Origin of the sequence: Salipiger mangrovisoli, assembly GCF_015223355.1 — a bacterium.
Lineage (GTDB): Bacteria > Pseudomonadota > Alphaproteobacteria > Rhodobacterales > Rhodobacteraceae > Salipiger > Salipiger mangrovisoli.
The window spans coordinates 112,162-203,296 of the sequence record NZ_JADFFK010000012.1; the positions used below are offsets into that span (position 1 = coordinate 112,162).

At 67.2% G+C, this 91,135-nt stretch carries 72 protein-coding genes and 1 tRNA gene (1 of these 73 cut by a window edge); 38 read left to right on the forward strand and 35 right to left on the reverse strand.

What is annotated here, in order from left to right; all coding sequences use genetic code 11:
* Positions 1 to 11,730 carry the 5' portion of a carbohydrate-binding protein gene (locus tag IQ782_RS16530; protein ID WP_194135764.1) on the reverse strand. Its footprint begins 384 nt before the window's first position, so only the first 11,730 of its 12,114 coding nucleotides appear in the window; it begins with the start codon at positions 11,728 to 11,730; its stop codon lies beyond the left edge, outside the window.
* A 204-nt stretch (positions 11,731 to 11,934) separates the two neighbouring features.
* Between IQ782_RS16530 and IQ782_RS16535 the strand changes: the two genes are divergently transcribed.
* Complete coding sequence (locus IQ782_RS16535; protein ID WP_194135765.1) at positions 11,935 to 12,264, forward strand: hypothetical protein; 330 nt, start codon at positions 11,935 to 11,937, stop codon at positions 12,262 to 12,264.
* Between the two features lie 565 nt (positions 12,265 to 12,829).
* Here the strand turns inward: IQ782_RS16535 and IQ782_RS16540 are convergent.
* Positions 12,830 to 12,905: transfer RNA gene (locus IQ782_RS16540), tRNA-Thr, on the reverse strand.
* Positions 12,906 to 12,954: 49 nt separating this feature from the next.
* Complete coding sequence (locus tag IQ782_RS16545) at positions 12,955 to 14,622, reverse strand: ABC transporter permease (RefSeq protein WP_194135766.1); 1,668 nt, start codon at positions 14,620 to 14,622, stop codon at positions 12,955 to 12,957.
* A 95-nt stretch (positions 14,623 to 14,717) separates the two neighbouring features.
* On the opposite strand from IQ782_RS16545, the gene IQ782_RS16550 reads away from it, so the two are divergent.
* A complete protein-coding gene (locus IQ782_RS16550) occupies positions 14,718 to 15,599 on the forward strand; it encodes a hypothetical protein (RefSeq protein ID WP_194135767.1) in 882 nt (293 codons plus the stop codon).
* Positions 15,600 to 15,775: 176 nt separating this feature from the next.
* Here IQ782_RS16550 and IQ782_RS16555 read toward each other — a convergent pair whose 3' ends face one another.
* A complete protein-coding gene (locus IQ782_RS16555) occupies positions 15,776 to 16,033 on the reverse strand; it encodes a DUF2312 domain-containing protein (protein WP_194135768.1) in 258 nt (85 codons plus the stop codon).
* 180 nt (positions 16,034 to 16,213) lie between these two features.
* Between IQ782_RS16555 and IQ782_RS16560 the strand changes: the two genes are divergently transcribed.
* Positions 16,214 to 16,429, forward strand: a complete 216-nt coding sequence (locus IQ782_RS16560) for a hypothetical protein (RefSeq protein ID WP_194135769.1) — start codon at positions 16,214 to 16,216, stop codon at positions 16,427 to 16,429.
* A 22-nt stretch (positions 16,430 to 16,451) separates the two neighbouring features.
* On the opposite strand, the gene IQ782_RS16565 is transcribed toward IQ782_RS16560, so the two are convergent.
* Together IQ782_RS16565 and IQ782_RS16570 are read right to left on the reverse strand one after the other, a co-directional pair.
* Entirely contained in the window at positions 16,452 to 18,446 is a 1,995-nt protein-coding gene (locus tag IQ782_RS16565) for an enoyl-CoA hydratase-related protein (protein ID WP_194135770.1), read from the reverse strand.
* A 189-nt stretch (positions 18,447 to 18,635) separates the two neighbouring features.
* Positions 18,636 to 18,848 (reverse strand): hypothetical protein, encoded by a 213-nt coding sequence (locus tag IQ782_RS16570; RefSeq protein ID WP_194135771.1) that lies wholly within the window; start codon positions 18,846 to 18,848, stop codon positions 18,636 to 18,638.
* A gap of 429 nt (positions 18,849 to 19,277) precedes the next feature.
* Between IQ782_RS16570 and IQ782_RS16575 the strand changes: the two genes are divergently transcribed.
* The 6 genes from IQ782_RS16575 to IQ782_RS16600 all read left to right on the forward strand — a co-directional run bounded on the left by IQ782_RS16575 (position 19,278) and on the right by IQ782_RS16600 (position 23,369).
* Positions 19,278 to 20,141, forward strand: coding sequence for an MBL fold metallo-hydrolase (locus IQ782_RS16575; protein WP_338092602.1), 864 nt, complete (start codon positions 19,278 to 19,280; stop codon positions 20,139 to 20,141).
* A 119-nt stretch (positions 20,142 to 20,260) separates the two neighbouring features.
* Positions 20,261 to 20,689, forward strand: coding sequence for a YeeE/YedE family protein (locus tag IQ782_RS16580; RefSeq protein WP_194135773.1), 429 nt, complete (start codon positions 20,261 to 20,263; stop codon positions 20,687 to 20,689).
* A 1-nt stretch (position 20,690) separates the two neighbouring features.
* Entirely contained in the window at positions 20,691 to 21,143 is a 453-nt protein-coding gene (locus tag IQ782_RS16585; RefSeq protein WP_194135774.1) for a DUF6691 family protein, read from the forward strand.
* A gap of 9 nt (positions 21,144 to 21,152) precedes the next feature.
* Complete coding sequence (locus tag IQ782_RS16590; protein WP_194135775.1) at positions 21,153 to 21,581, forward strand: protein tyrosine phosphatase family protein; 429 nt, start codon at positions 21,153 to 21,155, stop codon at positions 21,579 to 21,581.
* A 126-nt stretch (positions 21,582 to 21,707) separates the two neighbouring features.
* Complete coding sequence (locus IQ782_RS16595; protein WP_194135776.1) at positions 21,708 to 22,046, forward strand: YciI family protein; 339 nt, start codon at positions 21,708 to 21,710, stop codon at positions 22,044 to 22,046.
* A 141-nt stretch (positions 22,047 to 22,187) separates the two neighbouring features.
* Complete coding sequence (locus tag IQ782_RS16600; protein ID WP_194135777.1) at positions 22,188 to 23,369, forward strand: GAK system CofD-like protein; 1,182 nt, start codon at positions 22,188 to 22,190, stop codon at positions 23,367 to 23,369.
* Between the two features lie 7 nt (positions 23,370 to 23,376).
* Here IQ782_RS16600 and IQ782_RS16605 read toward each other — a convergent pair whose 3' ends face one another.
* Complete coding sequence (locus IQ782_RS16605) at positions 23,377 to 24,843, reverse strand: DUF2252 domain-containing protein (RefSeq protein WP_240989344.1); 1,467 nt, start codon at positions 24,841 to 24,843, stop codon at positions 23,377 to 23,379.
* A gap of 509 nt (positions 24,844 to 25,352) precedes the next feature.
* On the opposite strand from IQ782_RS16605, the gene IQ782_RS16610 reads away from it, so the two are divergent.
* From IQ782_RS16610 to IQ782_RS16635, 6 genes are all read left to right on the forward strand, one after another.
* Positions 25,353 to 25,706: a GlsB/YeaQ/YmgE family stress response membrane protein gene (locus tag IQ782_RS16610; protein ID WP_194135778.1), complete on the forward strand. Its 354-nt coding sequence runs from the start codon at positions 25,353 to 25,355 to the stop codon at positions 25,704 to 25,706.
* Between the two features lie 127 nt (positions 25,707 to 25,833).
* Complete coding sequence (locus IQ782_RS16615) at positions 25,834 to 26,130, forward strand: hypothetical protein (protein WP_194135779.1); 297 nt, start codon at positions 25,834 to 25,836, stop codon at positions 26,128 to 26,130.
* A 34-nt stretch (positions 26,131 to 26,164) separates the two neighbouring features.
* Complete coding sequence (locus tag IQ782_RS16620; protein ID WP_338092599.1) at positions 26,165 to 26,452, forward strand: hypothetical protein; 288 nt, start codon at positions 26,165 to 26,167, stop codon at positions 26,450 to 26,452.
* A gap of 34 nt (positions 26,453 to 26,486) precedes the next feature.
* On the forward strand, positions 26,487 to 27,512 hold the full coding sequence (locus IQ782_RS16625) for a L,D-transpeptidase (RefSeq protein ID WP_194135780.1): 1,026 nt from the start codon (positions 26,487 to 26,489) through the stop codon (positions 27,510 to 27,512).
* Positions 27,509 to 28,147, forward strand: a complete 639-nt coding sequence (locus tag IQ782_RS16630) for an SH3 domain-containing protein (RefSeq protein ID WP_194135781.1) — start codon at positions 27,509 to 27,511, stop codon at positions 28,145 to 28,147. Before IQ782_RS16625 ends, IQ782_RS16630 begins: the two co-directional genes overlap by 4 nt.
* A gap of 117 nt (positions 28,148 to 28,264) precedes the next feature.
* Positions 28,265 to 30,247, forward strand: a complete 1,983-nt coding sequence (locus IQ782_RS16635; protein ID WP_194135782.1) for a multiheme c-type cytochrome — start codon at positions 28,265 to 28,267, stop codon at positions 30,245 to 30,247.
* A gap of 183 nt (positions 30,248 to 30,430) precedes the next feature.
* Here IQ782_RS16635 and kduD read toward each other — a convergent pair whose 3' ends face one another.
* Positions 30,431 to 31,174: a 2-dehydro-3-deoxy-D-gluconate 5-dehydrogenase KduD gene (gene kduD / locus IQ782_RS16640; protein WP_194135783.1), complete on the reverse strand. Its 744-nt coding sequence runs from the start codon at positions 31,172 to 31,174 to the stop codon at positions 30,431 to 30,433.
* A complete protein-coding gene (kduI, locus tag IQ782_RS16645) occupies positions 31,174 to 31,998 on the reverse strand; it encodes a 5-dehydro-4-deoxy-D-glucuronate isomerase (protein WP_194135784.1) in 825 nt (274 codons plus the stop codon). Before kduI ends, kduD begins: the two co-directional genes overlap by 1 nt.
* A gap of 328 nt (positions 31,999 to 32,326) precedes the next feature.
* Here kduI and IQ782_RS30325 point away from each other — a divergent pair, with 328 nt between their 5' ends.
* Entirely contained in the window at positions 32,327 to 33,067 is a 741-nt protein-coding gene (locus tag IQ782_RS30325) for an FCD domain-containing protein (RefSeq protein ID WP_194135785.1), read from the forward strand.
* An 18-nt stretch (positions 33,068 to 33,085) separates the two neighbouring features.
* Entirely contained in the window at positions 33,086 to 33,394 is a 309-nt protein-coding gene (locus tag IQ782_RS16655) for a cupin domain-containing protein (protein ID WP_194135786.1), read from the forward strand.
* Between the two features lie 42 nt (positions 33,395 to 33,436).
* On the opposite strand, the gene IQ782_RS16660 is transcribed toward IQ782_RS16655, so the two are convergent.
* Positions 33,437 to 34,345: a helix-turn-helix transcriptional regulator gene (locus IQ782_RS16660; RefSeq protein WP_194135787.1), complete on the reverse strand. Its 909-nt coding sequence runs from the start codon at positions 34,343 to 34,345 to the stop codon at positions 33,437 to 33,439.
* A gap of 212 nt (positions 34,346 to 34,557) precedes the next feature.
* Here IQ782_RS16660 and IQ782_RS16665 point away from each other — a divergent pair, with 212 nt between their 5' ends.
* The 6 genes from IQ782_RS16665 to IQ782_RS16690 all read left to right on the forward strand — a co-directional run bounded on the left by IQ782_RS16665 (position 34,558) and on the right by IQ782_RS16690 (position 41,478).
* The gene (locus IQ782_RS16665) at positions 34,558 to 35,439 is read left to right on the forward strand and encodes a carbohydrate ABC transporter permease (RefSeq protein WP_194135788.1); all 882 of its coding nucleotides are present in this window, start codon (positions 34,558 to 34,560) and stop codon (positions 35,437 to 35,439) included.
* A 2-nt stretch (positions 35,440 to 35,441) separates the two neighbouring features.
* Positions 35,442 to 36,365 (forward strand): carbohydrate ABC transporter permease, encoded by a 924-nt coding sequence (locus IQ782_RS16670; RefSeq protein ID WP_194135789.1) that lies wholly within the window; start codon positions 35,442 to 35,444, stop codon positions 36,363 to 36,365.
* Positions 36,366 to 36,369: 4 nt separating this feature from the next.
* Entirely contained in the window at positions 36,370 to 37,476 is a 1,107-nt protein-coding gene (locus IQ782_RS16675) for an ABC transporter ATP-binding protein (RefSeq protein WP_194135790.1), read from the forward strand.
* Between the two features lie 27 nt (positions 37,477 to 37,503).
* The gene (locus IQ782_RS16680; protein WP_194135791.1) at positions 37,504 to 38,769 is read left to right on the forward strand and encodes an ABC transporter substrate-binding protein; all 1,266 of its coding nucleotides are present in this window, start codon (positions 37,504 to 37,506) and stop codon (positions 38,767 to 38,769) included.
* Between the two features lie 70 nt (positions 38,770 to 38,839).
* Entirely contained in the window at positions 38,840 to 40,396 is a 1,557-nt protein-coding gene (gene pglA / locus IQ782_RS16685) for a polygalacturonase PglA (RefSeq protein ID WP_194135792.1), read from the forward strand.
* Positions 40,393 to 41,478, forward strand: a complete 1,086-nt coding sequence (locus tag IQ782_RS16690; RefSeq protein ID WP_194135793.1) for a glycoside hydrolase family 88/105 protein — start codon at positions 40,393 to 40,395, stop codon at positions 41,476 to 41,478. The genes pglA and IQ782_RS16690 overlap by 4 nt, the downstream gene beginning before the upstream one ends.
* A gap of 3 nt (positions 41,479 to 41,481) precedes the next feature.
* On the opposite strand, the gene IQ782_RS16695 is transcribed toward IQ782_RS16690, so the two are convergent.
* The 8 genes from IQ782_RS16695 to IQ782_RS16730 all read right to left on the reverse strand — a co-directional run bounded on the left by IQ782_RS16695 (position 41,482) and on the right by IQ782_RS16730 (position 48,783).
* Positions 41,482 to 42,114 (reverse strand): SGNH/GDSL hydrolase family protein, encoded by a 633-nt coding sequence (locus IQ782_RS16695; protein WP_194135794.1) that lies wholly within the window; start codon positions 42,112 to 42,114, stop codon positions 41,482 to 41,484.
* 9 nt (positions 42,115 to 42,123) lie between these two features.
* Positions 42,124 to 42,987 (reverse strand): amidohydrolase family protein, encoded by an 864-nt coding sequence (locus IQ782_RS16700; RefSeq protein ID WP_194135795.1) that lies wholly within the window; start codon positions 42,985 to 42,987, stop codon positions 42,124 to 42,126.
* A 42-nt stretch (positions 42,988 to 43,029) separates the two neighbouring features.
* Complete coding sequence (locus IQ782_RS16705; protein WP_194135796.1) at positions 43,030 to 44,163, reverse strand: mandelate racemase/muconate lactonizing enzyme family protein; 1,134 nt, start codon at positions 44,161 to 44,163, stop codon at positions 43,030 to 43,032.
* Between the two features lie 16 nt (positions 44,164 to 44,179).
* Positions 44,180 to 45,082 carry a 5-dehydro-4-deoxyglucarate dehydratase gene (kdgD, locus tag IQ782_RS16710; protein ID WP_194135797.1) on the reverse strand — a complete coding sequence of 301 codons (903 nt, stop codon included), beginning with the start codon at positions 45,080 to 45,082 and terminating at the stop codon, positions 44,180 to 44,182.
* Positions 45,083 to 45,148: 66 nt separating this feature from the next.
* Positions 45,149 to 45,946, reverse strand: coding sequence for an NAD-dependent epimerase/dehydratase family protein (locus tag IQ782_RS16715; RefSeq protein ID WP_194135798.1), 798 nt, complete (start codon positions 45,944 to 45,946; stop codon positions 45,149 to 45,151).
* A gap of 5 nt (positions 45,947 to 45,951) precedes the next feature.
* Positions 45,952 to 47,229, reverse strand: coding sequence for a TRAP transporter large permease (locus IQ782_RS16720; RefSeq protein ID WP_194135799.1), 1,278 nt, complete (start codon positions 47,227 to 47,229; stop codon positions 45,952 to 45,954).
* A gap of 1 nt (position 47,230) precedes the next feature.
* A complete protein-coding gene (locus tag IQ782_RS16725; protein WP_194135800.1) occupies positions 47,231 to 47,734 on the reverse strand; it encodes a TRAP transporter small permease in 504 nt (167 codons plus the stop codon).
* A gap of 62 nt (positions 47,735 to 47,796) precedes the next feature.
* On the reverse strand, positions 47,797 to 48,783 hold the full coding sequence (locus IQ782_RS16730; protein WP_194135801.1) for a TRAP transporter substrate-binding protein: 987 nt from the start codon (positions 48,781 to 48,783) through the stop codon (positions 47,797 to 47,799).
* 277 nt (positions 48,784 to 49,060) lie between these two features.
* Between IQ782_RS16730 and IQ782_RS16735 the strand changes: the two genes are divergently transcribed.
* Both IQ782_RS16735 and IQ782_RS16740 read left to right on the forward strand, forming a co-directional pair.
* A complete protein-coding gene (locus IQ782_RS16735; RefSeq protein WP_194135802.1) occupies positions 49,061 to 50,212 on the forward strand; it encodes an efflux RND transporter periplasmic adaptor subunit in 1,152 nt (383 codons plus the stop codon).
* 21 nt (positions 50,213 to 50,233) lie between these two features.
* Positions 50,234 to 53,368 (forward strand): efflux RND transporter permease subunit, encoded by a 3,135-nt coding sequence (locus IQ782_RS16740; protein WP_194135803.1) that lies wholly within the window; start codon positions 50,234 to 50,236, stop codon positions 53,366 to 53,368.
* Between the two features lie 111 nt (positions 53,369 to 53,479).
* Here IQ782_RS16740 and arsJ read toward each other — a convergent pair whose 3' ends face one another.
* Genes arsJ through IQ782_RS16755 form a run of 3 tightly spaced genes read right to left on the reverse strand, consistent with a single transcriptional unit; the run spans position 53,480 to position 56,609 of the window.
* Positions 53,480 to 54,757 (reverse strand): organoarsenical effux MFS transporter ArsJ, encoded by a 1,278-nt coding sequence (gene arsJ, locus IQ782_RS16745; RefSeq protein WP_194135804.1) that lies wholly within the window; start codon positions 54,755 to 54,757, stop codon positions 53,480 to 53,482.
* On the reverse strand, positions 54,754 to 55,752 hold the full coding sequence (locus IQ782_RS16750; RefSeq protein ID WP_194135805.1) for an ArsJ-associated glyceraldehyde-3-phosphate dehydrogenase: 999 nt from the start codon (positions 55,750 to 55,752) through the stop codon (positions 54,754 to 54,756). The genes arsJ and IQ782_RS16750 overlap by 4 nt, the downstream gene beginning before the upstream one ends.
* Positions 55,749 to 56,609 (reverse strand): arsenate reductase/protein-tyrosine-phosphatase family protein, encoded by an 861-nt coding sequence (locus tag IQ782_RS16755; protein ID WP_194135806.1) that lies wholly within the window; start codon positions 56,607 to 56,609, stop codon positions 55,749 to 55,751. Before IQ782_RS16755 ends, IQ782_RS16750 begins: the two co-directional genes overlap by 4 nt.
* A 173-nt stretch (positions 56,610 to 56,782) precedes the next feature.
* On the opposite strand from IQ782_RS16755, the gene IQ782_RS16760 reads away from it, so the two are divergent.
* The gene (locus IQ782_RS16760) at positions 56,783 to 57,334 is read left to right on the forward strand and encodes a PadR family transcriptional regulator (protein WP_194135807.1); all 552 of its coding nucleotides are present in this window, start codon (positions 56,783 to 56,785) and stop codon (positions 57,332 to 57,334) included.
* Positions 57,335 to 57,349: 15 nt separating this feature from the next.
* On the forward strand, positions 57,350 to 58,096 hold the full coding sequence (locus tag IQ782_RS16765) for a siderophore-interacting protein (RefSeq protein WP_194135808.1): 747 nt from the start codon (positions 57,350 to 57,352) through the stop codon (positions 58,094 to 58,096).
* A 91-nt stretch (positions 58,097 to 58,187) separates the two neighbouring features.
* On the opposite strand, the gene IQ782_RS16770 is transcribed toward IQ782_RS16765, so the two are convergent.
* From IQ782_RS16770 to IQ782_RS16785, 4 genes are all read right to left on the reverse strand, one after another.
* Positions 58,188 to 58,364, reverse strand: a complete 177-nt coding sequence (locus IQ782_RS16770) for a hypothetical protein (RefSeq protein ID WP_194135809.1) — start codon at positions 58,362 to 58,364, stop codon at positions 58,188 to 58,190.
* A gap of 195 nt (positions 58,365 to 58,559) precedes the next feature.
* On the reverse strand, positions 58,560 to 60,098 hold the full coding sequence (locus tag IQ782_RS16775; protein WP_194135810.1) for a tripartite tricarboxylate transporter permease: 1,539 nt from the start codon (positions 60,096 to 60,098) through the stop codon (positions 58,560 to 58,562).
* A 10-nt stretch (positions 60,099 to 60,108) separates the two neighbouring features.
* Positions 60,109 to 60,540, reverse strand: coding sequence for a tripartite tricarboxylate transporter TctB family protein (locus tag IQ782_RS16780; RefSeq protein ID WP_194135811.1), 432 nt, complete (start codon positions 60,538 to 60,540; stop codon positions 60,109 to 60,111).
* 90 nt (positions 60,541 to 60,630) lie between these two features.
* Positions 60,631 to 61,620: a Bug family tripartite tricarboxylate transporter substrate binding protein gene (locus IQ782_RS16785; protein WP_194135812.1), complete on the reverse strand. Its 990-nt coding sequence runs from the start codon at positions 61,618 to 61,620 to the stop codon at positions 60,631 to 60,633.
* Between the two features lie 206 nt (positions 61,621 to 61,826).
* Here IQ782_RS16785 and IQ782_RS16790 point away from each other — a divergent pair, with 206 nt between their 5' ends.
* The 4 genes from IQ782_RS16790 (at position 61,827) to IQ782_RS16805 (ending at position 65,175) form a co-directional block, all read left to right on the forward strand.
* Positions 61,827 to 62,498, forward strand: coding sequence for a response regulator transcription factor (locus IQ782_RS16790; protein ID WP_194135813.1), 672 nt, complete (start codon positions 61,827 to 61,829; stop codon positions 62,496 to 62,498).
* Positions 62,491 to 63,900, forward strand: a complete 1,410-nt coding sequence (locus tag IQ782_RS16795; protein ID WP_194135814.1) for a sensor histidine kinase — start codon at positions 62,491 to 62,493, stop codon at positions 63,898 to 63,900. Before IQ782_RS16790 ends, IQ782_RS16795 begins: the two co-directional genes overlap by 8 nt.
* On the forward strand, positions 63,897 to 64,946 hold the full coding sequence (locus tag IQ782_RS16800; RefSeq protein ID WP_338092600.1) for an ABC transporter substrate-binding protein: 1,050 nt from the start codon (positions 63,897 to 63,899) through the stop codon (positions 64,944 to 64,946). Before IQ782_RS16795 ends, IQ782_RS16800 begins: the two co-directional genes overlap by 4 nt.
* Positions 64,947 to 65,010: 64 nt before the next feature.
* The gene (locus IQ782_RS16805; RefSeq protein ID WP_194135815.1) at positions 65,011 to 65,175 is read left to right on the forward strand and encodes a hypothetical protein; all 165 of its coding nucleotides are present in this window, start codon (positions 65,011 to 65,013) and stop codon (positions 65,173 to 65,175) included.
* 222 nt (positions 65,176 to 65,397) lie between these two features.
* Here the strand turns inward: IQ782_RS16805 and IQ782_RS16810 are convergent, their stop codons facing one another.
* The 8 genes from IQ782_RS16810 to IQ782_RS16845 form a co-directional block, all read right to left on the reverse strand.
* Positions 65,398 to 66,561 carry a M20 aminoacylase family protein gene (locus IQ782_RS16810; RefSeq protein WP_194135817.1) on the reverse strand — a complete coding sequence of 388 codons (1,164 nt, stop codon included), beginning with the start codon at positions 66,559 to 66,561 and terminating at the stop codon, positions 65,398 to 65,400.
* A gap of 118 nt (positions 66,562 to 66,679) precedes the next feature.
* The gene (locus IQ782_RS16815; RefSeq protein WP_194135819.1) at positions 66,680 to 68,029 is read right to left on the reverse strand and encodes an NAD(P)/FAD-dependent oxidoreductase; all 1,350 of its coding nucleotides are present in this window, start codon (positions 68,027 to 68,029) and stop codon (positions 66,680 to 66,682) included.
* Entirely contained in the window at positions 68,026 to 69,192 is a 1,167-nt protein-coding gene (argE, locus tag IQ782_RS16820) for an acetylornithine deacetylase (protein ID WP_194135820.1), read from the reverse strand. The genes IQ782_RS16815 and argE overlap by 4 nt, the downstream gene beginning before the upstream one ends.
* A gap of 117 nt (positions 69,193 to 69,309) precedes the next feature.
* A complete protein-coding gene (locus IQ782_RS16825) occupies positions 69,310 to 70,593 on the reverse strand; it encodes an Hsp70 family protein (RefSeq protein WP_194135821.1) in 1,284 nt (427 codons plus the stop codon).
* Positions 70,594 to 70,816: 223 nt separating this feature from the next.
* A complete protein-coding gene (gene minE / locus IQ782_RS16830) occupies positions 70,817 to 71,131 on the reverse strand; it encodes a cell division topological specificity factor MinE (protein ID WP_194135822.1) in 315 nt (104 codons plus the stop codon).
* Positions 71,128 to 71,946 carry a septum site-determining protein MinD gene (gene minD / locus IQ782_RS16835; protein ID WP_092429866.1) on the reverse strand — a complete coding sequence of 273 codons (819 nt, stop codon included), beginning with the start codon at positions 71,944 to 71,946 and terminating at the stop codon, positions 71,128 to 71,130. The genes minE and minD overlap by 4 nt, the downstream gene beginning before the upstream one ends.
* A gap of 25 nt (positions 71,947 to 71,971) precedes the next feature.
* Complete coding sequence (gene minC / locus IQ782_RS16840) at positions 71,972 to 72,799, reverse strand: septum site-determining protein MinC (RefSeq protein ID WP_194135823.1); 828 nt, start codon at positions 72,797 to 72,799, stop codon at positions 71,972 to 71,974.
* Between the two features lie 151 nt (positions 72,800 to 72,950).
* Positions 72,951 to 74,771 (reverse strand): ABC transporter ATP-binding protein, encoded by a 1,821-nt coding sequence (locus IQ782_RS16845; protein WP_194135824.1) that lies wholly within the window; start codon positions 74,769 to 74,771, stop codon positions 72,951 to 72,953.
* A 238-nt stretch (positions 74,772 to 75,009) separates the two neighbouring features.
* Between IQ782_RS16845 and IQ782_RS16850 the strand changes: the two genes are divergently transcribed.
* From IQ782_RS16850 to IQ782_RS16860, 3 genes are all read left to right on the forward strand, one after another.
* Positions 75,010 to 76,722, forward strand: a complete 1,713-nt coding sequence (locus IQ782_RS16850) for a peptide ABC transporter substrate-binding protein (protein ID WP_194135825.1) — start codon at positions 75,010 to 75,012, stop codon at positions 76,720 to 76,722.
* Between the two features lie 279 nt (positions 76,723 to 77,001).
* Entirely contained in the window at positions 77,002 to 78,039 is a 1,038-nt protein-coding gene (locus tag IQ782_RS16855; RefSeq protein ID WP_194135826.1) for an ABC transporter permease, read from the forward strand.
* On the forward strand, positions 78,032 to 79,012 hold the full coding sequence (locus IQ782_RS16860; RefSeq protein ID WP_194135827.1) for an ABC transporter permease: 981 nt from the start codon (positions 78,032 to 78,034) through the stop codon (positions 79,010 to 79,012). The genes IQ782_RS16855 and IQ782_RS16860 overlap by 8 nt, the downstream gene beginning before the upstream one ends.
* A 311-nt stretch (positions 79,013 to 79,323) precedes the next feature.
* Here IQ782_RS16860 and IQ782_RS16865 read toward each other — a convergent pair whose 3' ends face one another.
* The gene (locus IQ782_RS16865) at positions 79,324 to 81,861 is read right to left on the reverse strand and encodes a PBP1A family penicillin-binding protein (RefSeq protein WP_194135828.1); all 2,538 of its coding nucleotides are present in this window, start codon (positions 81,859 to 81,861) and stop codon (positions 79,324 to 79,326) included.
* 289 nt (positions 81,862 to 82,150) lie between these two features.
* On the opposite strand from IQ782_RS16865, the gene IQ782_RS16870 reads away from it, so the two are divergent.
* From IQ782_RS16870 to IQ782_RS16885, 4 genes are all read left to right on the forward strand, one after another.
* Complete coding sequence (locus IQ782_RS16870) at positions 82,151 to 83,881, forward strand: thiamine pyrophosphate-binding protein (protein WP_194135829.1); 1,731 nt, start codon at positions 82,151 to 82,153, stop codon at positions 83,879 to 83,881.
* Positions 83,874 to 86,702, forward strand: coding sequence for a peroxidase family protein (locus IQ782_RS16875; RefSeq protein ID WP_338092601.1), 2,829 nt, complete (start codon positions 83,874 to 83,876; stop codon positions 86,700 to 86,702). The genes IQ782_RS16870 and IQ782_RS16875 overlap by 8 nt, the downstream gene beginning before the upstream one ends.
* Positions 86,703 to 86,727: 25 nt before the next feature.
* Positions 86,728 to 88,107 (forward strand): hypothetical protein, encoded by a 1,380-nt coding sequence (locus IQ782_RS16880; protein ID WP_194135830.1) that lies wholly within the window; start codon positions 86,728 to 86,730, stop codon positions 88,105 to 88,107.
* Between the two features lie 614 nt (positions 88,108 to 88,721).
* The gene (locus IQ782_RS16885; protein WP_194135831.1) at positions 88,722 to 89,471 is read left to right on the forward strand and encodes a sulfotransferase family protein; all 750 of its coding nucleotides are present in this window, start codon (positions 88,722 to 88,724) and stop codon (positions 89,469 to 89,471) included.
* 243 nt (positions 89,472 to 89,714) lie between these two features.
* Here IQ782_RS16885 and IQ782_RS16890 read toward each other — a convergent pair whose 3' ends face one another.
* Positions 89,715 to 90,782, reverse strand: a complete 1,068-nt coding sequence (locus IQ782_RS16890; protein WP_194135832.1) for a hypothetical protein — start codon at positions 90,780 to 90,782, stop codon at positions 89,715 to 89,717.
* Between the last annotated feature and the right edge of the window lie 353 nt (positions 90,783 to 91,135).

Consider the following 91,135-nt stretch of genomic DNA (forward strand, 5'->3'; position numbering starts at 1 on the left):
CAGGGCACCGCCCGGACCGCTGACCGTGATGTCGCCCACGTCGATGCTCGAGACATCCACCGCCACGTTGTCGGTGAAGGTCACCGTCACCGTGGTGCTGGCCCCGCCGCCCGCGGTGATGCCCGTGGCGCTGGCCGAGGCCACCGTGGGCGCCTGCTCGTCGCTGGGCGGCGAGATCGGCACGGCGACGTCGAAGCTGGTGAGCGCCGCATCCGCGGCCACCGCGTTGCCGCTGGTGTCGAGGACCTCGCTGCCCGCCAGCGACACCGTGTAGGTGCCGTTGTCCGCCACGTCCCAGCTGCCGCCCGGTGCCGCCACCGTGTAGGTGGCGCTGCGCGGCGTGCCGTCGCTGGCGAGGTTCAGGCTCACCCCGGTCACCGCCAGGGCACCGCCCGGACCGCTGACCGTGATGTCGCCCACGTCGATGCTCGAGACATCCAGCGCCACGTCATCGCTGAAGGTCACGGTGATCGAGGCGGTTGCGGCACCGGCGACGGTGATGTCGGCCGCGTCCACCGCATCGACCACGGGGGCGACAAGGTCCTCGGGATCGACGCTGACCTGCTCCAGCGTGAAGGAGCGGAAGTCGAGGATGTAGCCGTTCGATGCCTGCGCCCCGTCGAAGGTGAAGCGCAGCGTCTGCAGGCCGGCGCCGAGCGTGACCGTCGTGGCCGCGGTCTCGGCGAAGACCGTACCGCTGAACGAGGTCGACGTCCCGTTGCTGTCGGGCAGCGCGAAGACCGCGAGCGGCGTGCCGTCGTCGAGCGTCGCGGTGACGGTATTGCCGCCGATCGGCGTCTTGGCGTTCACGCTCAGCGCGTAGCTGCCGGCCTGGGCCACATCGATGGTGTATTCGACCCATTCACCGGATTGGATGTAGCCGATGTCATTGGTCGAGCCGACAAGCTCCACGTCGGTATCGGCGCGCAGCGGGTGCGAGCCATCGCGTCCGGGATCGTCGTTCCACGAGACCCCCTGCCCGCCGCTGTCGAAATTGGCCGCGGCCACGGTGAGGCTGTCGTCCAGCACCGGGGTCGGGCCGGGATAGGCCTGTTGCAGCGGGGCCGGCGTGCTGTCGGGATCGAAGAAGTCCGGCGTGCCGTCGAGATCGCTGTCGATCACCAGCGCATCGTTCACCCCGTCGCCGTTCGCGTCCTCCTCGGCAGAGAGCTCGTAGCCCTGCACGTTGGTCACGATGAACATGTGGTCGTTGTAGTCGAAGTTCGACCCGCCCGGATAATCCTGGATGCCGATGTAGGTGCCTTCGATGACATTGCCCGCCGCATCCTTGGCCTGGAAGAAGCGGATGTAGTGACCTTCGTTCGGCGGCGAGATGTTGTAGGTGTCATCCGCCACGTTGGCATCGGGATCGCTCCAGGCCGAGAAGGTCGGCTGGCCGTCCACCGTCACCCGCAGGCCGAAGGGATCGTCGCGGTCGATGCTCGCCCGCGCCACCCCCGGCTGCGCGCCCGGACCGGAAATCAGCCCGTCCGGAAGCAGGGTCTGGTACTGGTTGTCATCCTGCGCATAGAGCTCGGTCAGCGCGCCGTTCGACACGTCGTGCAGGCTGAGCCGGCTGATCCCCGCGCTGAGATAGGCCGCGATCTGGATCACCTCGACCGGCTTGCTGTCGTCGAGCCGCTGCAGGTAGGGCAGCAGCACCTCGTCGCCCACCGTCTCGACCACACCGCCGTTGGACAGCAGACCCTGCGCCACGTCGGTCGAGTAGCCGAAGGCCTGCACGATCTGCGCCACGGAAGGCTCCTCGCCGCCCTCGGACTGGATCTGCGCCAGACCTGCAAGCGCGATCTCGCGAACCCCGGCGCTGCTGCCGATGGTCAGCAGACCGTCGTAGGACGTCGCCTGGTTGTCGTCATTGGGATCGATCCCGATGAAGGTGACGGTCAGTTGCACCGAGGCACCGGGGGCAATGACCTGTCCCTCGGCGAGGCCGCTGAGGGTGAAGGCCCCGGTCACCTCCAGATCGTCGATGGTCAGATCGCTGATGCCATCGTTTGTGATGGTGAGCACCGCGCTGTCGCGGAACGCCTGATTGCCGTTCGCCGGATTGTCGATCCGCGAGAACACCAGCCGGTCGTCGGCGGCGGCATCGTCCAGCCCCGCGATGGTGGCCACCGCGCCGTAGTAGACCGGCGCGACCCCCTCGATGATGAACATGTTGTCGTTGTAGTCGTAGTTGATGCCCGTGTAGTCCATCACCCCGAGGAAGACATTCTCGATGGCGATGCCATCCTCGTCCACCGCCTGGAAGACGCGCACGGTGTAGCCGTCCGAAACCTCGTTGCCCTCGGCGTCGAAGACCTGCCCGCCGCTGACGGTGTAGCCCCCTCCGGGGTAGCGCGCGTCAAGTTCTTCCTGCGTGGGCGAGCCCGACCCGGTCGGGTTCAGGCGCGGGTCGGTGGACAGGCTGGCGACCTCGATGCCGAAGAGATCGTTGCCGGCCCAGCCGTCGGGAATATCCGCCGCGCTGAACACCCGCGTCGCGAAGGACGTGCTGTTCGACTTGGGCAGCAGCGTCTGGTTGTTGCTGCTGAGGTGGCTGAGAAGGCCGACGTCGGCCCCTTTGTCGCCCGGCGCGTGGATCCCCATGCTGGCCCCCGAGGGGCTGTGGAAGGCGGCAATCTGGGTGATCCGCGCCTGCGTCACGCCATCGGCGAGCCGCCAGTAGGGCGAGAGGATCTCGGTCTCGTCCACCGGCAGGTAGATGTCGTAGAAATCCAGCTCGTCGCTTTCGCCGCCGCCGACGTAGGTCAGCCCCTCGATCTCGTTGCCGAAGCCGAAGACATCCCAGACCTCGTTGATGTTCGGCTCCTGGCCGCCTTCGTCGCGCGCCTGCCAGAAGCCCGCGAGGTCGACCCTTGCCACCGGGGTGTCGGCATCATTGGTGCGGATGTCGAGCGCGCCCTTGAAGACGCCGCTGACGTTGCCGCTGCCGGCGGTATAGGCGTCGCGGTCGAACAACACCTGGACATTGATCGACTGCCCCGCAGCCAGCGTCAGCCCCTCGAAGATGTCGGGGTCGGCCAGCTCGAACGGGCCGGTGATCGTCGCCTCGAGGACCTCCAGCGTCTCGCTGCCGGAGTTCGAGATGGTGACCGTCGCGCTTTCCTTGTAGGCGCGCGGCGAGTCGGGCTCCACAGCGGTCGGGTTGTCGATCCAGGAGAAGTGCAGCCGGTTGTCGAAATAGGCCGGGTCGTTGCTCTGGATCTCGATGTCGGCATTGTCGTTGCCCGGTGCCGGGCGCACGTCGAGATAGTCGAGCGCATTGGCCCCCGACTGGTCCGAGATCACCGTCAGCTTGTATTGCACCCCGGCGACAAGCTCGACGTAGGCAGAGGTCTCGCCCGCGTCGCCCTCACCCGGGAAGCCGATGTCGCCGATCTCGACCGGCTGCGCCCCGTTGGCGCTGAGATAGACGGTCAGCCCCTGGCCGTTCGGGGCCCCGGCATTGGCAGCGAGGTCGAGCGCATAGGTGTCATCCGCCGAGACGGTGAAGTAGAACTCGACCTGCGACGCCCCGACCGTGCGGGTGGTGTCATCGGTGGCCTCGAGCTCGATCCTGCCCTCGCCGTCGATCGCCGCGTAGGACGGCACGAAGGTGTCCACCGGCTCTTGCGAGACACGCAGATAGTCGATGTTCGCACCATTGGCATCGGGCACGCTGATCGAGATGGTGTTGAGCCCCACGTTCAGCGAGATCTGTGCGCTCTGCGGCCCCCAGACATTCTCTGCCGCGGTGCTGTTGGGCTCGAAGGCCAGGATGCCCTGATCGACGCCATTGACGAAGAGCGAGGCCGGACGCGCCGCCTTGGTGGTGGCAAGCGCATAGAGGATATCCATGCCGTAGATGCCCGCCTCGGTGACCGAGACAGTCCAGGTGATGCTCTGCGTGCCGGTGCCGTCGAAATCGACGAACTCGCCGCCGCTCTGGTTGCGCTCGTCATTGGTGTCCGAGATGATCACCGCACCATCCAGCACGGCATGTTCGGCCTCGTACTTGACGTAGGTGACGCCGCCGACCGACTCGCTGCCGTCATTCGGCGCGGTCGGCACGTTGGGCACCACGGCCACGCTGTCGACGTTCGGCCCGCCGTTGCTGGCCAGTTGCTCGATGATGACCGTGTTCGGCCCCTCGACCAGATCGAGCGTGACCTCGAAGTCCTGCCAGGTGGCGAAACTGCCGGTGTCCGTGGTCGCGATCTGCACCGACTGGATGCCGGCGTGGATGGCCACGGGCCGCGGCGTGCCGGAGCCATTCGCCATGCGGAAGGTCAGCGTGTAGGAGCCGGCGCTCGGCGCGTCGTAGATGAACGAGGCCTTGTCCTCGGCGCCGCCGTTCATGTCGAGATAGCCGGCCCCGTCGTAGCCGTCGTTCATCCCGTCGCCGTTGGTGTCGTATTGCCCCCCGCTTTCATGGGTGGCGGGATCGCTGAGCAGGCGGATCAGCGTGCCGCCATCCGTGTCGAGCACGGTGAAGGCGCTGGCGTCGATGAAGTTGCCGCTGGCGCTGTCGCCGGGGGTGAAGGTGGTGCTGGCCGAGGCGGTGTTGCCGTCATCGTCGAAGACCTGCAACGAGGCCGCGACCTGCCCGGCCTCGCTGCCGAAGTCGATGCTGAAGCGGTTCTGCGCATCGAGCGTGATCACCTGCGCCGGCTCGCCGTTGAAGCTGATGGTCAGGCTCTGGATGTCGGGATCGAGCCCGATCACCTGGAACAGCACATTGGCCGGATCGGCGGCGCTGACCACCAGCAGCGCGAGGTTGCCGCCCTCGTCGGCGGTGGTGTCGTCGATCTCGCCGCCCGGAGCCGCCTCGAGGCGGATGATCTGGCTGACGCCGTTGGCCCGGTTGAGCGTGAGCATGTAGAGCCGCCCGTCGGCGCCCTCGATCACATCGAGCGGATCGACGTAGTTGATCTCGTTGCCGTCGACGTCGGTGAGGATGAAGTCCTGGGCAATGGTGCCGTCCTCGTTGAGCAGCACGGCCCGCAGGTTGTCGCCCGACGAGTACTGGGTGAAGATCACCGCGTGCTGGAGCGAGCTGCCGAAGACCGCGCTCATGTACTCGATGGCGCCGTTGGGCGAGCGGTTGTTGCCGAGGTTGTAGGCCCCCTCCAGATCGTACTCGGGATCGGGATCTGTGCCGACCGGGTAGTTGCCCACTTGGTTCGGATCAGAGCCGCTGGTCGGATTGGCGCCGTTCAGGATGTACTTGTCGCGCAGCGGGTTGGGGTGACCGTAGTAGCCGCCCTCGACCATCCGGAACAGGTAGTCCGCCTGAAGTCCGACGTTGTTGATGCCCTCGTCCTCGGGGGTCGAGGGATCGTCGGGCACATTGCCACCCGCCGCAGAGCCGTTGGTCGGCACGTAGAGATAGCCATTGGTGTGCCAAACCAGGTCATAGGCATTGCGGTTGCCCTCGGCGAAGATGCTCAGCACCGCATCCTCGGCGAAGGGATCGTAGAAGCGCTCGACAAGCGTCGAGGAGGCATCCTCGCCGGTGCGCACTTCCGCCACGCCGTTCGCGTCGAAATGCAGGTAGTTGCCCGAGAACTCGCCGCTGGTGATCGCGATGCCGCCGTTCTTGAGGTCGTTGTCGGTATCGGCGAAACGCCGGTTCAGGCCGTCGTCGGGCAGCGGCTCCGTCGAGACGTCGAAGCCGCCCTCGGGGGCCTCGCGCGAGCGATCGATCTCGAGGATCGCGGCGTTGAGCAGCCGCTCGGGGCGGTTGCCCCAGGCGCTGTCGGGTTCACCCATCGCCGAGTTCGAGCCCTGCGTCAGGTACAGCAGGTATTGCGGCGCGTCGCCGCCGGGAACGTAATCGGGGTTCTCGCGGAACTCGAGGCTGTTGGTCACGTGGTCGCCGTTGGAGCGCGGCAGGCCGGTGATATAGGTCTCGATGGTGGCATCCTGCAGCGAGCCACCCTCGCCGAGCGTGATCTTGGAGACCCGCCCCGAAAAGTCGGGCACCGAGTTCGAGCGGCCGCTCAGCGGGATCGGGTAGTTGTCGGTGACCCAGATGGTGTTCTCGTCCTCGGGATCGAAGGCAAAGCCGATGATCCCGCGGGTTCCCACGCCGGGCACGTCGAAGTCGCCGCCCGGGAACCAGCTTTCCTTGCTGGCGTTGTCGAGCGAGCCGTCGGCGTTCACCGCCCAGCGGGTGATCACCCCGTAGAGCGACGTCACGTAGAGGAACTGCTTGTCCGGCGACATCTCGATGGTCGTGTAGCTCTCGCCCACGTTCGGGTTCGAATTGACCAGGACCGTGTCTTCGAAGGCCACTTCGCGCGCCTCGACCAGCGGCGCGGCGCCGGTGGTGAAGGTGGTGGTGAACTTCTGGAACTCGCGGGTAAGCGCGGCGCTGTCGTCGTTGTCGCCGCGATCGCGGAAGCCGTCGATCACGACGGTGTAGCTGGTGTAGGGCTTGAGATCGGCCACCGGCGCGATGGTCACCGAGTCGAAGCCGCCGGTGGTGTTGGCATTATAGGCCACCTCCTGCCCGGTCAGCGTCTCGTAGATGCGGATCGAGCCGTCCTCGAGGCTTTCCAGCAGCACGCCGCCGCGGCCGTCCACCACGCTCACGCCGAGCACGATGTCCGATGTGGGATCGATGTCGGTGGGCAGCTCGCCGCTCTGGATGCCAAGATCGACCTCGCCGCCGGTCGAAACTGCGCGCGGGTTGATGAAGAAGGCGTAGTCGTCCGGGGCCTCGTTGCCGTCACCCGGCGTGAGGTCGGGCAGCGCGCGGATCTCGAGATATTGCATCTCGGTGATCGAACCACCCTGCGCGGAAAGCGTCAGGTGGCCGTCCTGCACATGTGCCAGCGTGGTCACCAGTTCGGTCTTGAACGCCGAGGTGCTGGTCCATTCGGTCACCAGGTTGCCCTCGACGAAGAGCCGGTTCGAGCTGTCGTTCGCCCCACCGGTGTCCCCGACCGAGACCGTCACCTCGTACCAGCCGTCCTCCAGCTCGATCTCCCAGGCGGTGCGCTCGGGGAACGAGCCGAGGTCGAAGTGCGCATAGCCGGTCAGCCGCGGGTCCATCGCGTCGAAATTGACGCTCAGTTTCTCGGTCGGCAGCGTGCCGTCATCGGGCAGAACGCCGGTGCCCGTGCGCTCGTTGACCGCGATCGCCGGGAAGGCGGACCCGATGGGCGTATTGCTGGTGCCATCGGAGTCGAGCGCAGAGGTCTCGGTGATGAAGCCGTAGGTGAGACCGTTCGACTGAGCCCCGTAGTCGCTGAAGTTGCCGACGAGATAGTCCGGATCCACCGGGGTGGTGCCATCCTGGAAGTTGATGCGGATGGTCTCGCGCTCACCGGGCTCCGAGGGGGTTGGCGGCGGGGTCACGTCGTTGAAGATCGTCACGCTGTCGATGTTCGGGCCGTTCGCCACAAGGTTCGCCAGCGTCACGGTATTGGCCCCGGCCTCCAGCGTGACCTCGACTTCGATGTCTTGCCAGACGTCCCAGTCGGGGGTCATGCCGAAGGGCACGGTCACGGTCTGGCTGTTGACCGACAGCTCCATCGGGCGGTCGGGCATGGTGGGCGAGCCGTTGGCGTAGCGGAAGCTCATCGTGTAGGTGCCCGCCTCGGGCACGGTCACGTCGAACTGCACCGCGTCGCCGATGTTGCCGCCCATGTCGAGGTAGCCGGTCCCGGTGTAGCCCGTCCAAAGCCCGTCTGGCCGATCGGCGGTCTGGCCTTCGGTGTTCGAGGCGTCGCGGAACTGGGTCGAGAGCGGGTCGCCCTCGCCGGTGCCGGTGGTGTCGAGAATGGTGATCGAGCCGTCGCGGTTCTCGAGCTGAAGCGTGGTCGAGAATGCCTCTGGCGCGTCGCCGATGGCGATCGATGCCGAGGCCTGCGCCGTGTTCCCTGCGCCGTCGGTCACCCGGAGGATCAGGTTCACCGAGGTTTCGGCCGCGAAGGCCGAGAGGTCGATCGTGACGATATCTCCGGACGGCACGACCGTCGTGAAGCTGCCGCCCCCGTCGGTGGAGACCTCGAAGAGCGTGATATCGGCGTCAACGCCTGCCAACGAGAAATCGACCGAGCCGAGCGCCGCGGGATCGATGGTTGCCGCCTCGGGCGACGCGGCCAGATCACCGCCTTCGTCGGCGGTGGTGTCGGGCTCGGGGATCGGGCCGGTGCCCGCCTCGGTGATCTCGATCCGGTCGATGTTCGGGCCGGAGTTCGCCCCGGCCGGGATTGCCAGCGAGATGGCATTCTCCCCGGCGGCCAGCGTCACCGTGACGGTCTCGAAGAGCCAGTGGTCGAAGCCCTCCTCGGGGCCGGTGCCATCGGGGTCGGTGGTCCCGAAGGGCAGCGAGACCACATCGCCGCTGTTGACCGAAAGATCCAGCGGGCGCGCGCCGTTCGAGGCGTAGCGCACGTTGAGATCGTAGTCGCCGGCGGAGGCAACATTGACGGTGAAGGTGATCGTGTCACCGGGCGTGTCGCCGAAATCGAGATAGCCGTCGCCGCTGAAGCCGGGCCGCAGCCCGTTGGGCAGGTTCTGGTTCGACTCCGGGTTTTCGGGGTCGCGGATCTGCGTGTAATTGGCGTTGCCGTCCACATCGACGACGGTGAGCGCGGCCTGCGTCTCGTCCTCGGCCTCGATGACGATCGGCTCGAAGACCGCGCCGGGATCGTTCACCGTGATGATGAAGGTCTGGTTGCTTTGCTGCCCGGACTCATCCGCGGCGGTGACCACGACGGTAACGGTGGGATCGGTGGCGAAGTCGAGGCTCTGGCCCGGCAGCAGCGTGAGCTGGTCGTCCCCGTCGATCTGGAAGCGCGCGTCATCGACGGTGAAGGACACCGCCGCGCCCTCGGGATCAACCGCGGACACGGTGCCGATGATTGCCCCCGCCGCGCCGGAGTCGACGCTCTGGCTGGTGATCTGCGGCACCGAGGGGGCCTCGTTCACGTCCGCCACGGTGATCGTGAGCGTCGTGGTCGTGGTTTCGTTTGCCGCGTCGGTGGCGGTCACCTCCACATTCACGGTCGGCGTGGTTTCGAAGTCCAGCGACACGCCGTCCTTCAACTTCAGCGCACCTGCCACGACCTCGAAATCCGAGGACGGATCGACGCTGAAGGTGATCGCGCCGCTGTCGCCGTCGGGATCGACCGCGGAAAGCGTGCCGACCACCGCACCCGCCGCATTCTCGGCGACCGTGCTGGCGCTGAGGGCGACGGAATTGGGTTGCGTTGCCTCGACCACGTCGGTGACGGTGACGGAAATCTGCTGCGAGGAGGTCAGCACCCCGTCGCTGGTGGTCAGCGTCACGTCGTAGGTGTTGTCGCCATCGGTGTCGCCCGGCGTCTCGAAATCGGGAGCCGAGACGAAGCTGAGCGTGCCCGTGGAGTCGTCGAAGGTGAAGGCCGCGGCATCGTCGCCGGTCAGCTCGTAGCTCAGCGCATCCCCTTCCCCGTCGGTGGCGAGAAGCCCCACCGCCACCTCGGTGCTGTTCTCGGCGACCGAAACCTCGCCCGCCGTCGCATCGAATACCGGCGCGCTGTTGACCGGCGGGAATGTCGGGGTTTCGCCGACGCTGGTGATCGCGATGGCATCGATGTTGGGCCCGTTGCTGTAGCCCACGGGGATCGCGAGGGTCAGGCTGTTCTCGCCCGCCGCCAGCGCGATCTGGACCGGCGCACGCACCACCCAGGTGTCGAAGCCGTCGCGCTCGGGGAAGCCGATCGGGTCGCCGACGGCGTCGGTGCCATTGACCAGCACCAGCAGCGGCCGGTCGGTCTGCGCCGCCTCCACCGAGGCATAGCGGATGTGCAGCTCGTAGAGCCCGGCCTCGGCCACGGTCACGGTCCAGGTGATGCTCTCGTCGCCGCCCGCGCCGTCGCCTCCGAAATCGGTGTAGCCAAAGCCGCTGTAGCCCACCCGCAGCGCGTATTGGTCCTGCGGCTGATTGCCCGAGGTTTCCCCGGTCGATGGGTCGTTCTGCACGCGGTGGAACGTGTCGGCGCCTTCGGGGATCGTGCCGGTTTCGGATTGCAGCACGATCGGCGCGATGGTCGGCGAGGGAAGCTCGGGCTCGACGTCGGTGACGGCGATCGACAGTTCCTGCGTGACGCTGCGCACGCCGTCCGAGACCTCGACAGTGACCTCGAAGATGCCGTCGAGGTCGGCATCGCTCGCCGCCTCGAAATCGGCCGGATCGTTCAACGTCAGCACCCCGGAGGCGCTGATCGAGACCTTGTCGGCATCCGGTCCGCTCAGCGAATAGGACAGCACGTCGGGATCGAGATCGCCGAGTTCCTGGTCATCGACAACCACCTGGCCGATCTCGGTGCTGTTCTCGGCAACCTCGAATTGCGCGGCGCTGAGGATCTCGGGCGCGGCGTAGCTGACGGCACGCCCCGGAAGGCCGATCGCAACCGCGTCGATATTGGGAGCTCCCGTGCCGGTCTGCGCGATGATCACGGTATGCGCACCCTCGCCTACGGTCACGGTGAAGGTCGCGGTGGCCCAGGTGCTCCAGCCGCCGGTCTGGGTGTTGCTCAGGGTCTCGACAACCACACCGTCGACATTCAGCGCGATCGGCCGCGCATTGGTCGCACCATTGGCGTAGCGCAGGGTGATATCATAGCTACCCGCGGGCGCCTCGAAGGTGAAAGAGACCTTGTCGCCGGGATTGCCATTGATATCGACGTAGCCGCTACCGCTGTAGTTGTGACGCAGGCCGAAGTCGTCGAAGTCATTGCCTTCGGACTCGGGGCCGGTGTTGTCACCCGACCCACCTTCGACGGCATCGTTTTCCGGGTTCGCGGATGTGGTGCGCGCCACAGATGTGCCGCCCGCATCGATGATTGCCAGGTCCTCGACCCCCAGGTAGAGCGTCTCGAACCCCTCGATGACGGTGACTGTAACCGCCTGCTGGGTGGTCCCGGCCTCGGCGTCAGTGGCTGCGACCACCAGGTCATAGCTCGCCTGGACGGCGATGTCCGCGGTGGCCTTCAAGCTCAGGGCGCCGCTCGCCGGATCGATGTCGAAGGCGTTCTGATCCGCGCCGCCGACGATCGCGTAGGTCATGCCTTGGCGGACCGGCGCATCGGTCGAGGTGTCATTGGCGATATCCGTGGCCAGCACCGAACCGGCCGCCGTATCGCCCTCGGTCACCACGAGGCTGGTCTCGCCCACGAAGGTCGGCAGCGAGAAATTCGGCGTCGCGCCGACGTCGTGGATGGCGATCGCGTCAATATTGGGGGCACCGCCGGTGTCGTCCTGGTTGACCACCAGAGAGTGCGTGCCGCCGGTCAGCAGCGACACGGCGATCGTGCGGGTCTCCCAATAGTAGAACTGGCCGGTATTGGTGTTGGCGATCGTGTAGGTGACCCCGTCCACCGTCAGGGAAATCGGCCGAGCGCCGGTGCCGTTCGCCACCCGCAGGGTGATCTCGTAATTGCCTGCGTCGGCGTCGAAGGTGGTCGCGGCCTGTGCCCCGGTGTCCTGGCCGTTGATATCCAGATAGCCCCAGCCGTCGGGGTCGCCGGAGCCGGTATAGTCGGGACGCAGCCCGTAGATGTCGTGCTGGGGGAGGCCCAGGTTGGCGCCGGTCACGGGATCATCGGGATTGTTCACCCCGTCGGCTTCCTGGTTCTGCGTGCGCGTGCGGATCACATTCGCCGGGGCGAGTTCATCCACTGTATCCAGAACGAGGTCTTCACCTTGGATATAAATCGTTTCGATCGGCATGATCACTCCCCCGACACAATGCGTGGGCCGCCCCAGGCGGCCCTGAAAATGAAATTGCGCCAAGGCGCAGAAATGAAGCCGCCCGACCGCTGTTGTGCAAAGCGGGCGCGTGGATCGGTCAGCCGAAGCAGCCGCCAGAAAGATTGATACGTTTCGCCCCAAGGGAAAACGGCGGGCAAAACGAAGACGCGACCGGAAAACGGGATGCGCCAGATTTTTCAGGATGATTCAGGATGCGGCAGGGCAATCCAGGGGCCGCTTTACTGGTCCAAAATAATCCGAATGAAAGAAAACAAAGAAAATCGTACAAAACTGGACGCAGAGAGAGAGAACATCCTCGCTGCTCAAAATATGAGCCTCATGCGTACTAAATTGTTAACACGGTCTCAGCATCTGGCAACATTTTTTTCGCAGGCCTCGGACAAGGCCAAAACAGCAACAAGAAGCGCGGTATCTGACCACCCTTTCCCTTCTGCGTTACTATCCGGCCGCTTGCTGAAGATACCGCCTGTTTTCAGTGGGATAAAACCATAATTTCCACACGGTGACCGCCCTGGAAAGCGCTTCTGTACCGTTCTCGGAACAGCGCCAACCTGCAATATGCGCTTTCGCAGCATTCTATTTTGCACGCGCAGAAAGAACCTAGGAATCGTCGCAAAGTCCACATGAACCAGAACCCCCTTGGGGAGAGTTACAGAGACCTATACAATTTAACCGAGCATTAATCAGGCAGCAATTGCGAGACGCAGGCACCCTGCATCCCGCCCGCCCCTCCGCGCCTCAGAGGTTGATTTCCCGCATTGCCGTCGGACATCTGCCGTCGTCCCGGTATTTCCCGTCAGGTCCTCCCCGAGGCGAATACAGGGGCGGGGCGTCTAATCCGGATGGGCAGGCGAATTTGTCATAACAGCTACGTCGCATCTACCCAGGCGATGGGCTGGCTCGCAAAGTTGGCGACGTCGAAACCTCACCGGAGCGCGACCGCGGCTATGCGACCGGAGACCCGACTCCCTCGAAGGCGTCGGCCACGGACTCCCACGGCGACACCGCGTGCAGAGATCATGCCGTGAGGATTGCGCGTCTGAATGCTGGATCGAACTGGTGCCCCCACACGGACTCGAACCGCGGACCTACTGATTACAAATCAGTTGCTCTACCAGCTGAGCTATAGGGGCACCTTGAGCAGAGGGATATGCCAGCTTCCCCCCCGAGCGCAAGACCGATTCAGCGATTTGCCCGCGCCAAAAGCGCCACCGCCAGAAGCCCCACCCCGATCACCAGAACCGCCGCCGGGGCGGCGCCTCCGAGGTTCTCCAGTGAGGCCTGATCGTGGACCCGCGTCGCCAGCGTCTCGTAGTTGAACGGCCGCAGCAGCAAGGTCGCTGGAAGCTCCTTCACGCAGTCCACGAAGACCAGCAGCAATGCCGAGGCGACCGAGCCGCGCATCAGCGGGTAGTAGATCTCGCGCAAGGTCTGCCCCTGCGTTCTGCCAAGCGAGCGCGCGGCGCGCGCCAGGTTGGGCGAGATCCGCCCCATCGCCGCATCCGCCGCACCCTGCGCGATGGCGAAGAAGCGTACGAAATAGGACAGCACCAACGCAAAGGACGAGCCGGTGAGCACCAGTCCGATGTCGATACCGGAGGCGGCCTCGATCGCGTCCGCCAGCATATGGTCCACCGCAGCCAAAGGAATCAGGATGCCCACCCCGAGCACCGCGCCGGGTGCGGCGTAGCCGATGGTCGAGACCGGCAGCAGCAGCCGTGGCAGCTGCCGCCCCGAGAGGCGCACGCCATAGACGAGGAAGATGCCGCCCAGCACCGTCAGCACCGCCGCGATTCCGCCGACGGTCAGCGTGTGCACGCCCGCGCGCCAGAGCCGGGGGTCGGCCCAGGCCCCCGCGTTGTCGATCGCATGGCCGAGGATCACCCAGGCAGGCAGCAGGAAGCCCATGCCGAAAGGGAGGGCGCAGGCCAGCGCCGCGCCCCAACCGGCGGCGCCGCCAAGAGGGGTCCGTGGCACCGGCCGGTGCCGCGAGGAGAGGTTGAAAAAGCGCATCCTGCGGCGCGAGCCCTTCTCGAGCAACACCAGGACGATGACCAGCGCCAGCACCGTGCCGGCGATCTGCGCCGCGCCGCCGGCGTTGTTGCTCTGCAGCCAGACGCTGAAGATGCCGGTGGTCAGCGTCTGCACCGAGAAATAATCCACCGTGCCGAAATCGTTCACCGCCTCCATCATCGCGATGGCCATGCCCGCGGCAATCGCGGGCCGCGCCAGCGGCAGGCCGACGCGCCAGAACCGGGCCAGCGCACCCTGCCCCAGCGAGCGCGCCACCTCGTCGGCGCTGCCCGGCTGCTCGCGGAAAGCGTTGCGCGCCAGCAGGTAGACGTAAGGATAAAGCGCGGCCGAGAGCACGATGATCGCGGCACCCATGGAGCGGATCTCGGGGAACCAGTAGTCGCGCGAGGTCTGCCAGCCGAAGAGCTCGCGCAGCCCGGTCTGCACCGGCCCGGCGTATTCGAGGAAATCGACCAGTGCATAGGCCCCGACATAGGCCGGGATCGCTAGCGGCAGCAGCAGCAGCCACTCCAGCCAGCGCCGCCCGGGAAATTCGTAGCGCGCCACCAGCCAGGCCGCCCCCGAGCCCGCCGCGCCCGCCAGCAGCCCGACCCCCGCCATCAGCTTGATCGTGTTCCCGAAATACCGCGGCAGCGTGGTCGACAGCAGATGCGGCCAGATGTTCTCGGAGGGAAACAGCGCGATCCAGAGGACGGCGAGAATGGGGGCGATCACCACCGCGGCGATCACCACCGCCCCCAGCGACCAGGGATTCGGCAGCAGTCGCGCCAGGCGCAGATAGGCGCGATGCGGGGCGCTGTTGTCGGCAAGGCTCATGACGGCTCCTTCGTGTCCCCGGCTGCGCTGCGCGCGGTTTTCCTCGGCTGCGATCCGCTTATAGTGCCTGCCGTTGGTAATCGAAAGTGCAGGTCATGCAGGTCATTCTCCACATCGGCGCGCAGTGCACGGACGAGGACCGCCTGCTCAAGGGACTGCTGCGCAACGCCGGCGAGTTCCTCCAGGAGGGGATCGCCGTTCCCGGCCCGTCGCGCTACCGGATGCTTCTGTCGGAAGCGATCAGCTCGCTCGGCGCGGCAGTTCCCGCGCCCGAGGCGCGCGAGGTCCTGCTGGATGCGATCCTCAGCGAAGACCCGGACAAGGTGGAGCGGCTGGTCCTCAGCCACGAGGGGCTGTTCTCGGTCCCGAAGCTGGCCCTGGATGGCGGCATGCTCTACCGCAGGGCCGAGCGCCGACTGCAGGCGCTGGCGCGGCTGTTCGAGGGCGACGAGCTGCAGATTTTCATCGGCCTGCGCGATTTTGCCACCTGGCTGCCGGCGATGTTGCGCGCCACCCCACATCAGGATCTGCACAGCTTCCTCTGCGGCGCCGACCCGATGCGGCTGCGCTGGTCCGACCTCGTGCTGCGCCTGCGCTCTGCGCTGCCCGGCGTGCCGATCACCCTGTGGTGCAACGAGGACACGCCGCTGCTCTGGGGCCAGATCCTGCGCGAGGCCGCGGGGATCGATCCGGAACGCAAGATCACCGGCAGCTTCGACATCTTCTCCGAGATCGTCAGCCCCGAGGCGATGCAGCGCTTCCGGGGCTTCCTGCGCGAGAACCCCACCGTGAGCGAGGCGCAGAAGCGCCGCGTGATGGTCGCCTTCATGGAGAAATACGCGCTGCCCGGTGCAATGGAGGAAGAGCTCGACATGCCGGGCTGGGACGCGGCCTACGTCGATATGCTGACCGGGCTCTACGACGAGGATGTCTGGCAGATGGCGCAGCTTGACGGCGTGCGCGTACTCGCTCCCTGAGCGAGCAGGAGGCAGTCGGAGCTCCGCCCCCGCCGCGCGTCGCGCGGCTCCCCCGGGATAGTTTTGCCTAGAAGAAAGGGCGCATCCGCGCCCTCTGCCCCCGCGTCCGCACATCTGCGGCGGCGCAAACCGGGGCCGTGGCCCCGGTCCGTCGGCCCTGCGCCTGCGCGCGGGGCTCACTCCATGCCGAGCGCGGCCTTGTACATCTCGAGCACCGCCTCTTCCTCGGCGATGTCATCCTTGTCGCGCTTGCGCAGGGCGATGACCTTGCGCATCACCTTGGTGTCGTAGCCGCGGCCTTTTGCCTCGGCCATGACTTCCTTCTGCTGGTCGGCGATCTCTTTCTTCTCGATCTCGAGCCGTTCGAACCGCTCGATGAACTGTTTCAGCTCGCCCGCCGCGACGCCATAGGCGCCGGAATCATTGTCCTGCATCTCGTCATCTCCTGCCAGATTTTCTGCCGGTATCGCCGGTTTGACTACCCCTCGGCGGCGCGCCCATCAAGGGCCGATCCGGTGCCGGAGACGGTTGCCGCCGAGGGTTGCAGGGCGGCGGGCGATGCAGTACCCGCCCCGAGAGCGCCGACGGGCGGCGCGCAGAGAGGATAATGCGGCATGGAATGGCTGATCTGGCTGGGCGCGGCGGTTTCGCTCGCGGGGCTTCTGGGGCTTTTCGGATGCATCATCAAGGTCTGGAGCGCCAAGCGCGCCGGGCTCGACGATGCCGGGCTGCGCGAGGTGATGCGCAAGATCGTGCCGCTGAACATGGCGACGCTGCTGCTGTCGGTCTTCGGGCTGGCCATGGTGCTGGTCGGCATCCTGCTCGGCTGAGCGCCGCAGTTCAGCTCTCTGGTCAGATCTCGGGCCAGAGGTCGGGCCAGCGGTCGGCACGGCGCGTGACCAGATCGTCCCAGAGCGGGTGCGGTGTCCAGAAGGCGCGGTCGGGATGTGCGACCCGCGCGAGCGCCCCGCGCAAATCCCGCGCGCCCATTTGCAGCGCGACATGCATCGGCCCGCCGCGCCAGCGCGGCAGCTCCAGAACTTGCAGCGCCACAAGATCGAGGTCGGAGGCGCGGCGCAGCATGCCCGCGCCAAGCATCCGCGCGCCTTCGTTTGCCATGGCGCCGATCAGCAGGCGGCGCAGCTCGGCAGCGGGCAGCGGCGGCGCCGCCTCGCGGCGGGCGGCGAGCAGCGCGCCAACCTCGTCGGAGGGCTGCGGGGCCCCGTCCTCGGGCCAATCGTAGAAACCGCCTCCGGCCCCGCGGCCCTTGCGCCCGAGACGCGCCAGCTCGCTTGCCCAGTTCACCGCGCCCTCGGCGCGGATTTGCGCGTCGAGACGTGTTAGGCCCATCTGGTCTCGGCGCAGGAAGGGTCCGCGCCGCCAGCCCCAGTCGTGGCAGGCCGCGTCGATGTCATAGGGGGTCTGACCCAGATCGACGAGCGCATCGGCAGCACGGCAGCAGGCGTCGAAGAGACGTCCTCCGAGGCTCTCGCCGCCCGAGCGCACGCGCACCGCGAGGCAGCCCATCCGCAGCGCCAGCGCCTCTGCCTCGGCCAGCTGCTCGGCGCGCGCTTCGGGGCCGGCGATCACTTCGACCAGCTTCGCGGCAGCCGGAGCCGGGGCAAAGCGCAGGCCCACTTCCTCGACACGGCCCGGATAGGCCACGAGGCGGCTGACCCCGGCGGGGGCAGCAACGTCACGCTGTCCGGGACCCGCAAGCAGGATCAGCTCTGCGCGGCCGGCCATCTCGGAGGGGCTCCCGACGCGCAGGCGCGACAGGCGCTGCTCGGCCTCTTCCTCGCTCAGCGTGCCGCGGCTCTGCGCCTCCTCGAGCCGGTCGCGCAGGGCAATCACCCCGGCGTGAAGTGCCTCGGTTGACTCGCAGCCCCAGGCCACGCCGGACGCGACCGGCAGCAGCGCCAGCAGCAGCGGCACCGCGAGCGGCCCCTCGCCCAGCACGGCGATGCGGCGCGGGCCGGGCCGCGCAGGCGCCATCGCGGCAGCGGCGGCGCGTTCTGCCGCGGCCATCGCGCGCAGCGCCTTCCCTGCCTCGGACTCGCGACAGGTCTCGTAGGCATCCCCCTCGAACTCGAGTCCCCCGGCGAAGGGCAGCAGCTGCGCCGCCTCGACCGCGGCGACAATCTCGCGCAGGGCGGGATTGGGGGTGGCCGCGACCGCGGCGCGGCGCGTTGCAACCGCCTGCTGGTAGCCGATCGGATCGGCGAAGCCGTCGCGGCGCTGCGCGGCCGGGCGCGGCCCGAGCGCCTCGGCACGCAATTCAGCACAGAAGGCGCGTGCCTCCTCTTCCAGCGGCCCGGTGGCAAGGTGGTCGATCAGCCCCGCCGGGGCGGCTTCGAGCGGGATTGCCCGGCCCGACAGCATCAACTCGAGCGCGGGCGCGGCGCCAATCAGACGCGGCAGGCGCTGCGTCCCGCCGGCGGCAGGGGTCAGGCCGAGGATCACGTTGGGCAGGCCAAAGCGCGTGCCCGGCGCGGCCAGCCGATAATGCGCCGCCAGCGCCAGCTCGGCACCGGTGCCCAGCGCGCGGCCCTGCAGCGCGGCGATCACCGGCTTGGCGCAGTTCTCGACCCGGCGGCAGAGCGTTGCGGGATCCGGCGCGGCATGGGGCGCCTCGAGTTCGGCGGGGTCATCGCCCTCGGAAAAGCAGGCACCTGCCCCCATCAGCACGATGCAGGCGACCGAGGCATCGGCCTCGGCGCGGCCCAGCGCGGACAGGAGCTCGCGGCGCAAGGATGCGGTCAGCCGGTTCGCGGCATCGCCGGCCATGACCAGCCAAGCGATCCCCTCACCCATGCGCACCTCAACCGCGCCCGCCGTCTGCGCCATCTGCCTGCCCTTCCCTTCGCCCGCGGGCGCAAGCCTGTGCCGCGCGGCCCGTCATGATTTCCATGCCTCATCGGCATCCGCGCGAGCTAGAGCGTTCCGAAAGGCACGGCAAGACGAGATTTCGCCGCGCCGCCCCAGCGGACCGCGCGGCGGTCAGGTGTACAGGTCCTGCAGGCAGCGCGCTGCCTCTCAGATCGGCATATTGTCGAAACGGGCTTCGAGCTCGGCATCGACCTCGCAGCGCAGGCGATCGCGCACATGCGCGGGCAAGGCGACGCCGCGCACCCGCGCCTCGACCGCCAGCCGTTCCAGTTCGGCCACGAGCGCCGCGTGTTCCGCGCCGCGCGCATCGGCGAGCGCGCGTTCAACCGTATCCATCCGCCGCTTCAATCTGTCGTCCATGGTCTGTCTCCTCCATGTCGGTGTGCCAGGGCGAAGCTGCGCTCGCGCCGACACTGGCGCGACGCCCGATGCGGGCCGCACGCGCCGTCCAGAAATGCCTTGACGTGTTCTGCGCAACCCCAAGCGGACCTGCACAGTCCTTCCGACGCGCCGCAATTCGGCTGCAGCCAATTGGGCCCTGAGCCTTGTGGACCCCTGGGCCTTTTGAGCCCCTGAGCCTTTCGTTGCCCTCCCCCGTCGGCGCGATCCCGGCCCCTTCTCTAACTGCCGTATCGAACAGCCTGATCCCGCCTTGGGTACTAGGGTCCGGCTGATGTGAATCATGCACCAACCCGGCGATGATGACCATGATATGGGTCAATCGCAACGAATCCTTGAACACACATTCAGTTTTGTCTATATGATAGTCAAACGGAGGATCGTCCCATGATCACACCTGAAGTCACCGCCTTCTTCGACGAGGCCACCAACACCATCTCCTACGTCGTCCGCGACCCCTCGGGCAGTGCCTGCGCGATCGTCGACAGCGTGCTCGACTTCGACTACGCCTCGGGCCGCACCGACACCCGCTCGGCCGACGCCATCATCTCCTACGTCAGGGAGCACGACCTGAAGGTCGAATGGCTGCTGGAAAGCCACGTGCACGCCGACCACCTTTCGGCGGCGCCCTACATCCAGCGCGAGCTTGGCGGCAAGATCGGCATCGGCGAGCGCATCACCGTGGTGCAGGACACCTTCGGCAAGGTGTTCAACGAGGGCACCGAGTTCCAGCGCGACGGCTCGCAGTTCGACCAGCTCTTCAAGGAGGGCGACGCCTTCCACATCGGCCAGCTGCGCGGCGACGTGCTGCACACGCCGGGCCACACGCCGGCCTGTCTGACCTACGTGATCGGCGATGCCGCCTTCGTCGGCGACACGCTGTTCATGCCCGACTTCGGCACCGCCCGCTGCGACTTCCCTGGCGGCTCCTCCGAGACGCTCTACGCCTCGATCCAGAAGATCCTGGCGCTGCCGGACGAGACCCGCATCTTCGTGGGCCACGACTACAAGGCACCGGGCCGCGACGACTACGCCTGGGAAACCACCGTGGGCGAACAGAAGGCGCTCAACATCCACGTCGGGACCGGCAAGTCGGCCGAGGAGTTCATCAAGATGCGCGACGCGCGCGACGCGACCCTCGCCATGCCGAAACTGATCATCCCGTCGCTGCAGGTGAACATGCGCGCCGGCCAGATGCCGCCCGCCGACGAGAAGGGCGACGTTTTCCTGAAGGTGCCGGTCAACAAGCTCTGACCGCTCAGGACCACCGCTCACGCACAGCTGTGCGTTCCGTTTCCGGGCGGAGCGCACCCCTCCCATTCTGAACGGCCGCCGCGCTTTCGGGCGGCCGCATGACACTAGGAAACGCGCAAATGCAACCAGACTGGATTTGGGGCCTGATCGGCGGCCTGCTGATCGGCACCGGCGGCGCCATCTACCTGCTCGTCAACGGGCGGATCATGGGCGCCTCGGGCATCATCGGCGCGCTGGTCGATGGCTCGGCCGGCGACAGCAAGTGGGAGCGTCTGAGCTTCCTTGCCGGGGTGATCCTGCTGCCCGCCCTGCTGCTGCCGCTCTATGGCGGCACGGTCGACACCCATATCACCGGCAATATCCCCGTGCTGGTCGCCGCCGGGCTGCTGGTCGGCATCGGCACGCGCCTGGCCAATGGCTGCACCTCGGGCCACGGGGTCTGCGGCATGTCTCGGCTGTCGCTGCGCGGCATCGTCGCCACCTGCTGCTACATCCTTGCCGGCGGTGTCGGCGTGGTGATCTTCCGTCACCTGCTTGGAGTGATCTGACATGTCCTATCTTTCTCCGGCCCGGCTCTTCTTCGCCTTCGTCGCCGGCGGCTTCTTCGGCGCGGGCCTGCTTACCTCGGGGATGACCGACACCGCCAAGGTTCAAGGGTGGCTCGACGTCTTCGGCAATTGGGACCCGACCCTCGCCTTCGTCATGGGCGGCGCGATGATCCCGATGGCGCTGGCCTGGCTCGTCGCGCGCGGCCTCAACCGCTCGGCGCTCGGCACGCCGCTGCCGCCGAAGCCCGGAACACAGATCGACCGCAAGCTGGTGCTCGGCTCGGTGCTGTTCGGCATCGGTTGGGGGCTCGCCGGGCTCTGCCCCGGCCCGTCCATCGCCTCGCTCAGCTATGGCGGCGCGTCGCTCTACGTCTTCGTGGCGGCGATGATCACCGGCATGTTCGCGGCCCCGGCCCTGCGCAGGAGACTCGACAAGCCAGTGGCGGCGGAATAACCGTTTGCCATGGATTTGAACCGCATCACCCCCCGCTACACCGTCTCGCCGCAGATCGCGGTGGAGGATGTGCCCGCCCTGGCCGAGGCTGGCTTCACCCTGGTCATCTGCAACCGGCCCGACGGCGAAGTGCCGCCCGAGCTGCAGGCCGAGACCATCGGCGCCGCCGTGCGCGCGGCAGGCATGGAATTCGCCGTGCTGCCGGTGACTCACGACGGGCTGACGCTCGATCTCGTCGCCGAGCAGGCGTCGCTGATCGAGAACGCCGCGGGCCCGGTCTTTGCCTACTGCCGCTCGGGCACCCGCTGTGCAACGGTCTGGGCCATGGGCCAGGCGGGCAAGATGCCGACGGACGACATCCTCGCGGCCACCGCCAAGGCGGGCTATGCGCTCGATGGCATGCGCCCGACGCTGAACGCCATCGCCGAGCGCGGCTGAAGGCCGATCGGCACCCAACCGACCAAAAGGCCGCCCGATGGGCGGCCTTTTGCGTATGGGCCCGCCCGGCCTTTCCGCGCAGCGCAGGCCGCTTGTCTCGTGGCCGCGCGCAAGGCATCCTAGCGCATGACCAAGTATCTCATCTCTTTTCCCAGCGAAGCCATGACACTCACCGACGAGGAGTTTCCGCAGGTGGTGGCGGACTCCCATGCTGTGATCGAACAGGCGAAGGCCGCCGGCGTCTATGTCTTCGGCGGCGGCATCGACGAGCAGGTTGCCCCGGTGATGGTCACCGCCGACGGCGAGATCTGCCCCGAAACCTATCGCGGCAGCCACCTGACCGGCGGCTTCACGGTGCTTGAATTGCCCTCGCGCGCCGAGGCGGAAATCTGGGCCCAGAAGATCGCGGCCGCCTGCCGCTGCGCCCAGGAACTGCGCGAGTTCATGTACGATCCGGCCAGTTGAGCCGCACGGGATAGACACCGCAACCGACCGGCCCAACGGGAAAAATCCGCCGCCGCCTCGACAGCGGGCTTCGCAGTTCCATTTGCCTCTGGCAAACTCGGCGCAGGCGGATGCCGGGGTAGAGAGCAGAACAGAGGCCCGATGACCAAGATCACCCTCACCCGCAGCGCGCAGTTGCCCGACGACCTGCGCGTCGCCCGTGCACTGAGCGCACCGCACCTCGGGCCGCGCATCCTGTTCTTCAGCGGCGGCAGCGCGCTCACCAAGGTCTCGCGCGCGCTGAAAAGCTACACCTACAACTCCGCCCACCTGATCACCCCCTTCGACAGCGGCGGCAGCAGTCAGGTGCTGCGCGAGGCCTTCGACATGCCGGCCGTCGGTGATCTGCGCAGCCGCCTCATGGCGCTGGCCGACGAAAGCGACCTTGGCCAGCCCGACATCTACGCCCTGTTCAGCCACCGCCTCGCAAAGGACGCGCCGAGCCCCCCGCTGCGTGGCGAGGTCGAGGCGCTGGTGGCTGGCACGCACCCGCTGATCAAGGCCGTCTCCAGCCCCGTCGGGCTGCTGATCCGCGACTTCCTGCGCGAGTTCCTCGTGGCCGCGCCGATGACCTTCGACTACCGGGGGGCAAGCATCGGCAACCTCATTCTCGCAGGGGGCTACCTCGCCCATGGGCGGCAGCTGGAACCAGTGCTGTTCCTGATGTCCAAGATGGTGGACGTGCGCGGCACGGTGCGCGGTGTCGTTGACTGCAACCTGCAGCTGGGGGTCGAACTGGCGGATGGGCGGCGCATCCACGGTCAGCGCCAGATCAGCGGCAAGGAGGCTGCGCCGATCGACACACCCATCACCCGCCTGTTCCTCTGCCAGCAAGGCCAGGAGATCGACCCCGCCTCGGTCCCCCTGCCCAAGCGCAACCGCAAGCTCATCCGGCAGGCCGACCTGATCTGCTACCCGCCGGGAAGCCTGTTTTCCTCGGTTGTCGCCAACCTGCTGCCCGGCGGCGTCGGACGCACCATCGCGCGCTGCGAGGTGCCCAAGGTCTACGTGCCGAGCCTTGGCACCGACCCCGAAGCGCTGGGGCTGCGCCTGGCCGATCGGGTGGCTGCGATCCTCGCGCCGCTGCGCGCGGATGCGGGGATGGACGTCCCCGCGACGCGGCTCATGAGCCACGTGCTCTGCGACGGCTCCGAGGACCCCGCCGCCTGCGCCGAGGTCACCGAGCGCCACGGCATCCCCTGCCAGCGACTGCCGCTGACCACCGACGATCCCGAGCGCTACGACCGTGACCGGATCTGCGCGCTGCTCGTCTCGATGGTCTGACCGCGCCCTAGCGGTAGCGCTTCTCGGTCACCTCGAAGGCCCCGAGCTTCAGATCGCGGCGGAACATCGCGTGGTCGCGGCGCAGCCGTGCCACGGCTTCCTCGGCGAAACAGAGGATGTCGTCGATGAACAGCTCCGCCGGCGCCATTGCCTCAAGGATCGCCGGCTCGATGTCATAGTCGAGCTGGCCAAGGTCATCCGAGCGCGCGTGGGCCTGCGCCAGCGCCCGCCCGCAGGCGAAGGCGTAGCGCTGCCAGTCCTTCTTCGACAGGTCGTCGAGATCGGCATCGTTGCGGAAAGGGGCGCGTTCGCGCGACATGAAGCTCTCGCCCTCGATGTCGACGTTGCCGTAGAAGACATCGCCCTGCGCAAGGTGCACGGATTGACCGTGCGCGATGCGGTCGCCCTGATCGCCCGCGTCGAAATCATGCGTCGGAACCAGCCCCTCGAGCGCCGAGCGCCGCGCCTTCTTGAATTCGATGATGATGTCGTCGCTGGCATTGCCCGACGGCCCCTCAAGCAGCACGTAGTAGCGCGGCAGCCCCAGCGAGGCGGTGCCCTGACCATGCCGCATGGCCACGTCCTTGACATTGAGCGGCCCGTGGCGGCCGCCCGCCTCGATGCCGTTCTGCCCGGCGAGTGCCTTCACCAGCTTCTGGAACTCCTCGACCCGGCTGCTCACCGGGGTCAGCTCGTCATTGGCGCGGAAGCCGCGCCCGGTCTCCTCCAGATAACGGTCCTTCAGCCAATCCTCACGCGACCGGCGCACCTTGCGGAACAGCGGTCGGATGATCTTGGGGCAATTGTCCTCGCGCATCTCGACGTTCTGCTCGGTGTTGTGCTCGGCAAAGAACGCCATGCCGTGGCGATACCCCTTGAGGAACTTCTTGGCGATCTTGCGCTGCTTCTTGCGGCTCAACCCGCCCTCGACCTCGGCGGCGATCATGAAACCCGCCGCGCCGCGCTTGAGATCCCAGACAAACGGGCCGTAGATCACGTCGTCGAAATCGTTCACTCCGAAAATCGGAACGTTGTCGGCGTTCGGCATCACCCCGAAATTGCCCGGATGCACATCGCCGAGGCAAAGCACCGTCGGCATCCGCGCGTCATCGCCGGTCATGTCGCGGTGGAACAGCAGCGAGGTGCCCCGAAAGAACGAGAAAAACGACTTCGACAGCACGCGGAACTTCTCGTCCGCCCCCGAGGCTTTCTGGTCGATGCGCACCATGTGATCCTCGATGATCGTGCTGCGCACGTGCAGACGCCGCGCCTGTCCCACAAGCTCGCTCGGACGGAACACCAGCGCCTCGTCATCGGCACGGCGCGCGAGACGGGCATAATCGTCGGTGCGGCGGCGCATCTCGCCGACCGGCTCGGCCGCGCCCGACTTGGCGCCGGTCGATGACCTGCGCGGGGCCTGCCCGCCCTTCTGCGACGGCGCGGTGCGGTTGCGGGGTTTGTCTGTGGTGGCCATGCGGTCCTCCGTTCTGCCAAGCTGTCTGTTCAACAGGAACGAGGTGATGCTGGTTCCGAAACGGATCAGCGGCAGAGTCTCGCCGGGATAAGATGTTTTTAAAATGTATGATAATAATCCGGACATTTCCGGTAACCTGAGAAAGTTGAATGGACTGAATTTCCTTCGAATCAAAGCTTTTACCAGTTGCCCGTTTTGCCCGATTGCCCGTTGTCGCGGCGCCTAGCTCAGGCAGTGATCCTGCTCGTTTCCCGCGCCGCATCAGGACTGCTTCAAGGGTGGACTATGTTGACCGAACGCCTTCGCGACATTCCCTGTCTGGCGCGAACCCCGCTTCGCCGTCGCGCGGGCGGCAACGTGATCCTTCCTCGCCGCGGCCGCCGCCCATTCCAACCTCCCGTTCCTCTCCGCACATCCCGCTTCTGCCACAGCCGCGCCGCATCTCGTCGCGGCGGACCAGAGGCCATGCCCCGCGCCAGCAGCGCGCGTTTACCCAAGGAGACGACACTATGAGAAAACTCCACATCTTCACCGCCCTCGCCCTCGCTGCGCCCCCGGCGCTCGCGCAGGACGCCACGCCGGACGCCGTGGCCACGGGCGGCAACGCGCTGGTCAGTCTGATCATCACGCTGGTCATCGGTGCCATCGTCGGCTGGCTGGCAAGCGTCATCATGAAGGGCGGCGGTTCGGGCCTCGTCATGGACATCATTCTCGGCATCGGCGGCGCGCTTGTCGCGGGCTGGCTGTTCCCGCTGATCGGCGTGTCCTTCGGTGCCGGGCTGGTGCCCTCGATCATCGCCGCGGTGATCGGCGCCATCATTCTGATCCTCATCGTGCGCCTGCTGCGCGGTGCAGCGCGGTGATCCGCCCCCGCGGGTGACCACAACCCGCGGGAGCCCGCCTTCACAGGGCCGCTTGGAGCGGACCAGTCTCTGCATTTCAGATCGGGTCGTTCAGACCCCGCCCTTCAGACCAGGGAGACCAGACAACATGACCGGATTCCACAGACTCCCCACAGCGGCCCTCGGGCTTTCCGTGCTGGCCGCCCTCGCCGCCTGCGGCGGCAAGGAAGAGCCCGCCGCCAACATGCGCCCGGCCACCGAGGCCGAGGCCGCCTGCCTGCGCGACGTCGCGACCACCGCGGGGACCAAGGAGCTGGAGCTCACCGGCTCGGAGTTCTCCGAGGCCGGGACGATGGTGACCGTCCGCGTCGGCCCGGAGCGCACCCAATGGAGCTGCATCGCCTATGCCGACGGCACCACGGCCGAAGTCAAGCCGGACGCCTGATCGGCCTGTGCTGAACCGGCAGAGGCACCGGGCCGTGGCCAAGCGGGACATATTGGGCATCGCGCTCTGGGGGGTAATACTGGCCTATCTCGCGGCGCTTGCGATCTTCCTGCTTGGCCAATTCGGCCTCTTCGGCATCGATCGCGACCCGCTCGCCGGTGCCTTCCTGATCCCGCTGGGGCTGCCCTGGAACCGCATGATCGACCCCTTTCCAGAGCCGCTCTGGCCCTGGCTGGCGGCTCTCGCACCGCTGCTCAACATTCTGCTCGTGGCGCTGCTGCGCCGCGCCTTCCCGCGCCCTGCCCGACGTGACCCTGGCTGATGCTCCTTTCTGCCTTTCTCGGCCGAGCCGACCCATGCTGACCCGCCGTACCCTGCTGCGCGCCGCGACGGCGGCGCTGGCCCTCGCGCGGCCGGGCCAGGCGCAGCAGCTGCCGGTCGAGCTCGATCAGATGCTGCCCGGCGAGTTCACCTGGCACCCCGAGCGCGCGCCGCGCGGTCCGGTCGCGGTGATCGTCTCGCTGCCCGAGCAGCGCGTGCATGTCTATCGCAACGGCATCCGCATCGCGGTCTCGACCTGCACCAGCGGCATGGCCGGACACGAAACCCCGACGGGGGTGTTCACCATCCTGCAAAAGGACGTCGATCACCACTCGACGATCTACAACAACGCCCCCATGCCCAACATGCAGCGGCTGACCTGGGACGGCATCGCGCTGCACGCGGGCAACCTGCCCGGCTACCCCGCCTCGCACGGGTGCGTGCGGCTGCCGATGGACTTCTCGAAACGGCTCTACGAGATCACCCACCTGGGCACGCCGGTGATCGTCGCCGGCCACAGCAGCGACCCGTGGGAACTGATCCACCCAGGCTTCGTGCTCGCGCGCCTCACCGAGGCGGAACTCGATGGCGCGGTGCGCGAGCTCGAGGTGCGGCAGCGCCCCTCGGACTGGCCCGACGCCTGGGATCAGAGCGCGCCCTATCCGATCACCACGGCGCTGGTCACCTCGCCCGACCGGCGCATCACGCTGCTGCGCGACGGCCGCGAGCTGCTCACCGAGACCTTCATGCTCGACGATGACCGCCCGTTGGGCGAGCACGTGCTGATCCTCAGCGCCGCGGAACAGGGCAAGCTGCGCTGGCTCGGCGTCACCCATCAGCCCGATCCGGAGCGCCCTCTGCAACCGGAGTCGAGCATTCTCGATCGGCTCGTCCTCTCCGCCGGAACCCGCGAACGGCTGATCGGCTACGCCCATCCGGGGCTGACGCTGGTGATCTCGGACATCGCCGCAACCCCCGAACGGCGGTCGGACCGCGGCTTCGTGATCATGGAAAGCGGACTTCTGCGCTCGCCCCAGCCCGAGGAGGCACCCCGGCCATGAGCCCGGCTGCCAAGCTCCGCATCCTGCTGCTCGCGTCGCTTTTCGCCGCTCCGGCGCTGGCCCCGGCGCAAGAGGCGCCGCCCCTGCCGCAGAGCAGCTTCGTCTATGTCACCAGCGAAGGGACGCTGCGGCTCCGCCACGCGCCCTCGACCGATGCCCCGGTGATCACCGAACTCGATCCCGGCGCGCTGCTGCGCAACCTCGGCTGCGCCGCCGCGCCCGACCCTTGGTGTCAGGTGCAGAGCCTCGACGGCGCGCAGGCAGGATGGGTCGCGGCCAGCTATCTCGCGCCTTTCGCCGGGGCCGATCCGGCGGCCCTGAGCAGCCCGGCCGTCAGCGCCACCGAAACCCGGCAGCTCGACCTGCGCGCCGGACTTCTCTTCGGCACGCTCGCGCCCGGAGGCATCCACGACCTGATCACCGCCGCGCCTCCGGATCAGGCGGTGACGCTGAGCCTCGACGCCCCCGGCAACATAGGGATCGCGGCCTTCGTGCGCCCCGCCACGCTGCTCGCGCGCGGCGACCCGGGCACGCCGCTGTCGCTGGTGCTTCCCGAAGGTGGCGACCTGCTGATCCGCCTCGTCGACCGCAGCGGCGCCGGGGGGGACTGGCGGCTCAGCATTGCCCTCGACTGACCCCGAACGCCCCGCCAAGGCTTGACGTAGCGGTCTTGCTCGGAAAGGATCGCCCCATGCGCGCCGCGCGATCCAAGTCTTTTCACCGCATATATTTTTCTCTCCGGAACCCGCCTCATGACGCACCGCCTTGCCCATCTCCTGCTCTGCCTTGCGCTGGCCCTGACAACCTCCGCCGCGTGGGCCCAGGACAGCGCAGCGGACGGCGTGCCGGACTATCTCGGCTCCGCGCGCTGCATCACCTGCCACGAGGCCGCGGGCGCCGCCTGGAAGGGCTCGCATCACGCCCTCGCCTGGACCGAGGCGACCGGCGAGACCATCACGGCGAATTTCGACGGCACCGAGTTCACGCTGGGCGACATGCAGGCGCGTTTCAGCCTCACGCCCGAGGGCAAGGCCCATGTCAGCGTCACCGAGCGTGACGGGGTGACCACCGAATACGACGTGCACTCGGTGATCGGCGTCGAGCCCTTGCAGCAATATATCCTCGAGACAGAACCGGGGCGGCTGCAAAGTTTCGACGTGGTCTGGGACACCGAGAAGGGCGGCTGGTTCCACCTGTATCCGCAAGAAAATTACGCCCCCGACGACGGGCTGCACTGGACCGGAGCCTACAAGACCTGGAACAGCCGCTGCGCCGCCTGCCACGCCACCGGCTTCGAGGCCAACTACGATCCGCAAACCCGCAGCTTCGCCTCGACGCAGGTCGAGATCGGTGTCGGCTGCGAAGCCTGCCACGGCCCCGGCGCGGCACATGTGGGCTGGGCCGAAACCTACGAGACCACGCAGGCGGCGCCGCCCCCGGCGCATGGCTTCACGGTCGACATGTCCGACCCCGCGCAGATGATCGAACAATGCGCGGGCTGCCACTCCCGGCGCGAGCCCTACACCGAGGGCAACCCGGTGCCGGGCACCCCCTATCATGACGCCTACAACCTCTCCTTGCTGCGCGAGGGCAGCTACGAGGCGGATGGGCAGATCCTCGACGAGGTCTACGTCTACGGCTCTTTCCTGCAGTCCAAGATGTACGAGAAAGGCGTCAGCTGCTCCAACTGCCACCTGCCGCACGAGGCCGAGCTGATCGCCGAGGGCAACGCCGTCTGCGCGCAATGCCACAGCCCGGCAGGCAACCCCGACTTCCCCTCGCTGCCCCTCAAGGTCTTCGACGGGCCCGAGCACACCCGCCACCCCGAGGGGTCGGCCGGGGCGCAGTGCAAGAACTGCCACATGGTCGAGCGTGTCTACATGGGCAACGACTGGCGGGCGGATCACTCCTTCCGCATCCCGCGCCCCGACCTCGACGCCGAGACCGGCGCGCCCGACGCCTGCACCAGCTGCCACGCGGACCAGAACCCCGACTGGGCGGCGGCCAAGCTCGATGAATGGTTCCCGGACAGCCGCCACCGCGGACCGCATTACGGCGAGGCGCTCGCCCACGGCCGCCGCGATCCCGCCCGCGCCGCGCCGGAGCTGCGCAGCCTGTCGCAGGACACCGACATGGCGGGCATCGTGCGTGCCACGGCGATCTACCTGCTGGAGCAGACCGGCGATCCCGCCGAGGCCGCCGCGCTCGAGGGCCTGCTGCAGGACAGCGACCCGCTGGTGCGCAGCGCCGCCGTCCGGCTCCAGCGCGTCGCCCCGGCGATGACCCGCGCGCCGCGCCTCATGGGCGCGCTCAGCGATCCCTCGCGCTCGGTCCGCATGGCCGCCGCGCAATCCCTGCTCGACGCACAGATCGCCGCCCTGCCGCCGCGCTACGAAACGGCGCTGCGCAGAGCCTACGGCGAATGGCAGGCCTCGATGGCGAGCCGCCTCGACTTCCCCGAGACGCACCTGCAGATGGGCGGCATGGCCCTCGTGATGCGCAACCTGCCCGCCGCGGCCAATGCCTTCGCCGAGGCCACCCGGCTCGACCCCCAGCTCAGCGATGCCTGGATCATGCAGGTGCGCATCGCTTTCGCCATGGGCGACGCGCCGCGCGGCCGCGCGCTGCTGGACGCGGCGCTGGCGCGCACCCCCGACAATATGACCCTCCAGATGATGCGCCGCGAGCTGACCGGCGAAGAGCTCGACCTGATGCCGCCGCCTGCCGCCGAGTGACCCCCAGGAGGGGGCTCCGCCCCCGCCGCTGCGCGGCTCCCCCGGGATATTTGGACCTAGAAGAAACCGCCGGGACCGAAGGCCGCGCGGGAAAGCAGAAGGGGAGCGCCATGCCCCCCTTCTTCTCTTGGCAAATACGCCCGCCGGAGGCGGTCCCGCGGCACGCGCAGGCGCGCCGCCCGTTCAGCGCGCCAGCCAGCCGCCGTCGACGTTGAGCACCGCGCCGGTCACGTAGCGCGCCGCGCGCGAGCAGAGGTAAGCGGCGGTGCCACCGATGTCCTCGGGATCACCCCAGCGGCCGGCGGGGATGCGCGCGAGGATGGCCTCGGAGCGCTCGGGATCCTCGCGCAGCGCCGTGGTGTTGTTGGTGGCGATATAGCCCGGCGCGATGGCGTTGACGGTGATCCCGTGCCGCGCCCATTCGTTGGCGAGGATCTTGGTGATCCCGGCAACCCCATGCTTGGCCGCCGTATAGGCCGGCACCCGGATGCCGCCCTGGAAGGAGAGCAGCGAGGCAATGTTGACCACCGCGCCCTCCTGCCCCTTGGCGATCAGCTCGCGGCCGAAGGCCTGGCAGGTGAAGAACACCGCCTTCATGTTGACGTCGATGACCGCGTCCCAGTCCGCTTCGGAATACTCCACGCTGTCGGCGCGGCGGATGATCCCGGCGTTGTTGACCAGCAGCGTGTAGCCGGCCTCCTTGAAGACATCCTTCGCCGCCATGGGATCGGCGAAGTCGAGCAGCAGGCTGTCCGCCGTGCCGCCCGCCGCCGCGATCATCCCCACGGTCTCGTCGCAGGCGCGGCGCCCGACGCAGGTGACCGCGGCGCCCTGCCCGGCCAGCGCCACGGCGATGGCCTGGCCGATGCCGGTGTTGGCACCGGTGACCAGCGCGCGCCGACCTTCGAGCGAGAAGAGCCCGGACATCAGCGCAGGTCCTTGGGCTGGATGAAGTCCATGTCGGTGTAATCGACGTTGTCGCCCGCCATCGCCCAGATGAAGGTGTACTTGCCGATGCCCGCCCCCGAGTGGATCGACCAGCTGGGGCTGACCACGCCTTCCTCGTTGGCGACGAAGAGGTGGCGGGTCTCGTCGGGCTCGCCCATCAGGTGCAGCACGCGGCTCTCGGCGTCCATGCCCCAGTAGAGATAGGCCTCCATCCGCCGGTCGTGGATGTGGCTGGGAATGGTGTTCCAGACCGAGCCCTCTTCCAGCGACGTGTAGCCGAGGATCAGCTGGCAGCTTTCCATCACCTGCGGATGGATGAACTGCTTGATGGTGCGCTTGTTCGAGGTCTCGGCCGCGCCCATCTGAACCTCGACGCAATCGGCGAGGGTGATCAGCTTCGACGGGTAGCTCTTATGCGCCGGGCAGGAGGTGATGTAGAAGCGCCCCGCCCCCGAGAAGGTCACCGCACCGGCACCCATGCCGAGGTAGAGCACGTCGCCGCGGCCCATCTCGTAGGTTTCGCCGCCGGCCTCGACGGTGCCCGCCTCGCCGATGTTGACGATGCCCATTTCGCGGCGGTCGAGGAAGTTCGGGGTCTTGGTCTCCGCGACCACATCCAGCGTCAGCCTGCCGCTGCCGGGCACCGCGCCGCCCATGACGAAACGGTCGTAATGCGTGTAGACCAGGCGGATCTCGCCATCGCGGAACATGTCCTGCGCCAGGAAATGCTCGCGCAGCTCCTCGGTCCACATGTCGCGGGCATGGGCAGGATGGATGGCGTGGCGGGTTTCGACGGTCAGCATGTGCTCTCTCCCAAGAAGATCGTCCTGCGCGTCCGGACCCGGCCGCGCTGTCGCGGCCAAGGAACCACGGATGGGCCGTAGCTTCAAGATGTTATCATACAACATTGCAAAGCTATCAGATCCCTGCGCCGTTCCCCGCCGACGCCAGCCCACAGCGCGTGACATCTTGCGCATTAAGCCGACAATCCTCACGAAATGCGGAGTTGGCGGCGCGTCGCTTTGACTGAAATCGTCCGCGCCAAGGCCCGAGGAGAGCGCCGGGCGTGGACAGGCCCTTCGAAACCTGTAATATAGGTGAGACGCAGCCAGGAACGAGAAGACCACAGACGTGACCGAGCAGAAAGTCAGGACGGCCCGCCCCTCTCGCGGCAGCGGCAAGACTCTCGTCGAACAGGTGCGCGACCGCCTGCGGGCGCAGATCGAAAGCGGGCAATATGCGCCCGGCAGCCGCCTGCCGAGCGAGGCGAAGATGACCGAGGAATTCGAGGTCAGCCGCACCGTGGTGCGCGAGGCCGTCGCCTCGCTGCGCTACGATGGTCTTGTCGAGCCGCGCCAGGGGGCCGGCGTCTTCGTGCTCGACCAGCGTCCCGAGCTCGACCTGCCGTTCCAGAACATCGACTTCGTGCGGATTTCCTCGATGATCGAGATGCTCGAGCTGCGCACCGCGGTCGAGGTCGAGGCGGCCGGGCTCGCCGCCCTGCGCCGGTCACCGGCGCAGGAAGAGCTGATCCTTCAGGCCCTCGGGGCGCTGCGCGCCAGGGCGCGCGCCGGCGAGCCCACCGCGCTGGCCGATTTCGAGCTGCATCTGGCCATCGCCGATGCCACCAACAACCCGCGGTTCCGTGACTTCCTGTCGATGATCGGCGCCAGCCTGATCCCGCGCCACGCGCTGAGCGACACCAAGGATGCCGCCACCGCCGTTTACCTCCAGGCCATCGACGCCGAGCACGAAGCCATCGTCACCGCGATCATCGACGGCGACGAGGAGGCGGCGCGGCTGGCCATGCGCCTGCACCTCAAGGGCGCGCAGTCGCGCTACCGCAACCTGCTGCGCAAAAGCGGCAAATAGCCCCATCAGGAGCCTTTCATGAGCAGTTTTCCCGTTGTTTTCCCCGACACCGGCGTCGCGCGGCAGGTGTTGGCCGACAGTCCCGAACTGATGGTCGTTTCCTTCCGCTTCGAGACCGGCGCAAAGGGCGCGCTGCACCATCATCCGCACGTGCAGTCGACCTATTGCGAGAGCGGGCGCTTCACTTTCTTCCTCGGCAACGAGAGCTTCGAGGTGAAGCAGGGCGACAGTTTCGTCATTCCCTCGGGCGCCAAGCACGGCTGTGACTGCCTTGAGGCCGGGCGGCTGATCGACTGCTTCACCCCGCGACGCGACGATTTCCTCTGATCGCTTCCGGACCGCGCGCCGAGCGGGAGCGATCAGCGGCCCCTAGCCCTGCCCCAGCGCCCGCGCCTGGTCGGCCTCGTCCATTCCCATGACCTGACCGTCCTGCGCGCGCTTCACGCGCTGCTGGTGGCCGCGCGGGCTGATCCCCATCTGCCGCTTGAAGGCGCGACTGAAGTAATAGGGGTCGGAATAGCCGATCTCCCCGGCCACCTGCGACGGGCTCATGCCGCGCTCGAGCAGCGACATGGCGCGCTCCATCCGGCAATATTCCTGGTACTGGCGCGGGGTGCGCCCCAGCCGGTCGCGGAAGGCACGGTGGAAATAGTCGTCGTTGTAGGGCGCCTGCTCGACCGCCAGCGCCGCGACCTCGGGGTCGAGCGGCGCGGTCGAGATCTGCGCCGCCGCCTTCATCACCGCAAGGTCGATCGCCGCCGCGCCGTCGATCGGCACCGACCCGCCCTGCCGCCAGCCGAGGAAGGCATCGTCGACGAAGGCGATCAGGAAGACCATGAAAAGATGATGCTGCATCAGCGTCACCGAGTTCGGCGGCGCGCTCTCGCGGTAGCTTCGCACCAGCGGCGCCAGCTCGTCCCAGCGTGACAGCCGCACCTTCCGGCGCAGGTCCATCTGCGCGATGAGATCCGCATCGCCATAAATGCCCAGAGTGAAATGCTGCGCCAGCCCGGTGTAGAGCCCCGCGCCCTCGTTCCAGCCGGTAAAGGCCTCGCCCCGGCGCAGCAGCATCGCCTCGCCCGGCTCAAGCGCGAAACGCTCGTCGCCGACAAGGTATTCGCCCCGTCCGTTCAGCGCGATCACCAGATCCTCGACCGGATTCTCCTTCTCGATGCGCCAGAGTCTGGAATGTTGCATGCGGATGGCAGAGCGCGTCAGCGTCAGGGTCAGCGCCGTCGCGGGCACGCGGTCGAGAATTGAGCCTCCGATTTCGTCCATCTTTTTCGCCATCTTGGTGAATTCAATCCACGCTCGCCATCTGTCATGAATTCATCATACAACTGTACAGGACCGCCTGTCACCCGCCAGCCCCGAGGAGAGGGCGAGCTGACGCAACGGGATGGGCAAACTCCGCACAGTTCGGGAGGACATATGCTTATTTCGCCGAAGTCGGCCGCCGTTCCGGCAGGTCGCGGCACGGGAGGCCGGCCATGACGCGCAAGCGCGCTTTGGGGCTTGGCTACCTGACGCCCTACATCATCGGACTTCTGGTCTTCACGATGATCCCCTTCGGGGCATCGCTCTATCTCAGCTTCACCGACTACAACCTGATGTCGGCGCCAAGATGGACGGGACTGGAGAATTACATCCAGCTGTTCACCAAGGACCGGACGTTCCGCCGCTCGCTCACGGTGACGCTGATCTACGTGTTCACCACGGTGCCGCTGAAGCTCGCCTTCGCGCTCTTCATCGCCTACATCCTCAACTACAAGCTGAAGTTCATCAACGTCTTCCGCACCGCCTTTTACGTGCCCTCGATCCTCGGCGGGTCGATCGCCATCGCGGTGCTGTGGCGTTACATCTTCGCTTCCGAAGGGCTGGTGAACATGATGCTGACCGGGCTCGGCTTCGAGGCGGTGAACTGGTTCGGCGATCCGCAGAACGCGCTCTTCACCATCACCCTGCTGCGCTGCTGGCAGTTCGGCTCGGCCATGGTGATCTTCCTCGCCGCGCTGCAGTCGATCGACAAGTCGCTCTACGAGGCGGCCGAAATCGACGGCGCGAGCAAGGCGCATTGCTTCATCTTCATCACCATCCCGCTGATCACCCCGGTGATTTTCTTCAACCTGATCATGCAGATGGTCCAGGCGTTCCAGGAGTTCAACGGCCCCTACATCATCACCCAGGGCGGCCCGCTGAAGTCCACCTACCTGCTGCCGATGTACATCTACGACGAGGCCTTCCGCCGCTTCGACATGGGCTATGCCTCGGCCATCGCCTGGGTGCTCTTCGTGATCATCATGGTGCTCACCCTCGCGGCCTTCTGGTCCTCGAAGAAGTGGGTCTACTACGCCGGCGACAAGCGGAGCTGAACATGACCGATATCTCACACGCCTCCGACGTCATCACCGCCGGTGCCGACGGCCTCGCCGAGGCCCGCGCCGCCAACGCCCGGCAGATCCGCAACGCCAAGATCTCCGCCGCAGTGCGCTACGTCATCCTCTTCGGCGTCGGGCTGCTGATGCTCTACCCGCTGATCTGGCTGGTGGGCGCGTCCTTCAAGACCAACGCCGAGATCTTCGCCAACCCCGGCTTCATCCCGCAGCAGCCCACCACCGAGGGCTACGTGAAGGGCTGGGAGACCTCGACCCCCTACACTTTCGGGCGGTTCTTCCTGAACTCCTTCCTGATCATCATCCCCAAGGTGATCGGCACGGCGATCAGCTGCACCATGGTGGCCTATGGCTTCGCCCGCTTCGACTTCCCGCTGAAGAAGCTGCTCTTCGGCTCGGTCATCGCCATCCTGCTGCTGCCCAACGTGGTCACCCGAATCCCGCAGTACCTGCTGTTCCGCGATCTGGGCTGGCTCGACAGTTTCCTGCCGCTCTGGGTGCCCTCTGCCTTCGCCGGTGACGCCTTCTTCGTCTTCATGCTGGTGCAATTCCTGCGCGCCATCCCCGGCGACATGGAAGAGGCAGCGCGGGTCGACGGCGCGAACAGCTGGCAGACGCTGGTGTTCATCGTGGTGCCGATGCTGGCCCCGGCGCTGATCTCGGTGTGCCTCTTCCAGTTCATGTGGACGATGAACGACTTCCTCGGCCCGCTCATCTACATCAGCTCGGTCGACAAGTACCCGGTCAGCCTGGCGCTGAAACTCTCGATCGACACGACCGAGGCGTTCGAATGGAACCGCATCCTGGCGATGTCCGTGCTCACCATCACGCCCGCGCTCATCGTGTTCTTCATGGCTCAGAAATACTTCATCGAAGGCCTCTCGGCCGGTGGGGTGAAAGGATAATCCAATGGCACGTCTGCAACTCAGCAAGCTCGAGAAGGTCTACGGCGGCGGCTTCAAGGCGGTGCACGGGATCGACCTCGACGTCCAGGAAGGCGAGTTCATGGTGCTGGTCGGCCCCTCGGGCTGCGCCAAGTCCACCACGCTGCGGATGATCGCCGGGCTCGAGGAAGTCACCAGCGGCGAGATCCGCATCGGCGACCGCATCGTCAACGCCCTGCCCCCCGGCAAGCGCCGCATCGCCATGGTGTTCCAGAACTACGCGCTCTACCCGCACATGAAGGTGCGCTCCAACCTCGCCTTCGGCCTGCGCCTCGCGCATGTGCCGAAACCCGAGCGCGAGGCCGCCGTGCAGGAGGTCGCCCGCATCCTCGAGATCGAGCCGCTGCTCGACCGGCTGCCGAAGCAGCTTTCCGGCGGTCAGGCGCAGCGCGTGGCTTTGGGCCGGGCGCTGATCAAGAAGCCCGAGGTGTTCCTGTTCGACGAGCCGCTGTCGAACCTCGACGCCAAGCTGCGCGCCTCGATGCGGGTGCGGATCACCGATCTGCACAAGCGCCTGAAGGCCGAGGGCCGCCCCTCGACGGTGGTCTACGTCACCCACGACCAGACCGAGGCGATGACCATGGGCGACCGCATCTGCGTGATGAAGGACGGCCACATCATGCAGGTCGCCACCCCCAAGGAGCTTTACGACCGCCCCGCCAACCTCTTTGTCGCGGGCTTCATCGGCTCGCCCGAGATGAACGTGATCGACGGCGAGATCGAGGGCACCGACTTCCGCCTCGGCGGGCAGGTCATCTCGCTCGACGAGGCGGTGCTGAACCGGATGCAGTCGAAGCCGCAGGAGGCCGCCCTCGGCATCCGCCCGCAGCATATGAAGCTCTCGGCGGGCAACGGGCTGACCGCGCGGCTGCGCTCGGCCGAGTTCATGGGGCATGAGGTCTACCTGCACGCCATGCTCGAGGGCAAGGAGATCACCACCGTCGCCGGAGCCGCCGAATATGACGCGCTGGACCGCTCGGACGAGCGCATCCGCCTGACCCCCGATCTTGGCCACGCCCATATCTTCGACCGCCAGAGCGGCCGCAACGTATCCCTGCCCCTCGCGGGCTGACCCGAAAACTTGGAGGAGGTTTTCACCATGAAGAAGTCGATCAAGACGGCGCTGCTCGCCAGCGCCCTGCTACCCTGCGCCCTGTCGGCCGCAAACGCGGCCGACCTGCGGATGAGCTGGTGGGGTGGCGACTCGCGCCACGTGGCCACGCAGGAGGCGTTGAAGGCCTGCGGCGCAAAATACGGCCACACCATCGCCCCCGAGTTCACCGGCTTCGCGGGCTATCTTGAAAAGCTGACCACCCAGATGGCGGGCGGCACGGAAGCCGACATCATGCAGGTGAACTGGCCGTGGCTGCCGCTGTTCTCGCGCGATGGCACCGGCTTTGCCGATCTCAAGGACATGGGCGGGGTGGACCTGTCGCAATACCCGCAGACCGACCTCGATGGCGTCACCGTCAAGGACCACGTGCAGGGCATCCCGGTCTCGACCACCGGCCGCGTGTTCTTCTTCAACACCACGACGCTCGAAGAGGCCGGGCTTGGCGCACCGACCACTTGGGACGAGTTCTTCGGCGCCGCCGAGGCGCTGCGCAAGAAGGAGGGCGAGGACTACCGCCTGTTCAACGCCGTCTCGGAAAGCGCGCAGCTGCTGGTCTCGCTCGCGGTCACCCAGAAGACCGGCAAGGACCTCGTGGACCCGGAAACCAACCGCGTCGCATGGACCCCGGAAGAGCTGGTCGAAGGCATCAACTTCTACCAGCGCATGGTCGACACCGGCGCCATCCAGTCGCGCCAGGACGAGGCCGCCGAGGGCAACGTGAAGCTCTACGAAAAGACCGCCTGGGCCGAGGGCAAGATTGCCGGCTCCTACGAGTGGGACAGCACCTATTTCAAGTTCTCCGACCCGCTGGCCGAGGGCGAGGTCCTGACTGCGGTGCCCATGGTGAAATTCGAGGATGCGGTGACCGAAGGCGTCTACCGCAAGCCCTCGATGCTGCTGTCGATCTCGAAGCACTCGAAGAATCCCGAGGCCGCGGCCGAGATCCTCAACTGCCTGGTCAACGAGCCCGAGGGCATCGACGCGCTTGGCGACACCCGCGGCCTGCCGGCCTCGAAGGTGGCGCTGGAGCGGCTGCAGGCTGCCGGCGCGATCAAGCCAGAGCTGCTGAAGGCGCATGAGATCATGATGGCCTCCGAAGGCCCCGCTGTCTCGCCGTTCAACGAACATCCCGAACTGCGTGCCACCTTCGTCGACACGCTCGAAGAGTTCGCCTACGGCCAGGTCAGCGCCGAGGAGGCCGCCGCCTACATCATCGACGGCGCCAATGACGTGCTGAGCCAGTTCGACTGATCTGACACCACGCAAGGCACGGCCCCAGTCCTCGGGGCCGCGCCGCTCTCCCAAGACGAAAGCCCTTCCCATGACCCTCCGTTGCGCCGCGGTGACTCCGCGCATGGCCGTGCTGTGCCTCGCGCCGCCGCCCGCCCGCTTCACGCTTGCCCCGGCCCGCCCCTGGCGGCTCTGCCGCGAGGGCACGACCATCGCCGAAGGTGTGGCGTCCCGCGTGGTGCTGCCCCTCGGTCCGCTGGAGCCGGGCACCGAATATCACTTCGACTGCGACGGCGAGACCCTGGCCTTCACCACCGCCGCCTGCCCCGGCGCGCTCGAGGTCACCGCCTATGGCGCCCGCGCGGACCTGCCTGACACCCTTCTGGCCGCCGCCGGCAACGGCGCGGCCTTTGCCCAGGCGATCGCCGCGCTGCCCACCGGCGGCACGCTGATTGTCCCGCCCGGCAACTGGCTCTGCGCCCCGATCGAGCTGCGCTCGGACATGATCCTGCATCTGTCCGAAGGTGCCACGCTGACTGCGCCCGCGGATCGCAGCGGCTGGCCGATCCTGCCCGCCCGTGCCTCCGATGGCACGATGCTTGGCTCGTGGGAGGGCCTGCCCGAGCCCTGCTTCCGCGCCCCTCTGCATGCGATCGGCACGCGCAACCTCACCATCGAGGGCTTCGGCACGCTCGATGGCGGCGGCGACCGCGGCGACTGGTGGACCTGGCCCAAGGAGACCCGCAACGGTGCCCGCCGCCCGCGCGGGCTGCACCTGATCGGTGCCGAGGCCACCCGTCTCATCGGTTTCACCATCCGCAACGCGCCCAGCTGGACCATCCACCCGCAGGGCTGCCGCGACCTCTTCGCCGCCTGTCTCAGCATCGAGGCGCCGCATGACAGCCCCAACACCGACGGGTTCGATCCCGACATGTGCGAGGACGTCACCATCCTCGGCACGCATTTCTCGGTCGGCGACGACTGCATCGCGATCAAGGCGGGCAAGCGCGGCGACAAGGGCGAGGAAGACCACCTGCGCCCCACCCGCCGTGTCACCGTGCAGCATTGCCTGATGGAGCGCGGCCACGGCGGCTGCGTCATCGGCTCGGAAATGTCGGGCGGCGTCACCGATGTGACCGTCCGCGACTGCGAGATGGTCGGCACCGACCGCGGCCTGCGGCTGAAGACCCGACGCGGCCGCGGCGGCGAGATCGCCCGCATCGCCATGCGCAACGTGACCATGGACGGGGTGCTGACCGCCTTCTCGGCCAACGCCCACTACTATTGCGACCACGACGGCCACGCCGATTGGGTGCAGACCCGCGAAGCCGGGGCGGTCAGCCACCTCACCCCGCACATCGGCAGGATCACGGTGGAGGATGTCGAGGTCCGGGGGCTCGCCCATGCGCTCGGTGCCTTCCTCGGCCTGCCCGAGGCCCCGATCGGTCCGATCCGCCTTTCGAATGTCACGCTGGTCTCGCATGACCCGGAGGCCCGCGCCGAGCCGCCGGTCATGGCCGATGGCGTCCGCGCCCTGCGCCACGCTGGCGTGCTTGCCGAACACGCGATGATCGAGGGCGACCTTCGCCCCGACGCCGCCCCTCTCAGCACCGACGATTTCCTCAACCGGAGCCCCGCCCAGCCATGACCGCTCTCGCCACACCCGTGCTCGACTATTTCGACGCCTTCGCGGCCCGTTACAGCCATTACAAGGACGGCAGCTGGTGCTACGAGGACGGCTGCGTCTACCGCGGCCTCGCGCTGTTGCATGACGCGACCGGAGAGGCGCGCTGGTGGGATCACCTGAAGCGCCTGACCGACGCGCAGATTGCCCCGGATGGCACGCTCGCGGGCTATCGCATCGACGAATTCAACATCGACCATGTCCTCGCCGGGCGGTGCCTTTTCCACCTCGCCGACCAGACCGGCGATCCGCGCTACATGGCTGCGGCGGCGCATCTGGCCGCACAGCTCTCCCGCCACCCGCGCACGGCGGCGGGCAACTACTGGCACAAGCAGCGTTACCCGCAGCAGGTCTGGCTCGACGGGCTCTACATGGGGCTGCCCTTCCAGATCGAATACGGGCTGCGCACCAGGCAGCCCGCGCTGATCGAGGATGCCCTGTCGCAGCTTTCGCGCGCGCTCGACCTGACACGCGGACCCGCCGGGCTGTACGTGCATGGCTACGACGCGGCGAAGACGCAGGGCTGGGCCGATCCCGAGACCGGCCGTTCTGCGGCGGTCTGGGCGCGCGCGGTGGGCTGGCTGGCCATGGCGCTGGTCGACATCTGCGCCTTGGTCCCCGAGCGCGCCCCAAGGCGGCAGACCACCGAGTTGCTCGATGCCGTGGTCCGCCAGCAGTTGCCCTCGGGTCTTTGGCCGCAGGTGCTCGATGCGCCGGATCTTGCGGGCAACTACGAGGAAAGCTCTGCCTCGGCCATGTTCGCCTACGCGCTGATGCGGGGCAGCGAGCTGGGGCTGGACGACGGGTTCGAGCACGGGCAGCGCGCCTATGACGCGCTGGTCGAGACACGGCTCGAGACCGAGGGCGGCGCGACGCGCTTCACCGGCATCTGCCACGTCGCGGGACTCGGCGGCTTCGACGGCAAGATGCGCGACGGCTCGCGGGAGTATTACCTCAGCGAGGATATCGTCGAGGATGATGCCAAGGGGGTCGGCCCGCTGATGATGGCGGCGGCGCAGCGGCTGACCGCCCGCGCCCCCGCCTGAGCCTCAGGGATTGAGAAGCGCGCGCACCGGCTCTGCCAGTGCCGCGCCGATGGCACGTGTGTTCGCCGCGTCAAGGTGAATGCCATCGACCGACGAGGCCTGCGCCACGGTCCCGGCATCGAAGAAGGCCACGCCCATCTCCTCGGCCAGCGCGGCGTAAAGCGGCGCGAAGAGCGCCGACTGCGCCGCACGGACCGGACTGTCGAGCGCACCCTCGGCCGGACCAATGCAGAGCGGCGGCGCGACGATCAGCACCTGTGGCTGTGCGCGCGCCGGCTTGTAGGGAAAGCCGCGGATCAATTCGATCAGCCGCCGCATGCCCTGCTGCGCGCTGAGTGCCATGCCGCCGAACTTCGGCTTGAGATCGTTTGTCCCGAGCATGATCACCACGACATCGAGCGGCATATGCGCCGCCAACGCCACCGGCAGCGTGCGCACGGCATTGCGGTCACAGGGTGCGGCGTGGTCGTCGAAGGAGGTTGTCCGCCCGCCGACGCCATCGGCGAGCACGGTGACGCCGGGCAGCGCCCCGGCCAGCACCGAGGGCCAGAGATCGTCAAAGGCGTGGCGCAACGCGCCGTTGTCAGGGTCATGGCCCCAGGTCAGGCTGTCGCCGTAGCAGAGTATCCGGGCCATGGCCTTCCCCTAGTCCAACGTCGGAAAACCATAGAGCTTTTGCGGATTTTCCACCAGCACCTGCCGCTGCGCCGCCTCGTCCGGCAGCCAGCTCATCGCAAGGTCCAGCAGATGCGCGTCGTCGGGATAGTCCTCGGTGCGGCCGGCGGCATTGTGCGGCCAGTTGGTGCCCCAGACGATGCGCTCGGGCGCATGGGCGCCGATCTCGCGGCTGAGGGCGGCGATGTCGGGATAGTCGGGACCCGAGGTGGTGGTCGCCTCGTAGCAGCCGGCAAACTTGAACCAGCAGCGGCCACCGTCGATCAGCCGCTTGATCACCGCCACATGCTCCGGGGTGACGCCGCCGAAGATCTTGCCGTGGTGGTCGAGCACCCAGTTGGATTTCAGCGCTGCCAGCCGTGGCTCGAGCTCCGGCAGCGCGGTGCCGTCGAATTGCACCGCCATCATCCATCCCGCTGCCTGGGCGCGCGCGTCCACCGCCTCGAGCTGGTCCAGCCCTACCGCCCCGCCGGGCAGGTCCATGATCCGCGCCCCGACGATGCCCCCCGCAGAGAGCCGCGCCATCTCGGCATCCGGGGTCTCGCCGGTGATCACCGCCACGCCGCGCGCGCAATCGCCCATCTCGGCGACGCAGGCGAGCAGGCTGGAATTGTCCATGGCATGCCCGTTGCCCTGGGTGATCACCACCCGGTCGATGCCGAGCCAGCCCATCGCCTGCCGGTACATCGCGGGCGTCGGCAGCGGTTCGGCGGGCACGCCCCGGCCATCCTCGCGCCAGCTGTATCCCGGAAGGTACATGTGCATCTGGGTGTCGCAGGCGCCCTTGGGCATCTGCGTCTTCGGCTTGGGGCCGGTGAGTTTTCGGTCGATCATGGTTGGTCCTCTCGGTCGGGCGCCACGGAGGGCAATGCCCGCTCACCCCTTGGGGGCGAATTCCTTCAGCGCAGCGCGGTCGATCTCGATCCCCAGCCCCGGACCGCCCGGAATGCTGACCCAGCCGTTCTCGTGCTCGATGGGCCGAGTCACCACCGCCTGGCGGAAGGGATTGTGCGTGCGGTCGAATTCCATGATCGGCTCGATCGGACCCCGCCGCACCGGGTCGGGCACCATCGCCGCCATGAATTGCAGCGCCGCCGCGATCTGCACCGCCGTGCCCCAGACATGCGGCACCACGCGCACCCCGTGGAGGGTCGCCAGATCGGCCACGCGCTTGGCCTCAGTGAAGCCGCCCACACCGCAGAGGTCGGGCTGGGCGATGTCGATCACCCGGCGCCGCAGCGGCTCGGCAAAGCCCCAGCGGGTGTGCCATGTCTCGCCGCCCGCCACCGGGATCGGCTGGCGCGCGCGGACCTCGGCATAGGCATCCAGCTGCTCGGGGATCACCGGCTCCTCGAACCAGTCGATGTCGTACTCGGCCGCCGCGTTGCCGACGCGCACCGCCTCGATCACGTCATAGCCGTGGTTGCCGTCGATCATCAGCCGCGTGTCGGGGCCGATGGCCTCGCGCACCGCCTTGATCACCTGCAGATCCTCCGAAGGATCGAAGCCGATCTTGATCTTCACCGCGTGGAAGCCATCCGCCGCGTGGCGGCCGGTCTCCTCGGCATTGTCGGCCACCCGGTCCACGCCGTCGCGCTTGAACGAGCCGGTGGCATAAGCGCGGATGCGCTCGCGGAAACGCCCGCCGAGCAGCGTGGAGACCGGCACGCCGAAGTGCTTGCCCTTGATGTCCCAGAGCGCGATGTCGATGCCCGAAAGCGCGCAGACGGAAATCCCCCGCTGCCCCTGGTCGCGCAGCGCGTTGTAGAGCACCGCCCAGTGCTTCTCGGTCTCCAGGGGGTCCTTGCCGATGAGCCAGGGGGTGTAGGCCTCGACCATGGCGCGGTTCGGGCCCGCCGGGCCGAGGCATTCGCCCCAGCCCGTGGTGCCGTCGTCGCAGATCACCTCGACCAGCAGGTGTACCCGCTTGTCGAAACGCATGGAGGCGCTCTCGAACGCCGTCTCGAGCTTGTGTTCCAGAAGGTGGGTGCGGATCTCGGTGATCTTCATCGGTCTTGCCTTCGTCTTACTGATGCGCGTCGATCAGGGCCTTGAGGATCTCTTCCTCCTCGCCGGTGAGGTCGGACAGCGGCGCGCGGACTGGGCCCGCATCGAAGCCGACCAGACGCACGCCCGCCTTGATCGCGGATACCGCGTAGCCCTTGCGGCGCGAGCGCAGCTCCATGAACGGGTAGAAGAAACTCTTGAGGATGTCTTCGCAAGTGGCCCGGTCCCCTGCCCGCAGCGCGGCGTAGAACTTGTTGGCCAGCGCCGGGACGAAGTTGAACACCGCCGAGCTGTAGGTGGTGAACCCCGCGCCGAGATAGGCCTCGGCAAACAGCTCCGCCGTCGGCATGCCGCCGAGGTAGGTCAGCCGGTCGCCCATCTTGGCGGTGATCTGCCGCACGAGGCCGATGTCGCCGGTGCCGTCCTTGAAGCCGACGAGGTTCGGACAGGCGTCGCAGAGCCGCGCCAGCGTGTCGGCCTGCAGCACGGCGTTGTCGCGGTTGTAGACCATGACGCCCATGCCGGTGGCGTCGCAGACCGCCTTGACGTGCTCGTAAAGCCCTTTCTGCGGCGCGTCGATCAGGTAATGCGGCAGCAGCAAGATGCCGTCGCCACCTGCCGCCTCGACCGAGCGCGCGATGCCCTTGGCGATCTCGGTGCCGTAGCCGCAGCCCGAGACGATCGCGGTCTTGCCGGCGCTCTCCTTGGCGGCCTTGACGATGGCGGGGATCTCGTCCGGGGTCAGCGAGAAGAACTCACCCGTGCCGCCCGCGGCAAAGAGCACCGGCGCGTCGAAGCCCGACAGCCATTCCACGTGCTTCTGGTAGGGGTCGGCGGCAAACTTGTTGTCGGCGTCGAACGGCGTGACGGGGAAAGACAGCAGGCCGGAGCCGAGCGCCACTTTGATCTGTTGCGGGTCCATGGGGGGTCCTCTTGTTTTGGCAATCTGGGGAATGCGCGCGGAGCGGCGCGCGGGATGGAATGAAGGTCAGCTCTGGTGGATGGGCTCGTCGGTGAAGACACCGCCCTGGTATGTCGCGACCGCCTCGTCGCGGCCGGGGCGCGGCACGCTGCGGCGGATCTCCTCGGCGTAGTCCTGGGAATTGTCCTGCGGCACCCAGCCGAGGAAGGCGGCGTGGGAATTGTCCCACCAGCCCATGGCGTTGGCCGATTGCCCCCAGACCACGGTGCAGCCAAGGCGCGGCACGGTGAAGGCCGCCATGATCAGCGAGGTGAAGTCGCGCGGGCTGAGCCAGGTCGACAGCATCCGCCAGTTCTCGGGCGCGGGCGTGCAGGAGCCGATGCGCACCAATGCGCTCTCCTGCCCGAACTTGTCATGGTAGAGGCTGGCCACCGCCTCGCCGAAGATCTTCGACACACCGTAGAGGCTGTCGGGCTTGAACGGGTCGGTATGCCTCAGCCGTTCGTCCTGCTTGTAGTAGCCGATGGTGTGGTTCGAGCTGGCAAAGATGATCCGGGGCATGCCGTGCAGCCGCGCCGCCTCGTAGAGGTTGTAGACGCCGCGCAGGTTGGCCGCCTCGATCAGGTCGAAGCTCTTCTCCACCGAGATGCCGCCCAGATGCACGATGCCGTCGCAACCCTCGACCAGCGCCTTGACCGCCTCGCCGTCGGCGATGTCGCAGGCCACGAAGCTCTCATTGGGGCCAAGGTCGGGGATCTCGGTGATGTCCGACAGGCGCAGTTCCTCGGCGTGGGGCTTCAGCGTCTCGCGCAGGATGGTTCCGAGCTGGCCCGCCGCGCCGGTGATCAGGATACGTTTCATCATGTCTCTCACTCCATCAGGCTTGGCAGGAACATGGAGAAGGCGGGCACGTAAGTCACCAGCATCAGGGCCACGAAGATCGCCGCGTAGAACGGCAGGATCGTCCGCACCGCGTGTTCGATCCGCACCCCGCCCACGACGCAGCCGACGAAGAGGCAGGCACCCACCGGCGGGGTGCAGAGGCCGAGGCCGAGGTTCATCATCATCACCACGCCGAATTGCACCGGGTCCATGCCAAGCCCCACCGCGACCGGCAGGAAAATCGGCGTGCAGATCAGGATCAGCGCCGCCATGTCCATGATCATGCCGAGCACCAGCAGGATGAGGTTCAGCAGGAGCAGGATCACAAAGGGATTGTCCGAGATGCCGGTGACCGCGTTGGCCAGCAGGTCCGGCACCCGGTAGAGCGTCAGCAGGTAGGAGAACGCCGAGGCGGTCGCCACCAGCAGCATCACCAGCGCCGTTGTCCGCACCGAGCTGACGACGGCGGTCTTGAAGCCCGTCCAACTCAGTTCGCGGTAGACGAAGGTGGTCACGAGGATGGCCCAGATCGCGCCGAAAGCGCCGGATTCAGTGACGGTCATCACGCCAGAGAGCACGCCGCCGACGACGATGATCGCGGTCATCAGCCCCGGCAGGGCGACGACAAAGGAGGTGCCGAGCGCTTTCCATCCGGGGAAGGTCTCGGCCGGGTAGCCCCGGCGCACGGCAACTGCATAGGCGACGATGCCGAGGCAGAGGCACATCAGGATGCCGGGGATGACACCGGCGATGAACAGCTTCGAGACTGACACGCCCCCCGCCGCCACGGCGAAGAGGATCATGTTGTGCGACGGCGGGATCACCACGCCCGCGACCGAGGAGGTCACCGTGACGTTCACCGCGTAGTCGGGGTCGTAGCCCTTTTCCTTCATCACCGGGATGAGGATCGAGCCAAGCGCCGAGGTGTCGGCCACTGCCGAGCCCGAGATGCCGCCGAACAGCATCGACGAGGCGACGTTGACCACGCCCAGCCCGCCCTTCATCGAGCCCACCGCCGAGGAGGCCAGCCGCACCAGCCGCCCGGCGATGCCGCCGTGCATCATCAACTCGCCCGCGAAGATGAAGAAGGGGATGGCCAGCAGCGAGAACACCGAGATGCCCGAGAGCACGCGCTGGAAGGCGATGAACAGCGGCAGCCCCTCGTAGACGAAGCCGCCAACCGCCGCGAGGCCGAGCGCGAAGGCCACCGGCATGCCGCTGACGAGGCCCAGCGCGAAGACGCCGAAAAGAATGATCAGACCCATGTCAGTACCCGCGGCCCTTCGCCAGTTCAGTCATTTGATAGAGGGTGAACACGGCGCTGAGCGCGCCGCAGATCGCCATGGGCACCGCGCGCATTCCCTCGGAGATGCCCAGCATCGGCACCGTGCGCGCCCAGGTGTTCCCGGCCAGGATGAACCCCTGCCAGCCGAGGCAGAGCGCGAAGACCAGCACGCCGACCAGCGCCAGCCACTTCAGCGCCAGGGCGATGGGGCCGGGGAAGGCATCGCGCAGGAAGTCCACCGACAGGTGCGTGCGGCTCCAGACGCCCGCGGCCGCGCCGAGGAAGGTGATCCAGACGACGAGCAGCAGCGCCAGCTGTTCGACCCAGGTCGGGGTGTCATTGAGGATGTATCGTCCCCAGACCAGCCACCCGAAGATGCCGATCAGGACGACGAGGCCGGTTCCGGCCACCGTCACGCAGATCCGCGACAGCAGATCGAGCAGGCGATAGACGGCCCCTGCCCCGGCCCCGTGGCTCTGTGCCATGATGTCTCCCGGAAGAGGCGTGTCCCCTTCGGGACACGCCATGCCCTGATCGTTGTCTCAGTTCACTCGATGGCCTGGATGTCGCGGATCAGGCTTTCGAGGTCCGGGTTGGACTCGATGAACTTGGCATAGACCGGCTCCATCGCAGACTGGAACGCCGCCGGGTCAGAGACCTCGTTCACCGCCACGCCGCTGTCGATCACCTTCTGCTTCGAGACCTCCTCTCGCGCGGCCCAGAGTTCGCGCTGCTTCTCGGCGGCCGAGATCGCCGCGGCGGTGACGGTGGCCTTGTCCTCGTCCGAGACCTTGTCCCAGACCTTGGTCGAGACGCAGATGCACTCGGGAATGATCAGGTGGTTGGTGATCGAATAGTACTTGGCCACCTCGAAGTGGTTCGAGCTCTCGAAAGAGGGATAGTTGTTCTCGGCCCCGTCGATCACCCCGGTCTTCAGCGACTGGTAGACCTCGCCATAGGCCATAGGCGTGGCGTTGCCGCCAAGCTGGTCGACCATCTGCACGTAGAGGTCGTTGTTCATCACGCGGAACTTCATGCCATCCATGTCGGCCGGCGTCTCGATGGCGTGCTTGGTGTTGTAGAAGGAGCGCGAGCCGCTATCCATCCATGACAGGGCGACAAGCCCCTCTTCCGACAGCGCATCCGAGAAACGCTGGCCGATCTCGCCATCCATCGCCTTGTGCATGTGATCGACGTCACGGAAGATGAAAGGCAGCGACAGCACATTGGTCGCCGGGACGATCTCGCCCATCGGGCCCATGTTGAAGTTCCCCACCGCGATGGCACCGGCGCGGACCTGCTCGATCGCATCGGGCTGCGCACCCAGCACGCCATTGGCATAGACCGTCGGCTCGATGCGGCCCTCGGTCTTCTCGGTCACCTCGTCGGCGAACTGCTGCATCGCGACGACGTTCGGGTAATCCTCGGGGTGAATGGCCCAGGCGCGCCAGGTTTCAGCCTGGGCCGCCCCTGCCAGCATGCCGCAGAGCGCGGTTGCCGCAACCAATGCCGTTTTTGCCTTGGTGAAGTACATCATCATCTCCTCCCTGTAGATGTGTATGACGTTACGCGGCAGTTATGGATGACTTGTATGATAACTGTCAATGTTTTCGTATTACAAGAGCACGCGACCAGCCGCGACCCGTTCCCGTATGCCCCTGGAGGCGTATCCCGGAGTGGTATGACGATTTTTCAACCATGAATTTCTACACATGCGCGGAAGCTCGCGCTCGAAGTGCAGTCGTTGTCGATATTTCATTCATATCGTGTAAACTCAGGCGCATAGATCCGTCCTTGGAAGGACCATTGATATGTTGATTAGACTTATTGCGTCGTTTTCGGCTGTATCTCTGTGCGCGTTTATCCTTGCCTCCGTCACATTCACCCCGGCCCATGCCCAGGATGCTGCCGAGACCGCGGGCCCGACGGTTCTGGTGCAGACCGTGGCAACCCAGAGCATCCGGCCTTCCTTCACCCACCCGGCCCGCATCGAGGCGCTGAACACCGCGTCGATCCGGCCTCCCATCCAGGCGCAGATCACCGCGCTGCACATCACCGCCGGTGCCTACGTCGAGAAAGGTGATCTGCTGGTGGAGATGGACGAGACTGACTTCCGCATCGCCCTCGCCCAGGCTCATGCGGCGCTGAAGCAGGCCGAGGCCTCCGCCATCAAGGCCGACCTCGACCTCGACCGGGCAACCCAGCTGTCTCGCAGCAACACCGTCTCGCAGCGAGAGGTGGAATACGCCCAGGCCCAGGCCGACGTGGCGCAGGCGCAGGTCGACGTGGCCAGCGCGCAGATCGCGCAGGCAGAGGAGAACCTTGCCGATACAAAGGTCTACGCCCCGTTCAGCGGCCGCATTTCGGCCCCGCAATTCGCGGTCGGTGACCTCTTCGCGCCCGGCGATCCGACGCAGCCCGGCTTCATAGCGACGCTGGTCTCGCTCGATCCGATCTACGCGGTCGGACTGGTCGACCAGTCCAATTACTTCGGCTTCCTCGCAAAGCGGCTCGAACTGGAAGAGGCCGGCGGATCTATCCCCCCGCTCGAGCTCGAAGCGATCCTGCCCGGTGGGCAGGTCTACCCCGAGAAGGGCACCTTCGAGAACTGGGACAACACCGGCGCCGCCAGCACCGGGACCATCGCCGCCCGCGTCCTTTTTCCCAATCCCGACGGGGTCCTCCTTCCGGGGCAGAACGTGACCATCCGCGGCCAGGTGCTTGAACCGATTCAGGCGCCTCTCATCCCGCAACGGGCGGTGAGCCTCGACCAGCAGGGCCATTTCGTCTGGGTGGTCGGCGCGGACAACACCGTCGAGCGCCGCAATATCACCGTCGGCGTCCGCAGCGGTGCGAACTGGACCATTACCGAAGGTCTCGCCGACGGCGAACAGGTGGTCGTCGAGGGGCTGCAGAGCATGCGCCCCGGCATCACCGTCACGCCGAAACCCTACGACAGCTGAGCCCCGGCAGCGGAGAATTTCATGGGACCTTTATTTTTCATCCGGCGGCCCAAGTTCGCCTTCGTCATTTCCATGCTCATCACGCTGTTCGGCCTTCTGACGCTGACCGTGATGCCCATCGACCAGTATCCCGACATCACTTCGCCCAAGGTCGTTGTGCGCGCCAACTATCCCGGCGCCGACGCCCAGACCCTGCTGCAGGCCGTCGCCGCCCCCATCGAGGACGAGGTGAACGGCGCCGAGGGCATGGCCTACATGGAATCCAAGGCCGCCTCGGACGGCAGCTACACGCTGACCGTGACCTTCGAGACCGGCGTCGATGCCGATCTGGCGCAGGTCGACGTGCAGAACCGCGTGGCGCTGGCCGAGCCCTCGCTGCCCGCCGAGGTGCGCCAGCGCGGCATCCGGGTGCGCAAGCGCAACCCCGACATCCTGATGGTGGTCGACATCATCTCGCCCGACGGGCGCTTCGACGGGCTCTTCCTGTCGAACTACGCCTCGATCAACGTCGAGGGCGAGCTGGCCCGCATCGCCGGTGTCGGTGCCGCCGAGAACATCGGCGCGCTGGACTACGGCATGCGCGCCTGGCTCGACCCGGTGAAGATGGCCAACCACAACCTCACGGTGAACGACATCGTGCTGGCGGTGAAGGAGCAGAACGTGCAGGCCGCCGTGGGCTCGCTCGGGGCCGCTCCGGCGGCCGAGGACACGCAGTTCCAATACGTGCTGACCACCAAGGGCCGGCTCGAGTCCGAGGAGGAATTCGGCGACATCATCCTGTCGGCCAATGACGCGGGCTCGGTGGTGCGGCTGCGCGACGTAGCGCGGATCGAGCTCGGGGCCTTTGCCTACAAGGGCTACGGCGAGTTCAACAACAAGCCCGGCGTGCTGCTGGCGGTCTACAAGCTGAGCGAGGCGAACTCGCTCGACGTGGCCGAGGCGGTGCGCGAGAAGATGGAGGAGTTGAAGCAGTACTTCCCCGAGGGGGTCGATTACGTCATCGGCCATGACACCACGCTGTTCATCGAGGCGTCGCTTGAAGAGACGGTGATCACCATGATCTTCACCATCCTTCTGGTGGTGGCGGTGACCTACATCTTCCTCGGCTCGATCCGCGCGACGCTCATTCCGACCATCGCCGTGCCGGTGTCGATCATCGGCACATTGGCGGTGCTCTACGCCTTCGGCATGACGATCAACACCGTCACGCTCTTCGCCCTGATCCTTGCCATCGCGCTGGTGGTGGATGACGCGATCATCGTGGTCGAGAACGTCGAGCGCATCCTGCACGAGAACCCCGAGATCAGCTCGGTCGAGGCGACGAAACGCGCCATGGCAGAGGTGACGGGGCCGATCGTCGCGACCTCGCTGGTGCTGGCGGCGGTCTTCGGGCCGACGCTGCTTCTGCCCGGCATCACCGGGCGCATGTTCAGCCAGTTCGGCGCGACGCTCACCGTCTCGGTGCTGATCTCGATGGTCAACGCGCTGACGCTGAGCCCGGCGCTGGCCTCGGTGCTGATGAAGCCGGGGATGCACCCGAACTTCGTCATCCGGGGCTTCAACAAGGGCTTCGACTGGGTGACGCGGGTCTACGCGGGGATCGTCGATTTCCTCGCCAAGAACGCGCTCATCGCCATCGCCATCGTCGCGGCGCTGTTCTTTGCCATGTACACGCTCTTCACCACCACGCCGACCAGCTTCATCCCGACCGAGGACAAGGGCTTCTTCATGGTCGACGTGCAGCTGCCCTCGGGCGCTTCGCTGAACCGGACCGAGGTGATCATGGACCGGCTCACCGATGCGCTCGGCGAGGATGAGGCGGTCGAGAACGTGCTCTCGGTGAACGGCTATTCGATCCTCAACTCGGCGCTGCAGTCCAACGCCGGGATGATCATCGTCAAGCTCAAGGAATGGAAGGAGCGCACGACTCTCGAAAGCAGCCAGGCCTTCCTGCAGCAGAAGTTCAGCAAGATGTTCGCCGACATGCCCGAGGCCAAGACGATCATCTTCGGTGCGCCCGCCCTGCCGGGCATTGGCGCGGTCGAGGGGCTCTCGTTCGTGCTCGAGGACACGCAGGGGCGCGGACCGGAGGAGATGACCGCCGCGCTTCAGGGCTTCCTCGGCGCGGCCAATGGCGCCGACGAGATCGCGCTGGCCTATTCCACCTTCAAGGCCGATGCACCGCAGCTCTTCCTCGACATCGACCGGGTGCGCGCCAAGACGCTGGGGGTGCAGATCTCGGACATCTTCCTGACCCTGCAGGCCCAGCTCGGCGCGCTCTACATCAACGACTTCAACGTCTTCGGCCAGTCCTACAAGGTGATGGTGCAGGCCGACGCGCAGTTCCGCCAGAACGAGCGCGCCTTCGACACGCTCTACGTGCGCAACCGCGAGGGCGGCATGGTGCCGCTCTCGACCGTGGTCACCCCGGTGCCCACCACCGGGCCGGACGTGCTCTACCGCTACAACACCTACAACTCGGCCACGGTCACCGGCATTCCCAACTCCGCTGGTGGCTTCAGCACGGGCAACGCGATGGACAGTTTCGAGCAGACCGCCGGGACCGCCCTGCCCGAGGGCTTCCGCTACGAATGGACCGGCTCGTCGCGCGAGGAGCGCGCCTCGGGCAATGCGGTGCCGATCGCGCTGGGGCTGAGCCTCGTCTTCACCTTCCTCTTCCTCGCGGCGCTCTACGAGAGCTTCCTGACGCCGGTGGCGGTGCTGCTGACGGTGCCCTTCGCGGTGCTGGGGGCGCTGGTCTCGCTGAGGATCGCCGGGGAACCGCTCAGTCTCTACGGGCAGATCGGCCTCTTGATGCTGATCGCGCTGGCGGCGAAGACGGCAATCCTGATCGTCGAATTCGGCAAGCAGCAGCGCGAGGCGGCGGAGCTCGACCTGCACGAGGCGGCGATGCAATCGGCGAAGCTGCGCTTCCGGCCGGTGATGATGACGGTGCTGGCCTTCGCGGTCGGGGTCTACCCGCTGGTCATCGCCTCGGGCGCGGGCTCGGCGAGCCGGGTGTCACTGGGCCTGGCGGTCTTCGGCGGCGCCATCGCCTCGGCGGTACTGGGGGCGATCTTCGGGCCGGTGTTCTTCAAGATCATCCAAGGGCTGCGCGAGAAGATCCACCGGGGCCGCACGCCGCCGGTGGTCTGAGGCGCAGCGTTGAAATGGAGAAGGCCCGGGCACAGCGCCCGGGCCTTCCTTATTCAAGCGACGATGAGCGGCCAGCCCCGACCGGACAGGGCAAAGCCGCCGGTCGCGCGCCTAGACCGCCACCTCTTGCGCCTCGGCACTCAGCTTGCCCGAGGTCAGCGCCGCCAGCGCCACCATGACCGCCGCCGTACCCAGCACCAGCGGCAGGCCGCCCAGCTGGTAGGTCAGCCCCGACAGCAGCGTGCCGATCAGCCGCCCCGCCGCGTTCGCCATGTAGTAGAAGCCCACGTCCATGGTCACCCGCTCGGATTTGGTGAAGGCGAGGATCAGGTAGGAATGCAGCGCGGAGTTCACCGCGAAGATCGCGCCGAAGACCAGCAGCCCGAGCACCAGCAGCCCGGTCAGCCACGCCTGCGGCCCTCCGGCAAGCAGCACCCCCACGCAGAGCGCCGCAGGCACAACGAAGAGCGCCGCGGCCCAGCCGCGGGCGGCATGGATAAGCTCGGCTTGCGGGCGGCTGCGCGCGCGCAGGATGCGCGGCGCCGCGGCCTGCACCGCGCCATATAGGATCACCCAGACCGCCATGAACGTCCCGATCATGAAGAAGGCGGCGCGGTTGCCCGCCTCGGTCCCGTCGGACAGCACCGCGTAGAAATAGATCGGAATGCCCACCACGAACCACACGTCGCGCGCGCCGAAGAGGAACACCCGCGCCGCCGACAGCCAGTTGACATTGGCCGACTTCGAGAAGACCTCGGAGAATTTCGCCCCCCTGCGGCCCTTCGGCAGCCCGCCCGGCATCAAGGTGGCCACCGCCATCAGGATCACCGCCAGCACCAGCGCCATGGCCAGCACCGCCCACTTGAAGCCGAGCGTCGCCAGCAGCGCCGCACCGAGCAGGAAGCCCAAGCCCTTCACCGCGTTCTTCGAGCCGGTGAGCACGGCGACCCAGCGGAAGAGCCCGCCGGCCTCGGAGGGCGCCAGCAGCTTGACCGCCGATTTCGAGGACATCTTGGCCAGGTCCTTGGCGACGCCCGAAGCGCCCTGCACGCACATCACAAAGGTCACCGAGGCGGCAATGCTCCATGCCGGATCAAGCTGCGTGAGCGCCAGCAGCGCCACCACCTGCAGCCCGAGCCCCGCGTAGAGCGTTGCGGTCAGTCCGAAGCGGGCCGCGATCCAGCCCGCCGAGAGGTTGGTCGCCATCCCGGCGATCTCGTAGAGCACGAAGAGATAGGCCAGCTGCACCGCCGAGAAGCCAAGACCGTGGAAATGCAGCAGCACCAGCATCCGAAGCGCACCGTCGGTGAGCATGAAGGCCCAGTAGGCGGCGGTGACGGCGATATAGGCCGAGAGCGCCTCGGGTCTCTCCCGCGCAGCTTGGCTCACAGCCGCCCCCCGACCATCAGCGCCACGTCCACCAGCCGGTGTGCGTAACCCATCTCGTTGTCGTACCACGCGTAGACCTTCAGCTGGGTGCCATTGACCACCATCGTCGAAGGCGCGTCGATGATCGCGCTGCGGGAGTCGTTGGTGTAGTCGCAAGACACCAGCGGGCGTTCCTCGTACCCGAGGATGCCTTTCAGCGCGCCCTTTGACGCCGCCTCGAACAGCGCGTTGACCTCCTCGGCGCTGGTGGCGCGTTCGACCTCGAAGACGCAGTCCGTCAGCGAGGCGTTGAGCAGCGGCACCCGCACAGCGTGGCCGTTCAGACGCCCCTTCAGCTCGGGGTAGATGAGCGTGATCGCCGTGGCCGAACCGGTGGTGGTGGGGATCAGAGAGTTCAGCGCCGAGCGCGCCCGGCGCAGGTCCTTGGCGGGGCGATCGACGATGGTCTGCGTGTTGGTCACGTCGTGGATTGTCGTGATCGATCCGTGCCTTATGCCGATGTTCTCATGGATCACCTTCACCACCGGGGCAAGGCAGTTGGTGGTGCAGGAGGCCGCCGTGACGATACCGTGCCGCGCCGGATCATAGGTGCCGTCGTTGACGCCGAAGACAATGTTGGCGGTGGGTCCATCCTTGACCGGGGCCGAGACCACCACCTTCTTCACCCCCGCTGCGAAGTAGGGCGCGAGCGCCGCCTCGGACTTGAAGACGCCGGTGCAGTCGATCACCACGTCCACCCCCTCGAGCGGCAGCGCCGAAAGCTCGCGTGTGCCGATGAAGGGTAGCCGCCTGCCGTCCACGCTTACGCTCTGCGCATCATGCGAGAACTCCGCCTTCCAGCGCCCGTGCACCGTATCGAATTCCAGCAGATGCGCGTGCATCGCGGGATCACCCACGGCGTCGTTGATCCAGGCGATCTCTGCCCCTCTCTCCAGCAGCGGTTTCAGGGCGAGCTTTCCGATGCGGCCGAGGCCGTTCAGGGCATAGGTGGTCATGCGTGGTCTTCCAAAGTGGTCAGGGTCAGGGATGTGCGGCCGATCTCGTCGATGGCCGATTGCAGCGAGATGCGGTCGAGCGTGGCAACGGGCAGCGCCGCAAAGGCTTCGATCCGGTGCTTGAGCGCGCCGTAGGACTGCTGAAAGGCCAGCATCTTCTCGGCCTCGCTGCCCGTGGCGCCCGCCGGGTCGGGCATACCCCAGTGACCGGAGATCGGCTGCCCCTCCCAGGCCGGACAGTCCTCGTTGGCGGCCTGGTCGCAGACGGTGAAGACGAAATCCAGCGCGGGCGCACCCTCGCCAGAGACCTCCGACATGGTTTTGGCCCGCAGCGGCGTCACGTCATGGCCCTTCTGGCGCAGCAGCGCGACGGCGATGGGGTTCAATGCCGAGTTGGGGTTCGTTCCGGCCGAATAGGCATTGAACCGATCGCCAGCCATCTCGCGCAGCAGCGTCTCCGCAAAGATAGACCGGGCGGAATTGCCGGTGCAGACGAACAGCACGTTGAACTTGCGCCGAGACATCGGGGCGTTTCCCTGCTGGGCCAGGAACGGGCTCGGCGCACAGATCTCGGGGCGACCGCGACAGCAGTCGCGCAGCAGGTAGTCGAAGGTGTCCCGCACCTGCCCCATGTCGACGGCGTAGAGCAGCGAGGTGCCGGCCCGCTCCTGCGTCACCACCCCGGCGCGCATCAGCGCGGCGAGATAGGTCGAGAGTGTGCTGGCCTTCAGCGTCAGCACCTCGGCGATCTCGCCCGCCGGAAGGCGGTCGGGGTAACGGCGCATGAGCAGCCGGAAAATCGCCAGCCGCTGCGGGTGGCCGAGGGTCATGAGGCGGTCGGGAATCTCTTTTTCCATATTTCATGAATATACGAAATATGGACCGCCCGAAAAGTGAAGCTTTGATGACACCCCGATGCCCGTCCCCTCCTGACCCGCCTCACCGCGCCGTGATCCTCCGCCCTCTTGCGTATTTTTCGATATATCTTATCTTCCGATATATCTGAAATCGCCCCTCGGAGGCCAGACGGATGCGACATGACAAACACACGCGCCACGAGGGTCGCGGCCAGGGCAGCCCCGGTCGCGGCGGCCAGCGCGGCAAGCGCCTGTTCGAATACGGCGAGCTGCGCCTGCTGATCCTCTCGATGATCGCAGAACAGCCGCGCCACGGATACGAGTTGATCAAGGCCATCGAAGCGCGTTTCGACGGCGCTTACAGCCCCAGCCCCGGTGTGATCTACCCCACCCTGTCGTGGCTCGAGGACATGGGCTACGTGCAGGTGGAGCCGGATGCGAGCGGTCGCAAGCGCGCCCGCCTCACGCCCGAGGGCACAGACTTCCTGTCGGCCAACCGCGCCGCCGCCGAGGACCTTCTCACGCGCAAGCCGCCGGCCTGGCACCGGGGCAACGCGCCGAAAGAGATCGTCGCGGCCATGGACGAAATCAAACTTGCCCTGCGCCGCCGGATGGCGGCCGAGGGCACAGACAAGACCCTCATCGCCACGCTTGCCGCGCAGCTACGAGACACCGCACGGGCCATCGCGGGCGACACGCCGGATGCGCCTTCCGACGACAGTTGATTGCAAGGATACCCTATGGAAAGCGTCATCACCCGACACAAGCACGAGTTGAAGCGCCGCACGCTGACGGTGCGCGACAGCATCCGGCTTACCCCGCACATGATCCGCATCACCCTCGAGGACGAGTCGCTGGCCGATTTCTCCAGCCTCGGCGCGGATGACCACGTGAAACTCTTTTTCGACACCGGGGCCGAGACGCCGCTGGCCCGCGAGTACACGCCCCGCGCCTTTGACCCCGAGGCGCGCACGCTGGTGCTCGATTTTGCCATCCACCAGGCCGGACCGGCAACCGCCTGGGCAGAGCGCGCCGCCCCCGGCGACACGCTCAACATCGGTGGGCCGCGCGGCTCGGCGGTGATCGCGCCGGTGTTCGACTGGTACCTGCTGATCGGCGACGAGACCGCCCTGCCCGCCATCGGCCGCCGCATCGAGGAACTGCCGGAGGGCGTGACCGCGATCACCCTCGTTGCCGTGCCGGGGCCCGGGGATGAGCAGAGCTTCGAGAGCGCCGCGGCCCAGCAGGCGCACTGGCTGCACCGCCCGGTGTCGCAGGCGCACGAGGCAAATGACTTGCTGGCGGCGGCGCGCGCGCTGACCCTGCCAGAGGGTCGGGGCTTCGTCTGGATCGCCGCCGAGGCACAGGTCGCACGCGCGCTCAAGCAGCACTTCCTGACCGAGCGGCAGCATCCCTCGCACTGCCTCAAGGCGGCAGGATACTGGGTGAAGGGCGACGCGGGCCAGAGCGACAAGGCGCTGGACTGACGCCCCGACGGGCACCGAGAAGGCCGAGCGCGAAAAGGCAGAGGCCGGGCGACATCATGCGCCCGGCCTCTCGGCGTTCAGGATCCAGGGATCAGGGCTTGGCGTAGCGCGCTGCGAACCCTTGCACGTGCACCCGTGCGCGGCTTCCTCCCGACGGCGGCGTCCTCTCCTCGCCGCGGCGGGTGACGATGCCCGCGAACAGGATCAGCGCGATCACCGGAGACATGATGAGAAGGCCAATGGCCAGACCAACCAAAAACAGTTCCATGAAAGTTCCTCCCTAGGAATCAACGCTATCACGGATCCGTGGCGACACAATGCCGCATTTTAATTTTCGACATCGCCTTCGCAGCGGCAGCAATCCACGCTGCGTCGCGGCATTCCGCACGGACCTGCCAAAACGGAAAGCGCCGGCCCGCAGAAACGGGCCGGCGCTGTGCTGGCAAGCAAGGGTGCAGAGGGCTCAGTCGCTGATCGCGCCTTCCTCGTCGCCGCGCTCATGCATCTTGCGTCGCACGACCCGGCCGACGATCAGCGGCATGATGAAGCCGATGATGGCGATCGCCCAGAGCGTCAGCGCGAGCGGGCTGTCGAACAGGGTGAACCAGTCGCCGTTGTCGATGGTGATCGCGCGGCGCAGGTTGTTCTCCATGGTGTTGCCGAGCAGCGTGCCGAGGATGATCGGCACCAGCGGCACGTCGAACTTGCGCAGCAGCCAGCCCATCACGCCGAAGCCGATCATCACCAGCAGATCGAAGCTCGATCCCGAGATGCCGTAGATGCCGACGAAGCTGACCATGGCGACCACCGGCATCAGGATGCGCGGCGGCACCATCAGCACGCGGGTGAAGATACCCACCATCGGGATGTTCAGCGCCAGCAGCATGAAGTTGGCGATGAAGAGCGCCGCGATCAGGCCCCAGACCACGTCGGGGTTGTTGGCAAAGAGCAGCGGCCCGGGGGTGATGTTGAGCGACAGCAGCACGGCCAGCAGCACCGCCGTGGTGCCCGAACCCGGCACGCCGAGCGCCAGCATCGGCACCAGCGCGCCGCCCGCGGCGGCGTTGTTGCCCGCCTCGGGGGCCGCGACGCCGCGCGGATCGCCCTTGCCGAAGGTGCCTTCCTTGTCGACCAGGCGCTTTTCCATCGAGTAGGAGATGAACGAGCCCAGCGAGGCCCCCGCGCCGGGCAGCACACCGGCGATGAAGCCGAGCAGCGAGGTGCGCAGCATGGTCGGCGTGCACTGCTTGATCATCGACAGCGGCGGGGTCAGACGGCCGAGCTTGAGCTGGCCCGTGCTGGCGTCCGAACCGCCGTGACGGTGTTCGAGGAAGATGAAGACTTCCGACAGCGCGAAGAGGCCGACGATGGCGACAAGGAAGTCGAGCCCGTCGTAGAGGTGCACCTCGCCGAAGGTGAAGCGCGGCACGCCGGTCTGGGTGTCGACGCCGATCATCGCAAGGCCGAGGCCGAGCATGGCGGCGAAGGCCGATTTCGCCTGGTTGGTCGAGGAAACCCCGCCCAGCGTCGCGAAGGCCAGCGCGAAGAGCGCGAAGTACTCGGCCGGTCCGAAGAGCAGCGCGATCTTCACCAGCTGCGGGGCCAGCAGGATCAGCCCCCAGGTGGCGATGAAGGCGCCGACGAAGGAGGCGATGCCGGAAAGCGACAGCGCTTCGCCGGCCATGCCCTTCTTGGCCATCGGGTGGCCGTCGAGCACGGTCATCATCGCCGGCTCGTCACCGGGGATGCCCAGCAGGATCGAGCTGATCCGCCCGCCGTACATGGCGCCGTAGTAGACCGAGGTCAGCAGGATCAGCGACGGCGTCGGCCCGAGGCCGAGGGTGAAGGCCAGCGGGATCAGGATGGCGACGCCGTTCGACGGGCCGAGGCCCGGCAGCGCGCCCATGATCGTGCCAAGGAAGCAGCCCAGCAGCGCGAGGCCGAGGTTCTGCAAGGTGAAGGCGACGACGAAGCCGTCCCCGAGGTTGGAAAGAACGTCCATGGCGCGCTCCTCAGAAACCCAGCGGGCCGCGGGCCAGCGACAGCCCCAGAGCCAGATGGAAGACAACGTAGATGCCGACCGAGGTCAGCACGCCGATCAGCAGCGACGACAGCACCGGGCTGCCGAGGCGCCAGGTCAGATAGGCCGAGGCGACGGCAGTGGCGATGACGAAGCCCGCGACGGGCAGGAACTCGGCATAAAGGATCATCACGACCACCGCCGCGAGGATCTCGGCGAGCCGGGCCAGCGAGGGCCACTCGGGATCTGCGTCGGGCTTGAGCGCGATGAAAATCGACGAAATACCGAGAATGGTGGCGATGATCAGCGGGAAGGCCTTGGGACCGACCTCGTCAGAGAGGAAGCTTTCCTCGATCTGCAAAGCGGCCCAGGCGAAGAAGATGGCGAGCGCCAGCCCGAAGAGGCCGAAGATGCGGTCACTCATGGTGTCCCCCGTAATTTGCGTGAATAGGTCGAAAACTGGCGACGGGCCCCCGGAGTGACAGGGGCCCGCCGGTCATTGCGTGGGGTCAGGTCACTTGATGATGCCGATCTCGCGCGAGATGTCCTGGATCTCGCTCACGCTGTTCTGAACGAACTGCTGGAAGTCCGCGCCCTGCAGGTCGAGCGGGGCGAGGCCGTTGTTGGCCATGATCTCCTTCCACTCGTCCGACGCATAGAGATCGCCGATCTTCTTGACCCAGGCGTCATAGGCCGCGTCGCTCATGCCGCCGGGGGCGTAGAAACCGCGCCAGTTCGCGCCGATCGCATCGACGCCCTGCTCCTTGGCGGTCGGGAAATCGGCGAAATCGCCTTCCAGGCGCTCGGGCGCGAGCACCGCGATCACCTTGATGTCTCCCGAGTCGACGAAGCCCTTGGCTTCCGACGCATCGCCGGTGAAGGCCTGGACCGAGCCTGCGAGCAGCTGGGTCACCGCCTCGCCGCCGCCGTCGAAGGCGACGTATTTGACCGAGCGCACATCCTCGATGCCGTAGGCCGACGCCGCGATCAGCACCTTCAGGTGATCCCAGCCGCCCACGGCCGAACCGCCGGCCACGGAGACCGAGCGCGGGTCCGACTTGATCATGTCGAGCAGCTGCGGCAGCGTCTCGATCTCGCTGTCGGCAGAGACGGCGATCACGCCGTAATCGGCACCGATCGACGCCAGCCAGCGGACCTGGTCGGTGGTGTTGCCCGGATAGGCGCCCTGCGCCAGGCGGGTCGCGGTGGCCGAGCTGGCCGCGACGATCAGATCGTTGTCGTCAGCGCGCTTGTTGACCACCTCGGCGAAGGCGACGCCGCCGCCACCACCTGCGAGGTTGACCACCTGCATGGTCTTGTCGATCAGGCCGAGATCCTGAAGCTCCTTGCCCACCTGCCGGCAGGTGAAGTCCCAGCCGCCGCCCGGGTTGGCGGGCGCGATGCACTCGGGGTTCTCGGGGGTGAAGTCCTGGGCCTGCGCGGCGAAAGCCGAAACGCCAAGAACGGTCGCGGCAATCAGGCCGCGGGTAGCAGTGACAAACATGGTATCCTCCTCAAGTTCGGCCACCGAACCGGTACACGCCGGCGCCGTCGTCTCCCCGCGGAACCCGACTGCACTTTGCAGCCTCCCCGGTTGCGGGTTAAGACGTGTCTCTAAGCCACGAAGCTGTCGTGAACCTGTCAGATGCCCGACGGTGCATGTGTACGTCCCGTCATCCGGACCAGGGCCAATGGAAAGGTACCAGTGTCATGCGAGTCCTGATGGTCGAGGATGCCAGCGATCTGGCCGAGGGCGTCTCGGCCCGACTGGCCCAGTCCGGCATCGTCTGCGATGTCGCCGAAAGCCTCGAGGCGGCGCGGGATTTCCTTGCCGTGCAGGGCTATGACGCCATCGTGCTCGACATCAACCTGCCCGACGGTTCGGGCCTGCGCTTCCTGCGCGAGCTGCGCGCCTCGGGGGCACGCACCCCGGTGCTGATGCTGACCGCGCTGATCTCGGTGGACGACCGGGTGAGCGCGCTCGACCTCGGTGCCGACGACTACCTCGGCAAGCCCTTCGACCAGCGCGAGCTGGAAGCACGGCTGCGCGCCCTCATCCGCCGCGAGGCGGACCAGAAGGGCGCAGAGATCGTGCTCGGTCCGCTGGCCTATTCTCCGGCCGGGCAAAGCGCCACGCTGGACGGCAGGCGGCTCGATCTGACCGCGCGCGAAGCGGCGCTGCTCGGTGTGCTCCTGCGCCAGCAGGGACAGTACCTGAGCAAGACCCGACTCTACGATTCCCTCTATGGCTTCGGCGACGCCGATGTTGGGGTCAACGCCATCGAGCTCTACGTCGCCCGGCTGCGCAAGAAGCTCGCGGGCAGCGGAGTCAGCATCGCCACCCAGCGCGGCATCGGCTACCGGATCGGCCTCGATGGCTGACAGGGGCGCGCTGCCGGCGAGCCTTGCCTCGCGGGTCCTCAAGGCGGTGCTGCTGATCCTGCTCGCCGGGGCGCTGCTGGTCGCCGGATCGACGCTCTACAACGGCAGGCTCGCGGCGCGGCAGTCCTATGACCGCATCCTTCTGGGCGCAGCGCAAGACATCGCCGCCTCGATAAGCATCCAGTCCGGGCGACCGATCGTCGACCTGCCGGTCTCGGCCTTCGAGCTGCTGGCCCAGGCGCCCGAGGACCGCATCCACTACGCGGTGCGCGGCCCCGGTGGCACGCTGATCACCGGGCTCGACGAGACCGAGATCGCCCCGACCGCCCGCCGCTCCGGCACGCCCTCCGGTCCCGAGTTCTTTGACGCCCGCCTCAATGCCGAGCCCGCGCGCTTCGTCCGGGTGACGCGCCGCTTCGCCGAGCGCGACTTCTCGGGCAGCATTTCGGTCACCGTCGGCCAGACCCTGCGCGCGCGGCAGGCGATGGCGGTCGGGCTGATGCTCGACACGCTGCTGCCAATGATGCTCGCCGGGCTTGCGCTGCTCGCCATGTCCTGGGCGATCACCCGCTCCGCGGTCCGCCCGCTCGCGGCGCTGTCCGAGGACCTGGCCGGGCGCGACCCCTACGACCTCACGCCGGTGCCAACCGAGGGGCTGCCGCGCGAGCTGGCGGTGATGCTGGATTCGATGAACCGCTTCATGGGCCGGCTCGACCGGCAGATGGAGGGCATGCGCCACCTGATCTCCGATGCGGCGCACCAGCTGCGCACCCCGGTCGCCGCGATCCGCGTGCAGGCCGAGGCGATGCAGGACCAGCCCGACGAGGCGCTGCGCGCCCGCGCCCTCACGCGGCTGCTGACCCGGACCCGCTCGCTTGGCGCGCTGCTCGACCAGCTGCTCTCGCGGGCGCTGGTCAGCCACCGCACCGAAAGCGCGCCGCGCGCCCTGCTCGACCTGCGCGAGGTGGCGCTGGAGGTCGTCGAGCGTGGCGACCACGAGCTCATCGCCCCCGGCGCCGAGCTGAGGCTGGAAATCGGCGAGGACCCGGTGATGGTCCGCGCCGACGCCTTCTCGGTCGGCGAGGCGGCGAAGAACCTGCTGGTCAACGCGCTGAAGCATGGCCGCGGCCCCATTGCCATCGGAGCGGAGCGGCGCGGCGCCGAGGCCGCGCTCTGGGTGCTGGACGCCGGTCCCGGCCCCGAGCCCGCCATCGCCGCCCGCCTCGGCCAGCGTTTCGAGCGCAGCGCCGGCTCGCGCGAGGACAGCGCCGGGCTCGGCCTTGCCATCGTCGCCGCGGTGGCGACTGCCTTCGACGGGCGCGTCGCGCTGGAATATCCCGAAGCCGGCTTCCGCATCGCCCTGCTGCTGCCCGCCGCCCCTGACGAGGAGCCCACCCCGTGACAGCCCGCACAGCCTTGCCCCGCCTGATCGCCCTGCTGCTGGCGCTGCTGCTGCCGCGCGCCGCCGCCGCGCAGGAAGGCACCGCCAGCTTCGGCAGCGGCCCGACCGACCTGCTGCTGCGCTCGACCACCGACATCGCGATCATCCGCCCGGTCATGGCGCGCTTTGCCGAACGCAACCCCGATCTCACGCTGCGCTACGAGCAATGGGGGTCGAATGCGCTCTACGCCCTCGGGCGGGCCGCCTGCGCGGGCCGCGCCGAGCCCGCCGACGCGCTGCTCTCCTCCGGCGCGCACCAGATGCTGGCGCTGGTCAATTCGGCCTGTGCCCATCCCTACCGCTCCGCGGCCACCGCCGCCCTGCCGGACCAGCGGCGCTGGCGCGACGAGCTCTGGGGGATCACCGAAGAGCCGGCGGTGATCATCTACAACACCACGGCACTCTCCCCCGAGGATGTGCCGCGGACCCGCTTCGCCCTGCTCGACCTGATGCGCAAGAAGCCCGAGCTGCTGCGCAGCCGGATCGCCACCTACGACATCGAGGATTCCGGCCTCGGCTATCTCTTCGCCCATGCCGACAGCCTCGAGGCGACCACCTTCGGGGCCATGCTCGAGGCCTTCGCGCGGATCGGAGCGATCGCCACCTGCTGCTCGCTGTCGATCATCGACGGCGTCTCCGAGGGGCGCTACTACATCGCCTACAACGTGCTCGGCTCCTACGCCGAGGCGCGCGCCGCGCCGAATGTCGGGATCATATTGCCCGAGGACTACACGCTGATGATGTCGCGCAGCTTCATGATCCCGAAGACCGCCCGCCACCCGGAAGCGGCGCAGCGGCTGCTCGACTTCCTGCTCTCGCCCGAGGCGCAGGGGATGCTGGCCGATCTCGGGCTCATCGCCCCGACCGATCCCGCCGAGACCAGCCTGCTGCCCAGCGCCCGGCGGCTGATCGCGCTCTCGCCGCCGCTGCTGCTGGCGCTCGACCGCAGCACCCGCGAGCGGCTCTTCCGGCTCTGGGACGAGGCCTTTTCGCCGGACGCCGGCTGAGGTACGACAGGCGCTTGCAATGCCGCCCGGACTCGGGCTTGATCAGGAAATGAAGGACCGGGCCATGATCCGACTTGCCATCCTCGGCGCCGCGCTGCTCGCGCTGGCGGCTTGCGCCGCAAGACAGCCGACCGAGGCTGAAGTGCTCACCGTGGCCTGCTCGGCGGGCATCAACGAGGCCTGCGGCTATCTCGCCCGCGGCATGTCGGTCACAGGCCAACCCCTTTGAGGCCAACCCCTTTGAGGCCAACCGCCCTGAGCCCAGCCGCTCCGGGGTCAACCGTTCCGAGGCCCCGCCGCGGCGGAACCGCAGCCCCCCTCTTCTTCTAGGCAAAAATATCCCTGGGGGAGTCCGCGCAGCGGACGGGGGCAGAGCCCCCGCTTTCCCGAGCGCTCGGGAAAGCGCCAGGCCGGGGGACGCAGGGCGGCCGCGGCCGCCCTGCAGGCGGCATCAGGCCGCGGGCATGCGGCGCTCGATGATCTCCGCCCACCAGGAGCATCCCGCCGGGATCGCCTCGTCGTTGAAGTTGTACTTGGGATGGTGCACCGCCGCCGTGTCGCCGTTGCCGACGAGGATATAGGCCCCCGGCCGCTCCTCGAGCATGAAGGCGAAATCCTCGCCGCCCATGACCAGCGGCGCGTCGGCGCAGTCGCCCGAGACCGCGCGCGCCACCTCGGCGGCAAACGCGGTCTGCTCCTCGGAGTTGACCATCACCGGGTAGTTGCGCGTGTAGTCCACCGTCGCGACGCAACCCAGCGCCGCCGCCATGCCGGTGCAGATCTCGGTGATCCGGGTCTCGGCGAGGTCGCGGTTCTCGGGCGCCAGCGTGCGCACGGTGCCGCGCAGGGTCACGCGCTGCGGGATCACGTTGAAGGCCTTCGACGAGGTCTCGAAGCTGGTCACCGAAACCACGATCTCTGTCACCGGGTTGGCGTTGCGCGCGGCGATGGTCTGCAGCGCGGTGACGATCTGCGCCGAGGTCACCGTGGGATCGATGGTCTCATGCGGCTTGGCGGCATGGCCCCCCTTGCCCTCGACGGTCACCTCGAAGACGTCGGTGGCGGCGAAGAAGGCGCCGGGCCGGATCGAGAAGCTGCCCACCGGCAGGCCCGGCCAGTTGTGCATGCCGTAGACCTCCTGGATGTTCCAGCGCGCCATCATGCCGTCGTCGCACATTTCCTTGCCGCCGCCGCCGCCCTCCTCGGCGGGCTGGAAGATCACCACGGCGGTGCCGTCGAAGTTGCGCGTCTCGGCGAGGTATTTCGCGGCGCCGAGCAACATGGCGGTATGGCCATCATGGCCGCAGGCATGCATCGCGCCGGGGGTCTTCGAGGCATAGTCGAGCCCGGTGTTCTCGAGGATCGGCAGCGCGTCCATGTCGGCACGCAGGCCGATGACCTTGCCCGAGCCGCCCGCCTTGCCCTTGATCACCCCCACGACGCCGGTGCGGCCGATGCCCGTCACCACCTCGTCGCAGCCGAACTCCCGCAGCTTTTCCGCCACCACAGCCGAGGTGCGGTGGGTCTCAAACAGGATTTCGGGGTTCTCATGGAGATCGCGGCGCCATTCGGTGATTTCGGACTGGAGCTCGGCGAAGCGGTTCTTGACGGGCATGGAGGGGGATCCCTGTTGTTTGATCATATTTCGCACGGAGCCTGCCACCGCCGCCGGGGCGTGGCAAGCAGAGCCGGGCCGTGACCCTGGGGCAAAGCGCCGGCGCGCCGGCCGCCCGTCAGAGGTTCGGCCCCGGCACCAGCCTGCTGCCATCCGAGAAGCGCGACAGGCGGAAGCGGCTCATGTCATGGCCGGGCTTCCTGCCCTGCACCATGTCCGCCACCACCCGGCCGAAGCCCGGACCGATGCCGAAGCCGTGGCCGCACATGCCCGTGGCGACGATGAGGCCGGGGATCTGCGCCACGTGATCGACCACCGGGACCACGTCCGGCATCACGTCGATCATCCCGGCCCAGCTCGCCTGCAGTGGCACCTCGCCCATCTGCGGGAAATGCTGCGCGAACTGCCGGCGGGTGGCGGCCACCTTGCCCGCATGGGGCTCGGGCGAGAGGATGCGCATCCGCTCGAAAGGGCTCTGCTCGTCATCGCGCCAGTCGCGCGGCGTGCCCCAGGCGTCGGGATACCCCGCGGGAGCCTTCGCCCGGAAGCGCACGTCGAAGCTGCCCTGTCGCGCCAGCGCGATGTAGGGACGCGCGTGGCGCAGTGCGTCGGGACCGAGGTACAGCTCGGAAAACGCCGAGGGCGCCAGCGTGTAGCCGCCATCGGCGCGCGGGCGGAAGGCCAGCACGTCGTCCACCGCCGCCTTGTTCGCCACCTGCGGCAGCGGCGCGGTGGCCATGGCGGTCGAACGCACGGAAAGCTGCGGGATCGTCACCCCGTGCCGCTTCAGGAACAGCCCGGACCAGGCCCCGCCCGCAAGCACCGCCTGCGCGCAGCGCACGGTCCCCGCCTCGGTGACCACGCCGGTCACGCGGCCGCCGCTGCGCGCGAGCCCGCGCACCGCGCAGCGCTCGCGCACGATCACCCCTTCCGAGGCCGCGAGCCGCGCCAGCTCGGGAACCGCGACCCAGGGCTCGCCCTTCATGTCGGTGGGCGTGTGCAGCATGCCGACCCAGGGGCTCTCGGTGGCCCCGGTCAGCGCCCGTGTCTGCGCCGCGTCCAAGAGCTCGGAACTGACGCCAAGCGGCTTTGCCTGCGCGAGCCAGCCCGCGAAGCCCTCCATCTCGGCGCAGCTCTTGGCCAGATAGCCGACGCCCACGGTGCGCGTGCCGAGCCGCCCCTCGCAGAGCACGTCCAGGTCCTGCCAGAGCCGCTGCGCCTCCATGGCGATCGGGATCTCGGCCATGTCCCGGCCCTGCACGCGGATCCACCCCCAGTTGCGCGAACTCTGCTCGGCGGCGACTCGGCCCTTCTCCAGCAGCACCACCTTCAGCCCGGCGCGATTGGCAAACAGCGCCGTGCAAGTGCCGATGACGCCACCGCCGATGACCACGAGGTCGGCGGCCTCGGGCAGCGCGCCCTGGTGTTCGGCCGGGATGACCTCGGCAAGGGGAAAGCTCATGCTCATGCCAGGCGCTCCAGCAGCTGTTCCATGAACTCCTGGCCCGCATGAAGCTGGGACACGGCGATGGATTCATCGGGTTGATGCGCGATGCCGATATCGCCCGGCCCGCAGACCACCACGTCGTAGCCGCCAGCCTGGAAGTGGCTGGCCTCGGTTCCGTAGCTCACGTGGCGCATGCCGTTGTCGCCGGTGATCTGGCGCACCAGCTCCTCGGCGCGGTTGCCCGCGGTGGGCGCAAAGGGCGGCAGGTTGAACGCGGCGCGCACTTCGATCCGGGCCTCGGGCCGCACCGCCTGCATCTGCGCGTTGAGCTCGGCCACCTTGTCCATGAGCTTCGCCTGCCAAGAGGCCGGGTCCTCGCCGGGCACCACGCGGAATCCGAGCGGGAACCAGCAATCCTTGGCGGTGATGTTCTGCGCGGTGCCGCCGCGGATCTGGCCGACGTGGACGTTGGTATAGGGCGGCGTGAAGAGCGCCGCCACCGGCCCCGGCGCGGCCGCGGCGTTCTCGGCGTTGACCGCATTGCACCAGTCGATCAGCTTGGCGCCCCACATGATCGCCGAGACGCCGGACTCGAGGATCGAACTGTGCACCTCGACGCCACGCACATGCACCTCGAAGCTGATGCCGCCCTTGTGGCCGGTGACCGGCTTGAGCATGGTCGGCTCGCCGACGATCACCGCGCTGGCCTTCGGCACCACACCCTGCATGGCCGCGACAAGGTCGATCGCCCCGGCGCAGCCGATCTCCTCGTCGTAGCTGAAGGCCAGCTGCAACGGCCGCGTCACGCCCCGGTGTTTCGCCTCCACCAGCGCCCAGATCGCGAGCGCGTCGAAGGCCTTCATGTCCGTCGCGCCGCGCCCGTAGAGCCGCCCCCCGCGCTCGGTCAGCACCCAGGGGTCCGAGCTCCAGTCCTGCCCCTCGACCGGCACCACGTCGGTATGGCCCGACAGCACCACCCCGCCCTCGACTTCGGGGCCGACATGGGCAAAGAGCGCCGCCTTCAGCTCCGGCTCGGAGGGCTTGGCGTGGCGGTGGCTTTCAATGCCATGGCTGGCGAGATAGTCCTCGGTCCAGCCGATCAGGTCGAGATTGCTGACGGTGCTGACGGTGGGAAAGGCGACGAGCTTTTCCAGAAGCTCGCGCGGGGTAAGCCGGGGGGTCATGGGGCGTCCTTGGTCTGTCTTCGGCGCCGACCTAAACCTGCCTGAGCGGCGGCCACAAGGGGGCCCCACCGCCGTCTCCGCGCATTCATGCCCCGCAGCGGCGCTCCCGCCCGCGTTTCAGGCGCGCGCCACGCCGCGGCCCGAGGCCGCCCAGGCGAGCCCGTCGACCACCGCGGTGAAGGCCTCGGACCGGCGCAGCATCGCGCCCGGACAGACCGCCCGCGCCTCGTCCTCGACCAGCGCCATCAGGCTCGAGCCGCCGACCAGCACCACGCTGTCCACCTGCGCGGGCGAGACCTGCGCCAGCATCAGCGTCTCGTAGATCGCCATGCGCAGCGCCTCGCGCGCCTCGCCGAGCGCGGCATTGAGCGTGCCTGCGGTGATCCTCGCGCCGAGCCCCGGCTCGATCATCCCCATGGCGATCTGCGCCCCCGCAACGCCCGAGTTGGCATCGATCTTGCCGCGCTCCACGGCAAAGGCCAACTCATGCCCCAGCTCGTCGGTGATCACCGCCTGCAATCGTCGCATCGCCTCCGGCGCCTCGGCAAGGCGCAGCATCTCCGCCACGGCCCGCTCGGTGTCGCGGGAATAAAGGAAGGGGATCTTCGCCCAGGTCGAAAGATCCACGTAAAGCGCGTTCGGCACCGGCAGCAGCCCCTCGCCGAAGTCGCGCCGCAGCGCGCCGCCGAGGCCGAGCAGCGGCATGGCATGGCGCATCGAGACCGCGTGGTCGAAGTCCGTGCCACCAAGCCGGATGCCGTGGCTGGCGGTGATCGCAATGCCGTCGCCCGCGCTGCGGAAGACGGTGAAATCCGAGGTGCCGCCGCCGATGTCGATGATCAGCCCGGTGCCCCCGGTGCCCCCGGTGCCCTCGGCGATGCGGCTCGCCAGGGCTGCCGCCTCCGGCTCGAACATCATCTCGACACCCTCGAACCCGGCAGCAAGATAGCACCCGCGCAGGTCCTCCTCGGCGCGGGCGTCGCGCTCGGGATCACGGGTGTGGAAATGCACCGGACGACCCGACAGCGCCCGGCGGAAGCTCCGCCCGGTCTGCGCCTCGGCCCGCGTCTTCATCTCCACGAGAAAGGCGGTGACGATCTCCGCCAGGGTCCGCCGCCTGCCGCCGATCAGCCGCTTTTCATGAAACAGCCCGGTCCCGAGCACGCTCTTCAGCGCGCGCATGTAACGGCCTTCCTCGCCGGCGATCAGCGCCTCGGAGGCCGCCGCGCCGATACGCATGCCGCCGTCTTCGGGGAAGAACACCGCCGTGGGCAGGGTCTCGGCACCGGCCTCGATCTCCAGCAGGCGCACCGCGCCGCCCTCGACGATCCCCGCCGCAGAGTTGGAGGTTCCGAAATCGATTGCCAGGCAGTCGCCGCCCGCATAGCCCGCATCCGCCATGACATGCTCCCCGAGGATGGAAAGCCGCCGGGCTACCGAAAACGCCGAACCGGGGCAAGAGCGAAACGCCCGCCCCTTCTTCTAGGCAGAAATATCCCGGGGGAGTCCGCCGGAGGCGGACGGGGGCAGCGCCCCCTCGACGTGGGCCGCGCGCGCTCGGCGCGCCGGGCCGGGGCCCACAGGGCGGCGGCCCGATGCCGCCGCGGTCGTCACGGCAAGGGCCTCAGCCCTTTGCCGCAGCTTTCTTCTCGCCCGCCTTCTTCTCGACCGGCTTGGCCTCGGTCTTCTGGTCGACCGGCAGCTCGATGTTGATCTCGAGGCTGGAGACGTCACCGATGGAATCCATGCGGATTCCAACGGCATCGTCACTCACCTGCACATAGCGCTTGATCGCCTCGACGATGTCGCGCTGCAGCAGCGGCAGGAAGTCGGCGCTGGGACCCGACCCGCGCTCATGCGCGAGAAGGATCTGCAGACGCTCCTTGGCCTGGGCCGAGGATTTTGGCTTGCGGTTGAAGGTGAACCCGAAAAGATTCATGCGCTCCTCCCGAAGAGACGGGACATCAGCCCGGGAACCTTCTCACCCTCGATTTTCATCGGCAGGTCCTCGCCGTCGAGCCGTGCGACGGCTTCCTCGTAGGCGGTGGCCGCACGGGACTTCTCGTTGAGGATCACCGGCACGCCGACGTTCGAGGCGCGCAGCACCGCGGGGCTTTCCGGGATCACGCCGAGCAGCGGGATCGCGAGGATTTCCAGCACGTCCTCGACCGACATCATCTCGCCGTCGCCCGAACGCTTGGGGTCGAAGCGGGTGAGCAGCAGGTGGCTCTTGATCTGGTCTTCCTCGCCCCGCTCGGCGCGGGCGGTCTTCGAGCTGAGCAGACCGAGCATGCGGTCGCTGTCGCGCACCGAGGAGACCTCGGGGTTGGTCACCACCACGGCCTCGTCGGCGTAGTACATGGCCAGCTGCGCGCCGCGCTCGATGCCCGCCGGGCTGTCGCAGATGATGTAGTCGAACTCCTCGCGGAGCTCGTTCAGCACCTTCTCGACGCCTTCCTGGGTCAGCGCGTCCTTGTCGCGGGTCTGCGAGGTCGGCAGCACGTAGAGGTTGTCGAGACGGCGATCCCGGATCAGCGCCTGGTTCAGCTTGGCGTCGCCCTGGATCACGTTGATGAAATCGAACACGACCCGGCGCTCGCAGCCCATGATCATGTCGAGGTTGCGCAGACCCACGTCGAAGTCGATCACGACGGTGCGGTGCCCGCGCGATGCGAGACCGGCGCTGATGGCAGCCGAGGACGTGGTCTTGCCCACGCCACCCTTGCCCGAGGTCACAACGATTACTTTGCTCACTGGCGGCTCCTGTTGAATGCCGAGGTTATCCGAACGGCGCGACGATCAGCCGCTCGTCCTCGAGGTAAATCTGCACCATCTTGTGACGCACGTCGGCGCCAAGGCTGTCGGACGTGCGGTAAAGGCCGGCGATGGCCAGCAGCTCGGCATCGAGCGACTGACAGAAGATGCGGGCGTTCTCGTCGCCGTCGATGCCGGCGAAGGCGCGGCCGCGCATCCGGCCATAGACGTGGATGTTGCCGGCGGCGAAAAGCTCGGCCCCCGAGCTGACCGGGCCGACCACCGTGAGATCGCCCTTGTCGGCGATCACCGTCTGGCCCGAGCGGACCGGCATGGTGACGATCTTGTTCTCCGGCGCGACGCGCTGCGGGATCGGCGCGGGTTCGGGTTCCGGTGCGGGCGCAGGCTGCGCTTCCGGCATCGGCGGGCGTTCCTGCTGGAACACGCGCTGCGGGCGCTTCTGCTCGGAACTCGGCAGCGCCCCGCGCAGCGGCGCATCCCGTCCGCCGGTCACGGAGATCAGCCCAAGCCCGGCGGCGGCCGCGCGCAGCGCCTCGTCGCCGCCCTGCAGGCCGAACACCGCAAGCTCGCGGCGGCGCAGGTCAGCGACCAGCTCGGTCAGCGCCTCTGGGGTCACCGCGGCCTGGGATTGTTCAAGGTCGATGATCACCGGCGCGTCGGTGAAGAAGTTCGGGGTCTTCTCCAGCCGGTCGGCCAGCATCTCGTAGAACCGGGCATCTGGCGCCGTGCTCAAGCGCAGGGCCAGAGCGGTCAGGAACCGCCCCCGGAACTGGAAGGGTTTCAGTGTCGTCCCGACACCATCGATGTTGCCGCTGGCGACGTCTGTCTGCACGCTTGTTCTTAGCCTTCTGCTCTCGGGCCTGGCACAGATTCGTGTCTGTGCTTCGTTGCATCGTGCATAATCATCCCACGTTCCGGGATCCACCTCCAAGCCAAAATTTTCTCGTCATCGGCAGAGAAATGCCGTGACGCAACCACAACCCTTAGTAGCCGGAGGCGGAAGTAAGCACGAAATGATCATGCCCGACCTGCTGGTACACATTCGGCTCGGGCTCGTAGCCGACCGGGTGAATGGGCGACGGGATGGGCTTGAAATTGAGGTCCTTCTCGGACTTGCGGCGGCGCGGATCGGCGATCGGAACAGCCGACATCAGCGCCTTTGTGTAGGGGTGCTGCGGGTTCTCGAAGACCGCCGCGCGCGGGCCGATCTCGACGATCCGGCCCAGGTACATGACCCCAACCTTGTGGCTGACACGTTCGACCACCGCCATGTCGTGGCTGATGAAAAGATAGGAGAGCCCCAGCTCTGCCTGCAATTCCATCATCAGGTTGACGACCTGCGCCTGCACCGACACGTCGAGCGCCGAGACCGCCTCGTCGGCGACGATCAGCTTGGGGTTCAGCGCAAGCGCGCGGGCGATGGCGATGCGCTGGCGCTGGCCGCCCGAGAGCTCGTGCGGGAAGCGGCGCATGAAGCTGCGCGGCAGCTCGACCCGGTCGAAGAGCATCGCCACGCGGTCCATCATCTCGGAGCCCTTGTGGGTGCCGAAATTGCGCATCGGTTCAGCCACCTGGTCGGCAAGGTTCATCTGCGGATTGAGCGAGGCAAAGGGATCCTGGAAGATCATCTGCATCTCGCGGCGCTCGTCGCGCAGCATGTTCGGGCCCAGCCCCATCACGTCGACGCCATCGAGCATCACCCTGCCCTTCATCGGCTCGACGAGCCGCAGGATCGAGCGTCCGCAGGTTGACTTGCCGCAGCCCGACTCGCCAACGAGGCTGAGGGTCTGCCCCTTGTTGACGGTGAAGCTGACGTCCTCGACCGCATGCACATTCGCCACGGTCCGGCGGAAGAAGCCGCCCTTGACCGCGAAACGCGTGGTCAGCCCCTCGACGGTCAGCAGCGGCTGGTCGGTACCGGGGATCGGCTTGATCTCGTCCTGATCGCGGCCCAGCAGCCGCATCGGCTCGGGCAGCGGCTTGCCGCGCATCTCGCCGAGCTTCGGCACCGCGGCGAGCAGCGCCTGGGTATAGGGGTGCTGCGGGCGCTCGAAGATCTCCTCGACGGTGCCTTCCTCGACCTTCTTGCCCCGGAACATCACCACCACGCGGTCGGCCATCTGCGCCACCACGGCCATGTCGTGGGTGATGAACATCACCGAGGTGCCGGTCTCGCGCTTGAGCCGGTCCATCAGCGCGAGGATCTCGGCCTGGATCGTCACGTCGAGCGCGGTGGTCGGCTCGTCGGCGATGAGCAGGCGCGGCTTGCAGGCCATGGCCATGGCGATCACCACCCGCTGGCGCATGCCGCCCGAAAGCTCGTGCGGATACTGCTTCAGCCGCCGCTCGGGCTCGGGGATTCGCACCTGCTGCATCAGTTCGAGCGCGCGCGCCTGCGCCTGCTCCTTGGTCATGTTGCGATGCACGCGCAGACCTTCGGTCAGCTGGCGCTCGACGGTGAACACCGGGTTGAGCGCTGTCATCGGCTCCTGGAAGATCATCCCGATCTCGTTGCCGCGGATGTCGCGCATGACATCCTGAGACGCCTGCGCAAGATCGGTCTCGCCGCCGTCCTTGCGATCAAAAATGAGGCGCCCGTTGGCGATCTCGCCGCCGCCGAACTCGATCAGCCGCATCAGCGACAGCGAACTGACCGATTTTCCCGAGCCGGATTCTCCGACGACGCAGACGGTTTCGCCCGGCCCGATATCGAAGCTCACATCCTCGACACCCGCAACGGGACCGTCTTTCGTCTCGAATTCCACGCGCAGGCGCTCGATGCGCGCGATCGGGTTGTCCAGCATTGGGGGCTCTCCGTCAGTGTCAGTGCAAACGCTAAAGGCAGCATCCGCGAGCTGTCAAACCCAAGGACGCGGTGACCCCAAGGCAATGCTTGCATTTTGCGCGTGTTCTGCTTCGATGACCGCCAAGCGGGATCAGAGGATTGTGAACGTCGGACCCCAACAGGCCGGGCTGACGCGATTTTCCCGCTGCAACAAAGAAGAGACCAACCGGTCTTAGGTCGATAACAGGGAGTGACCTATGAAAATGAAGACCCTTCTGCTCGGGGCCGCAGCCAGCTTCGCGCTGGCGCCCGCCGCCGCCATGGCGGAGCGCGGCTCGGACGGGCACGTGAACATCATCTATTGGCAGGCGCCGTCGATCATGACGCCGTACCTGTCGAGCGGCACCAAGGACATCGAGGCCTCTTCGCTCGTGCTCGAGCCGCTGGGCCGCTACACCGAGACCGGCGCCCTGGTGCCCTTCCTGGCCGAAGAGATCCCCACCGTCGAGAACGGCGGCGTGGCCGAGGATCTCAAGTCGATCACCTGGAAGCTGAAGTCCGGCCTGCTGTGGTCCGACGGCTCCCCGGTCACCTCGGCCGACGTGAAGTTCACCGCCGACTACTGCATGAACCCCGAGGGCGGCTGCGCGCAGCTGGCCAAGTTCGACCACATCGCGTCGATCGACACCCCTGACGATCTGACCGTCGTGGTGAACTTCGACGAGGCCATGCCGAACCCCTACGGCCCGTTCATGGGTGGCCAGTCCCCGATTCTGCAAAAGGCGCAGTTCGAGAACTGCGTGGGCGCGGCGGCCTCGACCTGCACCGAGGCGAACTTCAACCCGATCGGCACCGGCCCGTTCAAGGTCGACGAGTTCAAGCCGAACGACGTGATCTCGCTCTCGGCGAACCCCAACTACCGTGACCCGGCCAAGCCCGCCTTCGCGACCGCCACGCTGAAAGGCGGCGGCGATGCGGAATCCGCGGCCCGCGCGGTTCTGCAGACCGGCGAGTTCGACTACGCCTGGAACCTGCAGCTGGCCCCCGACGTCCTCGCCTCCATGGCAGAAGGCGGTCAGGGCACCCCGGTCTCGGCCTTCGGCACCCTGGTCGAACGGCTTGAGATGAACATGACCGACCCGTCGCCGAACCTGCCCGAGGGCGAGCGTTCGACGGTGGCCCACCCGCACCCGATCCTGTCCGACTTCAAGGTCCGCAAGGCGCTGTCGATGGCGATCGACCGCAACCTGCTGACCGAGATCGGCTACGGCCAGGCCGGCCGCGCCACCTGCAACCTCGTGCCCGCGCCCGAGCTCTACGCCTCGGCGGACAACACCGAGTGCCTCACCCAGGATCTCGACGGCGCCAAGGCGCTGCTCGAGGAAGCCGGCTGGACCGACAGCGACGGCGACGGCATCCGCGAGAAGGACGGCATGAAGCTGAGCCTGCTCTACCAGAGCTCGACCAACGCCGTGCGCCAGGATTTCCAGGCGCTGATCAAGGATTGGTGGCGCCAGATCGGCGTCGAAACCGAGCTGCGCAACGTCGACGCCTCGGTGTTCTTCGGCGGTGATCCGGGCTCGCCCGACACCTTCCAGAAGTTCTACGCCGACATCGAGATGTACGCGAACAACTTCGACGGCACCGACCCGCAGTCCTACCTGCAGATGTACCGCTGCGGCAACGAGCCCAAGCCGTCTTCGCAGTGGCAGGGCGAGAACATCAACCGCTTCTGCAACGAGGAATACGACGCGCTGCTCGACGAGCTGGCGAAGACCGGCGAGCTCAGCAAGCGCGGCGAGATCGCCAAGAAGCTGAACGACATCATCACCAAGGAAACGATGACCATCGTTCCGCTGGTCGACCGTGGCCGCGTCTCGGCGCATTCCAACACGCTGGGCGGTGTCATCCTGAACACCTGGGACAGCGAGCTGTGGAACGCCGCGGACTGGTTCCGCGTCAAAGGCTGATGCCGTGACACGCAGGCCTCCGCCACGCGCGGGGGCCTGCCCCTTTCTGGAAGGTCTGCCCGTGACCTCACCTCTCCGGATCATCGACCCCCGCCCGCGCGGCCGGTCGTTCTTCTCGGCCACCGCCGCCCGCCGGCGACCGCCGGTGCCCCGGCACGGGCCCCACTTCAACGACACGGAAGACATGACGCACACAGCCCGCATCCATGCCCGGTGCCGGACGACGCCGCTGCATCCGCAGCGCCGCCTCGCCCGCGCCCTCGCCCGCGAGGTCCGCCCATGCTGACCTATGCGATCCGCCGCCTCGTCCTTTCGATCCCGACGCTGCTCTTCATCAGTTTCGTGATCTTCATGCTGCTGCAACTCGCGCCGGGCGATCCCATGGCGCAGGTGCCGCTGACCGTGCCGCCCGAGGTGAAGCAGAAGATGCGCGAGGCGCTCGGCGTCGGTGAACCGGCGCTGGTGCAATACTGGAAATGGCTGGTCCAGGTGTTCTGGATCGAGCCCAAGGTCTTCATCGACTGGCTCACCCGCGACAGCTGGCTGCTCGGCTGGCTGCCCGACACCCATCTCTACAACGGCCAGCTGCGGGTGATCTCCTGGCAGACGCGCTCGCCGGTGATGGACATCGTGCTGCAGCGCATCCCCCAGACGCTCTGGGTCGTCGGCCTCAGCTACGTGGTGGGCGTGCTCATCGCGCTGCCGATCGGCATCTACTCGGCCTACCGGCAATATTCGGTCTTCGACCAGGCCGGCACCTTCATCACCATGGTCGGCTTCTCGATCCCGCCCTTCTTCACCGGCCCGCTGTTGATCGTGATCTTCTCGGTCTACCTCGGCTGGTTCCCGTCGATCTACGACACGACGCACGTCGTGCATGACTGGGCGAGCTTCAAGGTCCAGCTCATGCAGATGATCATGCCGGTCATGGTGCTGGCCTTCCAGACCACGGCGCAGCTGTCGCGCTACATGCGCGCCTCGATGCTCGACAACCTCAACCAGGACTACGTGCGCACCGCCCGCGCCAAGGGCCTGTCCGAGGCCGTGGTGGTCATGGTGCACGTGCTGCGCAACTCGATGATCCCGGTGATCACGGTCATCGCGCTCGGCGTGCCGGCGATCTTCGGCGGCGCGATCATCACCGAGAACGTGTTCAAGGTGAACGGCATCGGCCAGCTGCTGATCACCGCGCTCTTCGCCAACGACCTGCCGATGGTGATGACGCTGACCTTCATCTTCGCCGTGCTGATCGTTGTCTTCAACCTGATCGCCGACATCCTCTACGGCCTTCTCGACCCGAGGATCCGCTATGACTGAGCCCGTTCCCGCCTCCCCCGCACCGATCGAGGCCCTGCGCGACAAGGGCCCCGACAAACCCCCGCGTTCGAAGTGGAAGGACGTCTGGTCGCAGTTCCGCAAGCACAAGGGCGCGATGGTCGGGGCCTTCTTCCTGCTCTTCATCACCCTCGGCGTGCTTCTCGGCCCCTACCTCTGGACCCTCGATCCGCAGGCGCTGGACATCCGCGCCAAGGACATGCGGCCCATCTACACCGCGCTCTGGAACAGCACCGCCAAGGTGAGCTGGGCGCATCCGCTCGGCAGCGACCAGCTTGGCCGCGACAACCTCTCGCAGCTGATTGCCGGCGGGCGCGCCTCGATGGCGGTGGGCTGGGCGGCGATGATCCTGTCGCTGGTGATCGGTGCCGGGATCGGCGTTCTGGCCGGCTACTTCAAGAAGCTCGACGGGCCGCTGATGCGCCTGACGGACCTCTTCCTGAGCCTGCCGATCCTGCCGCTGCTGCTGGTCGCTGTGACGCTCTTCCGCCAGCCGCTGCGCGCCAGCTTCGGCCCCGAGGGCGGCATGTTCATCCTGATCGTCACCGTGGTCGGCATCACCTCCTGGATGCCCACGGCGCGCATCGTGCGCGGTGACGTTCTGGCGCTGAAGGAACGCGAGTTCGTGCTGGCGGCGCGCTCGATCGGCACCAAGCCGTTCCAGATCATCAAGCGCCACCTGCTGCCCAACGTGCTCTCGCCGATCATGGTCTCGGCGACGCTGGGCCTCGCCACGGCGATCATCACCGAAAGCGCGCTGTCGTTCCTCGGCGTGGGCTTCCCCTCGGACTTCCCGACCTGGGGCAAGATGCTGGCCGACGCGGTGGCGCGGATGGAGGACTTCCCCGAGCGGGTGATCCTGCCCGGCATCGCCATCTCGCTCACCGTGCTGGGGGTCAACTACCTCGGCGACGGGCTGCGCGACGCGCTCGACCCGCGCATCCGCGGCCGCTGAGGCTGAGGCTGAGGCTGACGCATAAGGCGAGGAACCGGCAAAGGCGGGGGGCAAGGCTCCCCGCCTTTCTTCTTGGCGCGTCCCCCCGGCGCCGCGCGGGCGGCAACGGTGGTCACGCGTATTTGGAAAGAGAAGAAGCCGGAAGAGATCGTCCGCACGCCGGCAGCCCTTCTTCTCTTTGAAAATACGCCGGGGTGAATTGGCCGAAGGCCAAGAGGGGCAGCGCCCCTCAGCGGCCTTTCAGCCGGAAAGAGAAAGGGCGGAGGGACCGCTCCCTCCGCCCTTGCGTGCAGTCCGCTGCGGGGCTGCTCTCAGTAGAGGCCGCCCGAGCTGAGCGTGCCGAAGGAGGCCTTCGGGCCCACCGTGGCCTTGCGCCCGGTCGAGGTGGTGACCTCGCGCGGGCGGGTCGAGCCGTCGGGCTGGATCATGTCGAAATTGCCGCTCATCGCCCAGCCACCGTCGAGCTGGATGCCGAACAGCGGCTCTTCGCCCGACCGGAAGCATTCCGCCACCACGTTCGGACCAGAGGCGTCCGGGCCGAGGCGCGCGCCGGTGAAGCGGTCCATGTTGAGGAAGTTGCACGCCGGCGGCACCTTGAACTGGCCGCCGCCGTATTTCTCGACCGCCTTGAGCATGAAGCGGTTGAACACCGGTCCGCACATGCCGCCGCCCGAGGCACCATGGCCCAGCGGGCGCGGCGTATCGTAACCGATGTAGCAGCCCGCGACGATGTTGGAGGTGAAGCCGAGCATCCAGACATCCTTGGCGTCATTGGTGGTGCCGGTCTTGCCGGCGGTGGGCACCGGCAGGTTCACCGTGCGCGAGGCGGTGCCGCGCTGCACCACGCCCTGCATCATCGAGGTCAGCTGGTAGGCGGTGACCGCATCCATGATCCGGTCGCGGTTGTTGCGGATGTCGGGTCCGCGGCCCGGCGGCAGGTTGGGATCGGCACAGTCGAGGCAGCTGCGCTCGTTGCCCTTCTGGTATTCGTGGTTGTAGACGGTGCGCCCGTAGCGGTCCTGCACCCGGTCCACCAGCGTCGGCTCGACCCGCTCGCCGCCGTTGGCGAACATCGCGTAGGCCGAGATCATCTTGTAGAGCGTCGTCTCGTCGGCGCCGAGCGCATTGGCCAGCACCCGGCCCATGTGATCGTAGACGCCGAACTTCTCGGCATAGTCGGCGACCGTGTCCATGCCGATCTCCTGGGCGAGACGGATGGTCATCAGGTTGCGCGACTGCTCGATTCCGGTGCGCAGCGGCGTCGGGCCGTAATAGGTGTTGGAGGCGTTCTTCGGCCGCCAGACGCCCTGCGGCGTGTCGATCTCGATCGGGGCGTCGATGATGATCGTCGAGGGCGAGAAACCCGAATCCAGCGCCGCGGCATAGACGAAGGGCTTGAAGCTCGAGCCGGGCTGGCGCAGCGCCTGGGTGGCACGGTTGAACACCGAGTCCTGGTAGCTGAAGCCGCCCTGCATGGCGATCACCCGGCCGGTGTTCACGTCCATCGCCATGAAGGCCCCCTGCACGCGCGGCACCTGGCGCAGCGTCCAGCGGATGAACTCGCCGGTCTTGTCGTCGGTCATGGCGCGCACGTGCACCACGTCGCCGCGCTTGAAGTTGTCGCCAAAGCCGCCCTTGGCCCAGCTGATGTCATTGCGCGGAACCACGGTGGGGCGCTCGGCAGTGTCCGCAACGCCCTCGATCCCGAGGCGCATCTGGCTGTCGCCGACCTCGAGCACCACCGCCGGATACCATTGGCTGTCGAGATCGATGTCGCGCGCCACGGCAACCGAGGACAGCGCCGCGCGCCAGGCCTCTTCCGAGCCGAGCTGGTCCTCGGCGATGGTCTTGCCGCTGCCGCGCCAGCGGCCCAGGCTGCGGTCGTAATCCTCGAGCGCGATGCGCAGCGACTGCGCCGCCTCGACCTGCATCTCGGGGTCGAGCGTGGCGCGGACCGACAGGCCGCCCGAGAAGAATTCGCCCTCGCCGAACTCGGAGGTCAGCTGGCGGCGGATCTCGTCGGTGAAATAGTCTCGCGGCGGCAGCGAATGCTGGTAGGGCTCGAAATCGCCGTTCTGCACCGAGCGCAGCGGCTCGGCCAGCTCGGTTTCGAAGGTCGCCTCGTCGATGTAGCCGTTCTCGCGCATCTCGCGCAGCACGTAGTTGCGCCGCTCGAGCAGGCGCTCCTTGTTGCGCACCGGGTGGAAGTCCGAGGGTGCCTTCGGCATCGAGGCCAGCGTCGCCGCCTCGTGCGGGGCGAGCTCCGAGAGGCTCTTGTTGAAATAGGTCTGCGCCGCGGCGGTCACGCCGTAGGAGTTCTGGCCGAGGAAAATCTCGTTGAGGTAGAGCTCGAGGATCTTGTCCTTGCTCAACGTCTCCTCGAGCCGCGAGGCAAGGATGATCTCCTTGATCTTGCGCTCGATCTTGCGGTCGCCGGAGAGCAGGAAGTTCTTCATCACCTGCTGGGTGATGGTCGAGGCCCCGCGCACGTCGCGGCCACGGGTGCGCACGGCATCGACCACGGCGGCGGCGATGCCGCGCACGTCGTAGCCATGGTGCTCGTAGAAGTTCTTGTCCTCGGCCGAGATGAAGGCCTGTTTCACCATGTCGGGGATCTGGTCCGCCGGGGTGAACAGGCGCCGTTCCTGCGCAAACTCGTCGATGATCTTGCCTTCTGTCGAATAGATGCGGCTGATCGTCGGCGGGGTATATTGCGCCAGGCTCTCGTGGCTCGGCAGGTCGCGGCCATAGATCCAGAACACCGCGCCGATGGACAGCGCGATCGCCATCAGCCCAAGGGTGATGACGCTGAAGATGGCCCCGAAGAAGGAGAAGATGAACCTGGTCACGAGCAATGCCTCTTTGGATTGCAGTCCCAATATACTGCACAGCGCTTCAGGTCAAAACACATAGGTGCCAGAGCGCGGCGGACGAGCGTCGGCCCGCCTTTCGATGAAATTCCGTCGCCGCGCACGGTCTGGCGAGGTCGAATGGAGGAATACCTTACACCCAGAGCGATGGATTTTTCGGCGGTTTCGCGCTAAGGTGGTGGATATTTCCAACGTGATTTTATCGCTCTACCCGCCGGTGTCTGGCCGCGGCGACGGCTCATCCGGCGCATCGCTCCACGGAGTTGCAATGCGTGTCTACGAAGCGATTGTCGAAGCACTGGCCGACATCGGCGTTGATGCGGCCTTTGGCGGGGCCGGGGAAAATGCCGCAGGGCTGATGCTGGCGCTCGATGCCTCGAAGAAGATCCGCCCGATCCTGGCGAAGAACGAGCAGGCCGCGGCCTTCATGGCCTGCGGCTACGCGATGTTCTCGGACCGGCTGGGGGTCTGCTTTGCCACCGCCGGGCCAGGCGCGTTCAACCTGATCTCGGGGCTGTGCGTGGCGCTGACCGACAGCTACCCGGTGCTGGCGATCAGCGGCTATTCCACCGTGGCCTGGGAGGGGCGCGGCGGGCTCAATGAAACCTCGGGCCGCGCGCGCACGCCGAACTCGCGCATGATGTTCGACGCCTGCTGCAAGACCGATCCAGCCACCGGCAAACCCGCGAACTACCTCGTGACCGATCCCGAAAGGCTGATGGACACGCTCGAACACGCGCTGCGCGTCGCCTTCGCGGGGCGGCCCGGCCCGGTGCACATCGCCATCGCCGAGGATATTACCGGCCGCGGCGTCGAGGTGCCGAACTTCCGCCGCATCGAGGTCCGGCCCGAGCCGGTCGCCGCCGATCCGGCGCAGATCGAGGCCGCGGCCATCGTGCTCGAGGACGCGCTGGCACGGGGCGACCGGGTCTGCGTGCTGGCGGGTTTCGGCGCGATCCGGGCGGGCGCCGGCCCCGAGCTGCGCCGCTTCATCGAGAGGTTCGAACTGCCGCTGCTGACCACGATGGACGGCAAGGGCATCGTCGACGAGGAGCACCGGCTGGCGATCGGCATCTTCTGCGACAGCGGCCACAAGGCGGCGCGCGACATCTGGGAGAACAGCGAGCTGGTTCTGGCGATCGGCAATTCCTTCGCCCAGCACGCGACCTTCGATTTCAACGAGGACCTTTTTGCCGGCAGGCAACTTGTCCACATCAACATCGACCCCGGCGAGATCGACAAGGTCTACAAGGTGGATGCGGGCGTGGTCGCGGATGCCAAACTGGCGCTCGCCGCGCTGCACGCGCGCCTCGACACGAGCATCGGACCGAGGCCCGAGATCGACCACCGGCCGAAGGATTACGACGAGTGCTTCGTGATCGGCGTGCACAAGGGCCTGCATCCGGGGCGCATGGTGCAGGCCATCTCGCGCAATCTGCCGCCGCGCGGCGTGGTGCTGGCCGACGCAGGGGCGCATGCGGCCTGGTGCGGCTACTACCTCGAGATGCGCGAGGGTCAGAACTTCCGCAAGCCGGGCACCTACGGACCGATGGGCATCGGCGTCTGCGGCGCGCTGGGGGTGAAATTCGGCGATCCCTCGCGCCCGGTCGTCGCCGCGGTGGGTGACGGCAGCTACCTGATGATGGGCTTCGAGCTGATGACCGCCGTCGCCCATGACATCCCGGTGGTCTGGGTCATCTTCAACGATGGCGAGTTCAAGCTGATCAAGCTCTACCAGCTCTCGGCCTTCTTCGACACGGCGCTGACCGAGTTTCCGAACCCCGACTGGGTGGCCTATGCCCATGCTTGCGGGGCCGAGGGCTACCGGGCCGAGGACGAGGACGACTTCGAGGAGGTGTTCCGCAGGGCCCTTGCCTCCGGCAAGCCGACGCTGATCGACGCGCGCATCACCCGGCTCGCCCTGCCCCACTACAGCCCGGACCCCGAGGGCATCCTCTCGGCGCTCTGGCACGGCATAAGGGAGAGGATCGGTGTCTGACGGTGGCGATGGCGGGGTGCCCGCCGAAACGGTGAGATGGCGCGAGACCTATCACGGCGGCTCGCCCGAGGCGGAACGGGCCGAGTTCCTCAAGCTCACCGAGCTGATGCTCGATGCGCAGCTGAAATCGCGCAAGGCGGGCAAGGCGCGGCACGTCGACCGCGCCTTCCATGCCAAGTCGATCGCCGCCTTCTCCGGCGCGACGCTGACCTTCGCGGCGGATCTGCCGGACGCGCTGCGCGTCGGTTTTGCGCAGCCGGGCGCCCGCTATCCCGCGGCTGTGCGGTTTTCCAACGCCGCCGCCTTCGCCAAGTCCGACGACGAGAAGGACCTGCGCGGCCTGGCGGTGCGGGTGACGGTCTCGGAAGCCGAGCAGCACGACCTGCTGGCAACCAACTGGCCCGTGCCGCATGCCCGCGACGCGCATCAGTTCGTGCATTTCGCCCATGCGGTTTCGGGCGGCGCGCTGTCAAAGGCGGCGGGGCTGGCCGGGCTGTGCCGCGAACTCGGGATCAGCGAGGTCCGCCGGATGCTGGCCAACCTGCGCGAGGCACTGCGGCCCTGCGACAGCGTGGCGCTCGAAAGGTACTGGAGCCGCGGCGCGATCCGCTGGGGCACCGAGGCCGTGCGCTACGCCTTCACGCCCGCGCGCGGCACGCCGGGAGCCTTTCCGGCCACCGGGGCGGGCCGCCTCTCCACCGAGTTCGCCCAGCGCATCGCGGCGGGCGACGTGACCTTCGAGCTCTACGTCCAGCGCTTCGTCAGCGAGCACCTCACCCCCATCGAGAACGCCGCGCAGGAATGGGCGGAGCGCGACAGCCCGCCAATCCTCGTCGCGACGCTCACCCTGCCCCGGCGCGACCTCAGCCGTCCCGAGGCGATCGCCGAGCAGCGCGCGCTGGAGGATGGCGGCTTCAACCCGTGGAACACCACCGAGGAGTTCCGCCCGCTCGGCCATCTCAACCGCGCGCGCAAGGCGGTCTATGACGCCTCGCTGCACCACCGTTCGGCGCTGCGCTGGCGCGCCGGACGCGCGCCGCTGCAAAACCGGCTGCTCGGCGGTGGCACCCGCTGGGCGCTGCGTCAGGCCAACAAGCGCGTGCCCTGGCACCGCATGCCGCTGCTGGTCAGCCTGCTGAACCTCGACGCGCTGCGCCATGACCTGCGGGTGAAGAACCTGATCGACACCGAGCCGCGCGAGGCCCCGCCGGCGGCGCGCCCGCTGCCCGCAGGCAGCCTGCCCGAGGAGCGCGCGTTCCGCAGCTACGACGGGCGCGCCAACGATCTCAGCGATCCGCAGATGGGCGCGGTCGGCGCGGCCTTCGGGCGCAACATGCCGCTCGAGACGATCCCGCCCGACGCGCCCAACGCCGTCACCGTGTGCCGCGAACTGATGGACCGCAAGAGCTTCATCCCGGCGCGCACGCTCAACATTCTTGCCGCCGCCTGGATCCAGTTCCAGGTGCACGACTGGGTTGCTCATCAGCGCCGCAGGCTCGGCGAGGAGGACCTTGTCGTGCCGATCCCCGGCGCCTATGCCGACTGGTCCTCTCGCCCCGGCGGCGCGGCGGCGCGCGAGATGCGCATCTCGGGCAACGTCCCCCATCCGCGCGCGACCGACCCTTGGGTCTTCGCCAATACCACCTCGCACTGGTGGGACGGCTCGGAGGTCTATGGCGCCGATGCCGAACGCGCCCGGATGCTGCGCGAGGGGCCACGCATCCGGCTCGACGGGGGCTTCCTGCCAGAGGACACCAACGGCATGGAAATGACCGGCTTCAACGAAAGCTGGTGGATGGGCCTGTCGGTCATGCACACGCTCTTCTCGCGCGAGCACAACCTTCTCGTCGGCGAATTGCAGCGGGCCTATCCGCACTGGGACGACGAGCGGCTCTACCAGACGGCGCGGCTGATCGTTTCGGCGCTGATCGCCAAGATCCACACGGTGGAATGGACCCCCGCCATCCTCGGCACAGAGGCACTGGACATCGGGATGAAGACCAACTGGTACGGGCCGCCCTCGGGCGCCTGGCTGACGAGGCTCGGCATCTGGCTGACCGATGTGCATGCGCTCAAGGGCATTCCCAGAACCATGCCCGACCATCACGCCGCGCCCTATTCGCTGACCGAGGAATTCGCCACGGTCTACCGGATGCACCCGCTGATCCCGGATGATTACATCTTCTACGACTACGCGACCGGCAAGGAGCGGGCGCGCCGCGGCTTTCTCGACATCCAGGGGGTCCATGCCGACAACCAGATGCGCGACATCGGGCTGCGCGACGCGCTCTATTCCTTCGGCACCGCCCATCCCGGCGCGATCACCCTGCACAACTTCCCCAGATCGCTTCAGCACTTCGAACGCGATGGCGAGGTGATCGACCTGTCGGTCATCGACATCATGCGCACCCGCGTACGCCGCGTGCCGCGCTACAACGGCTTCCGGCGCGGGCTGCACATGCCCGAAATCAGATCCTGGGATGAGCTGACCCCCGATCCCGAGACCAACCGGCTCTGCCGCGAGATCTACGGCGCGCTCGACCATGTGGACACGGTCGTCGGCCTGCTGGGAGAGGCTCCACCCACCGGCTTCGGCTTTTCCGACACGGCCTTCCGCATCTTCATCCTGATGGCCTCGCGCCGGTTGCAGTCGGACCGCTTCCTGACCGTGGACTTCCGCCCCGAAATCTACTCGCCGCTCGGCATGGACTGGATCGAACGCAACTCGATGACCAGCGTGATCCTGCGCCACTGCCCGGAACTGGGGCCGGTGCTGCCGCGCGACGCCACCGCCTTCGCGCCCTGGCGGATGGTGCCATGACCGCCGCTGAGAGGAGAAGCCCGCCATGAAAGACCACGACCCCCGGCATTCCGGGCTCGACGCCTTCCTCAAGGAGCCTCTCGCCCGCGTGCTCTGGTCGCGCCGCACCCGCCGCGTGCCACGCGGCTACGACGTGCCCGCGGGCTCGGCCTCCTACAGGTCGAAGGCCGCGCCGATGCCGCTCGGCAAGCTCGAGGAGGCGATCCTCATCGCGGCAACCGGGGCCACCGGGCTGACCATGCCCGACCGCCCCTGGCAGGACGAGACGACGGGCGCGCCGATCATGTCGAAGCCGAACCTGGTGATGGATGGGCGCACCGCAGGCAGCCCGGACAACGCGCAGGGCACCTATTTCTTCATGATCAACGACGAGGGCACCTATTTCATCCGGCATCTGCCGCCACCCGACCCCGGCGCGGATCCGTGGTCGGAAGAGCTGCTGCTCTCCCGCGCCGAGGCGGCCAAGGTGCGTCTGCTCGACCACCGGATCGACGTGCCGAGCGGAATGCGCGACTTTCCCGCCTATCTCGACTCCAACCGTTTCCTGTCGAACCGGCCCGGCACCACCCTCTTCTTCCCGGTGGTCGATCTTTCGCATCAGTACATCAACGGGCTGATGTATCTGCTCACCCAGCCGGACAAGGCCCGCCCCGCCCTGATCGATGACCGCAACTTCTACCGTCCGGCCGGGACGCGGAAATGGATCCAGAACGGCTTTCTCAACAAGGACATCAAGCTGCCGCTGGGTGCGGTTTACCAGATGCGCACCGAGATAGAGGCCAGCTTGCTGATGCAGAACCTTTTCCTCGTGACGGAGGCGCTGGGGCTCGGCGCCTGGATCCACGGCGCGATCTCGCCGCCGGTTCTGATGGGGGATCCGAAGTTCCGCGGCAGGTTCGGCAGCATGCTTGGCTTCGACTATGTCTCGCCCAAATGGCGCTTCATGGACCTGCTGCGCTGGCACTGCCTGCCGGTCCGCGCAATGAAACACGTGCGCAGCCACGCCATCGGGCTGCGGCACCGGGGCGAGGCGCTGATCCGGTGCAAATGCCCGCCCAACTACGCGTCGATGTCCGAGGCGGTCGACACGGTCATCGCCGGCAAGTTCGGCCCGGGCGGTCTCTACAAGAGCGCAGACACCTTCGAGAGTATCTACAAAGGAGACTTCGGCGCGCGCTACCTCGCCGAGGCGGCGGAATACGACGAGGATGTCATCGCCTGCTGCCGCGACATCTGCAGCTACATTTTCGACACCCACGGCCGGTTCCCGGCGCATTGCGACGCGATTCACGCCCCCGGCATCTGGCTTCAGGCCCATCACGTCGAAGAGGAGTACTACGACCAGTTGTTCCGCAATGGCACGACTGAAAGGCAGCGTGGGCATCTGGCGCGCTGGCATTCCTGAGGGCCACGGACAGGGCCTGGGGCGCGCTACCGTATCGCCCCACCGGCCCTGGTGATGACCCGCCACTGGACTGCATGCCTCGGCGCCCCGTGCTTCGACAGTCGGCGCGCCCCGCAATGACCTTGCTCGCTCCGCGCGCCGGAACCTGCGCAATTTTCCAACGCGCTTTGGGGAAAGTTCCATCCCGCACCAACAGGCAGCCCCGGGAAGCGCGTATTCCGGCAAAAAATCGTTGCCAGCCCCCGCGGCGGAAGGCAGCATGAGCCACAACGGGGTTCTATTTCGAAATCCTCGGGAAACCGACCTTCTCCGACAAACTCGGGGGACAGAAGTTCACGGGGGCTCCTGCGGCACGTATTGTCGTGCCGGTCACCGTGGCAGTCAGGCTGGGGCTCGTTGGCGACCAGCCTGCCGCGGAGAGGCAGAATTTGAGGTGAGTGGCATTGCAAGACGAGGTGCCCGATTATGTCATTTTTTTTGAGGTCTAGTGTATGCGTTTGACTGCAAGAGGAAGATCGGTGAGCTGGCCTCGGATACGTCACCGCGCTTCGATAGAGACACGGCGAATTGTCAAGAAGTTAAGGCGGTTCGGCCAGCCCCCCGGTGAACGCCGCATGTTGCTGATACTTGGATGCCAGCGCTCTGGAACAACCATGTTGAGCGAGGTGCTGTCGCAGGATCCGCGAAGTGATGTGTTCCCCGAAAAAAGCGCGCTGAGCGACCCGGCAGATGCCGACGGTCTGCGACTGCGTCCGCTCGAGGATGTGAAGGAAAAACTGGCGAAGAACACCGCCGACCTGATCGTCCTCAAGCCGCTGGTCGAGAGCCAAAACGCCCGAGCACTGCTGGACAGTCTTCCGCGCTGCCGCGCCGTCTGGATGTTTCGCGATTACCGTGATGTCGTTCGGTCGAACCTCAAGATGTTCGGCACTGACAACGGTCGCCGCGACTTGTCGGCGATCTTGAACGACCGGCAGGATTGGCGCGGGGAAAACGTGCCCGAGGATATCCTCCGGCTGGTCCGCGAGGCCGCCGAGGTGCCGACGGAAGCCGATGCCGCGGCGCTGTTCTGGTATGTCCGCAACACGCTCTTTTTCCAGCAGGCGCTTCAGGAGGATCCCCGTGTCCTGCTGGTCCCCTACGAGATCTTTGTCCGGAACCCCAAAGTCGAAACGGACGCCATCCGGCGTTTTGCCGGTGACCAGGGTTTTGCAAGGACAGATCGTTATCAGATCTCCTCGAAGTCTGTCGGGGCCGGGCGGGACGTTCCCATTGCACCTCGCGTGGCTGAACTGTGCGATGATCTCCTCGCGCGGCTCAATCAGGCGTGGGAAACCCAGTCTGCGACAGCGCCGTCAAGCTGACCTCATCGCACGCGCTCCGCCTCCGGAAGCCGAGGGCAAGGTTCCTCGGCATGCCGGGGGCGGAGAAGAAAGGCCTCGGTTTGTCCGACTGATCCACTCTCGGCTCGCCCGAGGCTGAGTTCGGTGAGCGACTTGGCCATCTCTTCAGCTTCCTGCGCGGCGTGGTGGTTTGCTATCTCTTCCGCTGAAACAGGCTGAGGTCGAACCGCGGGCTTTTCTCAAGAGCGGGTCACACCTCGGCGGTTACAGAACCGCCCTGGCAATGCGGAGCATCTGCAGCAGCTCATATTCGGAGTCCTTCAACTGCACCAACTGACCGTTCAGCACGGCGTAATTGTCACCGGTACCGAGCTGCGGCAAACGGTATAGGTCGATCATTTCATCCTGCGTAAGGGCGGCCGTGGGGGCGATCCGCACACCGTCCGTCAGGTCTCCAACCTGTGCCAGTTCGTTCACCAAAAGGAGCGACCTGTAATCATCTTGGTCGAGCAGGACCGGCATACCGTCGATCAGCCCATAGCGCTGGCCTCGCGGTGCGGGGTCGAGACCGAAGAGGGTCGCAATCTGGTCCGACTGAAGCAGGAGAAGCTCGGGATCGGGATCGCCGGGGAAGTCGGAGCCGAGCCAGTCGTTGCGACGTTCAAGCCAGAGCTCGTCATATCCGTCCTCATCGTATGAGGCCCACTCGTCGTAGGTGACCCCTTTTTTCGCCAAGCCGGGCGGCACGCAGGGGGGATCCTTCTTGGCAAGGCCCGGCGGGCAATTGCGGTAGGCAATGAGCTCGTCCTGGGGGATATCCCCCACCAGCAACTGCGGTGTCGCCAGAGCGAGCGCGGTGGCCCCCACCAGAGGTATCATGTCGCGGCCTGCGGGAGCCGGTGTCGAAACGATACGGCGCACGATATTTTCGCGCTCGGCCGGGGTGAAGCCGGGGCGGACGTGGGCGCCGTTGCCTTTCCCATCCGATGCCTTCGCGACAGCCTTGCCTTTCACCCCCGGTTGCGGTCCTCCCGCATGTTTCGGCTTGCCGTTGCCAGCTTGAGCATTTCCCTTGCCGGGCTTGGCATGTGCATTTCCTGCCTGGGCCGCGCCGTGACCGGAATTTCCCTTTCCGGCTTTGACTTTGCCCTTCTTAAGAACCTTTTTGCCGTTGCCGCCGTGCCCGTTGCCATTTCCGTTCCCCTTGGCGAGCCAGATTTGCGCGACCCCTGCCACGCCGCTGACATCGGCTTTGGTGTGGATGGGGGCAGCAGAGAGGGATGTCGAAGACAAGGCGAGCACCAAGGCGCTGCCGATAAGAACACTCTTCATGTCAAACGCCTTTCCATTTCGGAGCCCAACGCGGCAATCCCGCGCTGTGTTCCGCTCGCCATGGGTATGACCGGACGTTGCACAGCCAACCTGAGCAACTTGGGCCCTTGATCGAGATGCAGAACAGCGATCAGCGGCGCATGAGTGGCAAGCAGGATCGGAAGCCGCTTGGCGGTGAACGCGCCATTTGAAGCTGCGGTTCGCCGCGAAGGAGAGCCCTGCCGGGGTGGATGCTTAGCAGCGCGGACACAACCGGATTTGACCCAAGGACCGTCTTAGACCCCATGATCGCGGTGTGAGCCTGACTGGGCTGGCGGCCTCTCCCGCGGCATTCTCCGTTCGAGGGTTGCGCC

What these genes read in the sequence shown, in the direction of transcription:
- IQ782_RS16635 (WP_194135782.1), top strand. Translation starts at nt 28,265, where the DNA reads ATGACGCACCGCCTTGCCCATCTCCTGCTCTGCCTTGCGCTGGCCCTG.
- IQ782_RS16595 (WP_194135776.1), top strand. Translation starts at nt 21,708, where the DNA reads ATGACCAAGTATCTCATCTCTTTTCCCAGCGAAGCCATGACACTCACC.
- IQ782_RS16750 (WP_194135805.1), bottom strand. Translation starts at nt 55,752, where the DNA reads ATGACCACCTATGCCCTGAACGGCCTCGGCCGCATCGGAAAGCTCGCC.
- IQ782_RS16545 (WP_194135766.1), bottom strand. Translation starts at nt 14,622, where the DNA reads ATGAGCCTTGCCGACAACAGCGCCCCGCATCGCGCCTATCTGCGCCTG.
- IQ782_RS16760 (WP_194135807.1), top strand. Translation starts at nt 56,783, where the DNA reads ATGCGACATGACAAACACACGCGCCACGAGGGTCGCGGCCAGGGCAGC.
- IQ782_RS16630 (WP_194135781.1), top strand. Translation starts at nt 27,509, where the DNA reads ATGAGCCCGGCTGCCAAGCTCCGCATCCTGCTGCTCGCGTCGCTTTTC.
- IQ782_RS16870 (WP_194135829.1), top strand. Translation starts at nt 82,151, where the DNA reads ATGCGTGTCTACGAAGCGATTGTCGAAGCACTGGCCGACATCGGCGTT.
- IQ782_RS16730 (WP_194135801.1), bottom strand. Translation starts at nt 48,783, where the DNA reads ATGTACTTCACCAAGGCAAAAACGGCATTGGTTGCGGCAACCGCGCTC.
- IQ782_RS16765 (WP_194135808.1), top strand. Translation starts at nt 57,350, where the DNA reads ATGGAAAGCGTCATCACCCGACACAAGCACGAGTTGAAGCGCCGCACG.
- IQ782_RS16850 (WP_194135825.1), top strand. Translation starts at nt 75,010, where the DNA reads ATGAAAATGAAGACCCTTCTGCTCGGGGCCGCAGCCAGCTTCGCGCTG.
- kdgD (WP_194135797.1), bottom strand. Translation starts at nt 45,082, where the DNA reads ATGGACCCGCAACAGATCAAAGTGGCGCTCGGCTCCGGCCTGCTGTCT.
- IQ782_RS16795 (WP_194135814.1), top strand. Translation starts at nt 62,491, where the DNA reads ATGGCTGACAGGGGCGCGCTGCCGGCGAGCCTTGCCTCGCGGGTCCTC.
- IQ782_RS16690 (WP_194135793.1), top strand. Translation starts at nt 40,393, where the DNA reads ATGACCGCTCTCGCCACACCCGTGCTCGACTATTTCGACGCCTTCGCG.
- IQ782_RS16755 (WP_194135806.1), bottom strand. Translation starts at nt 56,609, where the DNA reads ATGGAAAAAGAGATTCCCGACCGCCTCATGACCCTCGGCCACCCGCAG.
- IQ782_RS16675 (WP_194135790.1), top strand. Translation starts at nt 36,370, where the DNA reads ATGGCACGTCTGCAACTCAGCAAGCTCGAGAAGGTCTACGGCGGCGGC.
- IQ782_RS16720 (WP_194135799.1), bottom strand. Translation starts at nt 47,229, where the DNA reads ATGGGTCTGATCATTCTTTTCGGCGTCTTCGCGCTGGGCCTCGTCAGC.
- kduD (WP_194135783.1), bottom strand. Translation starts at nt 31,174, where the DNA reads ATGTCCGGGCTCTTCTCGCTCGAAGGTCGGCGCGCGCTGGTCACCGGT.
- IQ782_RS16790 (WP_194135813.1), top strand. Translation starts at nt 61,827, where the DNA reads ATGCGAGTCCTGATGGTCGAGGATGCCAGCGATCTGGCCGAGGGCGTC.
- IQ782_RS16860 (WP_194135827.1), top strand. Translation starts at nt 78,032, where the DNA reads ATGACTGAGCCCGTTCCCGCCTCCCCCGCACCGATCGAGGCCCTGCGC.
- IQ782_RS16560 (WP_194135769.1), top strand. Translation starts at nt 16,214, where the DNA reads ATGGAATGGCTGATCTGGCTGGGCGCGGCGGTTTCGCTCGCGGGGCTT.
- IQ782_RS16885 (WP_194135831.1), top strand. Translation starts at nt 88,722, where the DNA reads ATGTTGCTGATACTTGGATGCCAGCGCTCTGGAACAACCATGTTGAGC.
- IQ782_RS16715 (WP_194135798.1), bottom strand. Translation starts at nt 45,946, where the DNA reads ATGATGAAACGTATCCTGATCACCGGCGCGGCGGGCCAGCTCGGAACC.
- IQ782_RS16780 (WP_194135811.1), bottom strand. Translation starts at nt 60,540, where the DNA reads ATGAGTGACCGCATCTTCGGCCTCTTCGGGCTGGCGCTCGCCATCTTC.
- IQ782_RS16815 (WP_194135819.1), bottom strand. Translation starts at nt 68,029, where the DNA reads ATGAGCATGAGCTTTCCCCTTGCCGAGGTCATCCCGGCCGAACACCAG.
- IQ782_RS16725 (WP_194135800.1), bottom strand. Translation starts at nt 47,734, where the DNA reads ATGGCACAGAGCCACGGGGCCGGGGCAGGGGCCGTCTATCGCCTGCTC.
- IQ782_RS16615 (WP_194135779.1), top strand. Translation starts at nt 25,834, where the DNA reads ATGACCGGATTCCACAGACTCCCCACAGCGGCCCTCGGGCTTTCCGTG.
- pglA (WP_194135792.1), top strand. Translation starts at nt 38,840, where the DNA reads ATGACCCTCCGTTGCGCCGCGGTGACTCCGCGCATGGCCGTGCTGTGC.
- IQ782_RS16610 (WP_194135778.1), top strand. Translation starts at nt 25,353, where the DNA reads ATGAGAAAACTCCACATCTTCACCGCCCTCGCCCTCGCTGCGCCCCCG.
- IQ782_RS16735 (WP_194135802.1), top strand. Translation starts at nt 49,061, where the DNA reads ATGTTGATTAGACTTATTGCGTCGTTTTCGGCTGTATCTCTGTGCGCG.
- IQ782_RS16890 (WP_194135832.1), bottom strand. Translation starts at nt 90,782, where the DNA reads ATGAAGAGTGTTCTTATCGGCAGCGCCTTGGTGCTCGCCTTGTCTTCG.
- IQ782_RS16855 (WP_194135826.1), top strand. Translation starts at nt 77,002, where the DNA reads ATGCTGACCTATGCGATCCGCCGCCTCGTCCTTTCGATCCCGACGCTG.
- IQ782_RS16770 (WP_194135809.1), bottom strand. Translation starts at nt 58,364, where the DNA reads ATGGAACTGTTTTTGGTTGGTCTGGCCATTGGCCTTCTCATCATGTCT.
- IQ782_RS16590 (WP_194135775.1), top strand. Translation starts at nt 21,153, where the DNA reads ATGGATTTGAACCGCATCACCCCCCGCTACACCGTCTCGCCGCAGATC.
- IQ782_RS16670 (WP_194135789.1), top strand. Translation starts at nt 35,442, where the DNA reads ATGACCGATATCTCACACGCCTCCGACGTCATCACCGCCGGTGCCGAC.
- IQ782_RS16580 (WP_194135773.1), top strand. Translation starts at nt 20,261, where the DNA reads ATGCAACCAGACTGGATTTGGGGCCTGATCGGCGGCCTGCTGATCGGC.
- argE (WP_194135820.1), bottom strand. Translation starts at nt 69,192, where the DNA reads ATGACCCCCCGGCTTACCCCGCGCGAGCTTCTGGAAAAGCTCGTCGCC.
- IQ782_RS16550 (WP_194135767.1), top strand. Translation starts at nt 14,718, where the DNA reads ATGCAGGTCATTCTCCACATCGGCGCGCAGTGCACGGACGAGGACCGC.
- IQ782_RS16810 (WP_194135817.1), bottom strand. Translation starts at nt 66,561, where the DNA reads ATGCCCGTCAAGAACCGCTTCGCCGAGCTCCAGTCCGAAATCACCGAA.
- minE (WP_194135822.1), bottom strand. Translation starts at nt 71,131, where the DNA reads ATGAATCTTTTCGGGTTCACCTTCAACCGCAAGCCAAAATCCTCGGCC.
- IQ782_RS16600 (WP_194135777.1), top strand. Translation starts at nt 22,188, where the DNA reads ATGACCAAGATCACCCTCACCCGCAGCGCGCAGTTGCCCGACGACCTG.
- IQ782_RS16665 (WP_194135788.1), top strand. Translation starts at nt 34,558, where the DNA reads ATGACGCGCAAGCGCGCTTTGGGGCTTGGCTACCTGACGCCCTACATC.
- IQ782_RS16880 (WP_194135830.1), top strand. Translation starts at nt 86,728, where the DNA reads ATGAAAGACCACGACCCCCGGCATTCCGGGCTCGACGCCTTCCTCAAG.
- IQ782_RS16555 (WP_194135768.1), bottom strand. Translation starts at nt 16,033, where the DNA reads ATGCAGGACAATGATTCCGGCGCCTATGGCGTCGCGGCGGGCGAGCTG.
- IQ782_RS16775 (WP_194135810.1), bottom strand. Translation starts at nt 60,098, where the DNA reads ATGGACGTTCTTTCCAACCTCGGGGACGGCTTCGTCGTCGCCTTCACC.
- IQ782_RS16625 (WP_194135780.1), top strand. Translation starts at nt 26,487, where the DNA reads ATGCTGACCCGCCGTACCCTGCTGCGCGCCGCGACGGCGGCGCTGGCC.
- IQ782_RS16605 (WP_240989344.1), bottom strand. Translation starts at nt 24,843, where the DNA reads ATGGCCACCACAGACAAACCCCGCAACCGCACCGCGCCGTCGCAGAAG.
- IQ782_RS16565 (WP_194135770.1), bottom strand. Translation starts at nt 18,446, where the DNA reads ATGGCGCAGACGGCGGGCGCGGTTGAGGTGCGCATGGGTGAGGGGATC.
- IQ782_RS16585 (WP_194135774.1), top strand. Translation starts at nt 20,691, where the DNA reads ATGTCCTATCTTTCTCCGGCCCGGCTCTTCTTCGCCTTCGTCGCCGGC.
- IQ782_RS16740 (WP_194135803.1), top strand. Translation starts at nt 50,234, where the DNA reads ATGGGACCTTTATTTTTCATCCGGCGGCCCAAGTTCGCCTTCGTCATT.
- IQ782_RS16680 (WP_194135791.1), top strand. Translation starts at nt 37,504, where the DNA reads ATGAAGAAGTCGATCAAGACGGCGCTGCTCGCCAGCGCCCTGCTACCC.
- IQ782_RS16785 (WP_194135812.1), bottom strand. Translation starts at nt 61,620, where the DNA reads ATGTTTGTCACTGCTACCCGCGGCCTGATTGCCGCGACCGTTCTTGGC.
- IQ782_RS16570 (WP_194135771.1), bottom strand. Translation starts at nt 18,848, where the DNA reads ATGGACGACAGATTGAAGCGGCGGATGGATACGGTTGAACGCGCGCTC.
- IQ782_RS16695 (WP_194135794.1), bottom strand. Translation starts at nt 42,114, where the DNA reads ATGGCCCGGATACTCTGCTACGGCGACAGCCTGACCTGGGGCCATGAC.
- kduI (WP_194135784.1), bottom strand. Translation starts at nt 31,998, where the DNA reads ATGCTGACCGTCGAAACCCGCCACGCCATCCATCCTGCCCATGCCCGC.
- IQ782_RS16700 (WP_194135795.1), bottom strand. Translation starts at nt 42,987, where the DNA reads ATGATCGACCGAAAACTCACCGGCCCCAAGCCGAAGACGCAGATGCCC.
- IQ782_RS16655 (WP_194135786.1), top strand. Translation starts at nt 33,086, where the DNA reads ATGAGCAGTTTTCCCGTTGTTTTCCCCGACACCGGCGTCGCGCGGCAG.
- IQ782_RS16825 (WP_194135821.1), bottom strand. Translation starts at nt 70,593, where the DNA reads ATGGCGGATGCGGGCTATGCGGGCGGCGACTGCCTGGCAATCGATTTC.
- IQ782_RS16705 (WP_194135796.1), bottom strand. Translation starts at nt 44,163, where the DNA reads ATGAAGATCACCGAGATCCGCACCCACCTTCTGGAACACAAGCTCGAG.
- IQ782_RS16535 (WP_194135765.1), top strand. Translation starts at nt 11,935, where the DNA reads ATGCGCCAGATTTTTCAGGATGATTCAGGATGCGGCAGGGCAATCCAG.
- IQ782_RS16845 (WP_194135824.1), bottom strand. Translation starts at nt 74,771, where the DNA reads ATGCTGGACAACCCGATCGCGCGCATCGAGCGCCTGCGCGTGGAATTC.
- IQ782_RS16660 (WP_194135787.1), bottom strand. Translation starts at nt 34,345, where the DNA reads ATGGACGAAATCGGAGGCTCAATTCTCGACCGCGTGCCCGCGACGGCG.
- IQ782_RS16805 (WP_194135815.1), top strand. Translation starts at nt 65,011, where the DNA reads ATGATCCGACTTGCCATCCTCGGCGCCGCGCTGCTCGCGCTGGCGGCT.